Below are 115,343 nucleotides of genomic sequence, written 5' to 3' on the forward strand. Positions count from 1 at the left end.
CCATGGCGTCCCCGCGGTTTGACGGGCGTGTGATCAAGATCCTCGAGTCATGTTCATTTGTTAAGACATTCTGTGTATGCTGGTTCTGGCCGCATCGAACAGCTCACAGAAAGTTGTACAGAGACGTATGACCGCTCCATCAGCCACCACGTACGACGTCGTCACCATGGGACGCGTCGGCGTCGACATCTACCCGTTGCAGGACGGCCTCGGCCTCGAGGACGTCGACACCTTCGGCAAGTACCTCGGGGGGAGCGCCGCCAACGTCGCTGTCGCCGCCGCCCAGCACGGGCACCCGACGGCGCTCATCAGCAGAACGGGTGACGACCCCTTCGGTCGATACGTCCACCGCGAACTCGGACGCCTCGGCGTCGCTGACGAGTTCGTCGGTTGGGAGACGGACTTGCAGACACCGGTCACCTTCTGCGAGATCTTCCCGCCGGACGACTTCCCGTTGTACTTCTACCGGAAGCCGAAGGCGCCTGATCTGACGATCACGTCGAAGTCCCTCGACCTCGACGCGATCTACCGCGCCAAGGTGTTCTGGGCGACGGTGACGGGACTCAGTGAGGAGCCAAGCCGCTCGGCGCACTTCACCGCCTGGGAAGCCCGAGCCCGTCGGCCCCTGACGATCCTCGACCTCGACTACCGCCCGATGTTCTGGAATTCGGCGGCGCAGGCCTCAGCCCAGGTCGGGCGAGCCCTCGAACACGTCACGGTCGCGGTGGGCAACCGTGAGGAGTGCGAGGTGGCCGTCGGCGAGACCGATCCGCACCGCGCTGCCGACGCCTTGCTGGAACGCGGCGTCGAACTCGCCATCGTCAAACAGGGCCCGAAGGGCGTCCTGGCGAAGACGCGCGACGAGACCGTCGAGGTACCGCCGTACTTCGTGGACGTCGTGAACGGGCTCGGCGCGGGGGACAGCTTCGGAGGCGCCCTTTGCCATGGCCTCATCGAAGGGTGGGGTCTCGAGAAGATCCTGCGGTTCGCGAACGTCGCCGGGGCCATCGTCGCTTCGCGGCGTGAGTGCTCGACGGCCATGCCGAACTCCGCCGAGGTCCTCGAGATCCTCGACAGCACCAGCACCGTCGGTGCGGCAGAACTCGGAGGTGCCCGATGACCATCGTGAACAACACCAGGACATCGCGCTTCCTCCGTGAAACCGATTTCGAGCGCCTGCGCGAGGTCCGCGCATCGGACCCGGCAGCGATCACCCGAGCCCACACCGACCGCCGCCGCCGCGAGCTCATCCGCGGTGACGGCCGGCTCTTCATCGTCGCCGCCGACCACCCGGCTCGCGGGGCCCTCGGGGTGCGCGACGAGACGATGGCGATGGCCGACCGCTACGAGCTCCTCGACCGCCTCGCGCTCGCGCTCTCGCGTCCTGGCGTCGACGGCGTGCTCGGCACCCCCGACATCATCGACGACCTCGCCCTCCTCGGTCTGCTCGACGACAAGGTCGTGGTCGGATCGATGAACCGGGGCGGGTTGCGCGGCGCCGCATTCGAAATGGACGACCGCTTCACCGGCTACGACATTCCCGGCATCGTCCGCGACGGTCTCGACTTCGCCAAGACCCTCCTCAGGGTGAACCTCGGCGACGTCGGATCGGTCGCGACGATCGAGGCGAACGCACGCGCCGTCGACCAGGCCGCTGCGGCTCGGGTGCCGATCATGCTCGAGCCGTTCATGAGCGAGTGGCGCGAGGGTCGGATCGTGAACGACCTCTCGCCGGAGGCCGTCATCACCTCGATCGCCATCGCCGCCGGCCTCGGTTCGAGTTCCGCGTACACCTGGATGAAACTCCCGGTGGTCGAGGAGATGGAGCGAGTCATGGCGGCGACCACCATGCCGACACTCCTCCTCGGCGGCGAGCCGAACGGCCACCAGGACGACGTCTACTCGTCCTGGGAGCGTGCCCTCGAGCTGCCCGGCGTCCGCGGCCTGGTCGTCGGACGCACCCTCATCTACCCCGCCGACGGCGACGTCACCGCCGCCGTCGACACCGCCGCCGGTCTCGTCCACGGCGACCTCCCGTCCTGACGTCCCGCTCCGCTCCGAGCGTCGATCCTCCACAGATTGGAACCACCCGCATCATGAGCACTGACTCCCTCCCCGTCGTCCCGCACTGGATCGACGGCGCTGAAGCCCCCTCCACCTCCGGTCGGACCGCCCCGGTCTACGACCCCGCACTCGGTGTCGCGACGAAGCACGTCGCGCTCGCGAACCAGGACGAGATCGCAGCAGCTGTCGCATCGGCTGCGAAGGCGTTCCCTGCTTGGCGTGACTTGTCGCTCGCGAAGCGTCAGCAGATCGTGTTCAAGTTCCGTGAGCTGCTCGAGGCGAAGAAGGGCGAGCTGGCGGAGATCATCACCGCCGAGCACGGCAAGGTCGTCTCCGACGCACTGGGTGAGATCACGCGCGGGCAGGAGGTCGTGGAGTTCGCGACCGGTCTCGCGCACCACCTCAAGGGCGAGTTCTCCGAGCAGGTCTCGACCGGCGTCGACGTGTACTCCACGAAGCAGCCGCTCGGGGTCGTCGGCATCATCTCGCCGTTCAACTTCCCCGCGATGGTGCCGATGTGGTTCTTCCCCATCGCGATCGCGGCCGGGAACACGGTCGTGCTGAAACCGTCCGAGAAGGACCCGTCCGCGGCGATCTGGCTCGCGAAGCTCTGGAAGGAAGCCGGGCTCCCCGACGGCGTGTTCACGGTGCTGAACGGTGACAAGGAGGCCGTCGACGGGCTCCTGACCCACCCCGATGTCCGCGCGATCTCCTTCGTGGGCTCCACCCCGATCGCGAAGTACGTGTACGAGACCGGCACCGCACACGGCAAGCGCGTCCAGGCGCTCGGCGGGGCGAAGAACCACATGCTGGTCCTGCCCGACGCCGACCTCGACCTCGTCGCCGACTCCGCGATCAACGCCGGCTTCGGCTCCGCGGGCGAGCGGTGCATGGCGATCTCGGTCGTCGTGGCCGTGGAGCCCGTCGCGGACGAGCTCATCAGGAAGATCGCCGAACGCGCGGCGACCCTGCGGATCGGTGACGGACGCCGGAACTGCGACATGGGACCGCTGGTGACGAAGGTGCACCGCGACAAGGTCGCCTCCTACCTGGACATCGCCGAAACCGACGGCGCGACGATCGTCGTCGACGGCCGCAACACGCCCATCGACGGCGACCCGAACGGATTCTGGCTCGGCCCGACCCTCATCGACAACGTCCCGACGACGTCGAAGGTGTACACCGAGGAGATCTTCGGACCCGTCCTCGCCGTCGTCCGCGTGGCCTCGTATGAGGAGGGTGTCGCGCTGATCAACGGCGGGGCGTTCGGCAACGGGACCGCGATCTTCACCAACGACGGCGGCGCCGCACGGCGGTTCCAGAACGAGATCCAGGTCGGCATGATCGGCATCAACGTGCCCATCCCCGTGCCGGTCGCGACGTTCTCCTTCGGCGGGTGGAAGGACTCCCTGTTCGGCGACACCAAGGCCCACGGCGCCGAGGGCGTCCGGTTCTTCACCCAGCAGAAGGCCATCACCTCCCGCTGGCTCGACCCCTCCCACGGCGGCATCAACCTCGGCTTCCCCCAGAACTGAGGCACCCCGGCCCGACCGCCCTTCGACAAGCGGTTCCGGATCCTGTCGAAGGGCAGGGCCGAGCGGCAAGATCGAATCACACACGACGGAGTGAACACCATGCAGTGGATGTACGAGCAGGGCGACCTCTCCCGCGACGGCTGGGAGAGCGTCGTCGACGGGGCGACCGAGGGTTGGCAGCACACCGGTCTCCGCGTCGCCGAACTCTCGGGTGACGACGAGCTCGGGCTCCCGGCCGGGGCGGTGGAACGCATCGTCATCCCGCTCGCCGGCTCGTTCTCCGTGCAGTGGTCCGACGGCGAGGGGAACGCCGACACCGCGGTGCTCGGCGGTCGAGCGTCCGTCTTCGACGGCCCCACCGATGTCCTCTACCTCGGCGTCGGGACGGCCGGGACGCTGCGCGGTTCCGGCCGGGTCGCCGTCGCCGAGGCACCCGCGAGCACCGCGCTCCCGACCCGCCACGTGCGCGCCGACGAGGTGCCCGTCGAGTTGCGCGGTGCTGGGCGGTCCAGCCGACAGGTGCACAACTTCGGCACGCCGGACGCGCTCGACGCTGCGAAGCTCATCGTCTGCGAGGTCGTCACCCCCGCGGAGAACTGGTCGTCGTACCCCGCGCACAAGCACGACGAGTCGGTGCCCGGCGAGGAGTCGCGACTCGAGGAGATCTATTACTTCGAGTCCGCCGTGTCGAAGGGGCTGACGGCACCGGCGTCCGCCGACCCGTTCGGTATGTTCGCCACCTACTCCTCGCCCGCCGGGGAGATCGACATCACCGCGATCGTCCGCACGGGTGACATCGCGCTCGTGCCGTTCGGCTACCACGGGCCGGCGGTCGCGGCTCCGGGATACGACCTCTACTACCTGAACGTGATGGCGGGTCCCGACGACGAACGGGTCTGGCACATCAGCGACGACCCCGCACACGCGTGGATCCGCCAGAGCTGGGCCGGCCAGGACGTCGACCCGCGCCTGCCGTACACGGCCGATGCGGCACCGCACCACTCGAACGACAGCACCGACGACGAAGGACAGCAGTGATGGCGACGAACCCCAGGACGAAGCGGATGACGGTGAGCCAGGCGCTCGTCGAATTCCTCGGTCACCAGTGGACCGTGGACGGCGACCACCGGGAGCGGACCATCCCCGGCATGTTCGGCATCTTCGGGCACGGCAACGTCGCAGGTCTCGGGCAGGCGCTCAAACAGGCGAACGCACTCGACCCCGACCTCATGCCCTACTTCCAGGCGCGCAACGAGCAGGCGATGGTGCACCAATCCGTCGGCTACGCCCGCATGCACCGACGCCTCGGCACCTTCGCGAGTGCGGCCTCGGTCGGCCCGGGTGCCGCGAACATGCTCACCGGTGCCGCCCTCGCCACCACCAACCGGCTCCCCGCGCTCCTGCTGCCCAGCGACACCTTCGCGACACGCGTCGCCGACCCGGTCCTCCAGCAACTCGAACTGCCGCACGACATCGGCATCACCGTCAACGACGCGTTCCGTCCGCTGTCCCGCTTCTTCGACCGGGTGCAGCGGCCCGAGCAGCTGTTCTCGATCGCCCTCGCCGCCATGCGCGTCCTCACCGACCCGGCCGAGACCGGCGCGGTCACGATCGCCCTGCCGGAGGACGTGCAGGCGGAGACCGTCGAGGTGCCGATCGAGTTCCTCCAGGACCGCGAGTGGCACCTGCGCCGTCCACTGCCGGAACGTGCGGCACTCGCTCGCGCCGTCACGGCCATCCGCGGGGCGAAGCGTCCCATCATCGTCGCCGGCGGGGGAGTGATCTACTCGAACGCGGAGGAGGCACTGCGGCTGCTCGTCGAGGCGACCGGCATCCCCGTCGGCACCTCCCAGGCCGGTGGCGGTTCGCTCGTGTGGGACCACCCCCAGAACGTCGGCGCGATCGGCGCCACCGGGACCACGGCGGCCAACCGTCTCGCGGCGGAAGCCGACGTCGTGATCGGCGTCGGGACGCGCTACAGCGACTTCACCACGGCGAGCCGCACGGCGTTCCAGGCCGAGGGCGTGACCTTCGTCAACGTCAACGTCGCGAGCTTCGACGCGTACAAGCACGGCACGCAGATCGCCGTCATCGCGGACGCCCGCGAGACGCTCGAAGCGTTGCAGACCGAGCTCGCCGGGTTCCGCGTCGACGCCGACCATGCCGAGACCGTCCGCCGCGAGAAAGCGGCATGGGATGCGGTCGTCGACGAGGCCTTCGTGCCTTCCGGACTCGCGCTCCCCGGCCAGGCCGAGATCATCGGTGCCGTGCAGTCGAGCACCGACCCTGAGGACGTGATCGTGCAGGCGGCCGGCTCGCTCCCCGGCGACCTCCACAAGCTGTGGCGCGTGCGGGACGCCCTCGGCTACCACGTCGAGTACGCCTTCTCCTGCATGGGCTACGAGATCGCCGGCGGGCTCGGCGTGAAGCGCGGTGCCGAGGCGAGCGGATCCGACCGCGACGTGGTCGTGATGGTGGGCGACGGGTCGTACCTCATGCTCCACACGGAGCTCGTGACCGCGGTCGCCGAGGGTATCAAGCTCATCGTCGTCCTCATCCAGAACCACGGCTACGCCTCGATCGGACACCTCTCGGAGACGGTCGGATCCGAGCGATTCGGCACCTGGTACCGCAGCCTCGACCCCGAGGCCCGCAACTTCCAGGGCGAGGAGATCCTGCCCGTCGACCTCGCCGCCAACGCGCGCAGCTACGGCGTCGACGTGATCGAGGTCGAGCCCGGCGCCTCGTCGATCGACGACCTCAGGGTGGCCATGGCGACCGCGAAGGCCTCCGACCGGACGACGCTCATCCACATCAACAGCGACCCGCTGCTGTACGCGCCCGACGGCGAGGGCTGGTGGGACGTCCCCGTGCCCGCGGTCTCCGAGCTGCCGAGCACGCAGCGTGCGTACGAGGAGTACGCCGAGATCAAGGCCACCCAGAAGCCGCTGCTCGGCTGAGTGAACGACCAGAATCCCACGAACGAGTACCGAAGGAACCCGATGTCAGCATCCACCACCACCCCGTCGATCCGTATCGGCACCGCTCCCGACTCCTGGGGTGTCTGGTTCCCCGACGACCCGAAGCAGGTCCCGTGGGAGCGCTTCCTCGACGAGGTCGTCGCTTCCGGCTACGAGTGGATCGAGCTCGGCCCGTACGGGTACCTCCCCACCGATCCGAACCAGCTCGCCGACGAACTCGGCGCCCGTGGGCTCAAGCTCTCGGCGGGAACCGTCTTCACCGGCTTCCACAAGGGCGACGACCAGTGGAAGCGCGCCTGGGACCAGGCGCTCGACATCGCCGGGCTCGTCTCGAAGCTCGGGGCCGAGCACCTCGTCGTGATCCCGGACCTGTGGCGCAGTGACGCGACGAGTGAGGTCCTTGAGGCTCGCACCCTCGACGACGGGCAGTGGGCGAAGCTCGCCGCCGGGCACGATCGCCTCGGCAAGGCCCTCCTCGAGGAGTTCGGGATCAAGCAGCAGTTCCACTCCCACGCCGACAGCCACGTCGGGACGACCAGAGAGGTCGAGCGCTTCCTCGCGGAGACCGACGAGCGGTACACGAACCTCTGCCTCGACACGGGCCACTTCTCCTACTACGGCGGCGACAACCTCAAGCTCATCGACGACCACCCGTCGCGGATCGGCTACCTGCACCTGAAGCAGGTCGACACGAGCCTGCTGTTCGACGTCCTGAAGAACGACGTGCCGTTCGCCGAGGCCGTCACCCAGGACATCATGGTCGAGCCGCCGTTCGGCGTCCCGGAGCTCGGCCCCATCATCGAGCGCGTCGCGGCACTCGACCCGCAGATCTTCGGCATCGTCGAGCAGGACATGTACGGCTGCTCGATCGATCGCCCGTTCCCCATCGCCAAGCGCACACGCGAGCACATCTTCGGCGAGACCGCCGCTGCACGCGTCAGCTGAACCCACTTCGACCAGTCAGACTTCACGGAAGGCACCGACGCCATGAGCACCACCATCCAGACCACCGACCGTCCCACCGGGACCGACGCCCGGACCGGCGACCTCCGGGTCGGCATCGTCGGAGCCGGCCTGATGGGAGCCGACCACGTCAAGCGGATCACCGAGCGGGTGAGCGGTGCGGTCGTCGCGGCGATCATCGAACCCGACGCCGGACGTGCCGCAGCCGCGGCCGCCAATGCGCCCGGTGCCCAGGCGTTCACCCGGATCGAGGACGCGATCGCGGCCGGGGCCGTGGACGCGGTCCTCATCGCGACCCCCGGCCAGTTCCACGAGCCGGTACTCCTGCCGGCACTCGCCGCCGGACTCCCGATCCTCTGCGAGAAGCCGCTGACGCCCGACTCCACGTCGTCGTGGCGGGTGCTCGAGGCAGAACAGCAGCTCGACCGTCCGCACATCCAGGTCGGGTTCATGCGTCGCTTCGACGCCGAGTACCAGCAGCTGCGCGCCCTCGTCGAGTCGGGCGACGCCGGCGAGCTCCTCATGCTCCGCGGCGTCCACCGCAACGCGGTCGTCCCCGACACCTACACGCAGACGATGCTCATCACCGACTCGGTCGTGCACGAGTTCGACGTGCTGCCGTGGGTGGCCGACTCGACCGTCGCGAGCGTCGAGGTGAAGTACCCGCGTCGCAACCGGCTGAGCCCTGACCACCTGCGCGAGCCGATCCTCGTTATCATCGAGCTCGCGAACGGAGTCCTCGTCGACGTCGAGATGAACGTGAGCGTCCAGTTCGGCTATCAGGTCGCGACCGAGGCGGTCTTCGCCGAGAGCATCGCGAGGATCGGTCAGCCCTCTGGTCTCCAGCAGTGGAAGGACGGCCGCTACAGCGTCGCCGACCACACGAGCTTCGTGACGCGGTTCGCCGCGGCCTACGACGAGCAGGTCCAGCGCTGGGTGAACGCGGTCCGCGCGGGCATCCTCGTCGACGGGCCGAACGCCTGGGACGGCTACAAGGTGGCACTCGCGTGTGAGGCGGGAGTCGCGGCCCTCACCACCGACGGCCCGGTGCCGGTCGTCGTTCCCGAGCGCCCCGCGTTCTACGCTTGATCCGCGTCCGGCCGGGGTCTCACGCGGCACCGGCCGGCCGCACTGACGAAGGAGTTCCCCGATGGTCCGCATCGCTCTCGACCCGACCCCGTACCACCACGACCACGGGCTGCTCGACTTCCCCGACATCGCCGCACGGCTCGGGTACGACCACCTGCAGCTGACGCCGCACGCCGACTTCGGGCCGTTCTTCCGCTACCCCAAGGCCGACGACGCCCTCGTCGCCGCCCTGCGCAAGCGCGTCGCGGACGCCGGGATCACCATCCCCGCGCTCCTGCCGGTGCAACGTGTCTCCTCGCCCGAGGAGCCGCAGCGGGAGGCTGCCGTCCGCAACTTTTCGCGCATCATCCACCTCGCCGTGGAACTCGGCGTCGACACCCTCAACACCGAGTTCAGCGGACGCCCTGAGCGCAGCGAGGACTCGGAGGCCGCCTTCTACCGCTCGATGGAGACCCTGTTGCCGCTCGCCGAGCGCGAGGGTGTCCGCATCAACTTCGATCCGCACCCCGACGACTTCGTCGAGGACGGGCTCGAGGCCTGGCGGATCATCCGGGGCTTGAACTCGTCATCCGTCGGCTTCGTCTACGTCGCCTCGCACACCTTCCACTACGGCGACCGCGCAGCCACCCTGCTGCCCGAGATCGGCGCGCGTCTCGGCGCGGTCTACGCGGCCGACACGTTCGACCACCACCGGTCGCACGGCCTCCGGTACATCAGCAACCCGCCGGGCAACGCGGCACGGGTGCACCAGCACCTCGCGATCGGCGACGGCGACGTCGACTGGTCGGGACTCTTCGCGACGCTCGGACGCACCGGCTTCCTCGATCGCGAGGACGCGATCGTCGTCTCCAATGTCTTCGCAGAGGACGAGCGCGCCGACGAGGTCTCGCGGTTCCAGCTCGACCGCCTGCGTGAGCTCGTCGACGCCGGCCGTGCGGCCGCTTCGGGTGAGGGAGCGGGAGCCGGCGCGTGAGACTCGGCCTCGTCGGATACGGCTTCGGCGGGCGCACGTTCCACGCCCCGTTCGTCGCCGCTCTCGGCGAGGGTGTCCTCGCCGGTGTGGTGACCCGTTCGCCGGCGAGGCGCACGGAGTTGGCATCGGATCATCCTGGTGTCCCTGCCTTCGACACCCTGGCCGAGTTGCTGGCATCCGGCGTCGACGTCGTCACGATTTCAACGCCGCCGTCGGGACGCATCGATCTCGCGAAACAGGTGATCGACGCGGCCGTACCGGTGATCGTCGACAAACCGATGGCCGTCAGCCTCGCCGAGGCCCGCGAGCTCGTCTCCTACGCCGCCGAGCGGGGGGGGGGGGGGGTGCCGCTCAGCGTGTTCCAGAACCGGCGGTGGGACTCGGAGTCCAGGACGCTGCGGGCGATCGTCCGTTCTGGAGCGGTCGGTGACCTCCGGACGGTCGAGAACGTGCTCGACCGCTGGGAGCCCGAGGCGACTGCTGACGGGTCAGGGGGCGGCCAGCTCCTCGACCTCGGGAGTCATCTCGTGGACCAGGTGCGCGAAGCCCTCGGGCCGGCGGACCGGGTGTTCGCGACGATCGACCGCCGACCCGCTGACGCCTACGAGTACGCCTTCGATCTGGTGATAGAGCACCGGAACGGTGTCCGGTCGATCGTCGCATCCGACGTCCTCCAGCCGGACGGCCGGCCGCGTCTCCGGGTCACCGGAAGCTCCGGGACCATCACCCTGGACGGACTCGACATCCAGACCGAGCAGGTGCTCGCCGGCCTGCGACCGGGCGACCGGGGGTGGGGTGTCGAGCCGCACGAGCGGTGGGGCAGGCTGACGACGGTCGATGGCGAGCGTCGGCCCTACCCGCGGGCCGACGGCCGGTGGCAGGACTTCTACACCGGTGTCCGCGACGCCGTCGACTCCCGGTCGGGCGGGTTCCCTGTCGCCGTCGAGGGCTCGCTCGCGACGTTCGCGATCCTCGAGGCAGCGCGGCACAGCGACCGCCTTGGAGCGTGGGTCGACCTCTCATCCGTCTGACGCCTCCGGCACACGGAGCCGGGGGATGAAGCCCCCACGACCGAACGGCCCGCCCTCTCGATGAGGGCGGGCCGTTCGGCGGTACAGCGGCTGCCGATCAGAACGTCTTGTACTGCTCCTTGAAGTGGTCCTCGAGGGACTCCAGGCTCTTGCCCTTCGTCTCCGGGACACTCGTCGCGACGAAGAGGATGGCGAGGAGACCGACCGCTGCGAAGAGCAGGAACGTTCCGAAGCCGAGGGACTCGACGAGCGAGGGGAACGCCAGCGAGATGATGGCGTTCGTGGACCAGAGCACCAGGACGGTGATGCCGATCATGACGCCGCGCATCTTGAGAGGGAAGATCTCGGCGATCATGAGCCAGGCGAGGGGGCCGATGGTGCCCTGCATGATCCCGATGAAGAGCAGGATCGCGATGAGGAGCAGCCACGGGCGGACGGGGTTGTCCTCGGGCAGCCCCAGGCCGATGGCGCCGACGAGCAGGTGCATCGTCGTGGTCCCGATGAAGCCGAACAGCATCAGCGAGCGACGGTTGAAGCGGTTGATGATGGAGAGCGCCACGAGCATCGCCGTGACGGACATCACACCGTTCAGGACGTTGAAGCTGAGCGCCGCGTTCCGGGTGAAGCCGGCCGCCTCGAGCACCTGGGTGCCGTAGTACATCATCGAGTTGATGCCGGTGAGTTGCTGGTAGGCGGCGATGCCGATGCCGATGAACAAAAGGCGACGAATCCACGGCGTGCGGACGATGTCGCGGAACGTGCCCGACTGCTCGTCCTTCTCGATCTCGGAGAGCTGCCGGACCTCCTCCATCTCGGCGACCGCGCGCTCCTCGGAACGCACCTGCCGGAGCACCTCGAGGGCCTCGTCGTCTCGTCCGCGGGCGATGAGCCAGCGCGGACTCTCGGGCATCCGGAGCATGCCGAAGAACAGGACGAACGCCGGGATCACGGCGATGGCGAGCATGTAGCGCCAGACGTGGTCGTTGGAGCCCCAGACGTTGCCGATGATCGCGTTGATCGCGAAAGCGAGGAACTGCCCGCCGACGATCATGAGCTCGTTCCGCGACACGAGGCTGCCGCGCTTCTCGAACGGCGCGACCTCGGCGAGGTAGACCGGCACCGTGACCGAGGCGCCGCCGACGGCGAGGCCGAGGATGAAGCGGAAGACGAGCAGGATCTCGTAGGTCGGGGCGATGACGCAGCCGCCGGCGCCGATGAAGAACAGGACGGCGATGATGAGGATGTTGCGCTTGCGACCGAGGCGGTCCGACAGACGCCCACCGAAGAAGGCGCCGACGGCGGCACCGATCAGCAGGGTGAAGGTGATGAGTCCTTCTTGGAAGGAGTCGAGGCCGAAGTACTCCATCATGAACGACAGAGCGCCGTTGAGGACGCCGGTGTCGTAGCCGAAGAGCAGCCCGCCGAAGGTCGCGATGACGGCGACGAGGCCGAGGCGTCGGTTGTAGGGGCCGTTGCCGAGTGGCGGCAGGGCCACCTTCACGGCATTGGTGATCGTTCCACCATGAGACACGTTGTTCGCTCCTTTGCGTGTTCCCGCCTCCGGCCCCGATGGGCCGGTTGTCGACGCTGAACCGGGTGAGAATGTGTCCTTATGTTAGGACATTCTGCCAACAAGCGCTAGTGAGTGCTCTGATCTGGTGAGATGGGTGGGCCCGTCGGCTCCAAGCCTGAGGAACTACAGGGTCTCTCCAGCGTCAGCCAGGAGGGTGCTGCCGGTCATGATCATGGAGAGGTCGCTCGCGGCGAAGAGGACGACGCGGGCGATGTCGTCTGGGGTGCCGAAGCGTCCGATGAGGCTCTGGTTCATGACATCGAGTTTCGGGAGCTCGACGCCGGCTGCAGCGGCGGCCTCGGCGGCGGCGGCCGCGACGGCGAGATTCCCCTCCGTGGGCACGAAGCTCGGCGCGACACCGAGGACCCGGACGCCGAGCGGAGCGAGGTCGACCGCGAGCGACTTCGTGAGTCCGAGCGCCGCGTGCTTCGAACTCACGTAGGCGGACATGCCCGGGAAGGCGACCTGGACCCCGGCGGTCGAGACGATGTTCACGATGACGCCGCCGGACCCGTCCGCCGTCATGCGTCGTGCCGCTTCGCGCGCCCCGAGGAAGACGCCGCGGGCGTTGACGGCGAAGACCCGGTCCCAGGTCTCGTCGTCCATCTCGAGCACCGGGGCGTTGGGGAAGACGCCGGCGTTGTTCACCCAGACGTCGATCCCTCCGAGCTCGGTGACGGCGAGGTCTGCGGCGGCCGCGACGGTTGCGGCGTCGCTTACGTCGGCGCGGGTTCCGAGGGCCGTGACACCGAACCGCGCGTGGAGCTCGTCGGCCGCGGTGCGCGCGGCGTCCTCATGCAGGTCGACGATGAGGAGGTCGGCGCCGGCCTCCGCGAGTCGGACGGCGATGGCCTTGCCCAGTCCTTGCGCGCCTCCGGTGACGACGGCGCGTCGCCCGGCGAGGGAGAGGAGGTCTGCGAGCGGGGTCTCGGAGACATCGGGGAAGGGGTAGGGCATGACGACCTCCATGTCGTGGCAACGGTATTGGCAGAGTATGTCATAAAACGACCTGCGCGCGGGCGCTAGCGTGGGTGCATGACCGCCAAACGGGGCCCCGGCCGCCCGCCCGTCTCCGAACCTGACGAACTCCGGTCCCGAGCGCTCGACGTGCTCTACCGCCGCGGGTACGAGGGCACGACGATGGGCGTGCTGGCGGAAGAGGTCGGGGTGAGTGTCCGCACCCTGCATCGGTACTTCCCGACGAAAGCTGACATCGTGTGGGGTGGCATCGAGGGGGCGATCGATGCGCTGGCTCACGGCTTCGCGACGGCCGACGATTCACTGCCCATCGCCGACGCCATTGCCGCGGTCGTGCTCGACGTGTTCGACCAGGACGCCGACGCGCTCGCCGTCGGCCGCGCTCGGATGCGCCTGATCGCGACGACCCGCGAACTACGTGAGACGAGGCCGGAGACCTACCGGCGGTGGCGCGAGCAGACCATCGAGTTCGTCGCGCGGCGCCTCGAGGCCTCGCCGTCCGACATCGTCCCGCGAGCCGTCGGGGCCGCTGTTCAGGCGGCGATCGACGAGGCGCTGGCCTGGTGGGCAGCCGGTAATCGTGATACCTCTCCCGCGCAGGCGGTCGCGGAGGCGCTTCACGGCTTCGACGTCATCCGCACGAGCGGTGTGGACTCGCCGGCCCGCTGACCTCACGCCGTCGTGGTGGCGCCGTCCTCCGGGGACGCGATCAGGCGCATGAAGGCCTCGAGCAGCGGCAGGGTCTCGCGCTCCGGGTCCAAGAGCGCCTGGATGCGCAGACCGTCGATCATCGCCAGCGTCATCGTCACCTTGTCATCGGCGGTGAGCTGCTCCCCGTCGGCGGCCGTCGAGAGCCGCTTGTCGGTGAAGTGCTCGCGCATGCGGGCTCGGCGGGCCATGAAGAAGTCGTGCGCGGGGTGGTGGGGGTTCGTGGCCGCGATGGTGATCGCGAGCCAGTTGCGTTGCTGCTCGGGGTGGGCGAAGTCCTCCTCGAGCACCGCGCTCAGGACGCGGTCCGCCGGCAGTCTGGACTGCATGATGCGCTGGGCGAGCTCGAGGTCGTCGGCGTCCCGCTGCGCGAGGGCGGCCAGGAGGAGGTCGTCCTTCGTCGCGAAGTGGCGGAGGAGCGCGGCGTGCGTGACGCTCGCGCGGGAGGCGATGTCCCGCAGTGAGGCCCGCTCGTAGCCGTGCTCGGCGAAGCTCGCCGACGCCGCCCGGATCATCTCGGCGCGGCGGGCCGGTGTCGTCGCGTAGGGGCCGCGGGGGCCACGTCGACCGCGGGTCGGGTTCCCCTCCGGTGCGATGTTCGTCGCCGTGCTCGTCGTCATGCTCGGCCTTCCTCGCGTCGATCGGACAGGTGTTGCCCGGGACTTGCCAATTGTATCCGCGATGGTTACTGTTTCCAAACAGTAACCATGTTGGTTACAGTTTGCCGGAGTCGCACACCGCTGTCGCCCGGACGCAGACCAGCACCGTAGCCGGTCGACACACCCGATGAAGGAGTCATGGTGTCCCCGAACGAACCCGATCCCACCGCCCGCGCCGCAGCCGGTCTCGCCGCGGCCCAGCCCACCCCGGGCGCGCAGCCCGAACCCGACGGACTCGACGCCGCCCCGGCCACCGTGCAGGAACCGCAGACCCCGGTCAGCCGCTCCTACATCTTCTGGCTCATGCTCGCCAGCTTCGGCGCGTCCATGGCCATGATGGTGCCGCTGTCGTACGGTATCGCCGTCCGCATCTCCGAGCTCGCGCCGGGTCACGAGGAGGTGCTCGGCTACATCACCGGGACGGCCCAGCTCGTCTACCTCGTCATCAGCCCCATGGTCGGCATCTGGAGCGACCGCGTCCGCTCACGCCTCGGCCGCCGCACACCGTTCATCTTCCTCGGCGTCGGGATCGGCCTCATCGGCCTCATCGTCATGGGACTCGCGCCCGACCTCCTCATCGTCGGTGCCGGCTGGGTGCTCGGCATGTCCGGCTGGTCCATCTGTGGCGCAGCGATCCAGACGCTGCAGGCGGACAAGCTCCCGGAGTCGCAGCGCGGCAAGGTGTCGGCACTGACCGGGCTCATGACGCAGATCGCGCCGGTCCTCGGCATCGGCGTCGCCTACGCGGTGTCGTCCAGCACCTTCCTCGTGTTCCTCGTCCCCGGCGTCATCGGCGCCGTCCTCCTCGCGATCTTCCCGCTCATCAAGCCGGAGGGGAGCTCCAAGCACCTCGCGAAGACGGATACCGTCACCGTCGGCTCCGTCGTCCGCAGCTACGGCTTCAACGTGCGCAAGTACCCGGACTTCGCCTGGAACTGGCTCGGTCGCTTCGTCTTCTTCATCGGCCTCTACTTCAACACCACGTTCGGCACCTTCTTCTACGCGCAGCGGCTCGACCTCCCGGTCCGCGAGGTCGCCGGGGTCGTCGCTACGATCGGGATGCTCGGTGTGGTCGCCGCGGCCGGTGGGGCGCTGCTCGGCGGCTTCCTCTCCGACAAGCTCAAGCGTCGGCGGCTGTTCGTGCTCATCGCCTCGCTCCTCTTCGTCGCCGGTGCCCTGGCCGAGGCGTTCGCGTGGTCGCTGCCGCAGCTGATCATCGGTGCGGTGCTCATGCAGACCGCGATCGCGGTGTTCGCGACGGTGGACCAGGCGATCATCTTCGCCATCCTGCCGAACCGCGAGGAGGCCGGCCGGTACATGGCGGTCGTCGCCTTCGCCCAGAAGATCCCGAGTGCCGTCGCGCCGCTGCTCGCCTCGGTCGTGATCACCCTCGGTGCGACCGGCGCGGAGAAGAACTACACGATCCTCTACCTCACGGGTGCGGTCCTCGCGCTCCTCGGCGGGATCATCGTCTCCACCAAGGTCAAAGCCGTCCGCTGACCCGGCGCGGCCGCGCCGTCGACACCCCGTCCAGCACCACTGAGCAGAGAGCCACCGCATGCACACGACACCCCACGATCTCACCGTCGACAGCGGCGGCGACCAGTTCGTCGTCACCGGGGCGACGCCGCGGCTCTCTTGGAAGCCAGGAGCGGGTGCGATCGGTGCCTTCGAGCTCGAGGCGGTGATCGGCGGGGTTCGGCAACCGGTCGTGCTCGCGGACTGGCACCGCTACCTCGACTGGCCCTGGTCGCCGCTGTCCAGTCGTCAGCGCGTCGAGTGGCGCGTGCGCTCCACCGAGGAGGCCGCCGAGTGGTCGGAGCCGGCCTCGTTCGAGGTCGGCCTGCTGAACGAGGACTGGGAGGCGTCCTGGATCTCCCCGGTCGAAGCAGAGGATCCCGGCTACGGGAACCGTCCCGCCCACCTCCTGTCCGTCGCGTTCCCGGTGGATCGGGAGATCCGGTCCGCCCGGCTCTACGCGACCGCCCTCGGGGTCTACACCGCGACGGTCAACGGCGAGCGTGTCGGCAGCGCGGAGCTCTCCCCGGGCTCGACCTCGTACGACCGGACCCTCTACGCCCAGGCGTCCGACATCGCCGGTGCGCTGGCCCACGGCACGAACCTGCTCGACATCGAGCTGTCCGACGGTTGGTATCGCGGACAGGTCGGTGCATTCCGCATCCCGTCCGGCTGGGGGACCGTCCTCGGTCTCCGGGCCGAGGTCCACGTCGATCTCGCGGACGGCACCACGCTGGTGGTCCGCTCCGACGAGCGCTGGACCAGCAGGCCGTCCACGATCACCAGAGCCGACCTCATGGACGGCCAGACGGTCGACCTGACGCGCGTGGCGGCGACGGGCACCGGTGTCGTCGTCGACGCGGTGGTGGACCCGCCGGCGATCGACTGGTCGCCGGCGCCCGCCGTGAAGGTGGTCGCCTCGCGCGCCCCGAGCAGCGTCCGCGAGCTGCGCGAGGGCGTGTGGGTCGTCGACTTCGGCCAGAACTCCTCCGGATGGCTCCGGCTCGGAGATCTCGGACCCGCGGGCACCCGGACCGAGATCGACTACGGCGAGTATGTCGGAGCGGACGGCGACCTCTCGACGACCCACCTCGACTCCCACCGTCCGGGCGAACCGGCACGGGTCTTCCGGCAGCACGACGAGGTGGTCGCGGGGGAGACGCCGGCCGTCTTCGAACCGCGGCACACCGTCCACGGCTTCCAGTACGCACGGATCGTGCGACACGGTGCGCCGCTCGACCCGGCGACGCTCTCGATGCAGATCGTCCACACCGACCTCGCGCAGGCCGGCACGTTCGCGTGCAGCGACCCCGACCTGGAATCGCTCCATCGACTCGCCGAGTGGAGCTTCCTCGGCAACGCCGTCGACGTCCCGACGGACTGTCCGACGCGGGAACGGCTCGCCTGGAGCGGCGACTACCAGGTGTTCGTCTCCACGGCCACACGGCTCCGCGACGTGAGCGGGTTCAGTCGGAAGTGGCTGCGTTCCGTCCGTGACGACCAGCTCGACGACGGTCGCATCACGAACTTCTCGCCGGACGGTCGACGCATCAAGCAGCGACTCGACGACCAGTTCGCGATGATGACCGGTTCCGCGGGCTGGGGCGACGCGATCGTCGCGGTGCCCTGGGAGCTGTACCGCAGCTACGGCGACACCGAGGTGCTCGCGGAGAACTGGGACGCGATGGTCCGATGGGTCGAGTGGGCGATCGACCGCGCCCGGGAGACCCGCCACCACGCGCGGCAGCAGCGCTCGTCGGAGCCCGAGGCATTCGAGGAGTTCCTCTGGGACGGCACGTTCCACTGGGGTGAGTGGACGGAGCCGCGGGAGCTCGACGCCGACGGCAAGGTGATTGACCCGATCGTCGACGATCCGATGGCCTGGTTCATGGCTGACAAGGGCGAGGTCGGAACGGCCTACCTCTTCCGTTCCACGTCCACGCTCGCGCAGATCGCGGCGATCCTCGGCCAGGACGATGCGGCGGACCGCTACGCGCTGGTCGCCGAGGAGGTCCGCTCGGCCTGGCAGGCCGCTTACCTTCGGCCAGACGGCACGACCGAGACCGACACGCAGGCTGCCTACGTCCGGGCGCTGTCATTCGGGCTGCTCCCGGAGGCTCGTCGAGCCGCCGCGCTGGATCGCCTGGTGGAGCTCATCCGGCGAGCCGACACCCACCTCGGCACCGGGTTCCTCTCGACGGGGGACCTGCTCCCCGTGCTCGTCGAGGGTGGCCGTGCGGACGTGGCCTACGAGCTGCTCATGCAGCGCACGGAGCCCTCCTGGCTCACCATGGTCGACCGTGGTGCGACCACCATCTGGGAGGCCTGGGAGGGCATCGACGCGGACGGTGTCGCCCACGAGTCCCTCAACCACTACAGCAAGGGGACGTTCGCGCGCTTCCTCCACGAGTACACGCTCGGACTCCGGCAGGCCGAGGATTCGATCGCCTGGGATTCCATCATCATCGCACCCGTCCCCGGCGCCGGACTGTCCTGGGCCAAGGGCTCCCACGAGTCGCCGAACGGGACGATCACCCTCCACTGGCGGCAGGAGGGCGGTGAACTGCTCATCGACGCGGTGATCCCGGCTGCGACCACAGCCCGGATCAGCTTCCCCGACGGTACCGAGTTCCACGCCGGCCCCGGCCGCTTCAGCGCCCGCCGCCCGTTCCGCACTCCGGTGGCCGAAGCTTCGGTCGCCTCCATCTGACCATCGCACCACGAACGAGAGAGCATCGACGACCATGACGACGACCTTCCCCGACGGATTCCTCTGGGGCGCGGCGACCGCCGGCCACCAGATCGAGGGCAACAACGTGAACAGCGACTGGTGGGCGCGCGAGCAGTCCATGCCGGGCATGGAACTGTCCGGCGACGCCTGTGACAGCTATCACCGCTACCGCGAGGACATCGCCCTCCTCGCCGAGGCCGGGCTCACCTCCTACCGCTTCAGCCTCGAGTGGTCACGGATCGAGCCGGTGCAGGGGCACACCTCGCGGGCGGAGCTCGCCCACTACCGGCGCATGATCGAGTGTTGCTTCGAGCACGGCGTCACCCCGGTGGTCACCCTGCAGCACTTCACGACACCCCAATGGTTCGCCGAGCGAGGCGGCTGGTTGGCGCCCGACGCCTCGGAGCGGTTCCAGGCCTACGTTGCAGAGGCGACCACGATCCTCGATGGTGTCGAGTGGGTCGTCACGATGAACGAACCGAACATGCAGGCCGCGATCATGACCGCCATGCGCCGCATGCAACAGGCCGGCGGGCAGTGGCAGAGCCCGACCGTCGAAGCCGAGGGGGAGTCGGAGCAGCAGTCGCACAGCGACTTCCTGACGTACGCCGATCCGGAGATCGGACGGACGTTCACGGCCATTCATCATGCGGCGCGGGCGATCGTGCGCGAGCGCACTGGCGCGAAGGTCGGCTGGACCATCGCCGCCGGCGCGCTCACCGCGGCCCCGGGCGGTGAGGAGAAGTTGCTCGAGATCCGGTACGGCAAAGAGGACGTCTACTGGGAGGGCAGCCGCGGCGACGACTTCGTCGGCGTGCAGGCTTACTCGAGTCAGCAGGTCGATGCCCGCGGACTCGTGCCGCACCCGCCGCACCCGAATAACACCCTCGTCGGCACCGCATATCGCCCAGATTCGCTGGCGATGGCCGTCCGTCACGCCTGGGAGGTCACCGGTGGTGTGCCGGTGCTGATCACCGAGAACGGTATCGCCACCGCCGACGACGAGCAGCGCATCCGGTACACCCGGGAGGCGCTCGAGGGGCTCAGCGGCACAATGGATGATGGCGTCGACGTGCGTGGGTACCTTCATTGGTCACTGCTCGACAACTTCGAGTGGGGTCACTGGGAGCCGACGTTCGGGCTCATCGCCATCGACCGGGAGACCTTCGTCCGCACGCCGAAGCCGAGCCTCGCGTGGCTCGGTGGTGTCGCCCGGTTGAACGCGCTCGACACCGTCGGCGTCACCGAAGCCTGACAACTCGATGCGGGGCTTGTCCGCGCAGGCCCCGCATCGTCGTCCCCGCGTCAGATCCGCTCGACCGGACCGGTTGACTCGCGCACGATCAGCGTGGTCGTGAGGCCGGGCCTGTCGTCCACCCTGTGCTCTCCCCGTACCTCGGCGACGAGCCGGTGGACGGCGGCCTCGCCGATGGCGGCGAGGGGGCTGCGCACGGTTGTCAGCGAGGGAGTGGTCAGATCGGCACCGAAGATGTCGTCGAAGCCGACGACGCTGAGTCGTCCGGGCACTGTGACGCCTGCCGTCCTGCACGCCCGCAGCAGTCCGAGTGCCATGAGGTCGTTGTAGGTGATGACCGCGGTCACGCCGGATGCGATGATCTTCGGCAGGGCATGCTCACCGCCCTCGATAGTCGGTCGGCCGGCGGTGAACATCGCGATCGACAGGCCGCGCGCACGTGCCGAACCGAAGATGCTGCTCCACCGGGTGCGGTTCATCCAGGACACGGCCGGTCCCGCCAGATAGCCGATCGAGCGGTGCCCGAGGTCGGCGAGGTGTCCCATCGCCTGCGCAACACCCATGGTCACGTCGGGGGTGATGGAGGGGAGGTCCGGAACCGCGCGGTTTGCCAGGACGACCGGCTTCGTCGCGGCCAACCGGCTGATCTCGTCGTCGCGCAGGCGAGAGGCGACGAGGAGTAGGCCGTCGACCGCCGACTGCAGGCGACCGGCGGTGGCGAGCTCGACCTCCCCGGACTCCTGCGACTCCGCGTACACGAGTGTCTGTCCAGTGGCGGCGATCGCGCGTTCTGCTCCGCGCACGAGGTCGAAGTAGACAGGGTTGGTGATGTCGGAGATGAGGATCGCCAAGGTGTCGGTGCGGCCGGTCGGGAGTGCACGCGCCATCGGGTTGATGCGGTAGCCCAACTCCAGGGCGACCGCGCGGACGCGCTGCTCCGTCGCGCGATTGACCCGCCCGGGCTTGTTGAGCGCTCTGGAGACCGTGGACGCGTTGACGCCGACCGCGCGCGCCACGTCGTAGATCGTCGGAGCGAGGCGTCGCCCGCCCGCCCGGGCCGGTGTCTCCTCGGCGAGCTTGCCCTGTGGATCATCCATGTCGTCCTCTGTCCGTCCTGCGTCGGATTGCCGGTGCTGCGCCCGCAATGGCAAGTTCTGGCAATCGGTTGACAGATTTTGTCTTGCTCAGTCAAAATAGCACCACGAGCCCCTCGCACCGTCGCGGAGGAGGAAGGAATCCACTCGCATGACGAACACCCCGGTCATCCCCGGCTATCACCCCGATCCGTCCGTCTGCCGGGTCGGCGCGGCCTTCTTCCTCGCCACCTCGAGCTTCGAGTATTCGCCCGGCGTCCCCATATTCACGAGCACCGATCTCCGCTCGTGGGACCAGCTCGGCAACGTTCTCACTCGAGAGGGTCAGCTGACGGTGCGGACCGGCGTCGAAGGCGCCAGCGGCGGTATCTACGCTCCCACCCTGCGACACCATGACGGCCGGTTCTGGCTCACAACCACCAATGTCGACGAGATCACCAAGGGGCACCTCATCGTGCACGCCGAACGTGCCGAGGGGCCATGGAGCGAGCCGGTCTACACGGAAGGCTTGATCGGCATCGACCCCGACCTCGCCTGGGGTGACGACGGGGTCTGCAGGCTCACGTGGGGCGACGTGATGCGCGGGTGCATCTCCCAGGTCGAGGTCGATCCGTCGACCGGTCGGGTCCTGTCCGAACCCGTGGTGCTCTGGCGCGGTATCGGAACCGGCGACACGCATCCGGAAGGTCCGCATGTGTTCAAGCGCGGAGACTGGTGGTACCTGCTGGTCGCCGAAGGCGGCACCGGTCCTGGCCACATGGTGACCGTCGCGCGATCAGCGGCCATCGACGGACCATTCGTGGGGAACCCGGCGAACCCGATCCTGTCGCACCGCAGCACGACCCATGCGGTCCAGTCCACCGGTCATGCCGACCTGGTGGAGGCCGAGGACGGCAGCTGGGCGATGGTCCACCTCGGGGTCCGGCTGCGTGGATCGTTCCCGCGGTGGCACACGAACGGCCGCGAGACCTTCCTCGTCGGCATCGATTGGGTAGACGACTGGCCCGTCGTCGTGGAGGACCGCTTCCCGGAGTCGACCCCGAAGACCTCGTTCGTGGACACCTTTGACGCACCGACCCTGCACCCGCGGTGGATCGCCCCGGGCGTGGCCCCGGCGTCCTTCGCGAGTGTCCGGGACGGAGCGCTGAACCTGACGGCGGGGCGACCCGCGGCGAGCCGTGACGCCGAGCACCTGCTGGCGGTCCGCGCACGCGATGAACAGTGGGCTGTGGAGGTGGCCGCGCCCGAGGGCGACATCGCGCTCGGCGTCCGCATCGACGACGCGCACCAGGCCGTGGTGCAGCGGGTCGGCGACCGCGTGACGGTCCGGGTCGTCATCGGCCCGCTCGACCAGATTGTCGCCGAACGGACCGGCGTCGACCGGCGTGAGTCGCTGACCGTCCGTGCCCTCGCTAACGCGCAGCAGCGGCCAGGCGCGCGCACCGGCCCCGACCGCATCATCCTCGGTCTCGGTGCTGAACCGGAAGCACTCGCCGACATCGATGGTCGGTACTGCTCTACCGAGGTCGCGGGCGGGTTCACGGGTCGCGTGATCGGGATCGAGGCGCTCGGCGGCGACGCGACCGTCACCCGGTTCTCTTACAGCGCCCTCCCTTGAACCCGGCCCCGAACCGCTCAGCTTCGTCTCGCTCTGAACCATCGACCCTCACCACCTCGCATCGTCGCGAAGAAGGAACCCCATGTTGAAACCCCGCGCCACCCCCACCCGGGACCTCGTCAACCTCGACGGCCTGTGGTCGTTCGCGCTCGACTCCGCCACAGGTGAGCAGCCATGGCTCGAGCGGCTCCCCGGCTCGCTCGAGGTGGCGGTACCTGCGAGCTACAACGACCAATTCACCTCCGCCGAGATCCGCGATCATGTGGGCTGGGTGTATTACCAGCGCCCCGTGTCCATCCCGCGCGGGTGGGGCGGTGAGCGCATCATGCTCCGGTTCGACGCCGCGACGCACGCCGCGCGGGTCTACATCGACGACGCGTTCGTCGGGGAGCACCAGGGTGGCTACACGCCGTTCGAGATCGACATCAGCGACCGGGTGCAAGCGGGGGTGAGCGTCCGCTTGACGGTCGCTGTCGACAACCAACTGACGAACATCACGATCCCCCCGGGCATCATCAGCGAGGCACCGGACGGCCGCAAGCAGCAGGCGGTGCTTCACGACTTCTACAACTACGCGGGGCTCGCGCGCTCGGTCTGGCTGTACAGCTCGCCCAAGGTCCGTGTGGAGGACGTGACCGTGGTCACGGAGGTCGACGGCGCGGACGGGATCGTCACGTACCGCGTCGCGACCACGGCGCCGGCCGATGTCCGCGTCCGGGTGCTCGACGCCACCGGAACCGAGGTCGCCACCGGCGCGGGGGAGTCCGCCACCCTCACCATCCCGGGCGTCACCCGCTGGCAGCCTGGCGCGGCCTACCTGTACGACCTCGCGGTCGAACTCGTCGACGGTGATCGGCTGATCGACAGCTACACGCAGGCGTTCGGCGTCCGCACAGTCGAAGTCCGCGGCACACAGCTCCTCATCAATGACTCGCCCTTCTACTTCACCGGGTTCGGCAAGCACGAGGACACCGCCATCCGCGGTAAGGGACACGACAATGCCTACCTCGTCCACGACTTCCAGCTCCTCGACTGGATCGGGGCGAACTCGTTCCGCACCTCGCACTACCCCTACGCCGAGGAGGTGCTCGAGTTTGCCGACCGGCAGGGCATCGTCGTGATCGACGAGACTGCGGCGGTCGGACTCAACCTCGGGGTGCAGGGCGGCCTCACCGGCATCCCGCCCACCCCGACCTTCGCACCGGAGAACTTCGGCGGGGTGACGCGCGAGATCCACGCGCAGCACCTCCGAGAACTGATCGACCGGGACAAGAACCACCCGAGCGTCGTGATGTGGTGCATCGCGAACGAGCCTGCCTCGAACGAGGAGGGCGCGCGGGAGTACTTCGAACCGCTCGTCGACCTCGCCCGCGAGCTCGACCCGACGAGGCCGCTCACCTACGCGGCGGTGATGTTCGCGAACGCACAGAACGACACCATCGCCGACCTCTTCGACGTCCTCAGCATCAACCGGTACTTCGGGTGGTACGTGTTCACGGGCGACCTCGCCACGGCCGAGCACTACCTCGAGCAGGACCTCCGTGGGTGGGCGCAGCGGTTCGGGAAGCCGATCATGATGTCCGAGTACGGCGCGGACACGATGCCCGGTCAACACTCCGTATGGGACCTGCCGTGGAGCGAGGAGTACCAGACCGACTACCTCGCGATGAACCATCGCGTCTTCGACCGCATCCCGGAGTTCATCGGCGAGCACGTGTGGAACTTCGCCGACTTCCAGACGTCACCCGGCATCCACCGGGTCGACGGGAACCGCAAGGGTGTCTTCACCCGCGACCGCAAGCCGAAGGGTGCCGCGTTCTTGTTGCGGCGTCGCTGGACGGGGCTCGACGGGTCGAAGCCCGGGCAGGCCACCGACGGAGCCGACGACGACCGCTGACCCGTCCATCCGCGCGCGGCCCCTCGGGGGTGAGGGCCGCCGCGGGTGATCCCGACCCCGCAGCACATCCCGCACCACCCGACCGAAGAAGGAACCCATGGGCATCAACGACGAGCTCACTCCAGAGGAGTCCTCACGCATCACCATCGCCGCTGCCACGGCGCGTCCCATGACCTCCGGCACCGCCGCAGGTCCCACCACGACCAACCTCCCGACGCCCGACGGCCCGACCCGTCCAGTCAGCGCCCGCTTCATCGTGACGATGATGCTCGCGAACTTCGGGTCCTCGATGGCGTTCATCGTCCCGCTGTCCTATTCGCTGGCCCTCCGGATCCAGGAACTGGTGCCCGGCCATGAGGAGGTGTTGGGGTATGCGACGGGACTCGCGCAGGCGGTGTTCATCCTCACGGCACCGCTCATCGGCATCTGGAGTGACCGCACCCGCTCGCGGCTCGGTCGCCGTCGCCCGTTCATGCTGGGCGGGATCGTCTTCGGACTCGTCGGTCTGCTCGTCATCTCCGTGGCCCCGAGCGTGCCCGTCCTCATCATCGGGTGGATCATCGCCATGTTCGGCTGGGCCAACGTGGGAGCGGCGATCATGTTCCTCCAGGCGGACCTCGTGCCGGAACAGCAACGCGGCAAGATCTCCGGACTCACCGGCCTGACCGCCCAGGTCGCGCCGATCCTCGGCATCGGCATCGTCTACGCCGTGGTCGACATCAGCACCGTGCTCGTGTTCCTGCTGCCGGGTGTCGTCGGAGCGGTCACCGTGCTCGCGTTCGTCCTCCTCGGCAAGGACCCGGACTCGCGGGGCATGGCGCTGCCGGACGACCGCATCTCCCTGAAGAAGGTGTTCTCGAGCTACGCCTTCAATCCGCGGAAGTACCCGGACTTCGGGTGGAACTGGCTCGGCCGCTTCACGTTCTTCATCGGCCTGTACTTCAACACGAGCTTCGCGACCTTCTTCTACGCCCAGCGGCTCGGGCTGCCGGTCTCCGAGATCGCCGGCGCCGTGACGGTCATCGGCCTCCTCGGAGTCGTCGCCGCCGTCGTCGGAGCGCTCGGCGGCGGATGGGTGTCGGACAAGCTGGGGCGACGGAAGCTCTTCGTCCTCATCGGAGCGCTGCTCTTCGCGGTCGGCGCGGTGATCGAGGCCACCGCGTTCTCCTTCCCGCAGCTCGTCATCGGCGCCGTCATCATGAACCTCGCCCTGGCGGCGTTCGGAGCGGTCGACCAGGCCATCGTCCTGGCGATCCTTCCCGACCGCTCCGAGGCCGGCCGCTACATGTCGGTCGTGTCGTTCGCGCAGAAGCTGCCGAGCGCGATCGCGCCGCTCCTGGCCCCGGCGATCATCGCGATCGGTGCGGTGGACGGGGTGAAGAACTACACGCTCCTGTATCTCGTCGGCGGGGTGTTCGCCCTGCTCGGCGGGTCGATCATCCTGACGAAGGTGAAGGGCATCCGGTAGGTGGGTCGAGTGGCGTCCGTCAGCCGCCGTTCGACTGGCGGATGCCCTCGCCGAGCGCGGTGAAGCGGTAGACGTACCCGCCGGCTTCGCCGCTGACCGTCACGTACGCGTCGGTGGTCCCCGGTTCGATGGCGAGGTTCGTGGCCGATCCGACCCCGTCCTCGTCGTGCGGCATCTCCACGGTGGCGAGGTGCTCGCCGGTGTCGCTGTAGACGAGCACCGCGGCCCGCCCGTGGAGACCGAGGTAGAGGTTGCCGTCGGCGTCCACCGCGGCCGAGTCGACCTGCGTCGTCCCGCCGTCGATGTAGAGCGCCGGGAACGCCACCGCCACCCGCGATCGGGTCTCGTCCAGCCGGACGAAGTCGACCTGGTTCCCCGTGTTGTGCGTCACCCAGAGGCCGTCGAAGCCCGGCGTGAAGGCGACGCCGTTGGGGGCGGCGAGCCCGTCGGCGAGGACGCTCGGCTCCGCGGTCGAACCGTCGAGACGGATGAGCCGGCCCGACGCCTCCCAGTACGGCCGGTCGTATCCGGCGGAGTCCGTGACGTAGAGGTGCCCCGCCTCGTCGAAGGAGACGTCGTCCGGGTGGATCGGCGCCCCGTCGACGTCGCCCGCGAAGAACTGCCGGAGGTCGCCTCCGTCCGCCGTGACGCTGTCGATCCGGCCACCGATGAAGTCCGTGAGGTACAGCCGGTCGTCCACGGGGCTGAACTGCGCGGAGGTGTAGGCGCTCGTCGAATCGGTGTGGACGGGCGTGACGTCGAGGGACTCGGTGTCGATCCGGAGCACCTTCGGTCCGCCGGGAGGTGCCGTGACGTCCACCACGTAGAGGTCGCCGTCGGGTCCGAACGTCGGGCCTTCGAGGAGTGTCATCCCCGTGAGTTCGTGCGGTGAGGTGACCTGGAGGAGTTCGGTGGCGGTGATGGTGGTCGCTCCTGCAGGTCCCGTCGTCGACGAGGCGGCGGGCGCGGTGGTGGCGGTGGTGCATCCGGCCAGCGTCGTCGCCAGGACGAGGCCGCCGAACACCCGGACGTCGCGACGTCGCCACACGGCGGTGTCGGCGCTCATCGGCTCGCGCCTGCGGTCGCGGTCTCGGCGGTCACGAGCACCTCGTGCAGCCTGTTCGCCCGCCACTCGGCCAGCAACCGTCGGAACTGGAGCGGGCTGCCCGAGTACGAGGCGCCGGTCATCGACCGCGTCCCCTCCCCGTTGTAGTACCCCGGCGTGCAGGCGGCCTGGTAGGCGGTCACGTCTCGGGCGGTCCGGGCGATGGTCCGCACCCAGGCCTCCTCCGCTTCCGCCGTCGGCTCGACACGGACGACGTCCGCCGCGCGTGCCTGCTCGACGACCGCAGCGATGTGCTCGGCCTGGTCGCGCAGGATGTGCGCGAAGTTCACCGAGGTCGCGTTCTGGATCGGGCCCAGCTGGAACAGGTTCGGGAAACCGTGGGTCATGAACCCGTGCAGTGTCCGCGGTCCGCGGCCCCAGGCCTCGAGGAGGTTCCGACCGTCGCGTCCGAAGACGGGCAGGGTGCCTGAGACGACGCCGGACACCCCGGCTTCGAACCCGGTGGCGAAGATGACGCAGTCGACCTCGTACTCGGTGTCGCCGACCACCACCGAGTGCTCGGTCATGCGGGTGATCCCGCCGTGGTCGGCGGTGTCGACGAGGGTCACGTTCGGGCGGTTGAACGTCTGCAGGTAGTGGTCGCTGAAGGCCGGACGCTTGCACATGTAGCGGTACCACGGCTTCAGGACGGCGGCCGTGGCCGGGTCCTCGACGACCGCGTCCACCCGCGCTCGGATGCGGTTCATCGTGGCGGCGTCCTGGAGCTCCTCGAGCAGCTCCCGCTCGTCGTCGGGGATCGTGGTGTCGACCCGCCCCGACAGCACCTTCCGTTGCAGTGCCGCCGTCGCGGTCCATCCGTCGTCGATGAGCGACTCCTCGACCGGTTCGCCGGAGAGGACGGCGATGAAGTTGTCCATCCGTTCGCGCTGCCAACCGGGACGGAGCGATGCCGCCCAGTCCGGGTCCGTCGGCCGGTTGTCGCGGACGTCGACGGTCGACGGCGTGCGCTGAAACACGACGAGCTCCTGGGCGTCGCGGCCGAGGTGGGGGATCACCTGGATGCCCGTCGCCCCGGTGCCGACGACCGCGACCCGCTTGTCCGCGAGGCCGGTGAGTCCGCCGTCCGCGCTCCCGCCCGTGTAGTCGTAGTCCCATCGGCTCGTGTGGAAGGTGTGGCCGCGGAACGTCTCGATGCCGGGGATGCCGGGGAGCTTCGGCTGCGTCAGTGTGCCGGAGGAGGTGATGACGAACCGGGCGGTCATGCGGTCACCGCGGTCCGTCTCGACGGTCCAGTGTCCGTCGTCGTCCCAGGTGAGTCCGGTGGCGCGCGTCTGGAACAGGGCGTCGTGCAGCAGTCCGTAGTGCTCGGCGATCGCGACAGCATGCTGCCTGATCTCCTCGCCCGGTGCGTACCGCCACGACGGCACGGTCCCGAGCTCCTCGAGTAGTGGCAGGTACACGGAGGCCTCGACGTCGCAGTGGATGCCGGGGTAGCGGTTCCAATACCAGGTGCCGCCCACGCCGCCGGCCTCGTCCATGAGTCGGATCGACTCCACACCGGCATCGCGGAGTCGGGCCGCCGTGAGCAGGCCGCCGAATCCGGCGCCGATGATGAGCACCTCGACGTGGTCCGTGCGAGGCTCGCGCTCCTGCCAGGCCGTGTAGGGGTCCTTCGCGTAATATCCGAACGCACCGGCGGCACGGCGGTACTGGGCTTGGCCGTCGGGGCGGAGCCGTCGGTCGCGTTCGTGGGCGTACGTCGCGCGGAGGGCGTCGAGGTCGATGTCGTCGATCTCGGGGCGGGGGGCTGTCTTGGTCATGGGTAAAGCTTAGCTTTTGGCTAAGTAAATAGTCCTGAGGATCTGCTGAGTCACCACTACCGTGGTCTCATGAGCACAGCGGAACGGGGTCGGGACGCGGTTGTCCGCAGCGTCGAGGCGCTGGCGCTCACCATCTCCATCCGGTCGATCCCCATGAGTCTCGAGCCGCTCCTCAAGACCGACCTCACCATCGCGCAGCTCAAGGTGCTCTCCCTCGTGGTCACGAGCGAGGACGGCGCGACCGGCGGGGGACTCGCTGAGACCTTCGGCGTCTCGATGGCGACGACGTCGAAGCACGTCGATCGCCTCGTCGAGCAGGGGCTCGTCACCCGCGCGTTCGACGCCGACGACCAGCGCGTCAGACGAATCCGCGCGACCGAACTCGGGCGCGCGGTGGTGCTGCGCATGATGGCGTCACGTCCGGAACTCGGCTCGGAGGTCCTCCGAGATCTCGCCACGGAGGACCTCCGGGCGCTCGAGCAGGGTCTCCGGGCCGTCGACGAGCTGCTCCGCGCCCGGCGCGGCTGACCGGCCGGTGCCGCACCGGCTTCCACGTCAAGCCGAGGGGCTGCCCCCTCAGGCGCCCCTCACGACCGCGACACCCTGGGAACCCAGACGGAGGCCGGCCGCCGAGGCGCCGCTCAACAGGTCGGTACCTGACAGGGTCAGGGTGACCGGGGTGGCACCGTGGTTGATCACGAAGGTCAGGTCCCCGCGACGGACAGCCTCGATCCAGGATGACGTCGCCTCGTCGTGGACCCGGAGCGGGGCGATGCCCGCCTCCGTCACGAGGGTGCGGATGAGCGCCCGGGTGTCGTCGAGACCCAGGCGCGTCGCCAGGTACCACGCGGTGCCGTCGCCGCTGACACGTCGGGTGAGTGCGGGCTGCCCGCTGACCGGTCCGTCGGCGAAGACCGCGCGCACGTCGGCGTCGTGGAGACGAACGGACTCGCTCCACTCCACACCGGTCGCGGTGCCGTCGGCAAAGACCGCACCCTCCACCCTGACCGACGGAGCGATGGTCGACTCCGGACGCACAGGGATGGCTCCAGGGCGATCCCAGGCGCCTGCGAGGGGGACGAACTCCTCGATCCAGATACCGAGGGTCTGCTGCAGCGATCCCAGGTAGCCGCCGAGCCGTGCTCGGTGCGTGGTGTCCACGATCGCAGACTGCGGCGTGACGAGGAGGACAGCGCCTCCGCGGACGGCGGCGTCGAGCGCGGCGAGCCGCGCGTCGTCGGCGACGAACATCGCAGGCGCGACGATCAACGCATACCCAGTGAGGTCCTCGTCACCGCGCACGAAGTCGACGACGACCCCCTCCTCGGACAGGGCCGCGTGCCACGGTGCGATGAGCGACGGGTAGCTCGACCGCATCGGGAGCCCTCGATGTTCGATCGCCCACCAACTCTCCCAATCCAGGATGATCGCGGCACGCGCCCGGACGGGCGCGCCCATCACTGCGTCCAGCGAGCCGAGTTCCGAGCCGAGTGCCTCGACTTCGCGCCAGATCCTGGTGTCGGTCCCCGCATGCGGAAGCATCGCGGAGTGGAACTGCTCGGCGCCGGCGGCGGACTGTCGCCACTGGAAGAACAGGATGCCGTCGGCTCCGCGGGCGACCGCCTGGTAGGAGAGCGCACGCATCTGACCGGGAGCCTTCGGCGCGTTGCTCGGTCGCATGTTCGCCGCGCCCGCCGCCTGTTCCATGAGGAGCCAGGGGCGACCGTGCCCGAGCGAGCGCATCAGGTCACGTGCCAGAGCCGCGGATCGAGCTGCATCGGGGTCGGCCGGGTCCGGGTAGAGGTCGTCCGCGACGACGTCGACGTGCGGCGCCCAACGCCAGTAGTCCAGGCCGCGGAACAGGCCCATGAAGTTGGTCGTGACCGGGATCTCCGGGGTCACCCGCCGGAGGACGTCCTTCTCGGCCAGGAAACAGTCGAGCAACTCGTCCGAGCTGAAGCGGTCGAAGTCGAGGAGTTGGGACGGGTTGCCGTACGCGGGTGTCGTGCGCGGGGGCTCGACCTGATCGAAGGAGGTGTAGTGCTGCGACCAGAAGGTCGTGCCCCACGCCTCGTTGAGGGCGTCGACCGTGCCGTACCTCCTGATCAGCCAGCGGCGGAACGCGCTCCCCGACGCATCGCAATAGCACCGCGACACATGGCATCCGTATTCGTTGTTGACGTGCCAGAGCGCGAGGGCAGGGTGGTCGCCGTACCGCTCGGCGAGTGCGGTGACCAGTCGGACCGCCGCTTGGCGGTAGGCCAGCGAACTGGGGCAGTACGCCTGCCGGGACCCGGCACGCAGGCGAACGCCGTCCGCAGTCACCGGGAGCGACTCCGGATACCGGTGAGCCAACCACATCGGCGGCGATGCGGTGGCGGTCGCCAGATCCACTCGGATGCCGCCAGCGTGGAGTGAGTCCAGCACGGTGTCGAGCCAGGCGAAGTCGTAGACGCCTTCCTCGGGTTCGAGCAAACCCCAGGAGAAGGCCCCCACAGTCGCGAGGGTGACGCCGGCCCGCTGCATGAGCGAGACGTCCTCGTCCCACACGTCGCGTGGCCACTGCTCCGGGTTGTAGTCCCCACCGAACCAGGGGGTTGCTGCGAATGCTGAACGCATGGGTCGTGATCCTCGTTCCGTGGGGCGGTCGATCGACGACCGCCCCGTTCCGGTACTGGGTTACTTGATCGCGCCGGCGCCGATACCCTTGACGATGTGCCGCTGCGCGAGCAGATAGAACACGACCACGGGGACGATCGAGATCGTCGTCGCCGCCAACAGGATCTGCTGCTGCGGGGTGTCCGCCGAGGTGAACGCGGTGAGGCCCCGTTGGATCGGCATGAGGGCGTTGTCGTCGAAGATCACGAGCGCCATCAGGTACTCGTTCCACGCCCCGAGGCCCTGGATGACCGCGACCGCGGCGAGGCCCGGACGGGCGAGCGGCAGGATGACACTGAAGAAGGTGCGAACCGGCCCCGCGCCGTCGAGCGCGGCCGCCTCCTCCAGGTCGCGAGGCTGGCTCACGAAGAAGCTCCGCATGATGAGCGTCGACATGGGGATGCCGGAGGTGATCAGGATGAGGATGTAGCCGACGGGGTTGTTGGTCAGCCCGAGCGAGATGAGGAGTTTGTACTGCGCGAGGAACATCGCGGGTGCCGGGATGATCATGACCGCCAGGATGACGACGGTGAAGGCGCCCTTCCCGGCGAAGTCGAGGCGGGCGAGCGCGTATCCGGCGAGGCTCGAGACGACGAGGATGCCGACGACCGCGCAGCCGGTGTAGACGACGCTGTTCCGCAGGTACGTGCCCAGGTCGCCCTGCACCCACGCGGTCACGTAGTTCGTCCACTGCGGGGACGCCGGGAGGAGGCTGTCGTTGGAGAGCAACTCCGTGAGGCTCTGCAGCGACCCGGACAGCATCCACAGCAGGGGGAGGAGCGCCGTCAGGGCCGCGACGACCAGGAGGCCGTAGAGGCCGATCTGGTCCGGGCGGATCTTCTTCCGCCGGTGGGGAGGTTTCGGGAGCGGACCGCGGTCGCCCGGGCGTCGAGCCGTCGTGAGTGACCGGGTGCTCTGCTGGTCGGTGTCGGTGGTGATCGTCACTTGCGTGACCTCCATCCGGTGATGGCGAGTTGGAAGACGGAGAGCAGCACCAGGGCGCCGCCGAAGACGACCGACATCGCGGCCGCGCTGCCGTACCGCCAGTTCACGAACGCCTCGTTGTAGATGGCGAGCGTCGGCACCATGGTGTGGTAGCCGGGCCCACCGTTCGTCAACACCTGCACGGTGCCGAAGATCTGGAGGGCCGCGAGGAGGGTCAGGAGACTCACGATCGACGTCACCGGGGCCAGGTGCGGCCAGGTGATCGATCGGAACGTGGTCCACGGGCCCGCGCCGTCGAGCTCCGCTGCTTCATAGAGCTCCTTCGGCACGTCCTGCAGGCCGGCGAGGAACAGGAGGAACCCGAACCCCCAGTGGAACCAGATGAACACCGCTGCGACGGCGGGGAGCGCGACGGCGGGGTCACCCAACCAGTTCTGGGCGAGGGCTCCGAGGCCGACGCTCTCGAGCACCCGGTTCAGGACCCCATTTCCCGGGGCGAGGATGAACGAGAACAGCAGTCCGACGACGACGACCGACAACACGCCAGGCAAGTAGAACACCGTTCGGAAGAAGGTCTTGCCCCGGGTGATGCGGTTCACGGCGAGCGCCATGCCGAGCGCGATGCCGTTGCCGAGGAAGAACCCCACGATGCCGAAGAAGAGGACGTTGCGCATCGAGGCCCAGAAGACGACGTCGCCGGCGATGAACTCGTAGTTGGCGAGGCCGACCCAAGGGGTGTCCGGGCTCACACCGTCCCACGACTGGAAGCTGAGCAGGATCGCCTGGGCGAACGGCGTGATCGTGAAGACGCCGATCAGGGCGATCGCCGGAGCGAGGAACAACCAGCCGGTGAGGTTCCGGCGCAGGGGGCGGCCCCGCCGCGCGCGCGGGTCACGCGCACGGCGGCGGGGGCCAGGATCGGCTGCGAGGTCATGGCGTGCGGTCCTGTGCGGCCTGGATGTTCGCCAGCACCTCGTCGACCGTCGCCTCGCCCAGGACGAGTCGTTGCGCCTCTGCGACGATGGCCGTCTTGACGTCGGTCGTGAACGTCGCAGACATGACCTGGACATCCTCGACACCGGCGGCGTACCCGGCCAACTGCTGCGGCACGTCACCTGCGGCCAGCAACTCGGGGTTCGTCGGCAGGATGCGTCCGACCTCGGCGAAGACGCTCTGCTGCTCCGGCTCGGTTAGCCACTTCACGAAGTCGAGTGCCTCCTCGGGGTGTGCGCCCTTCGGGTTGATGACAGCGCCCTTCCCGGGGATGCCGGGGGAGCGTGGGTCGAGGGTCGCACCGTCGAGCTTCGGCAGGGGGAGGGAGAAGTAGTCCTCGAACTCGGGGTTGGTCCGCAGCCCGACGGAGACGCCGGGGGAGGCGTCGAAGATGGAGCCGGTCGCCTGGGTGAAGAACGACGTCTCGACGTTCGGGTTGTCATCCTGGCCGCCCGGCAGCGCGTTGTTCGCGATGACGCCAGCGTCCTTGAGGTCGACCAAGAACTGGAAGGCGTTGCGCCAGCCGTCGTCCTCCCAGCTCGCCTCGCCGTTGAAGGTGGCCTCGATCTCCTCGTCGCTCAGCCAGTTCGAGGCCAGCCCCTGGATGAGCTGCGGGGTGAGTGACGCCGCGACGCTGAACTTCTCGCCAGAGGTCGAGGCCGCGAGGGCGTCGACGAACTCGGCGCCGGTGGTGGGTGCGGTGTCCTGGCTGATGCCAGTGAGTGCCGGGTTGACGAGGAATCCGTAGGTCTGTGTCTCCCAGTGCACCGTGTAGATCCCGGCGGGCACACCCAGGTTGTTCCCCTCGTCGAAGGTCGACATCTCGATGACGGCGGGGCTGAAGTCGTCCGCCCAGTCGCCGTCGAGTTCCTTGGTCAGGTCCATCGCCCACCCGGCCTTGTAGAAGGGCGCCATGTCGGTGGCGTTGAACGACGAGTAGATGTCGGGCATGGACTTCGACTGCGCCTTCGCCTGCAGTTTGGGGAGATAGTCGGCCGGTCCGGGTGAGTCGATCGTGATCTTCACGCCCGTCTCCGTCGTGTACTGCTCCGCGAGCTGGGTCAGGGCGGCCTCCTGGCCGCGCGACTGGTTCATGAAGGTCAGTTCGACCTTGCCGTCGGCTGCGGGCTCGGCGGCGGAGCAGCCGCTGAGGAGGAGGGCGGCGACGGCTGCGATCGAGCCGCCGGCGACGATCGTGGCGCGCCTGCGCGCTCCACCGGTCGGGGATGGGGTGTTCTGGAAACTGTGCATGGTCCTCACCTTTGAAAGCCAGGGATGACTCCGGTCGGGCGATCGGAGTCCGGCGATCCGTTCGGTCGCCGTCGTTCGGGTGGTGCTGGTGACGGTGTGCGGTGCGTCACCGCGGATGGTAGATGTCAACCGGTTGCCAAGCTATGCCTCGTCTCGTGTCGGTGTGTGGGTTGTTGAGTCGGTCTGGTCGGCGTCAGGGAGAGGCTGCGAGGCCGCGATCGGGAATGCCGGCGTGCACCGACTCGAACCCCTCGGCGACGATCGACCAGCCCGGGGGGAGTGCCGCGCCGTCGCGGTGGGCCGCGACGAGGTGGGCCGTCGCGGCCAGGAGTCCGCCGTTCGCCGGCAGGTAGAGCGAGAGGAAGCCCGGCATCTGCGGGTTGTGGCCGTTGTTCAGGTAGACGTTCTTCGGCGACGGCATGAGCAGCCCGTCGATCGCACGTGACAGGTCGCCCAACCGCGCTGCGGTCATCGCCATCACGGGGTAGTCCCACCCCCAGCTCGACTGCAGGTCCCAGTGTTCCCACACGCTGTCGAGTGTCGCGGACATGATCGACGGATCGATGAGCTCGGTAGGAGGCAGCCAGCCGTACGCCATCAACATCGACGGGTGGTCCTTCCGCACCAGGAACGGCGGTGTCGCGACGGCGGCGTAGGTCCCGTCGTCGAGCACGGTCGGCGATCGCATCCCCTCGGAGACCCGACGCCACCGGGGGTCCTCAGCAAGCCCGAGCCGCTCCCGCCAGATGTTGGCGACAGCGAGGGCCCAGGACCAGTAGGCGAGCTCGAAGGTCGGGTCGGCCGTCGTCTCCCGCTCGGCGAGATAGCTCTCCTGGGCGGGGATCAGGGGCGGGGGGAGCGTGAAGGAGTCGTTCCGTTCGGCGACGACGTCGGCCATGAAGGTCGCCGTCGCCTCGACGAGCGGATAGTGCCGGCGGAGGAACTCCTCGTCCCGGCCGCTCGCGTGGAGGAGTTCGAGCAGGTGGATCACGTGCGGCTGCTGCCAGACGAGGAACACCCCGATGTTACTCGGGGACTCTCGGGCGGACGGATCGGTCTGCTTCGGCCATCTCGCCCCGCGATACCCCTGGTGGCGAGCCGTCTCGCGAGCCGCATCGAGCGACCGGTGGTAGAAGTCGAGGCTGCGTTCGAGCAGTGCGCCACGGTTCCACAGGGCGAAGTGCGCGGCGTGCCACCAGTGCATCTCGAGGTGGAACTTGCCGGACCAGCTGTTGTACGTCAGGCCCGTCTCCGCTGGAGGTGTGCGGCCGGCGCAGTTGACGGCGAGGAGGTACTGGGAGAGGACGAGCCGACGTTCCAGTTCGGTCGCCCGCTCGTCGGTGCTGTCGCCGAGGTCGACCGCGGAGCCGTCCTCCCAGTATCGGCACCACCATTCGGCGGCGGTGGAGCATACGTCGGTGAACGTGGAGCGCTCCGTGCGATCGAACGCTGCGGGACCGGGTCGGAGCGCCACCACGACGTCCAGCTCGGGGCGGTCCGTCGCGGCCACGACGCCGTCGGGGCCGTGCTCGCGCAGCTCGCCGGTCGTGGTCACGTGGACGGCATACGCGGTGGCCTCGACCGTCCGTCGTGCGATCCAGTCCTGCGGCGACCGAGCCTCCCAGCTCGTGGTCTCCTCCAGTGGATGTTCGAACGGGGCCAGATCATCGGGCTGCGGGTCGAACACCCACGCGACGCCCCAGCCCTCGGCCAGGAGGGACGAGCGCAACTGAACCGCGAACCGATCGGCGTCGGGGTCGCCGACGGTGGTCACCTGGACGCGGTGCCCGAGCACCGAGTAATCCGCGTCGACCCGACCCGACCAGAGGTCGAGGGTGGTCAGGGCGTCGTCGATGATCGAGGGGTCGAGTGGCCCGGGGTGGTCGAGGCGGACGAGCGCGAGCCGACCGAGGTGGGCGCGGCGCGGGTTGTAGTGGAACCAGGCTCCGGCGGTGAACTCAGGCGCGATCGGGTCTCGCGGGCGCTGCAGTCCCATGCGGTCCAGGTAGGGGACCGGGCCTCGCTCGGTGGCATGGGTGGTCTCGGCCTCGGCGAGTTCGAGCGGCCGGGTGGGGCGCGTCTCGTACCAGCCCCAACCGGACTGGGTCTGGAGCGGGATCTGGAAGTCGTCGCGGTCGAACGCGCGAGGTCGTTGCTCGGGGAGGGCGTCGAGGCCGTCGCGGGGCACGCGGAGCGGGTCGGGCCGGAGCCGGTGGACCTCGGGGAAGGACTGCAGCCCGGAGAGGTCGACCGTGAGGGCGGCGTCGCCGTTGCCCACCGTGAACACCTCGGTGGGGTGGGCGGAGGTGATCACGGGGTTGTGCCGGCGCACGAGTCTCCGTCGATCGATCGCCATGCCGTCACCACCAATCCTCTAAGCTAATTCTGAGTCGTCTATCACTTTGGTGCGTTGAACATATCATTGCACCGGCAGACGTTCAAGAGTCGACGAGGAGTCTGGATGCGAGAGAAGCGCGGGCCGTACGCGAAGTCCGATCAGCGACGGAGGGCACTCAGCGAGGCCGCACTGCAGCTCGTGCAGGAGCGAGGGCACCGGGCGGTCGCCGTCTCGGAGATCGCAGCGCTCGCCGGAGCCAGTGAGCCGACGGTCTACTACCACTACCCGACCAAGGAGAGCCTGCTCATCGCGGCCCTCCAACAGCACGACGACGAGAACATCCGCGAGCGAGGGGCCGAGGCCGGAGCGATCGCCGACATGGGTGACCGTGCCGCGCTGGGCGTGCAGCGGACGAACTTCGGGCGACTCTACAACGAGCTCGCCGGAGCGGCGGCGGATCCCGAGCATCCGGCGAACGGGTACTTCCAGCGACGTTGGGAGCGGTCCGTGCGGGTGGTCGCCACGGACATCGAGCGCCTGCAGGAGGCGGGACAGGTGCCGAGGGAGGTCGATGCGGATCAGGCGGCGCAGCTCCTGCTCGCCGCGTGGGAGGGGCTCCAGCTACGGTGGATGCAGGGCCCGCCGTTCGACATCCGAGCGCTCATCGAATCGCACATCCGTGCCCTGCTCGGACCCGACGCGTTGGCGTGACCAGGGCGGACGACCGCTGCGGCCACCCCGCCGTCACGGCAGGGCGACCGCAGCGGTCGGGCGGGGCGGGTCAGAAGCGACCGGCGCGGAACCGTTCGACTCCGACGGCGCCCTCCACGACCGCGGCGGTGAGTTCCTCCACGCTCGTGTCCTCACGGCGGACGTCGAGGATCTTCCGTCCGTGGTTCATCACGATATGCCGGTCGCACACCTGGTAGGCGTGGTGCAGGTTGTGGGTGACGAGCACCGAGCTGACGCCCTCCGACTTCAACTGCCGAAGATAGTTCAGCAGTGCCTCGGTCGCGCGCACCGCGAGGGCCGAGGTGGGTTCGTCGAGGATGAGGAGGCTTCGCTTGAAGTGCACCGCTCGGGCAATGGCTACCGCTTGTGCCTGGCCGCCTGACAGCGAGGCGACGAGCTGCTTCGAGGACTTGATGCCCTCGATCGTCACGACGGTGTCCAGGATCTCGGAGGTGATCGCGTCCATCTGCTTCATCTTCATGAGTCCGAGGCGGTTGGTGATCTCGCGACCCATGAACAGGTTGCGGGTGATCGACATCTGCGGGACGAGAGCCGAGTCCTGGAAGATCGTCTCGACACCGAGCTGCTCGGTGAGCGCTCGGTTGACCGTGCCGTGATGCTGTCCCTCCCAGGTGTACGAACCCGATGTCATCTGGACGACACCGGACAGGATCTTGACGAGGGTGGACTTGCCCGCTCCGTTGTCGCCGAGCAGGCCGACCACCTCGCTGTGGCCGATGTCGAAGGAGACGTCGTTGAGGACGGTGTTCGCCCCATAGCGCTTCGTGACTCCCTCGATCCGTAGGAGCGGCGTCGCGGTGTCGATGGTGGCGTCGAGGGTCACGATGCCTTTCCTTCCATGAGCTTGTTGAAGATGGCGGCGATGACGATGATGAGCCCGACGAAGAGTTGGATGTAGAAACCGGGGGCCTTGGCCAGGATGAGGCCGTTCTCGATGATCCGGATCAGCGCGGCGCCGATGATCATGCCGACGATGCTTCCTCGGCCACCGAGCAGGGAGGTCCCGCCGACGACGGCGGCCGCGATGGCCATGAGCGTGTAGTCGTCCGTGCTACCCGGCTGCATCGACGACGTGCGGACGGCGATCAGGATCGCGGCGAAGCCGACGAGTCCGCCGAAGATGCCGAAGGCCATGAGTCGGACCGCCGAAGGGTTGATCGAGATCGCCTTCGCTGCTGCAGCGTTGCCGCCGACGGCGTAGACGTGGTTGCCGCGCTTGTGCCGGTGCAGGAAGAGCCAGGCGATCACGCCGATGACGAGCAGCCAGACCAACTGTGAGCGGAAGAGCCCGAAGTCGCCGGCGAAGAGCGTCACCAGAGTGTCGTCCTTCGCGCTGGACAGGATCGCGGGTGACGTCCCGTTCACGAACAGGCTCGCCCCGGTCCAGAAGAAGCCCATGCCGAGCGTTGCGATGAAGGACGGGATCTTGGTGACGACCACGATGAGGCCGTTGATGAGCGCGATGCCTGTGCCGCAGGCGATCGCGGCAAGGGCACCCCATCCCCAGCCCACCGCCTCTGAGACGCGGATGAAGATGATCGCGGAGAAGCCGATGTTCGCGCCGAGGGACAGGTCGAACTCGCCCGCGATCATGAGGATCCCGGCGCCGATACCGAGGATCGCGAGCACTGGTATGGACTGGGAGATCACTCCGGAGAGGTTGCTCGGTGAGAGGAACGGGAACGCGTCGGGGGCGACGATGCCGGCGATGACGAAGCCGAGGAGCACGATCGCGAAGATGATGCCGATCTCCAGCGCGCCGCGTCCGCGGGTGTAGGTAATCGTGTCACGGAGGCGGTCGGCGAAGCCCTGCGGCTGGTTGTCCGACAGTCTGCGAGGCTGCGAGATGCTCTCGGTGGAGAGCGGGGCGGTCAGGATGGGCGCGGGTTCGCGCGTGGGTGGTTGAGACATGGGGGTCCTTCGGTGCGCGACGGATCGCGGTCGGTTCGGGGAGGGGTGCCGTGCGCCGAGGGTCGTGGAGCGATCCCCGGCACACGACGGACGAGTGTCAGTAGCGGACGCCCTGCAGATCCTTCTCCTCGAGGAAGGAGACGTTGGACTTGTCGATCAGTCCGAGGCCGCCGGAGTTGATGTTGGCGGGGGAGAGGCCGAAGTCGATCGACAGAATGCCCTGCATGACCGCCTGGTACCCCTGCACGTAGCCCTGCTGATCGGCGGTCGCGAGGATCTTGCCGTCCTTGATGCCCTGGATCACCTGCGGGGACGTGTCGAAACCGACGACCGGGACGGAGATGCCCGCAGCCTCCATGGCGGCGACGACGTTCCGGTGCGGCGTGCCGCCGAGCGGGACGATCGCCTTGACGTCGGGGTTCGCCGTCAGCCACGAGGTCATGGAGTTGAGTGCCTCCTCGTCAGCACCGGAGGTACGGAGGTACTCGCCCTTCGTACCGACCGAATCCAGGGCGTCCTGAACGCCGCCGCCGCGCTTGATCGCGTAGTCCTGCTCGGGCTCCTCGGCCGGGAACATGACCTTGTCGCCCTCCTTGAGGTCGACCTCCTTCAACAGGCGCTCACCGACGAGCTTGCCGACCTCGGTGAAGTCCTGGCCGACGAAGCCCGAGACGCAGTCCTTGGCGCTGTCCGGAGCGGGGACGTTGTAGGCGATGACCGTGATGCCGGCGTCATGGGCGTCGCAGGCGACCTTCGACCACTTCTCACCCTCGTTGAACGGCATGAAGATCAGCGACGGCTTCGTCGCGATCGCGGTGCCGACGAGGTCGACCATCTTGTCCGGATCACCCTCGGCCGTCTGGTGCGTCAGATTCAGGTGGCCGAGCTCGGCCGCGTCCTCGCCACCCTTCAGGATCTGCGCCCAGAACGGGTCGCTCGCCGGGTTGTAGTAGGTGAAGAAGTAGGCGTCGCGGTTGTCCGCGCGCGATCCGAAGCCGGACGCGAGACCGGCGTTCGAGGTGCTGCTCGCACCCGCGGTGGCGGTGCAGCCGGTGAGGGCGAGTGCGGCGACGCCGACGAGGGCGATCGTGCCGAGGAGCGAGCGTCGTGCTGAGGTGTTCACTTCGTTGTGTCCTTTCGAGGGGTGGGCCTCGGGCGGCCCGTGCATCATTGCAGGGCTCAAGGTAGTGAAGAACAGACAAGAGGGCAATAGTAAGTCAGGACATATTTACTTGCTGGTGACAATCGGGGCGGAAGGGGGTAACGTTCTTATGTCCTAACAAACTTAAACCGATCAGGAGACTCATGCCGCTCGTCAGGATCGACCTCGCCGCAGGCCGCGACGCCGCAGGCATCCAGCAGATCGCAGACGCCATCCATGAGGCGATCGTCTCCGTCTACGGGATTCCGCCTCGTGACCGCTTCCAGATCGTCACCGAACACTCGGCTGGCCAGATCATCGCAGAGGATGCGGGGCTCGGTTTCGCACGCTCCGGAGGCGTCGTGATGATCCAGATCTTCACGCAGCGCGGTCGAAGCGACGAGGCGAAGCAGGCTCTCTATGCGGCGGTGGCCGACCGTCTCTCTGAGGTCGGCGTCGATGGTGCGGACGTCTTCATCGGATATGTCGAGAACGGTCCGCAGGACTGGTCCTTCGGCTTCGGTCGCGCGCAGTACCTCACCGGGGAGCTCGCCGTTCCGGCGCGTTGAGATCGCGCGATCGGTTTGCTACCGGTCGACGAGGGTGACCTCGAAGGAGTACAGGTCGGGTCGGTAGACGTGCTGGCCGAACTCCACCGCCCGACCGGAGTTGTCGAAGGCGGTTCGCGACATGGTCAGGAGTGCGCTGCCCTTCCGGACGTCGAGCATCTCGCTCTCAGCACCGGATGCCTCCCGGGCGCCGATCCGCTGCTTGGCGACACGCATGGTGACGCCGCGTGCCCGGAGCAGCTGATAGAGGCCATGGTGCTCGAGGGCGCCGAGGTCGAGGTCGGTGAGGTCCTCGGGCAGGTAGTTCTCGAGGATCGCGAGCGGGACACCGTCCGCCCGGCGCAGCCGCCTGATGTGCACGATCGGGCTCCCGGTCGCCACGCCGAGGGCGTCCGCGACCTTCTCGTCCGCCGTCGTGATCTCGGCGGAGAGGATGTCCGTCTGCGGCTTCTGCCCCGTACGCTCCAGGTCCTCGAACAGGCTGGTGAGCTCGACGTTGCGCGTCACCTTTCCGTGGACGACCTGTGTGCCGATACCTCGGCGACGGACGAGAAGGCCCTTGTCCACGAGTTCCTGGATGGCCCGACGGATCGTGGGGCGGGAGAGCCCGAGGCGGGTGCCCAGCGCTACCTCGTTCTCCAGACGTGATCCCGCTGGCAGTGTCTCATCATGGATGGCCTGCTCGAGCCTGGTTGCGATCTGGTAGTACAGCGGCACCGGTCCGGATCGATCGAGGTCGAGGAAGAGTTCGACGGGGAGCGTCTGCTCGGGCTGTGCCATGCGGCTCCTTCGATTGGGAGAGAGGACTTGTCCTGACAATATCAGGGCTTTCCAAAACGGGGCTATGTCAGGTCACGCTGGGTTGCGCGCAGATTGTTAGGACATACTGTCAAAATTCAGGTATGGTGATCGGACTGCGTCGCCGCAGCTCTGGCGATCGCCAACTCGACTCCCGGAGGCACTTCGATGACCGACACCTTCACCCCAGCCGGCACGCTTCCGCTCGCAGCCGCGGCGGCCTCGACGCCCACGAGCCTGTGGAACGATTCCGCCGACCCTGACGAACTCGCCAGGTCGATCGCGTTCGGTGCGGTCGGCGCGACCTGCAACCCGGTCATCGCCCTTGCGGTCATCGCCCAGAACTCCGACGTCTGGGCGCCGCGGATCACCGAACTCGCTGCCGAGTTCCCGGTAGCGGGGGAGGCCGAGCTCGGCTGGAAGGTGGTCGAGGAGCTGTCGATCCAGGCGGCCGTGCTCCTCGAGCCCGCGTTCCGGGAGAGCAACGGCCGGAACGGTCGTCTGTCGATCCAGACCGATCCACGCCTGCACCGGGACGCTGAGGCGCTCGTCGAGCAGGCCGTTCGGTTCTCGGCACTGGCAGAGAACATCATCGTGAAAATACCCGCCACCGCCGTCGGGATTCGCGCGATCGAAGAGGCGACCTATCGCGGAGTCAGCATCAATGCGACCGTGTCGTTCACGGTGGCCCAGGCAGTCGCGGTCGGCGAGGCGATCGAGCGCGGTCTCGAGCGACGGGCCGCCGAGGGGCTCCCGGACTGGGAGTTCGGCTCCGTCGTCACCATCATGGGCGGGCGCCTGGACGACTGGCTCAAGGCGTCCGTTGCCAAAGACCGTATCCTCATCGATCCTGGCTACCTCGAGTGGGCGGGCGTGGCCGCGCTGAAAGAGGCTTACCGGATCTTCACCGAGCGCGGGTTCCGGTCAAGGATCCTCTCCGCTGCATTCCGCAACTACCTGCAGTGGTCGGAACTCATCGGTGGCGACCTCGTCGTCTCACCACCGTTCGACTGGCAGCTGCGCATCAACGAGAACCGGATCCCCGTCGACCCGCACCGTATCGACGTGCCGGTCGCGCAGCACATCGTGGACACGCTCCTCGAACGCGTCCCGGAGTTCCGGAAGGCCTACCTCGTCGACGGCATGTCGATCGACGAGTTCGACGATTTCGGTGCGACGAGGCGGACCCTCCGTCAGTTCCTTGAGGCGGATGCCCAGCTGGATGCGCTGGTTCGTGACATCATCCTTCCGGTGATCTAGGAGAGACGCGTGACCACCTCGAAGGATTCGGCCGTCGCCGACGGAGTCGACGACGGGGAGCGCATCACCTTCCGGTCGAGGCGCTGGGTGCGGCCCGAGGATCTCAACGCACACGGCACGCTCTTCGGGGGCAGTCTGTTGCGGTGGATCGACGAGGAGGCGGCGATCTACGCGATCCTGCAACTCGGCAACCCCAGGGCCGTGACGAAGTACATCTCGGAGATCGACTTCGTCTCCTCGGCGCTGCAGGGCGACCTGATCGAGATGGGCCTCCGCGCGACCGCCTTCGGGCGGACGTCCCTCACGATGCGGGCAGAGGTCAGGAACATGGTCACCCGACGAAGTATCCTCACGATCGACCGCATCGTGTTCGTGAGTCTCGACGACGACGGACAACCGCTTCCGCACGGGTACACCGATACGACCTACAACCGGGATCGACTGCCGACCTCGACTGGGTCTCGCGCGACCTGACGGTGCCGGCTCGGATCCGCGTCGGTGAGACGGATCTCGCTGACCTGCTTGCGACGCAATGCGCCACGAGGGATGGACCGACGGGCGCGCGGAGAGCGACGCAGGACGAGGTCGAGGTGGGAGGGTTCGTCTTCAATCACCCTGAGTACGGCTTCGAGCATCGCGTCAGCGAGGGCGAACCCTGCTTCCGATCCGGCGAGCCCCGCTGGCACAGACCGGGCCCGACCGGGCTCAGCGCACGCTGATGTAGATCGGGTTCGTGTACAGCCAGGTGTCGGCCCAGGGGTCAGCTGGGGAGAGCGGGTACGGCTGGGGTGCCCGCGGGTCGATCTCGGCGCCGAGCGGACCGACCCCGTGCACCTGGCCATCGCTGCCGCGAAGGCGGACGTAGCCGTCCTCAGTGGCCGGCTCGAGCGGCACCACGACACGGAACGGGGAGTCGCTGCGGTCGGTGACGTCGAGCATTTCGACGACTCGGGTGCCGGGTGCGCGCTGTTCGTCACGGTCGGCGACGGGCCCGGTGACGCGCCCGCGGATCAGGTCGAGGTGCGCGAGTCTCGGTGTCGTGCCCCGCGAGGTCGGCGTCGTCGTGGGTGTGACGTCGACCACGAGCTCGAGGGCGGTGCCGCTTGCGACGGTGAGGGTCCCGCCCAGGGTGACGCCGGTCTGCGGCTGGTCGGTGGCACGGAGCACGACGGAGAGTCCGGCGACGAGGTGTCCGTGGTCGACCCAGACTCGGCCGGCGCGGATCGCGTCGAGCAGGGAGGCGGACGACCGGTCGACGGCCCCGACGTGCGTCCGACTGAACTCGCCTGGCCAGAAGTCGGCGCCGTTCTGGGGCGTGGCCGTGGCGATCGGGTCGGGTCGACGGCCGGCGCGGTTGAAGTTCGCGAGGGTCGCCCGGCCTCCCAGCCCGGCCCGGTCGGGAAGTCGCCCACGCGTGTCGCGTCGGACTCCTTGAGGTGCAGATCGCTGTTCGTGGTGATCCACCAGCGCCGTCCCTCGCTCAGCAGCGAGTCCCACATCCCGCCGACGACGGCCGTCGTCCAGTCGAAGCCGCCGTGCGTCAGATAGGCCTCCGCGGGGTAGCCGGGGAACGAGAATTCGCTGGCGGTGTTCTCGTACTCGCCGCGCCGCGAGCGTTCGGTCGCGTTCGCGGCGATCGCTCCGGCCTGGGCGCCGGGAGCGCCCTCCATGCCGACGAACACCTCAGGGTCGGCGTCCTGCCAGGCACGGAGCTCACCGGGCGAGTCGATGCCGAGGCGGCTCGGGTGGTTCGCCAGGACGATCACGTCGTCGATGACGCCTGCACGCTTCTGGGCGCCGAGCCAGGCGATCCCGTCGGTCGCGTGCACGAGCCACTCGGCGGCGTCTGCGGTGCCGGGGCGCGGTTTCTCCCATCCGTTGAGCTTGCCGTCGTGGTCGAGTTCGAAGCGGCGCAACACGAGGGTCGTCTGGGGCCCGGGTGCGATCAGCACGGTCGCGTGCTCGGCTCCCGGGATGTACCACTCGAGCCCCTGCAGCACGAGCATGTCGGGGCGAGCCGCCCGGGCGGTGTCGATCTCGCGGGCCGCGTTGAACACCCCGCCGACGTTGGCGTGTCCCTTGTTGCTGTGTTCCGTGAAGGCGATCGCGTCGACCGCGAAGCGCTGCGCCTGGTCGAGGATCGTCGTCATCGGGTACTTGGCGTCGTGCGAGTAGACCGAGTGCACGTGGTGGTCGAACACCAGCCAGGAGAGCGCGTCCGGGTCGACGACTGCCGACGCCGACGGCAGCGGCGCGGCCTGGGCAGAAGCCGCGCTCCCGAGCCCCTGGGCGGTCGCTCCCACTGCGACCGTCGCAGCGACGGAAACCCCCAGGAAGGACCGGCGGGAGAGGCCGGGCCGGGCCGATGCGCCCCGCTTCACCTCGGGCACGGAGGATGAGCCACCGGTTGGCGCGGGCTGCTCGGGGCGGGGATCGAAGGGCATGGCATCACTTTCATCGGACGGACGCGCCGATCGTAGGCAGCGGAGGTGAACCTCGGCCCAACGGCCGGTGCCGTGGGTGAGGCCCGGCGTTCACGACCCATTCATCTGCGTCGGCAAGAGTCCTGGCGTCGCCGGGTATCCCCGTCCCGGAGGCCCACCGCACCCACCAAAGGTACCGATGTCTTCCACTGCCCCCGTCATCCACCGTTCTCCGTTCCGTGCCGTAGGCCGCGCCCTGCTCGTCACGGCAGCTCTCAGTGCCAGTGCGGTGCTCTGCCTCGCCGGCGCCGGTGCTGCCGTCGCCGCCTCGGCGCCGGCTCCGCTCACGCTGCGCGGCACCGCCGGCGCCGCGGTCACCTCAGGTGACGCGCGCGCCGTCCCCTCGTTCGGCTCCGCGGTGCTCGCCGCGGGCTGCCCAGCCGATGCGGACGACGCCGCCCGACTCTCCGTGATGGCGGGAGGGGTCACCGTCGTCACGTCTCCGACCGTCACGGTGGCCGCCGGGCAGCCGGTCGAGGTGCCGATGGCCATCTCGTTCCAGGAGGTCGTGGACGGCGGCGTCGAACAGGGCGACGCGACCCTCGCGCTCGAGTGCCTCGTCCTCGAGTCGGGCATCCCGTCGTCAGTGGTCACGGCGGCGACCCTGCCCGTCACGTTCGCCGCGGGAACCTGGTCGGTGCCCGGCGCTCAGGTCGAGCCGGTTCCTCCGACGGTCACGCCGACCGCGGCCCCACCCTCGGGAGGTCCTGGAGCAGGGGCGATCGCGACACCGCGCCCCTCGGCCACAGCGCGACCCTCCGCTGACGGAGACCTGGCGCTGACGGGCTGGCAGCTCGGCGGGGCTGGCGTCGTCGCCGCCGGCCTGCTCGCGGGCGGCGCCGCCTTGCTCCTGCGCAAGCGTCTCCGGTAACCCATCGGCCCGGAGGCTGCGACGGGGCGACCGCGGTCAGGTCTCGCTCGGTGTCTCCTCCGCCGCTGCCAGGTTCTTCTGGACGGCGAACTGCGTCCGGTGCAACTCTTCGTACCGCCCACCGGCAGCGAGCAGCTCCTCGTGCGTGCCCCGCTCCACGATCGACCCTTCCTCGACCACGAGGATCAGGTCCGCACTGCGGATGGTGGAGAGCCGGTGCGCGATGACCATCGCCGTCCGGCCCTCGAGCGCCTCGCTGAGCGCCGCCTGCACGGCGGCCTCGGAGGTCGAGTCCAGTGCCGCTGTCGCCTCATCGAGGATGACGACGCGCGGCTGGGCGAGGAGCAGTCGTGCGATGGTCATCCGTTGGCGTTCACCACCGGAGAGTCGGTAGCCACGCTCGCCCACCATGGTGTCCAGCTGGTCCGGCAGGGATCGGATGAGCGGCTCGAGCCGCGCGCGGCGGACGGCGTCCCACACCTCGTCCTCGGACGCCTCCGGACGCGCGAGTCGCAGGTTGGAGCGGATGGTCTCATGGAACAGGTGGCCGTCCTGCGTCACCATGCCCAGGGTGTGCCGCATGGAGGCGAAGGCGATGTCGCGGACGTCCGTCCCGGCGAGGCGCACGGCGCCCTCGTCGACGTCATACAGCCGCGAGAGGAGTTGCGCGATCGTGGACTTGCCTGCTCCGGACGTCCCGACGAGGGCGACGGTCTGGCCCGGCTCGATCCGGAAGGAGACACCGTGCAGCACCTCTTCGCCGCCGCGGGTGTCCAGCGTGGAGACCTCCTCAAGGGAGGCGAGGGACACCTTGTCCGCGGAGGGGTAGGCGAAGCGGACGTCGTCGAACTCCACTGACACCGGACCCTCGGAGACGGTGACGGCGTCGGGCTTCTCCTGGATGAGCGGTTCGAGGTCGAGCACCTCGAAGACGCGCTCGAAGCTGACCACCGCGCTCATGATCTCCACCCGGGCGTTCGCGAGGCCGGTCAGCGGTGCGTAGAGGCGGGTCAGCAGGAGCGCCAGGGTGACCACCTCACCGGTGTCCAGCTGCCCGGCGAGGGCGAGGGAGCCGCCGAGGCCGTAGACGAGGGCGAGCGCGAGGGCGGAGACGAGCATCAGCGCGGTGAAGAAGACGAACTGCAGCATCGCCGTCCGGACACCGATGTCGCGGACGCGGGCGGCGCGGACACGGAACTCCTCGGCCTCCTGGTCCGGGCGGCCGAACAGCTTGACGAGCGTGGCGCCGGGAGCCGAGAAGCGCTCGGTCATCTGCGTGCTCATGGCCGAGTTGTGGTCGGCGGCTTCGCGACGCAGCGCTGCGAGGCGGCCACCCATACGGCGCGCGGGTACCAGGAAGACGGGGAGCATCACCACCGCGAGGACCGTCACGAGCCAGGAGGTGCTGAGCATGACGATCAGGGTGAGGATCAGGGCGACGAGGTTCGTGATCACGCCGGACAGGGTGCCGCTGAAGGCCTGCTGCGCGCCGATCACGTCGTTGTTGAGGCGACTCACGAGGGCGCCCGTCCGGGTCCGGGTGAAGAAGGCGATCGGCATCTTCTGGACGTGGTTGAACACGGCTGTGCGGAGGTCGAGGATCACCCCCTCGCCGATCCGCGCCGAGTACCATCGCGTCAGCAGCGACACGGCGGCGTCGGCCACGGCCACGAGGGCGATGACGACCGCGAGCCGGATGATCGTGGCCACCTCGCCCCGGGCGACGATGACATCGACCACCTGCCCGGCGAGGACCGGCGTCGCCACCGCGAGGAACGCTCCGGCGACGGAGAGCGCGATGAAGACCAGCAGCTTGGCGCGGTAGGGCACCGCGAAGGTCATGATCCGACGCACGGACGCGCGGGAGATCCCGTGCTTGCCGTCCTTGGCGCTCGAGATCTTGTACAGCGAGCTCCAAGCCGCGCTTTCCATGCTCATTGCGATTCCTCACGCCCTGCTGCGCGCGTGACGACGCCTCGGGAGCCCGGTCACGATCCGGGTGGCGACGCGAACGCAGACCTGCGAGAGCGTATCAGCCTCCCCGTTCCCGACCTGAACGTTCCGGCGGCACCGTCGGTCCGGGCGACCGCCGTCCGACGGACCCGGGGTTTCCAGGAGACCAGCCGAGGTGCCTGGCGTGATCAGCGTTCGGAGCGCAGGGCCGTCCACATCACGACGAAGGCGGCGGCGATGCCGAGTACGCTTCCGGCGAGCCCGACGATCATGGCGGGGTGACCGGTGTCGGCGAGCCCGATCGAGCACGAGACCACCCCGACACCGGACGCCATCAGCCCGACGAAGCTGAAGACGGCGAGGATGAAGCGCTTGGCGGTCCTGGTGGGATCGGGAGCGGGAGGGAGCGACATCGTGTCTCGTTTCCGCCGTCGCGTCGTCTGCTTCGGCTCTTCGGCATCAGGCTAGAGGGCCGCCGATCGATGCGGTGAGGGGGAATCCCCGGTCCTCACGACAGAACGGTCACGAGCGTCTGCGGATCTCGTGGACGAGGAGCCAGACGAGGTAGCCGCCACCCACGATCACGGTGACGACCCCCACCGGGAGCGACGTCGGCAGCAGGTGCTGCGCGACGACATCGGATGCCAGCAACACGAGGGCCCCGAGCAGGGCGGACGGCACCAGCGCGATGCCGGCGGTGCGGGTGATCCGCTGCGCGATCTGCGGGGCGGCGAGGGCGACGAACGCGATGGGTCCGGCTGCGCCCGTGACGACGGCCGTGAGCGCGACGGCGCACGCTACGAGACCGAGCCGTGAGGGTTCGACCCGCGATCCCAGCGCCTTCGCCGCGTCGTCGCCGAGCTCGAGTTGGCGGAGCGAGCCGCCGAGTGGCCCGAGGACGATGGTGACGGCCAGGATGACGACGGCGGCCGGGAGCAGCTGGGCCCATCCGACGGCGTTCAGCGAGCCTGCGCCCCAGACCGTGGCGAGCATCGCGACCTCGAGCTTCGCGCGCAGCACGAGGTAGGAACTGAGCGCCTCGAGCATGGCCGAGACGCCGATGCCCACGACGATGAGGCGGAAGCCCTGGATGCCTCGACGGTAGCTGAGGAGGGAGACCAGCGCCGTGGCGATCAGCCCGCCACCGACGGCACCGCCCGCGACAGCGGCCGAGCCGGCGCCCGCACCGATCACGATGATCACGATGAGACCGCCCGCGTACGATCCCGCGGTGAGCCCGATGATGTCGGGGCTCGCGAGCGGGTTCCGGGTGAGGGACTGGAAGATCGCGCCGGAGAGTCCGAGGGCGGCGCCGAAGAGCAGCGCGGCGAGGACTCGCGGGAGGCGCCACTCGAGCACCACCGTCTGCACCAGACCGCCTGGCCCGCCGAGGAACGCCGATGCGACCTCACCGACCGAGAGCGGCAGGTCGCCGAGACACAGCGCGAGCAACACCAACGCGAGTGCGACCACACCGAGCACCCCGCACACGACGATCGTGCGCAGCCGGACGCGGACGGAGAGCGATCGCCTCCGCCACACGACCGTGCGCGGTCCGGCCTCGGCCCCACTCACAGTGCGCTCGCCTTCGCGCGCCGCACGAGGTGGATCAACACGGGCGCACCGATGAACGCCGTGACGATCCCGACAGGGACGTCACTCGGCCAGAGGATCACGCGACCGATCACGTCAGAGGTGAGCAGCACAGCCGGCGCGATCAGGATCGAGTACGCCACGATCCACCGCTGGTCGGGACCGACGATCCACCGCGCGATGTGCGGCACCATGAGCCCCACGAAGCCGACCGGTCCGGCGATCGCGGTCGCCCCTCCCGCCAGCAGGGTGATCGCGACGACGGCGAGCACACGGGTGGTCGCGAGGCGGGTGCCGAGTGAGGAGGCGAGATCGTCGCCCAGCGCGAGGGCGTTCAGCGATCGAGCACTGAACAGCGCGATGACGACGCCCGCGAGGACGAAGGGGAGTGCGGGCATGATGACGTCGAGGCCCCGCTCGACGAAGGACCCGGCGTTCCACCCGCGGAGCTGCCTGAACGTGACCGGGTCGAGGAGCATCATCGCGGTCGTGATGCCGCTGAGCACCGCAGCGAGGGCGACGCCGGCGAGGGTCAGCCGGACCGGATCCGCACCACCACGTCCTGCCGAGCCGATCACGTAGACGAGTGCTGTCACGACCAGGGCTCCCAGGAACGCGAACGGCAGGTACTGCACGGGCGTGCGCGCGCCGAGCAGGACACCGATCGCGACGAAGAGCGCCGCGCCCGCGTCCACACCGAGGATCCCCGGATCACCGAGGGGGTTTCGGGTGAGGCCCTGGATGAGTGCGCCCGAGACGCCGAGCCCGACACCGACGACGAGTCCGGCCACGGTGCGGGGGATCCGCAGATCGAGGACGACCAGATCGGTGACGGAGCCATCGGGCCTCGTGAGTGCCCGCCAGACGTCGGTCGGGCCCACGGGGTGGGACCCCACGAGGATGCTGAGCAGGATCGCGGTCACGAGTGCCGCGACCGCGATCCCGAGCCCCAGCGAACGGCGCCCGCGAGGGGTGCGCGAGGTCACCGACGGGTCAGCCGTCGACGCTCTGCGGAGCTGTGCCGGCGACGGCGTCGACCAGGCGCGGCACCAGCTGCTCGAGGACGTACTTCTGGCTGAGCGGGGTGAGGAAGTAGATCGCACCGGCGAGCTCGCCGTCGGTGAAGACCGCGTGTCCGCCGGTCACGGCGTCCAGACTCGAGGTGGTGCCGAAGCCCAGCACCTCCTGAACGGAATTCGTGGACTCCGTCGCGAAGACGATCACGTCAGCGTCGATGACACCGACGTTCTCGGCGGCGATCTGAGCCTGTCCGCCCTCGCTCGGGACGTACTGCTGCAGCCCGGGCGTGATCGTGAACCCGAGATCCGTCAGGAAGTCGGTGTTGAGGCCGTCGGGGTAGACCCACAGGTTGCCGTCCCACGGCCCACCCTGCGAGAAGGTCGCCGTGAGGCCCGCGAACTCCGGGTGCGCTGCAGCCGCCGCGGCGTAGGCCTCGTCGACGCCCGTGATGAGCGCTTCGCCCTCCGCTGAGCGCCCCACGGCCTGGGCGACCATCCTGGTCTGGTCCCGCCAATCCGCGAAGTAGAGCCCGGCGCCCTCCTCGTTGGTCACGGTCGGCGCGATCTCCGCGAGCTTCCCGTAGTTCTCCTCGGTCATACCGGCGTTCGTCCCGATGATCAGGTCGGGCCGCAGCGACGCGATCTTCTCGTACTCGAACCCGTCGGTCGTGGTGAGGACGGTCGGCTCGGCATCGCCCAGGAGGTCCGTCGCCCACGGCCACACCGCATAGGGCTGCTCGCCGTACCATTCCGTCGTCGCGATCGGTGTGACACCGAGTTCGAGGAGGATGTCCTGCTCGGTCAGTCCGACCACGACGATCCGCTGCGGCTCCGAGGGGATGACCGTCTCGCCGTACTCATGCTCGATCGTCACCGGGAACGAGTCGCTCGGCTCGGTCGTGTAGTTCGGGTTCTCGGCGGTCGTCGAGGAGGCGCTCGAGCAGGCGGAGAGCGCGACGCCGACGAGGGCGAGTGCGCTCACCGCGGCAAGCAGGCGAGCGGTCCTCGCGCTCGGGGCGCGGTGGTGCTTCGGAACGATCATGGGGTCCTTCAATGGTTCGGCTGGCGGGATGACGCCAGTCAGGTTAGCCTTGCCTAATCGCTTCGCGCTATCGCGCTGAGTGGACAGGACTTGTCGAATGGAGACAGCTGGATGTCTGGTCGTGACCACTCGGACGGCGGGATCAGGCTCCTCGGCCCACTGGATGACGCCGAAGGGACATCGGGGGAGTTCCGGGTTTCCCGCTCGCGGGTCGATGCGACGACACGGTTCGACGAGCACTCGCACCGCGAGGACCAACTCGCGTGGATGAGCTCCGGCGCGATGGAGGTGTCGGTCCTCGGCGATCGACGGCGACTGCGGCGAGAGCACCTCGCCTGGATCCCCGCGGGGATGGTGCACGAGATGAGCTTCAGCGAGCCCGGAGAGCTCATCAGCGTCTATGCCGACCCGATGCTGCGCCCACAGGGCGGCCGTTGGAACGGTGCACGGACCGTCCGGGTCGACGACCTCTCGGGAGCGCTGCTGGCGCACCTGCTCGACGCCGACCCGGCCGGGCGCCGGCGATGGCGATGCTGGTCGCTCCTGATCGACCTGCTGTCGGCGGCGGCTCGCGACGATGAGGCGTTGGCCATGCCCCGTGAACCGCGCGCGCGTGCCATCGCGTCGGCCCTGATGGCCGACCCCGCCGACCCGCGTGGGCTCGACGATTGGGCCTCGGCGGCGGGCGTCAGCTCGAAGACGATCGGCCGGGCGTTCGTGGACGGCACGGGATGCACCTTCCGTGAGTGGCGGGTCCGCGTGCGCCTGCATGCAGCGGCGGGAATGCTCGGTCGGGGTGTCGCCGTGCAGGAGGTCGCACCCGCGGTCGGTTACGAGTCGGTGAGCAGCTTCATCGGGGCGTTCCGCACCCGGTTCTCCGTGACCCCCGCCGTCTACGCCGCGCGCAGTCGGACGGCGGAGCTCATCTGATCCGAAGACGGGTGCGGCTTCAGGCGCTCTGAGCAGACCGACCGTCTCCGTCGGTCTGGCCGGCCCCGGAGAAACCGAGCCATTCGCGGGCCGTCACTGCCTGGATCCGCCCACCCACCGCCTGATCCGATTCCGACGCGGCGTTCGACGGGCTCGAGGCTGGCGCGACTCAGCTGATCGGATCACCGAGACTCAGCTCCCACACGGCGAGGCCGTGCACACCCTGTCGGGTGGCGTAGGTCTTCCGGAGACCGAGGGTCTTGGCGTCGGACCACCAGATGACCGTGCCGTCCGCGAGTGTCGCCGTCCACTCCTGCTGCGTCGCGTCCCACGTCGCACGATTGCCTGCTTTCGCTCTCGCCTCGGCGACGGTCAGCTGCACGCCGTCGGTCCCGTCACCCGGCCAGGTGTACGCGTATTCGGCGACACCGAGGTCGATCTTGCTCTTCGGGACACCGGTCGCGATGAATGCCGTCAGCACGCTCTTGACCCAGGGCGTGCCGCCGACGGGGCCCGCATCGGTCCAGGTCGGTCCGTGCTGGTCGTAGGCCATCAGCACGAACCGCCCCACGGAGGCGTTCAGCGCACTCATGTCGTACCCCTCGTCGGCGTAGCCCGCGGCGGTGTCGGTGGCCATGAGCGCGATCGAGATGGTCGACGCTGACGGCAGTGCGGCGCGCAGTTCGGCGAGGAACTTCGTGAGACCGGCCTTGTGGGAGCTGTTCAGTGACTCGAGGTCGATCTGCACTCCGTTGAACCCGCCCTGCGCGACCTTGGAGACGAGCGAGGTGACGACGGCCTTCCGGTTCACCGTGCTGCTGAGGAGCTTCGTGGCGATGGCCGGGGAGAAGTCGCCGATCGACGCGTCGAAGTTGCCGAACAGCAGCTCGGTCTTGAGACCCTTGCTCTTCGCCGCGGTGACCATACCCGCGGCCTCCGGCGGTGTCGCCGTGACCGCTGCGCCGGTCGAGGTCAGGTTGACGCCGTCGATGCCGACGAGCGAGAGTGCCGAGGCACTCGGGGCGATGTACTGCGCCCCTGATCCGGTCATGAGGTATCCCTCGATCAGGAGACCCGCGGTGGTGGCGGAGGGGGATGAGACGAGTAAGGGGACCGCGAGCGCGGCGACCCCCATGGCGACCAGGGCGTTCCGAAAGTTCCGTGGTGTGTTCATGCCTGATTCCTTCTCACACTGCAGGGTGAACGCCTGTCGTCAACCCGATGCGCGAGATCGATGGTAGGCGCGACGACGGTATAGCGTCGACGCATGAGCCACACCCTCGAACCGGGCACGACCGCTGCGCCCGCCGGGTCGCCGGTGGAGGCACGCCGCAGGCACTACGCGGAGTTCTACGGCCTCGCACCGTTGCCGACGGAGTTCGGGGTGGTGCTCGGCAACTGCCAGGCTGAATCCCTGCGCACCGTGATGGATGCGCCGGACCGCCGGTTCGTGCGCGTTCCGGCCGTGCACGAGATGACCGCCGAGGACGCGGAGCGGCTGCACGAGGTGGTGGGGGCGGCGCACACCGTGGTGTCGCAACCCGTGCGGGACGACTACCACGGACTGCCGCTCGGCACACGACAGGTCGCCGCCGCCACGAGCGCGAGCGTGCTGACGGTGACTCCGGTGCGGTTCGGTGGGTTGCATCCGTTCCAGGCCGCCGTCCGGGTCCCCGGCGTCGAGGAGAACCCGCCGCTCGTGGCGTACCACGACGTCCGGACGCTCGCGGCCGCCGCAGGCATCCCCGTCGTGCCTGCCCTCCAGCCGGACGCCGTGCGCGCGATCGGCCGAGTCTCCGTCGAGGAACTGCGGCGACGCGAGGCCGCGACCGACGTGCCGGTGTCCGACCTCTTCGACGCGGTCACCGCCGACCACGCGCGCACCGTCAATCACCCGGGGAACGCGATCTGGCTGCCGCTCGGCGCCCGCATCCTCGAGGCCCTGGGGGCGCCAGGCGGCGTCACCGACCCCGGACGCCCCCTGCTCAACGCGGTGCGCGCGCCCATCGCACCCGAGGTCGTCGACGCCTGGTCCCTGACGGACGAGCCCCGCGACCACTGGATCATCGAGGGCGTCGAGGTCGACGACGCCGAGGTGCGCGCCGCCCACACCGATTGGTACGCGTCCCACCCCGAGTTCGTCGTCGTCGCCGTCGACCGGCTCGCGGCCCTGCTCTCCGTGTGGCGCAACGCGTGAACGGGAGTGCGCAGCCGTGGGTCGTCGGCAACCGGTGGGACACGCTCGACGACGTCCAGCCTGATCCGCTGCCGCGCGTCTCGGTGATCGTCGCGCACTACGACCAGCCCGGTGAGCTGCTCCGGACCCTGCACGCCCTCGCCGCGCAGGACTACCCGCGTCACCTCCTGGAGGTGATCGTCGCCGACGACGGTTCCCCTGGTGACGTGTCGGTTCCGGACGACGTGATCCTCGTCCGGCAGGAGGACCAGGGGTTCCGGCTCGCCGCCGTCCGCAATCTGGGCGTGCGGGCGAGCAGTGGCGAGGTGTTGTGCTTCCTCGATGCCGACACGGTCCCCGAGCCGGGCTACGTGCGCGCGCTCACGCGGCTGCCCGCCCTGCTGCCCGAGGCGGTCACGGTGGGGCGGCGTCGCCATGCCGACTTCACCGGGGTCGCCCTGGAGGCTCCTGTCGTCGAGGCGGCCGCCGGCCGTGAGCTCGCCGAACCGGCATGGCTCGCCGAGGCGTACGCGCGCAGTCGGGATCTGCGCAACGCGGACGATAGGTCCTATCGGTTCATGATCGGCGCGGTCATCGCCTGCTCGCGGAGCATGTTCGACGAGGTCGGCGGATTCGACGAGTCGTTCACCTCGTACGGCGGGGAGGACTGGGAGTGGGCGCACCGCATGTGGCAGGCGGGAGCGGTCTTCGCCCATGTCCCGGCCGCGGTGGCTTGGCACGACGGCCCCGAGTGGGCGGAGCGGGACGGCTCAGGCATGGACCGCGCGAACGCGCAGACCATGCGGCTCTTCTCGTCGATCCCCGTGTCGGGGTCCGCGCCGCGGGCGCTGTGGTCGGCCGCGGTCGATCTCGTCGTGCGGCTGCGGGGCGACCACACGGCGGCCGCTCGGTTCGTCGCGGCGGACTCGCTCTTCGCAGCCTTCCCGCAGGCTCGATTGGTCCTCGAGGACGGCGGAGCTGAGGAGCTCGGGGAAGACCCGCGCGTCCTCAGTGGAGCAGCCGGAGTCGATGCCCGCGTGACGTGGGAGTTCGACCGCCCGATCGTGATCCTCGACCCGACGTGGATCGTCGGTCTCGTCGACCGCCTCGGCACCGGAGACGTGGGCACCGTCGAGCTCGTCGACCCGGACGGCGCGTCGCTCGGCCGCGTGCGATCCCGGCGGGCCAGGCGGCGTGAGGAACGTTGGGCCACATCCGCCGCCTTCGAGACGCAGCAGCTCGTCGCCGACGGCGTCCGGCAGCTCCGGCCTGATCCCCGGGTGGCGGCCTGGGTCGGCGGCTGGGGTGGACCCTCGTCGTTCTGCTGACCCGATCGGCGACGACGTGCTCCGCGCAAGGATCACGCGGCCCGAACGCAGGCCCTCCGTCGAACCACTGCACCACCGGACGCGCTGAGTGCAACCCCACCGGTTCCGGCCGAGGTCTCGTTTAGCGTGGTCGTCATGTCTCCGCGCGACCAGTACGAACTGACCAACCCCGTGACCCAGTACGACCGGGTCGAGCCCCCGCTGCAGCATCAGTCGGAGCCCGGCGTGCAGGCCAAGATGAACCCCGTGCCCGACCTCGGAGAGGCGAGCTACCGGGGGAGTGGACGCCTCACGGGTCGCAAGGCGCTCATCACGGGCGGCGACTCCGGTATCGGTGCCGCCACGGCGATCGCGTTCGCCCGCGAAGGCGCGGACGTGGTCATCGCCCACCTGCCGGGTGAGGAGGAGGACGCCGAGCACGTCCTCTCGCTCATCGCCGACGCCGGGCGCCGGGGCAAGGCGATCGTCGCCGACATCTCGCACGCCGACCAGTGCCGTCGGCTCGTGGCGGAGGCAGCCGAGTTCCTCGGCGGCCTCGACATCTTGGTCAACAACGCCGGCAAGCAGATCGCCGTCGACCGGGTGGAGGACCTCAGCGACGAGCAGTTCGAGGAGACGTTCCGCACGAACGTCTTCGCGAACTTCTGGATCACCAAGGCGGCACTCGCCCACCTCGGCGAGGGCGCGAGCATCGTGAACACGGCATCGCTCGAGGCGTACAAGCCGTCACCCGACCGGCTCGACTACGCGGCTACGAAGGCCGCGATCAACAACCTCTCCAAGGGGCTCGCGCTGCAGCTCGCCTCCCGGGGGATCCGCGTGAACGTCGTCGCCCCCGGCCCCGTGTGGACCGCGTTGCAGGTCTCCGACGGCGTCTCCGACGAGCAGATGGAGCACTTCGACGACGAGAACACCTACCAGCGTGCCGGGCAGCCGGCTGAACTCGCGCCGGCGTACGTCTACCTCGCCTCGGCGGAGTCCGGCTACGTCTCCGGGGCGACGCTGAACGTCAACGGCGGCATGGTCACCCCGTGACCGCGGCTGCGTGCACGGTCTTCTTCCTTCCCGGGCTCGGGCTCGACGCCGCCGCGGTCGCACCAGTGGCTCGCGAGCTCGACGCTCGGTTCCGGATGATCGCCGTCGAGCTGCCCGGACAGGGCGACACGGCCGACGCACCGGACGGCTCGGTCGACTCGCAGGTCGACGCTGCCCTCGCCGTGATCGCGGAGCAGGCCGACGGCGGACCCTGGATGCTGTGTGCGCACAGCATGGGTGGCAAGGTCGCCGCCGGGATCGCCGCCCGGGTCCGCGACGGCGACGTCCCCGTGTTCGGGCTCCTCGGCGTCGTGCTCCTGGCACCGTCACCGCCCACGCCCGAGCCGATGCCTGACGCCAAGCGCCACCAGATGCTCAGCTGGATCGAGGACGGGCCCATCGCCGAGGCGGACGCGCAGACCTTCGTCGACGACAACGTGGGTGCACCTCTGCCGACCGAGCTGCAGGCCGCCGCCGTGGCGTCCGTGCAGGCCATGTCGCCCGTCGCGTGGCGCCGCTGGCTCGAGCAGGGCAGCGAGGAGGACATCGCGTCCTCCGTCGGCAAGCTCGACCTCCCGTGCATCGTGCTCGCCGGAGATCAGGACGAGGCGCTCGGAGCCGCAGTGCAGCCCGAGCTGCTCTCGGACGTCTACCCCCGTGCACGATTCGTGTCGCTCGCAGGAGCCGGACATCTGCTCTCGTACGAGCGTCCGGTCACGGTCGCGCGCGCGCTCACCGAGTTCTGGGACGAGATCGTCGCACACAGCGCCATCGTCCCAGCCGAGTGGGGGCTCGTCATCGCGTCCCTGCGGACCACGCCGCGGGTGCGCAGCGCGCTGGCACGACGCGCCCTGCCGGATGACCCCGAGTATCGGCCCCGCGTCCTGAGCGTGGAACAGCTGGACCTGCTCCGTTCCGTCGCCGATCGCCTGGTTCCCCAGGCGACCGAGGGGCGGATCGATCTCGCCGCCCGGGTCGACGCCGACCTCGCAGCAGGTGGTGGCGACGGATGGCGGCCGGTCGGAGGGCTCACGGACGACGAGGCCTACCGCGCCGGATTGGATGATCTCCGAACCGCGTGGCCGGACTCGGCCGATGACCAGGATGCCGTGATCCGTGCCGTGATCGACGGCCAGGGCGTCCCCGGGGGCGCCATCGACGGAGACGATCTGCGGCGCTGGTTCGAGGACCTGCGCGTGGACGTCACGCGGGAGTGGCTCATCCATCCCGCGTCGCTGGCCCGCGTCGGCTACGACGGGTTCGCGACCGGCGCTGAAGACGTCGACTTCGCCGGCTACCGCGAGTTGGGTGCCGGCACCAGAGACGATTGGGAGCCCGCCGAACTCGGCGTCGCGCCCGCACAGCAGCAGGAGGACGCAGCGTGAACCTGGACACCATGAAGACCTACGACCTCGACGACAGCGTCGACGTCGTGGTGGTCGGTACCGGTGCGGGTGGCGCACCACTGCTCGCGCGACTCGCTGCAGCGGGACTCCGCGTCGTCGCCCTCGAAGCGGGGCCGAATCACGACCCTGCCGAGTCCACCCCGGACGAGGTCGACGCGACGACGATCAACTGGATGTCCAGCCGGTTCAGCGGTGGAGACGCTCCGACGGCGTTCGGCCCGAACAACAGCGGGTTCGGCGTCGGCGGTGGCACCGTGCACTGGGGCGCGTTCACGCCCCGGCCGGACGCCCGTGACCTGCGTCTGCGCAGCGAGACCGGTTTCGGACGCGACTGGCCCGTCGATCACGCGGAGTTCACGCGCTACGTCGAAGAGGTCGAGGCGACCATCGGTGTCTCCGGGCCGACGCCGTATCCGTGGGACCCGTCGCGGACCTATCTGTACGCGCCGCCGAAGCGCAACGCGCCTGCCGACCTCATGGCGAAGGGCGCGGAGTCGCTCGGCATCCGAGCGACCGACGCACCCGCCGCGATCATCACCCGCGACCGCGATCAGCCTCACCATGGCCTGCGGCGTGCCACGACGAACGTCGGCTCGATCCACCAGGGCGAGCGCCACGGTGCGAAGGCGACGACGGCCATCACCTACCTGCCGGCTGCGGTCGCGGCGGGGGCGGAGATCCGACCGGACGCCGTCGTGCACACCATCGAGCGGGACGCCCGCGGTCGGGTGACGGGCGTCGTCTATCGCCAGGACGGTGTCGACAAGCGGCAGCGCTGCGAGGTGCTCGTGTTGGCGGGCGGCGGGGTGGAGACCCCTCGGCTCCTGCTGCACAACGGCCTCGCGAACGCCAGCGGTCAGGTGGGTCGGAACTTCCTGGCCCACGGGGCGGTGCAGGTGTGGGGACGGTTCGACGAGCAGATCCGCGGCTACCGCGGCTACCCGTCGGCGCTCATCACCGAGGACTTCGTCCGCCCCGAAGGTGCTGACTTCGCCGGAGGGTATCTGTTGCAGAGCCTCGGCGTCATGCCGTTCAACTACGCGACGACCCTCGTGCGCGGCGGCGGGCTCTGGGGCACCGAGCTGGTCGACGAGCTCGACGCGTCCCGGTACAACGCCGGCATCGGGATGAACGCCGAGTGTCTGCCCGCCGACGGTAACCGGCTCGAGCTCTCGTCGGAGGAGGACGAATGGGGTCTGCCGCGTGCGACCGTCTCGTTCTCGCCCGGTGACAACGAGCAGGCCATCGACCGCCACGCCATCCGCACGATGACGGACATCCTCACGGCAGCCGGTGCGCGGAGCACCAGGGTGCTCGCGCGCACGGCGCACACGCTCGGCACGTGCCGGATGAGCGACGATCCGAGTGACGGCGTGGTTGACGGGGATGGGCGATCGCACGACATCGACAACCTGTGGATCTGTGACAACTCCACGTTCCCGAGCGCGCTCTCCGCGAACCCGGGTCTTGCACAGATGGCGTTGTCGCTGCGCACCGCCGACCGGATGCTCGCGGCCCGGTGACGGCGGCGCCGCCGGCAGGTGAGCGAGGATGGGTCGGGAGTCAGCCGTTCGCCTCGACGATGACGATGGCCGCGCCGCTCGGTAGCACCTCCAGCACGGTGTGACCGGCGGCCCTCGCATCGGCGGCGCTCGGGAACGACAACCGGGCCTGATAGATCGGATCGGGGAACCCGTAGCGACGCAGCTTCTCGACCCGGACGTCCTTGGCGAGCGGAATGTGCATCGTGGTGCGCACCTGCTCCCGCAGCTCCTGCTGGCAGACCGAATCCACGCCTGCGTAGCCGCAGACGGACACGTCACCTTCGAGGAACGAGCTGTAGCTGCCTTGAAACGACCCCAGTAGCGCGACGACGAGGACGACGAAGCCGGCCATACAACCGATGGCCACCCCGAGCGTTCCCAGCATTTGACGCACGGTCCGTGGTTTACGAGACCATCCGCCGTCTGATTCCGCGAGAAGATCGTCGATCGTCATGCGCCCACACCCCTGAGTTGCATGACGTAAGGCTAGCGGTGGCCGCTCCCGGCCTGGTTGCGCACGAACGCCTCCTAGGCTGGACTGATGGTCTCGACACGGAAGCAGCTGATCGTCGACGACGGGGTCACGATCTCGTACACCGTGTTCGAGGGTTCCGAGCCGGCGTCGGTCATCCTCCACGGACTCGCCGGGAGCAGTCGGGAGTTCCTTCCAACGGCTCGAGCGCTTGCCGGACGATCGGTCGTCCTCATCGACCAGCGTGGCCACGGAGAGAGTACGAGGCGGCCGATGGACACCTCTCGAGCGGCGTACGTCTCGGATGTCGCACGGGTGATCGAAGCCGAGACATCAGAACCGGTGATCGTCATCGGGCAGTCGATGGGCGCGCATACCGCGATGCTCCTGGCTGCCGACAGGCCAGACATCGTTCGCGCGCTGGTCATGCTCGAAGGGGACCAGGGCAGCGGCACGGTGGAGGATCACCGAGCCCTCGGCGGTTTCTTCCGGTCGTGGAACGTCCCGTTCGCAAGTCGATCGGACGCGGCGGCGGAGCTTGGTGACGGGCCGCTCGAACGTGCCTGGGTCGAGGATCTGGAGGAGACAGTCGACGGGTTGGTCCCACGATTCGATGCAGACGTCATGCAGACGACGATCGAGGCGGTCGGGGAGCCTCGCTGGCGCGAGTGGGAGAGCATCGACGTGCCAACCCTCGTGGTCTATGCAGACGGAGGAATGTTCACCGAGGATAAGAAGGCGGCGTTCGCAGGCCGGGGCAGGCGCGCACGTCGCGTCGATCTCAGCGGTGCATCGCATGATGCGCACCTTGACGCGCATGAGCAGTGGGTCGAGGCGCTCCGCACCTTCATCGATGCGCAGTGAGATGACACGCACCGCATCAGGTCGGGCCCATCTCGCCGGCCCCGCCGTCAGCGTAAGGTCGTCGCATGCCCCTCGAGCAACCCCCGCAGCCTGAACGGAGGCGAGCGCTCTCGAAGCCCTCGGCCGCGTCATCCACGGCGGCAGCCTGGAACGCCTTCCTGCTCCGAGCTGAGGCGAGAGCTTGGATCAATGCCACCGAGCGTGGACAGCGACAGCCTGAGGTCGGCGATGTCGCGCTGGAGGTCCTGCTCCTGGAGTACGGTCGCCCGGCCCGCTTGGCGCTCGGGCTCGTCTCGTCCGTAGCACTCGTCGTGGCCGCCACCCTCGCCGTCGCGACCGTGACCGTCCTCGGTCCGTTCTGGGTGGGGGAGAGCGGGGCGTTCTTCGGCTCCGTGGTCCTCATCGGGTTCGCGGTCGCGCTGACGAGCGTCGTCATCCTGCTCGGGCTGCAGGTCTCCGAGAACCGCATCATCCGCGCCGTCTCCGCGTGGTCCGAGGTGACGCCGCAGACCACCGACCCGCAGGAAGCGCCGACCGGAGCGGAGGACACCGTCGACCGTCGGGAGGCAGTGGCGTTGCGCGCCCTCTTCCTGGCGGTCTCGGGCGCAGGGATCGCCGCAACCGTCGTCGTGATGGTCTGGCTGTCCTCCGCCGAAGGCGGATCGTTCGTGCTGCCGCTCCTCGTCGCTGCGGTCTTGCAGCTGATCATCTGGCTCGCGGTCTGCTCCGGGGTCGTCCGCGTGCTGCAGTCGTCGCGGGTCTGACGAGCGCGGCGGTCGACCGTGTCGCGGTGCTCAACTGAGACGGTCGGAACCGAGCCCGGGGCGAACCTACTGCTCGTGCACGATCCGAACGCGCGCGACCGAGAAACCGGCTCGTTCGAACGCGCCACGCATCGGCGTGTTCGCGGCATCCGTGGTGCCGACGATCCGGTCCTGTCCCGACCCGTGGTGCACGTGGACCATCTCCTCCAAGAGGTCGTGCACGTAACCGTGTCCGCGATGCTCGGGGAGCACGCCCAGGTAACTGATGCTCGCGTCGTACGCCGTCCTCGTCGGGATGATGAATCCCACGATCGTCCCGTTGAGCAGCTCTGCGACCCGCCAGGCATCCCGTTCGCCGGGGAGCGATCGGTAGAACGCTAGATCGTCGTCCGCGAGCGCCTCGAGTCCTTCGCGCGCGACCATGTCCTGCGTGTGCGCATCGAGGGTGCCGGTCGCGACCAGGGCGAACAGCTCGTGGAACGCGTCGTCCGGGGCGGCGACGAAACGAAGGCGCTGCGATCGTGCCGGCACCGGATCGGAGGTGGACCTCGCGAAACTGACCCGCTCGGTCGTGCGCGAGAACCCACCGGCGCGTGCAGGCTCGTGGCGCCACCGCACCGCCTCCACGCTCGCAGCGTCATCGGCCCAGGCAGGGGAGACGTCGACGTTGAACTCCAGTGCCGGTCCCGCGCCGAAGGCGTCCAGTCCGGCGCGGATGAGCGCAGCGCCGACACGTTCGGGCTCCGCGACTTCGACCGTGGTGGTGAGGCAGTCGAGCGTGGCGGGCCGGTTCGCATCCGCCTGGCCCCACCAGAGTGCTCGTGCCATCGGGCGACCGTCCTGCTCGGCGATCCACGACCACTCCGGTCGACAGTTCCGACTCGCGAGTTCGGCGGTCAGCCGTTCCGGGTCGATCCAGGCGACGGGTTCGTCGCAGCTCCACGCTTGCAGGAGGGGGACGTCGTCCGGAGTGGCTCGTCGGATGGTGAAGTCGTCGCGGGTGTCGGTCATCGGTTCCAGCTTGGACAGGGTCGACTCGTTTGTCCATGTCGGACAGGAACACCGGGGCTACGCCGTCGAGACGGGAAGCGGACGCGCGGTGTTCGAGTGGGCCTTCACCCGAGCTGTGCGGCCGCGTCGCGGAGACAGGCGATGAACGCGTCGTGGACCGGGCTCTCGTCCACTCGTTCCTGACGAGCGGCCAGCAGGCGTGTCGTCGGCGACCCGGCGAGCGGCACGACGACGATCGACGGCGGCACCAGCTGCCGCACCGACTCGGGCAGGATCGTCGTACCGACGCCGGCCGCGACGAACCCGAGGGCGGTCTCCTGATGGACGACCTCCTCGACCACCTGCGTCCGACTCGACGTGCCGAGGACCTCCGCGACGCGGTCCACGAATCCCGGCATGAGCGCCCGCGGGTAGGAGATCATCGGGACCTCCAAGAGCTCCTCCGCGGTGACCTCGGGTCGCCCTGCCAACGGGTGACCGACCGGGAGGCACGCCACGAGACGCTCCTCGAAGACGACCTCGGTCGTGAGCGCGGGGGAGCTGTCGGATGGCGTCTGCGGGACCTCATCACGGACGATCCCGACGTCGAGGGTGCCGTCGCGGAGCCGGTCGAACTGCTCTCCTGAGGTCAACGGCACCAGGCGCAGCGTCACCCCGGGGCGGCTCGCCCGGAACAGCTGCACGACGCCGGGGAGGACCGTGTAGTTGGCCGAACTCACGAACCCTGCGGTGAGCTCCCCGGCGAGACCGTCGACGAAGTCGCGCATCTCACTCCGGACCGTGTCGAGCTCCTCGACGATGTGTCGCGCCCGCGCCTGGAGGTGTCGTCCGGCGGCGGTCAGCGCCACCCGCCTCGTCGAACGGTCGAACAGCGCGGTGCCGACCTCCTGCTCGAGTCGTGCGACCTGGACGCTCAGCGGTGGCTGCGACATGTGCAGCCGTCGGGCGGCACGACCGAAATGGAGCTCCTCGGCGACGGCGAGGAAGTAGCGCAGCTGGCGGAGCTCCATCCCATCGACGATACGACCCTCGTATTACCGCGCTGTTTCGTCCAGATTGCGAGCGAAACGCTCTCAATCGAGGTTCGAATCGGTATTTGACCAGGACGATCGCGACCGTGTTCGCTGAGGACCACACACCCCGACCTGGAGGACCACCCGTGACCGCAGACGCTTCCCCGAACACCCGGATCGACATGCTCTACCTGAGCGAACCGGAGGTCATCGCCGCCGGCATGAAGGACATGGCCCACTGCATGGAGGTCATGGAGGAGGTGTTGGTGCTCGTCGCGAAGGGTGACTACCGGATGGCCGGCCCGACCGCCAACTCGCACGGAGCACCGATCGGGTTCCCCGCCACCTCACCGTTCCCCGGCATGCCGCTCGACGCCGCCGACCGCCGGTTCATGGCGATGCCCGCCTACCTCGGCGGACGCTTCGACACCGCCGGTGTCAAGTGGTATGGGTCGAACGTCGACAACCGCGAGCGGGGCCTCCCGCGCTCCATCCACCTCATCGTGCTCAACGACAAGGAGACCGGCGCGCCCTACGCGATCATGTCCGGCAACCTCGAGAGCGCCTACCGTACCGCTGCCGTGCCGGGAGCCGCCGCGAAGCTCCTGGCACCGGTGGACGCGAAGTCACTCGGCATCATCGGGCCCGGCGCCATGAACAAGAGCGCCCTGCACGCCATGACCACCGCCCGTCCCTCGCTCGACACCATCCGCATCCACGGGCGCCGACGGTCGACGTCCGAGGCGTTCGCCGACTACGTCCGCGAGCACTACCCGCAGTTCACGACGATCGAGATCGCCGAGACGGTCGAGGCCGCCGTGCGCGACTCGGACATCGTCTCCGAAGCCGTCACCGGCCTGGTCGGCTCGGAGAACTACCCGTTCATCGACGGCGACTGGATCAAGCCGGGCGCCTTCCTGAGCCTGCCCGCGAACTTGCGCATGGACAAGGAGTACACCCTCTCCGGCAAGGCGCGCCTCATCGCGGACGCGAAGAAGATCTACGAGGCGTGGGCCGAGGAGTACCCGGCGCCGTCGCACGAGACCGCGTTCGGGATGATCGGCCTCTACTGGCAGGACCTCATCGGGACCGGCGAGCTCGACGAGTCCCGCGTGGTCAACATCGGAGACGTCTTCGACGGGAACGCCGTCGGGCGCGAGTTCCCCGAGCAGCCGGTGCTCTTCAGCGTCGGAGGGATGGGCGTCGAGGACGTCGCGTGGGCGAAGACGATCTACGAGAACGCCGTCGAGCAGGGGATCGGCACGAAGCTCAACCTCTGGGAAGCCCCGGACCTGGCCTGACCGCCGACCGGCACCGACACCTGTTCCGCCCGAACCCGACGCCGTGGCCGCCCGGCCGCTGTGCACCTCGAACGATGGAGTGATTTGTGGACGCTGGAAACGTCGCCTGGATCCTGACGAGCTCGGCGCTCGTCGCCCTCATGATCCCGGCCCTGGCTCTGTTCTACGGCGGGATGGTCTCGTCCCGCCGCATCCTCAACATGATGATCATGTGCTTCGGCGGGGCCAGCCTCGTCGCGTTGCTCTGGGTGGCCTTCGGGTACTCGCTCGTCTTCGGTGACTCCGTCGGCGGGCTCGGACTCATCGGGAACCCGTTCGAGTTCGCGGGGCTCGACCAGGCACTCGCCGACGACCCCGATGCCGGCATCCCGCTCGCACTCTTCGCGGCGTTCCAACTGCTGTTCGCGGGGGTGACGACGGCACTCGTCGCCGGTGCCGCCGCCGGTCGCATGAAGTACGGCGCGTGGTTGTTGTTCGCCGGGCTCTGGGCGACGCTCGTGTACTTCCCGGTCGCGCACTGGGTGTTCGCCTTCTCGAACGACACGGCGACCGGTGGATGGATCGCGAACACCCTCGGTGCCGTCGACTTCGCCGGTGGGACGGCCGTGCACATGAACGCCGGAGTCGCGGCGCTCGCACTGGCCTTGGTACTCGGTAAGAGCAAGGACTGGGGCGGCAAGCTCCGTCCGCACAACCGCCCGCTCGTCCTCGTCGGCGCCGGACTGCTCTGGATCGGTTGGTACGGCTTCAACGCCGGTTCAGCGCTGGCAGCCGGCAATGCGGCGAGCGTCGTGTTCCTCAACACCACCGTCGCGGCCTGTGCCGGCCTCATCGGCTGGTCCATCGTCGACCGACTCCGCCACGGAGCGGTCACGAGCCTCGGCAGCGCATCGGGGATCATCGCCGCCCTCGTGGCGATCACCCCCGCCTGCGGCGCCGTCTCGCCCATCGGTGCGATCATCATCGGGGCCATCGCGGGCGTCGTCTGCTGCCTCGCCATCGAGTGGAAGTTCCGGCTCGGGTTCGACGACTCCCTCGACGTCGTCGGGGTCCACCTCGTCGGGGGCATCATCGGGACGCTCCTCATCGGGGTGTTCGCGACGGATGCGGCTCCGAACGGACGCTCCGGTCTGCTCTACGGCGGCGGGTTCGAACTGCTCGGCGTGCAGACGATCGCGACCGTCGCGGTCCTCGCCTACTCGTTCATCGTCACCTGGGTGATCGCGAAGCTCATCCAGATCACCATCGGTCTGCGGATCCCCGAGGAGCACGAGGTCGCCGGGATCGACGAGCACGCCCACGCCGAGCGCGCCTACGAGGACGAAGACCTGGAAGCACGCGCATGACCAGCGTCATCGTCGTCGGAGCCGGGCTCGCCGGTGCTGCGGCGGCCTGGCGCCTCGCCCAGGCCGGGCAGGACGTCACCGTCCTCGAGCGGAGTCGTCCGGCCAACGAGTGGGGATCGTCCCACGGATCGGCCCGGATCTTCCGCTACGCCTACCCGGAGGCGTCCTACACCCGTCTCGTCCTCGCGGCGGCATCAGGGTGGGACGAGCTCGGCCTGGAGTACGGGCGTCCACTGATCACGCGGACGGGTGCGCTCGACTTCGGGACGACCCGTCGCCCGGAGCACCTCGCGTCGGTGCTGGCGGAGCACGGCATCGATCATGAGCTGCTCTCCCGAGACGAGGCCAGTGCCCGTTGGGACATCGGCTTCGACACGCCCACCCTGTGGCATCCGGGAGCCGGCGTGATCGACGCGGAGCAGGCGGTGATGGCGATGCTCGAATCCGCCGTCCGCGCCGGAGCCACGGTCCTGAACGACTGGCCGGTCGAGCGGGTCGAGCGGACTGCCACCGGGTACCGGGTGCTCGGGTATGGGGGGAGGGCGTTCGATGCGGAGCAGGTGGTGGTCGCAGCCGGGGGCTGGCTTCCGGACCTGCTCGGCGACCTCGCGCTGCCGGGAGGGTTCCTCGACGCGTTCCCGGCCCTCGAGGTCCGTCAGGAGCAGGCGTATCACTTCCCGTATCGGGACCGGATCGGCGTCGACGCGGAAGGCCCGGCACGATCCGGAGCCGTGTGGCCCACCTTCATCCACAAGTCCGCGCGGATGCAGGTCTACGGGCTCCCCGGAGGCCGCGACGCCGAGTGGCGTGGACAGAAGGTCGCCGAGTACAACGGCGGCAGGCGCATCCCCTCGGCCGCCGATCATGACGGCGTCGTCGACGACGCGAACCGCCGACGGGTCGTCGCCTACGTCCGCGAGTTCCTCCCGAGCCTCGTCCCGGAACCGTATGCGGAGACGACCTGCCTGTTCACGAACACCCCGACGGAGGACTTCGTCATCGACCGGGTCGACGGGATCACGGTCCTGGCGCCCTGCTCCGGCCACGGTGCCAAGTTCGCCCCGCTCATCGGCGAATACGCCCTCGCGCTGGTCGAGGGCCGAGACACTGTGCCGGCGATGTTCCGGCCGAGCCTGGCAGCGGTCCGGTGAACCGCGACACCGTGGTCTCCCTCCTGGACGAGATCGCGGGGATCGGTCTGGATGCGCGTCGGGGAGGCTACTCGCGGCCCGTCTACTCCACGGCCGAACTCGAGCTGCGGGAGTGGTTCGTCGGTCAGGCCGAGCGCCGTGGCCTCGACGTGGACATCGACGGGAACGGGGTCATCCGCGCCTGGTGGCATGTGCCGTCCCGTTCGACGGCGGGTGCGGTGGTCACCGGGAGCCATCTCGATTCGGTCCCCGGCGGTGGCGCCTACGACGGACCACTCGGGGTCGCATCGGCGTTGGTCGCGATCGATCACCTGCGCTCGCGTGGCTTCGAGCCGGCCAAGCCGATCGTCGTCGCGGTCTTCCCGGAGGAGGAAGGCTCGCGCTTCGGCGTCGCTTGCCTCGGCTCACGGCTCCTCACCGGTGCGATCAGTCCGGAGCGGGCCCTGGCCCTGCGCGACGTGGAGGGCGACACCTTCGCCGAGGTCCTCGCACGCAATGGTGTCGATCCGCGGGGTGTGGGGCCCGATCCGGCCGGGCTCGGAGCGATCGACGCGTTCGTCGAGCTCCACGTCGAGCAGGGGCGGGCACTGGTCGACCTCGATCGCCCGGTCGCGATCGGCTCGAGCATCCTGGGGCATGGACGGTGGCGGGTGTCGATCCGCGGTGAAGGAAATCATGCGGGGACGACGCTCATGCAGGATCGACGGGACCCGCTCGTCGCGGCTGCGCGGATGATCACCGAGATCCGCACGATCGGACTGGCGACGCCTGACGCTCGGGCGACCGTCGGCCGGGTTTTTCCGTGGCCGGGAGGCACGAACGTGATCGCGTCGAGCGTGGACTTCTGGATCGACGTCCGCCATCCCGACGACACCGTGACCGCCGCGATCGTGGCGGCGATCACCGATCGCCTGTCGCTCATCGCAGCGGAGGAGGGATGCATGGCCGCGATCACCGAGGAGTCGTTCAGCGCCACGACCGACTTCGACCCGTTGCTCCGCGGGCGCCTCGAACGGATGCTGCCGGAGGCGCCCGTGCTCGGTACCGGCGCGGGGCACGACGCCGGAGTGCTCGCGTCCCACGCGCCGTCCGCGATGCTCTTCGTCCGGAACCCGACCGGCGTCTCCCATTCGCCGGAGGAGTACGCCGAGGACGCCGACGCGGAGGCCGGTGCGGTGGCGCTCGCGGACGTCCTGGAGGGACTGGCGGTCGGCGTCGGGACCACCTGATGGCCGACAAGCCGAGGGACGTCAGTGGTGGAGTTCGTGGACGACGGCGTGCCCCTTGCCGCGGCTGATCAACCAACGGTTGACCGGTGTGGTGACGATGAAGGCCAGGGCGAGAGCGGCGACCAGGGACCCCCAGAAGAGGCCGCTGGTGAGGCCGGCGTCCATCGCTCCGGGGATGGCGAGCATCGCGGTGTTGTCGATGATCTCCATGACCGCGATCGACACGGTGTCCGCGGCCAGCGCGACACCGATGGCGGCGCGCCAGGACAGGCCCGCGCGGAGCACGCCACGCATCGTGAGCGCGTAGCCGAAGACGAAGGCCAGTGCGATCGAGAGCACCACGGTGCCGAGATTGTGCAGTCCGAGGCCGGTGCCGATCACCATGCCCAGCACCTCGCCGATGGCACAACCGGTGAGGCAGTGGAGGGTGGCGCTGGCCGCCATCCGCCAGGAGGTCGCATTGTCGGCTGCTGGGCCGTGACTGTGGTGGGTGTGGTCGCTCATGAGTACTCCTTCGGTTCGTTCAGCAAGCCGAACGATACCCCTCCGGGGTATATTCCGAAGCGCTGGTCCGCTTGCACGGACATCGACGCTGGCTCAGAACGCGAGCGCCTCGTCGACCACGGCGAAGACCTCGGGATCCCAGGTGAGCGCGCGCTCCCATGGGAGGTCGAAGGCGTCGGCGAAGAAGATGCTGTGGACGTCGTCTTCGAAGGAACGGCGGACCACGCGGGGGAGGACGTCGACCGGGACGTCGTCGGCTCGGGCGCTTCGCAGGGCCACCAGGCCGTCGTGTGGCCAGAGCTGCCGAGGCTCGGCTGCCGTGTGGAAGTGACCCGCACCGACCGCGGTGACGGCGACGTCGTCGAGGAACCCGAGCTGCGTCGTGTTCCACTCGCGCAGGAACCGGCGTGAGACCTCGTCGGCAGCGCCCTGTGAATGCTCGGCGGCATAGCCCCTCGACCGCTCGAGGATCGTCGCGGTCCCCGCATCGCCGTGGGCGTCGTGGACCGAGACCTCGCCGGTGAGCACGTCGCCGAGGAGCGACCCCTCCCAGGGGGTGCCGAGGGTGACCAGCCGGCCGATCGACGGGCCGGAGTCGCGCAGCTCGCGGATCGCGGCACGAGAGAAGAGACCGCCCATGGAGTGGGCGACGAGGTCGACGCCCGCGAAGCCGTGTTCCTCGGACAGCCACCGCAGGAACGCGCCCAGGCTTGTCCCGCCGGCGTCGATCCCACCGACGGCGTTGACGGTCACCGCGGCGGGAAGCGCGATCGGGACGTCGGCGAACCCCTGCCAACCCGTGTCCTCGTGCACCTCACCGGCACCGATGCGTGCCGGTGCCGTGAAGACCGGAACCTCCCGCCCGAGCAGGTGGGCACGCAGCGCGGTGAGGGTGTTCCCGGCGGCGAGGCCGGAGCCGGCGGCATGGTCCGGACTCGTGAACGGGGTCACGGCCGCACCCCCTGACACGAGGACGATCGCATCGGCCATGGTGCTCCTTCCGGCTGGCTACGACGTCAGCGTACTGGTCGGGCGAGGTCGATCCGCAGTGCGTTGCGACGCACGTCGTCGATCGCGGTCGCAACCGCGCCCTGCGCCACCATGTCGGCGCCGAGTTCCGACGCGACGAGCTGGGGTGGTTCGGCGCTCATGTAGCCGGGGATACGCTCCGACGCGACCGCGAGCAGCTGTGACATCGACGGGGAGATCCCACCGGCGAACACGATGCGCTCCACGTCGAGCAACCCGCCCAGGATGGCGCTCATCCGCGCGATGCGATCACCCATCCGGCGCACCAGGTCGAGCGCGACCGTATCGCCCTGGTCCGCCGCAGCGAGGACCGACTGCGCATCCACCTGCGCGACCGGTATGCGGCTGAGTTGGCTGCTCTCCGGAAGCCCGCCGCTCTCGCGGTACTCGCGACCCCAATCGCGCAGGATCGCGGCGATGCCTCGCGATGAACCGACGCCGTCGACGAGATCTAGGAGGTGCAGCTCGCCCGCCCGGCCGCGACCGCGGACGAGGCGACCGTCGACGACGTATCCGGCGCCGAGCCGCTCGCCCGTGACCACCGTGATGTAGGAGTCGACGCCGACGCCGGCACCGATCGCGCCCTCGGCGACGGCGGCGAGGTTCGCGTCGTTGTCGGTGACGACCGCGCAGCCGCGGTCGCGGATGCGCTCACCGAGCCGAGGGTTCATCCGATCCCAGAAGACGTTGCCCTCGGGGGACCGCCCGAGCGCGTCGATGGGGGCCGGGACGCCGAGCACGATGCAGAGCAGCGGCTTCGTGCCGAACTGCCGCACGGCCTCGTCGATCGCCGCGTCGACGGCGTCGACCCGTGCCTCAGCGGTGGCCGCCGGATCGACGGTGTGATGCGACCTCGCGAGTTCCCGACCGCGCAGGTCTGCGGCGATGGCGGTGATGGAGTGGGCTCCGGCGTCGACACCGACGACGATCCCGGCATCGATGCGCAGCTCGTAGCGACGGGCGGGGCGACCCTTCCGATAGGCGGCACCGGCCTGACGCGCGTCATCGAGCTCCGTCAGCCAACCCAGTCCGATGAGTTCGTCGGAGAGCGTGATCGCCGTCGATCGTGACAAGCCGGTGGCGGTGATGATGTCCGCCGCCGTGAACGCGGACGACGCCCAGGCGTGATCGAGGACGGCGGTGATGCTGGAGGAGCGCGGCTCCACTGCCCGCTCCGTCGTCGTCGCTTCCATGACCGACAACGATATCCACGATCCCGAGGTCGTGCGCGGATGCCGAGCCGGGGGAGAGCGGCACGGCGCGCAGAACCGTGAACGATCACGGGTTCCGACCAATGGCTGTCGTGATGGAACCGGTGCTTGACCAGACGTCGAACGGATGGCAGAGTTTCCGTCATCAGTTGATTTACTCTCTGTATTTAGTCAGCGGATCCATCGAGGGCTCCGCGGAAGGACAATGATGTCGAACCCACTGAAACGCGCGATACGCGCCACGGCCGGAGTGGCGGGTGTGGCACTCCTGGCCAGCGTCCTCGTCGGTTGCTCGAGTGATGGCCGGGAGACCATCCACTTCACGTTCAGCAAGCGTGAGGCGTTCACCTTCATGAATCAGGCCGTCGCGGACTACAACGCCTCGCAGCAGCAGTACGAGGTCGTCATGGACACCTCGGGGCCCGATCCGCTCGCGGCGAGCTTCGTCCGTGGCAACCCGCCGGACCTCATGCTCTCGAACTACAACCACGAGGTGTCGCGTTTCGTCGAACGGTGCGCGCTCTCCGACCTGTCCGACACCACGGCGGCGGCGTCCATCCGCGACGACCTCCAGCCGTTGCTCGACCAGTACGGCGTCTGCGAGGGACGCACGAGCGCGTTGCCCTACTCGGTGATGGCCGCCTCCGTCATCTACAACAAGACGATCTTCGCCGAGTACGGCCTCGAGGTGCCGACGACGTGGAGTGAACTGATCGCCGTCTCCGACACGCTGAAGGCGGCCGGCGTGGCGCCGTTCTACGCGACGTTCGCCGATGCCTGGACCGCCAACCAGGGCTGGTTCGACTACTCGGTCGGCGGCGCCGTCGACATCCCGGACTTCTACGACCGGCTCGCGGAGGAAGGCACCGAGGTCGGACCGGATGCTCCGGTCTCCTTCGAGAAGGACTTCCTGGAGCCCGTCGAGAAGATGCAGTTGCTGGCCAAGGAGTACACGCAGGCCGATGCGCCGAGTCGCACCTACGACGCCGGTAACGTCGCCTTCGCCGAGGGCAAGGGCGCCATGTACCTGCAGGGCCCGTGGGCGTTCAGCCAGATCGCACTCACCGCACCGGACCTCGACCTCGGGACCTTCCCGCTGCCGATGACCGAAGACCCGAAGGACCTCAAGGTCCGGGTGAACCTCGACCTCGTCACCATCATCCCCGAGGAGGCGAAGAACCCCGAGGGTGCCCGCGACTTCCTCGAGTACCTCTTCCAGCCGGAGGTCATCCAGGCCTACAACGAATCGCAGCTCGGGTTCGTCCCGACGGACGACGGCAAGGCTCCCGACGACCCGCGAGTCGCAGGCATGATCCCGTACTACGACGCCGGTGCGTTCTACCAGGGCCCGGGCGTGCTCAACCCCCGCGCCATCCCGACCGAGAACTACGCGCAGTCGCTGGTTCTCGGCACCGACGCGGCGTCGATGCTCCGCACCATGGACGCGGACTGGGCGCGACTCGCGTTCCGACAGCCGCCCGTCGCGAGCAAGGAGGGTTCCGAATGAGCGCCACCACATCGATCGTGACCGGGGGCAACCCGAAGGTCCGACGCAGCACCAAACGGGTCGAACCGATCTACTACTTCTTCCTGTTCCCAGCCGTCATCCTGTTCACGCTCGCGATCACGCTCCCCGGCGTCGTCGGCATCTTCTTCAGCTTCACCGACTCCATCGGGATCGGCGACTGGGAGTTCATCGGCTTCACGAACTACATCGCCGCGTTCAGCGATCCGGCCATCCTCACGAGCTTCCTCTTCACCTTCGGGTTCTCGCTCGTGACGGTCATCGCGGTGAACGTCATCGCGTTCCTGCTCGCGGTCGGCCTGACCGCGAAGATCCGCTTCAAGATGGGACTTCGCGGGATCTTCGTCATCCCGATGGTCATCTCGGGCATCATCATCGCCTACGTGTTCCAGTTCCTCTTCATGAACTCGGTGCCGGCCGCCGGCTCGGCGCTCGGGATCCCGTTCCTCGAGACGAGCATCCTCTCCAACCCCGACCTCGCTTGGCTCGGCATCGTGATCGTGACCGCCTGGCAGTCGATCCCCGGCACGCTGCTCATCTACATCGCGGGTCTCCTCGCGGTCCCCGGTGACGTCTACGAGGCGGCGTCGCTCGACGGCGCGAACAAGCGCCAGCAGCTGCTGCGGATCACCCTGCCGCTGGTGATGGGATACGTCGTGATCAACGTGATCCTCGGCTTCAAGAACTACCTGAACGCCTACGACATCATCGTCGGCCTGACCAACGGTGGCCCGGGCACCTCCACACGGAGCATCTCGATGACGATCATCCGCGGGTTCCAGACGGGTGACTACGCCTACCAGATGGCCACGGCCACCCTGTTCTTCATCATCACGATCATCATCGCCCTCGTGCAACTCTCGGCGACGCGCGGAAGGAACGCACTCTGATGGCCACGCCAACCGTGCTCAGCACCCAGTCCATCACCACGGCGAACGCCACCCCGAAGCAGCGGACCAGGGGAGAGCGGGTGAGCTGGTCGACGACGATCATCCTGCTGCTCTGCGCCGTGACCGTCCTGCTGCCGCTCTACGTGACGATCTCGATGGCGTTCAAGACCGACACCCAGTCGGTCGACGGCAACGCCTTCTCGCTCCCGGCACCGTTCAGCATCGACGGCTTCGTCCAGGCGTGGACGCTCACGAAGTTCCCGGTCGGCTTCGCGATGTCGCTCCTCGTCACCGCAGGGACCGTGGTCGCGACGATCATCCTGGCCTCCTTCGCCGCGTACGCCATCGTGCGCAACTGGGATCGCCGACTGTTCCGCTTCTCGTTCTTCTACCTGCTCGCCGCGATGTTCATCCCGTTCCCGGTCGTCGCCCTGCCGCAGATCCAGCTGACCGGTCGTGTCGGACTCGACAACCCGTTCGGGGTGATCATCCTCGCCACGATGTTCCAGCTGAGTTTCAGCGTGCTGCTGTTCACGGCGTTCCTGCGGTCGATCCCGATCGAACTCGAGGAGAGTGCGCGCATCGACGGTGCGAGCACCTGGCAGACGTTCTGGAAGCTGATCTTCCCGCTCCTGGCTCCCATGAGCGCCACGGTCGGCATCTTCGCGTTCCTCTACGCCTGGAACGATTTCATGATGCCGTCGCTCATCATCTCGGACGCGGGGCTCCAGACCCTCCCGGTGCGGCAGAACCTCTTCCAGACCCAGTTCAGCAGCAACTACAACGTCGCCTTCGCCTCGTACCTGATGGCGATGGCCCCCGCGATCATCGCCTACCTGTTCGCGCAGCGTTGGGTGATGTCGGGCGTCACCCAGGGTGCCGTCAAGGGGTGACCCGTCCGACCGACCGACCGACACCGGACCCATCCACCACGAGAAAGCCCGAGGACCACGCCGTCATGACCGACGCACTACTCGTCGACACCGACACCGACACCGAGTCCGCCGACGCCCGGCGGACGGCCGACGCCACCTGGTGGCGTCAGGCCGCCGTGTACCAGATCTACCCGCGGAGCTTCGCCGACGCGGACGGGGACGGTCTCGGCGACCTGCCGGGCATCCGCTCCCGGGTCGACTACCTCACCGAGCTCGGGATCGACGCGATCTGGCTCAGTCCGTTCTATCCCTCGGCGCTGGCCGACGGCGGGTACGACGTCGCGGACTACCGCGACGTCGACCCCCGGCTCGGCACACTGGAGGACTTCGACGAACTGATCGTCGCACTGCACGAGCGCGGTATCCGGGTCATCGTCGACATCGTGCCGAACCACACCTCGGATCTGCACGGGTGGTTCCAGGAGGCGCTCGCCGCCGGTCGCGGGTCGGTGGCTCGCGACCGGTACGTCTTCCGCGAGGGCAAGGGCGCATCAGGCGAGGAACCGCCCACCGACTGGGAGTCGGTCTTCGGCGGCCCCGCCTGGGAGCGGGTCGAGGACGGCCAGTGGTACTTCCACAACTTCGCCACCGAGCAGCCGGACCTCAACTGGGACCACCCCGAGGTCCGCGCCGACTTCCTGAAGACCCTGCGATTCTGGTCGGATCGCGGCGTGGACGGTTTCCGGATCGACGTCGCGCACATGCTCACGAAGGATCTCTCCGAGCCGCTGCCGAGTCGCGCTGAACTGGATCTCATGCCACAGGACGGCAACCATCCGCTGCTCGACCGCGACGACGTGCACGAGGTGTACGCCGAGTGGCGGCGGGTGTTCGAGGAGTACGACCCGCCGCGCACCGCCGTCGCCGAAGCGTGGGTGGGTTCGCCCGAGCGTCGGGCGAAGTACGCATCGGCGGAGGGACTCGGCCAGGCCTTCAACTTCGACCTGCTCGAGGCGGACTTCGACGCCGCCGAGTTCCGCACGGTCATCACCGACAACCTGGCACAGGCGGCGGAGACGGGGTCGTCGACGACGTGGGTGCTGTCCAACCACGATGTGACCCGTCACGCCACGCGGTACGGACTCCCGCCCCTGGCCGGGCGGCCGGTGAAGCAGGGCACCGAGTGGGTCGCGGCGGGTGGTCCCGAGTCCGACATCGATCGCGACCAGGGCCTCAGACGCGCCAGAGCGGCGACGCTCCTGCTCCTCGGGCTTCCTGGGAGCACCTACCTCTACCAGGGCGAGGAGCTCGGTCTGCAGGAGGTCGCCGCGATCACCGCGGAGCAGCGCCAGGACCCCGCGTTCTTCCGCGGCGGCGAGTACGACGGGCTGGGTCGCGACGGCTGCCGCGTACCGCTGCCCTGGTCGGCGCAGGGTCCGTCGTTCGGATTCGGAGGTGCGGTCGCGCACCTGCCGCAACCGACCTGGTTCGCCGAGTACGCGGTCGATGTCGAGGCTGCGGATCCGAACTCGACGCTCTCGCTCTACCGTGAGGCACTCCGGCTGCGACGACTGCTGCAGACCGAGGAGCGCCTCGAGTGGATCGAGACGGGGCGGCCGGACGTCGTCCGATTCGTGCGGCCGAACGGTTGGCAGGTCCTGACGAACTTCGGGACCGAGCCGTTCCCGCTCGAGGCGGAGCACGACGCCGTCGTGCTGGGCTCCCTCCAAGCCGGTGCGGTCCCGGGGGAGTCCACCGTGTGGACCATGCCCGGCGTCCTGTCGGAGTGACGCGCTCAGTCGACGCGTCGGACCGTCACCCCGAGCGATTGGATGCCCGATGCGACGTTCGGGCTGAGACCCGAGTCGGTGACGATGAGGTCGAACCGGGAGAGGTCGACGACCTTGTACTTGGCGAAGGAACCGTACTTGGAACTCCCGGCGACGAGGACGTTCTCGGACGAGACCGACATGGCCGCGTGCTTCACCTCGACCTTGGACTCCGCGGGAGTGGTCAGCCCGCGCTTCAGGTCCCACGAGCTCGTGGAGACGAAGGCTACATCCACGGCGAGCTGACGGATCATCTCCGCGGCGAGTCGCCCGACGGTGGACTGGTTCGCGAGATCGACGCGACCCCCGACGCTGATGAGTTCGATGGACGGGTGGTCGATGAGCTCGCGCACGATCGCGAAGTCGTTGGTCACGACGGTCAGATCCCGGCGTACGGCGAGATGCGGCACCATCGCGAGCATCGTCGTGCCGGCGTCGAGGTAGATCGTCGACCCGTCGGTCACGAGTTCCGCGGCCGCCGCGGCCATCGCGCTCTTCTCGCCGGCGTCGACCAGCGCCTTCTCCGCGTGGCTCGGCTCGGCGAGGAGACGACTGGCGATCTTCGCGCCACCCGGGACGGATAGCGCGCGGCCCTCCTCCTCGAGCGCCGCGACGTCGCGCCGGATCGTCATGTGGCTGACCTCCAGCAGGCTCGCCAGCTGGGGGAAGCTCAGGACCTGCTCGCGTCGCAGGTGTTTGACGATGAGCTCGCGTCGCTGCTCGGGGATGAGATGGGCGAGATCTCCGGTGTCGGTGGTCATCGTCTCCTCGTCATCCGTCGGCGTGCGGTCCACGTTATCGGCTGTCGGGCGTCCACGACGATCCGAAGCGTGCGGTGAGGTCCGCGATCTCCGCCTCGTCGAGCAGGCGACGTCGCTGACCGGCGGTCATGAGGGTGATACGTGACGCCTCCTCGACCTCGATCGCCGCGTCGATGGCGGTGGCGAGGTCGCGTCCGCTCGTGAGCTGCCCGTGGTTCTGCAGCAGCGCAGCGTGGAACGGGAACGTGAGGGCGGTCAGGAGATCGGCGAGTTCCGGCGAACCCGGCGCGCGGTAGGGGACGAGCGGGGTCTGGCCGGCGCGCATGACGAAATAGGGAGTGAGCGGCGGGAGCGCGCTGTGCGGAGCCCACGGCTCGAGGCAGGAGGCGGCGACGGCCTGCGGCGAGTGGACGTGCACGATGGCGCGATGCTCCGGGTTCTTGCGATAGAGCGCGAGGTGCAGCGACGCCTCCTTGGAGGGCTTGTCGCCGCCGACCCATTCGCCGTCGGCGTCGAGCACCGCGAGCCGGTCCGGGTCCAGTGCGCCGAGAACGGCACCACCGGGCGTGATGAGTATGGTGCCGTCGGTCGCGCGAGCGCTGAGGTTGCCGCTGCTGCCCGGGCTGAGCCCGGCGGCGACGACGGCGGCGCCCGCGGCGACGAGGTCGGACGCGAGCTGGGTCCTGGTGGTGGACACGGGATCGTGGAGGCCGAGGCTCATGCGTGCAGTTCCTTCCAGGCGGCGGAGAAGAGGTCCTCGTCACCGAAGTTCCCCGATTTCAAGGCGACGTTGACGGCGATGCCGGTACCGGCCCGGTCGGTGACGCCCGACGCCCAACAGACCCCGGCAGCGATGCGCGGTCCGATGACGAGTTCGTCGAGGCCGAGTGCCGACACCACGGCGCCGGAGGTCTCGCCACCGGCGACGACGAGCCGGGTGAAGCCCGCCTCCGCGCCCACGAGACGCACGGCGAGCGCGGACAGCAGCCGTTCGACCGCCGCGGCGGCCTCGGGGGAGGAGACCACGTCCGCGGGATCGGCCACCGCGTGGACGAGCACCGGGCCGTCCTCGGGCTGTTGCACCGCCCAGGCGGCGATCGCGTCGAGCTCGCCGTCGGGGTCGGTGGCGAGCGCTCCGACATCGACCTTCCGGTGCGGCATGCGCTCTGCGGCGTGCCTGACCTGGCCCTGGGTCGCGCTCGAGGCGCTCCCGGCGAGGATGAGCCGGCGGCCGGCGGTCACCGCCATCGGCGCGGCGGACCGCGGCGCCTGCGGTTCGAGCCCGAGAGCGAGACCGGACCCGCCGGAGATGAGTCGTGCGTCGGCGGTCGCTGCCGCGATGGTCGAGAGGTGGTGGTCGGACGTCGCGTCGACGACGAGGTAGTCGGCGTCGCTGGCCGCGATGGCCTCGAGCAGCGCTCCTGCGCCGGCGTCGACGGTCGCGGTGTGGATCTCGGCGATCGTCCGGGTGGTCTGCGGGCGCAGCAGCTCGGAGACCCGTGACCGTGTCATCGGGGTGAGGGGATGCGTGCGCATGGACGAGTCCTCGAGCCGGATGCCGTGCACCTCCAGGATGCCGTCGCGGACGGTGCGCCCGTTGTCGGGGAAGGACGGGACGACGACGGTCCGGTCCATCTCCAGGGCTTCGGCGAGTGCATCCAGGATCGGTCCGATGTTGCCGGCGTCGGTGGAGTCGAACGTCGAGCAGTACTTGTCGTAGATGCGTTCCGCGCCGAGCGTGCGCAGCGCTCCGAGAGCCCGCAGTGAGGCGTCGACGGCCGCCGACACGGGGGCGGTCCGCGTCTTCAACGCCACGACGACCGCCTCGTACTCGCTCAGGCGTGCGCGCACGCTCGGATCCTGTTCAATGGTGTCGAGTCCGCGCTCGGTCACGACGACCACGTCGAAGCCGTGTCCGGCGAGGTTGGTCGCGAGGTCGGTCGCTCCCGTGAAATCGTCGGCTATACCGCCCAGGTGGGTCATCCGGTGCCTCTCGTCCTCCGCGCGGTCGTGGGTTGGTCACGTCCCGCGTCGGTGTGAATATCTGTGTCGATAATTGACAATAGTATAAATTGGTCATAGTTTGTGTGAATCGATGTGAAGCGTGATGTTCGCGCGACGTCGTTCAGAGAGGAACCCGACACACGATGTCTCACCCAGCAGCTTCCATCATCACGAAGACCGACGGCGGACCCATCGCGGTCGCCATCACGGGCGCGAGCGGTGGGTTCGGTCGGACCTTCCTCGCGCAGCTCAAGCGACTCGAGACCATGCGCGCCTCCGTTCTCGTGGACCTCGACCTCGAAGCGGCGTCATCGCTGCTGAACGAGCTCGGGTACCCGGACACCTCCTGGTCGATCTGTCGCGATGCGGTCGAGGTGTCCAACGCCGTCGCGGGCGGCCGGCTCGCGCTCGTCGACGACATCGAGCTCCTCACCGCGGAGGCGTATGACGTCCTCGTCGAGGCCACCGGCAGCACCCGGGCCGGGTTCACGTTCGCCGAGCGTGCCATCGATCAGGGCCGGCACGTCATCATGGTGAGCAAGGAGGTCGAGAGCCTGTCCGGGGTGTACCTCGCCGATCGGGCGAAGCAAGCCGGTGTCGCCTACCTCCCTGGAATGGGCGACCAGCCTGCGAACCTGCTCGCGCTGCTCGGATGGGTGAAGGCCGTCGGCCTGCCGGTCGTCGCGGTCGGCAAGTCCAGCGAGTACGACCTCGTCTTCGATCCATCGACCGGTGTCGTCCGTCAGCTCGACGCCGAGCTGCACGCGCCGGAACTCGCCGAGCTGCTCACCCTCGGTGACGACCGCACCGCGACCCTCGACGCCCGCGCGAAGGCGGTCGCCGGGTTCAAGCGGGCGGCCGCGGCCGACTCCTGCGAGATGGCCGTCGTCTCCCAGTACTCGGGACACGTGCCCGACGTCGAGACCATGCACTACCCCGTCGCCCGGCCCGACGAACTGGCCGACGTCTACGCCCTCCGCGAGCACGGGGGACTCCTCGGCCGGACCGGGGCCGCGGACGTCTTCAGCATGCTCCGGCTCCCGGGCGAGGCCAGTTTCGCCGGGGGTGAGTTCGTCATCGTCGAGACGGGCGACGCCGTCACCTGGGAGACGCTGCGGCAGAAGGGGCACGTCGTGAGCCGCGACGGACGATACGCCTGCATCTTCTCGCCATACCACCTGATGGGCGTCGAGACCCCGCTGTCCGTCCTCGAAGCGGTGTCCGGACACCGCGTGCCCGCCGAGCCTCGGCAGTACTCGACCCTCACCGGCCGTGCCGAGCGCGACCTCCCCGCCGGCGCGGCGCTCCAGGTCGCCGGGCACCACCACGAGATCGACGGCGTCGCACCCGTGCTGCGGGCGACCGCCGACACCGCTCCCGACGTCGCGCCGTTCTACCTCCTCGACCGCACCAGGCTCGTCCGCCCCGTGGCGGCCGGCGAACTCATCACCCTGCAGGACATCGACGGGTTCGACCAGCGTCTCTGGGACGCCTTCGCCGTCGGCCGGGAGCTCGGCGCATGACGCATGTGGACCCGCGCGGAATCCGCATCCTCGACGCGCACCACCACTTCTGGGACTTCGAGGGCCCCGGCTACTACCCCTGGCTCCAGGGTGAGTACAACGACCGGTTCTTCCTCGGCGACTACACGGGGATGCTCCACACCTTCCTGCCCGCCCAGTACCGGGAGGCGACAGCGGGGTATCGCGTCGTCGGCACGGTGCACGTCGAAGCCGAACGCTCCCGCGAGCAGGAGGTCGACGAGAGCCGGTTCCTCGACCGCCTGCACCGCGAGGACCCGAGGTTCCCGGCCGCAGCCGTGGCCCACGCGTCGCTCGCACGCCCGGACCTCGGCGACGTGCTCGCCGAGCACGCCGAGATCGGGCTCATCCGAGGCATCCGCTCGAAGCCCGTGACCTCGGCCACCGCGGCGGAAGCCGAGACGATCGCCGGAACCCCGGGGACGATGCAGGACCCCGTGTGGCTCGCCGGTCTCGCCGAACTCGAGCGGTACGGCTTCTCCTGGGACCTCCGGGTGCCCTACTGGCACCTCGCAGAGGCCGCGGACATCGTCCGCGAGCTGCCCGGGATCCCCGTGATCGTCAACCACTGCGGGCTGCCGCTCGACCGGTCCGAGGCCGGACTCGACGTCTGGCGCCGGGGCATGCGTGCGCTCGCAGCCCTGCCCAACACCACGGTCAAGGTGTCCGAGCTCGGCTTGCCGCGCAACCGTTGGGAGCGCGAGTCGAACGAACGCGTCGTCGCGGAGACCGTCGAGGTCTTCGGAGTCGACCGGTCGATGTTCGCTTCGAACCTCCCGGTCGCCACGCTGACCGCTCCGAGCTTCGGCGAGGTCGTCGACACCGTCCTCAGTGGTCTGTCGGGCGCCTCTGACGACGATCTCGACCAGCTCTTCGCCCGGACGGCAGCGCGGGTGTACCGCGTCCCGCTCGACGACTGACCCGCACCACCACCCCCGATCCGCAGCAACCCGAAGGACCACCCCATGGGCGTCAACGACGACAAACTGTTCCGCAAGATCGCATTCAGAATCCTCCCACTCGTGATGATGGGGTTCTTCCTGTCCTATCTCGACCGCGTCAACGTCGGCTTCGCGAAACTCGAGATGTCCTCGGATCTCGGTTTCTCCGACGCCGTGTACGGCCTCGGAGCCGGCGTGTTCTTCATCGGCTACTTCATCTTCGAGATCCCTTCGAACCTCATCCTCGCGAGAGTCGGAGCGCGCGTGTGGATCGCGCGCATCATGATCACGTGGGGGATCATCTCCGGTCTGATGTTCCTCGTGGACTCCGAGTGGATGTTCTATCTCATGCGCTTCCTCCTGGGTGTCGCCGAGGCCGGCTTCATCCCCGGGGTGCTCTTCTACATGGCGCAGTGGTTCCCGGCGAGCCGCCGGGGCCGCGCCTGGGGCGTGTTCTACCTCGCCCTCGCGTTCTCCGGGGTGGTCGGCGGACCGCTCTCCGGGATCATCCTGAACAGCACACATCTGGCGCTCGACCTGCAGGGCTGGCAGTGGCTCTTCATCATCGAGGCGGTCCCCACGGTCATCCTGGGCTTCGTCATCCTGAAGTTCCTCCGGGAGGACCACCGGACCGCGCCGTGGCTCGACGACGCCGAGAAGGCCCGCCTGAGCGAGATGCTCGAAGCGGAGCGTCCACCCGCAGGGCACACCCCCCTGCGCGACGTGTTCCGCAGCCCGATCATCTGGCTCCTCGCGCTCATCTACTTCTCCTACAACTTCGCGCTGTACGGCATCAGCTTCTGGCTCCCCAGTCTCATCCAGGGTCTCGGCGTCGAGGGCACGCTCCAGATCGGCTTCATCTCGGCCATCCCGAGCATCGCCGCGATGGTCGCGATGGTCGTCTTCGGCTTCAGCTCAGACCGTCACCAGGAGCGCAAGAAGCACATCGCCGCGGCCTTCGGGTTGAGCTTCATCGGCTTCGCGATCTGCGTGATCGCCGGTCCGAACCCCGTGCTCGGCATCATCGGCCTCAGCCTCGCCAACGCCGGCGCCCTCGCGATCCCGGCGATCTTCTGGAGCTTCCAGACCGCCATGCTCACCGGCACCGCGCTCGCCGGCGGCATCGCGCTCATCAACTCGACCGGGAACCTGGCCGGCTTCGCCGCGCCCTACCTCATCGGCTTCGTCCGAGACGCCACCGGGAGCCCGAACATCGCCCTGGTCGTCTCGGCCGGCTTCATGGTCCTCGGCGCGGTCCTCGTCCTCACCGTCCGCTCGGCCCGCCGCGGCGACGCCCAGATCCCCAAGCTCGTCACCGTCGAAGGAGACCGTCCATGACCGCAGACAGCCGCCGAACCGCGAACGCACCCGATCAGCAGCGTGGTGGCGGTCGAGCGACCAACATCCGCTGGAGCGTCGTCGTCGTCCTCTTCCTCTTCTACACGATCAACTCGATCGACCGGAGTTCGCTCGGGGTCGCGATGCCGAGCATCGTCGGGGAGTTCGAGCTCACCCCGACGATGCAGGGCGTCATCCTCAGTGCATTCTTCTGGACGTACTGCCTCATGCAGATCCCAGGCGGTCTCGCCGCGGACCGCTTCGGTCCACGGCGGATCATCGGCATCGCCTCGGCCGTCTGGGGCACCTTCACCGCGTTCGCCGGGCTCGCTGTGAACGGGGTGATGCTCATCCTCGCGCGCCTCGGACTCGGTGCCTTCGAGGCGCCGTACATGCCGGCGGCATCCAAGCTCGTCTCGAACTGGATGCCGCCCAAGCGTCGCGCGTCCGGCGTCACGCTCATCGACTCCGGCGCACCACTCGGTGCGGCCTTCGGCGGTCTCCTGGTCGCCTGGCTCATCACCGCGACCGGCTCGTGGCGGTGGTCGTTCATCATCATCGGCGTCTCCACGGTCGTCATCGGGTTCTGCGTGTACCTGTACATCCGCAACCTGCCGAGCGAACACCGTCTCGTGAACCGCGCTGAAGTGGACCTCATCACGGTCGCCGGTGGTCCAGAGGACGAGAAGCCCGGCGTGACCCGGGGTAACGCGACGGCGATGGTCATCGGCCGTTTCGGTTGGGCGATGGTGTTCTGGGGCCTCGTGACCTGGGGACCCAGCTACCTGAGCAACGCCCGTGGGCTCGACCTCCAGGCGATGGGCTTCGCGACCTTCCTGATCTTCCTCTGCGGCGCCCTCGGGGAGATCCTCAGCGGGTTCCTCGCGGACCGGCTGCAGCGGGTCTTCAGCCGGAACCGCTCGTTCAAACTGCTCTTCGGCGGCTCCGGCGCGCTCAGCCTCATCGCGTTGATCTCGCTCCCGTTCGTGACCGACGCAGCACTCGCGGTCACCCTGCTCTGCATCGGCGTCTTCTTCAACCTCTTCGGCGGTCTCTACTGGACCATCCCGGCGATGCTCGCGAAGAAGGAGAAGGTCGGACTCGTCGGCGGGGTCATGAACTTCGCCGGCACGTCTGCCGGCATCGTCGTGCCGATCGTCGCGGGTGTGCTGCTCGACATCACCGGTGGCTACACCGCGGTGCTCGTCTTCCTCGCCATCGCAGCCGCGGTGTACCTCGCGGCATCGCTCATGATCAACTTCTCCGGGGTCGCGAAGCCGACGCCGGCGGAGCCGGCTCGTGCCTGAGTCGTCGGGTCTGGCGGCCGCCCGGTACGCAGGCCCCGTGATCGACGCGCACCACCACGTGTGGGACCTCGAGCGGAACCGGTACCCGTGGCTGCTGCCCGACGTCCTCGTCCCGCATCGCTACGGCGACTACAACGCCGTCAAGCGGAGCTACCTGCCCGCCGACTACCGGCGGGACACGGCCGGTCTCGGCGTCGTCTCGAGCGTCTACATGGAGGCCGAATGGAACCCGGCGGATCCGCTGGGCGAGACGCGCTACGTCGAGGAGCTGTCCGCCGAGGGCGGCGTACCGGGCGCGATGGCCGCGCAGGCGTGGCTCGACGCTCCGACGGCCGCCGAGGTCGTCGCCGCCCAGGCGGCCTCGCCGATCGTCCGCAGTGTGCGTCACAAGCCCGGGGGACCGGCCACCGCCGACGAGGCGCGGCTCGGTGGTCGGACGCTCCTGAGCGACCCGCTGTGGCGGCGCGGGTACGCGGCTCTCGCGACGCACGGTCTCCACTTCGAACTCCAGACGCCCTGGTGGAACCTCCACGAGGCGGCGGACCTCGCCGCCGAAGTGCCCGAGACACTGATCGTCGTCAATCACGCGGGCGTCCTCCTCGACCGCGAACCGGCCACGGTGGCCGGCTGGCGTGAGGCGATGGCCGGACTCGCGGCGCACGCGAACGTTGTCGTGAAGGCGTCCGGGCTCTGCGTCGCCGGGGTCCCGTGGTCGAGCGAGCTCGTGCGTGAGCCCGTGCTCACGCTGGTGGAGCTCTTCGGCGCCGATCGGGTGATGTTCGGCAGCAACTTCCCGGTCGACGGGATGTTCACCGACTACGCGGGGCTCCTGGACGCGTACCTCGACGCCACCGCGTCACTGTCGGCGGCGCAGCAGCGGGCGATCTTCCACGACACCGCGGACCGCGTCTACGCCCCGGATCGCATCGCCGGGGCCTGAGCCCCGCGCAGCTCGGTGAGCCAGGCCAGGCTCTCGCTTGTCGTGGTCGTCGGTCGGTACTCGCACCCGACGAACCCGTCGTACCCGCTGACCTCCAGGGCGGTGAAGAACGCGTCGAAGTCGATCGTCCCGGAACCGGGCTCGCCGCGTCCCGGGCTGTCCGCGATCTGGACATGGCCGATGCGATCGGCCCACGCCACGACGTCCTGCACCACGTCGGCGCCGTTGTTGTGCAGGTGGTAGGCGTCGAAGAGGAGACGCACCGCGGGGTGGTCGACCCGATCGATCACCTCCAGGGCCTCGTCGATCGTCGTCACCGGGTAGTCGCCGTTCTCGCCCCTCGTGAGCGGCTCGACGAGGATCCGGACGCCGAGCGGATCGAGGCGCTCGGCGACACGACCCAGGTTCGCGACGGCGGTGGCGAGTTGGATCGCGTGCGAGACGCCTGCCGGCCGGACGCCGTAGAGCGCGTTGACCGCACGACACCCGGTCGCCTCGACGATCGTCGCCACCACGTCGACGGTGTCTGCGACGAGCTGCTCGGTCCCGGGGTGCGACACCACGCCGCGGTCTCCGGCGGGCATGTCGCCGGCGTACAGGTTGATCGCCCGCAGCGAGACCTCCGCCCGCTCGATCGCAGCGAGGAAGGCCTGGAGCTCCGCCTCCTCGGGGACGGGTGTCGCGAACGGCCACCAGCACTCGACGTCGACGAACCCGACGGCCTTCGCAGCGGCGAACCGCTCGAGGAACGGCACCTCGGTGAACAAGATGGACAGGTTTGCGGAGAACTGCATTGTTCGTTCCTTTTCGATCGGGGTGCTTGACACCAGTTTGGTATATCGAAATACTCGAACGCAACGCCGGGGCGATGGAGCTCACTTCTTGTCTTGGTATATCGATAGCTCGATCGACCGGGCGACAACGACAGGAAGAGAGACGATGACGACCATCGGATTCGTGGGACTCGGCGTGATGGGGCGCCCGATGGCGGAGCACCTCGCCGCAGCCGGACACGACGTGACGGGGTTCAGCCGGGGCGATGCGAGCCGATCGGCCGCCCGGGACGCCGGCCTCCGCGTGGCCGACTCCGTCGCCGAGGCCGTCACCGGTGCCGAACTCGTCATCACGGTGCTGCCGGACTCGCCGGACGTCGAATCGGTCGCGCTCGGCACGGACGGGATCCTCGCGCACCTCGCCGACGGGGCCGACTACATCGACCTCTCGACGATCCGACCCGAGACGGCTCGTGATGTGGCCACCGCCGTCATCGAGGCGGGCCACGGCGCGCTCGACGCCCCGGTGTCCGGTGGTGAGGCAGGCGCGCGCGAGGGCACCCTCTCCGTGATGGTCGGTGGTGAGTCGTCCACCCTGGAGCGTTGGCGGTCCGTCCTGGAGACGTTCGGCGCCTCGGTGGTGCACGTCGGCCCGAGCGGTAGCGGCCAGGTCGTGAAGGCCGCCAACCAGTTGGTCGTCGCACTCCATCTGCAGGCCCTCGCCGAGGCTGTCGTCTTCCTCGAGGCCCAGGGCGTCGACGTGGAGACGGCGCTCTCGGTGATCCGCAAGGGTCTCGGAGGCAGCACCGTCCTCGAACGCAAGACCGATTCGGTCCTGGCGGACGACTTCCGCGCCGGCTTCCGGTCCGAGCTCCACGCGAAGGACCTCGCGATCGTCGAAATGACTTCGCGAACCGCCGGCGTCGGTCTTCCCGCGACCGGACTCGTCGCACAGCTGCTCCGCTCGGTGGTCGCCCGCGGCCAGGGCGGTTCCGACCATTCCGCGCTCGTCGAGCTCGCCCGCTCGATGAACGGCGGGGCCGGCGCATGACCGTCACGGAACCACGCGCGGCCGTCGAGACCGCCGACGTCCGCCCGGGCTGGTGGCACGAGCCGTTCGACATGTTCCAGACGAACCTGCGCGAGATCGACGCGCTGCTCGACGTCGAGACGGTCCTGGACGCCATCCAGGAGCACGGTGCCGGCGTCTGGCTGCTCAACGTCGGAGGCATCCTCTCGCACTTCCCGTCGACGCTGCCGTTCCAGTCGAGGAATCCACTGCTCGAGGAGCGCCCCGGGGGCGACCTCGTCGGTGACGCGATCGAAGCCGCGCATCGTCGTGGCGTCCGACTCCTCGCCCGCATGGACTTCTCGAAGGTCGCCGCGCGCGTCGCCGACGAGCACCCCGAGTGGTGCTTCCGGTCACCGAGTGGGGAACGACAGGTCTACGAGGGGCTGGTGAGCGTCTGCCCCAGCGCGGGGTACTACCAGGACCGGTCGCTCGACATCATCGACGAGATCCTCGACGCGTATCCCGTCGACGGATTCTTCTTCAACTGGTTCGGGTTCAACGAGGTCGACTACGGAGGACGGGTCCACGGCGTCTGTCACTGCGACGCCTGCGCCGAGGCCTTCGTCCGGGAGACCGGGATCGAGCAGCTGCCGTCGTTCGCGGGTGATCCCGGCTACCTGGAGTGGAAACGGTTCGCCGCGGCGACCATCGACCGCTTGACGGCACGCATCCGCGGGCACATCGCCGAACGAGCACCCCACGCTGGGCTCATCCTGGGCCGCTCGGCGGACATCCTGTTCCATGAGGCGAACAACGCCCTCGGCCGCCCGCTCTGGCCACACGCGACGAGTGAGTCGGTGAGCGCGTTCCGGGTCGCGCAGCCGGGCAAACCGGTCCTGGTGAACGCCGTGGCTTTCATCGACATGCCGTACCGGCTGGCGAGTGAACAGCCGGAGATGTTCGGGCAGTACCTCCTCCAGGCGGTGTCGCGCGGGGCGAACCCGTCGACGTACATCATGGGGCCGGCCGGGCTCATCGACTACGCCTGTCTCGCTCCGGCCGGGGTCGTGACGCGCTTCCACCGGGATCACGCCGACCTGTACGCCGGACTGGCGCCCGCGGCCGACGTGGGTATCGTCCGACCGAACCCGCTCGCGGCACCCGCCGAGGTGCAGCTCGCGTCGGTCGCCGAGTTCCGCGGCCTGTTCTCCGCCCTGCTGGAGCGGCACGTCGCCGTCGACGTCGTGCCGGCGGAGTCGCTGCCCGTCGTGGACCTCGGACGCTTCCGCGTGCTGGTCCTCCCGGATCTCATCGCCCCGACCGCGGAGGAGGACGCCGCTCTCGAGGCGTTCGTGCGCGCCGGTGGGCGGGTCGTCGCGACGGGGCGGTCGGGCATCCACGCGGACGGCTCCGTGGTCGCCTGGCTCCCCGGAGCGCGGCAACGGTCGCTGGAAGACGACGCGGAGGCGCTCAAGTCGAGCTACGTCCAACGGGGCGGCGGGCCGTCGGTCGAAGGCTCGGACCTCGTGCCCGTGCGTGGGCGGCTGCACACCCTGGCGTGGCGTTCCGACGCCCGCCTGCGCCACGAGTTCGTCCCGCGAGCACCGTACGGACCGCCCGAGAAGGCCCACGGTCACGTGGTGGGACCGGTATCGGCCTGCGGGGTGTTCACGCTCGGTCGTGGACGGGCCACGCAGGTCCCGTGGACCGTCGGCGCGGCGTATCGCGAACTCGGGCTCACGGCCATCCGTGACCTGATCGCCGATCTCGTGATCGACGCTGTCGGGGAGGATGGAACGGTGGGGGTGGAGGCGAGCGAACACGTGGAGGTGTCCGTCGGTCGTTCCCGAGCGGGTCTCGTCGTACACGTGCTCAACCACTCCGGTCAACGTCGGAACTCCTTCGGTCCCACCGTCCCGGTCCGTGGAACCCGCTTGCGGTTCCGCGGGAGGGCGGCCGACGCCGTCGGCACCCGCGTCCACCATGTGACCGCCGGCGACGTCGACGCCACGGTGTCGACGGTCGGAGACGATCTCCTCGTCGAGATCGTCGAGGTCGTGGACGGAGCGGTCGTCGTGGTCCCGGACGGAGGTGACCGGGATGACGCCTGAGGTGGTCCTCATCCGCGGCGGCCAGGCGGACGCCGTGCGCTCGCGCATCCGCAGCGACTTCCCCGAGGTCCGCGTCCTCGACGACGAGACCGCCCACCCCGCGACCACGATCATCGCAGGCCGGGTGCGCGACGAGGAGCTGCCCGGGCTGCCGGCGCTCGCCTGGGTGCACTCCTGGGCCGCCGGCGTCGAGACCGAGGTGGGACCGGTGCTCCGCGGGAGCGGCGTCACGGTGACGTCCTCGGCGGGCAACGGGGCGGTTCCGCTCGCGGAGCACGCGATGTTGCTGGCCCTCCAGCTCGACCGAGGCGGACGTCGCTGGTCGGATGCCGCCCGCGGGGCCAGATGGGACCGGTTCGTCCACGGCGAGCTCGCCGGCAAGACGATGGGCATCTACGGCTTCGGCAACGTCGGCGCCGCCCTCGCGCCGCGCGCGAGCGCCTTCGACATGACCGTCATCGGCCTCCGTCGTGACGTCGGTCGCACCCCGGCCGCCGTCGATCGCCTGTACCGACCGGAGGAGGTCCTCGACTTCGCCGGGCGGTGCGACGTGCTGGTCGTGACGGCCCCGCTCACCGTGGAGACGCGCGGAGCGATCGACCTCCGCGTCCTGTCTGCGCTCCGCCCGAGAGCCACCGTCGTCGTCGTCTCCCGAGGGGGCATCGTCGTCGACGCGGACCTCCTGGCGGCTCTCGACTCCGGTGCCGTCGCGGGAGCCGGTCTCGACGCGCACACGGTCGAGCCGCTGCCGGCGGACTCCCCGTTCTGGTCGCGGGACGACGTGGTGGTGACGCCGCACAACGGGGCGACCACCACCGCCACCGCCGATCGCGGTACCGCGATCTTCCTCGACAACCTCCGACGTCGGGTCACCGAGGAGCCGCTCGTCAACCGCGTCGACCCGAACTCCCTGGCCTGAACACCGGCGTCCTGGGGACGCCGTCATCGCAGCACCGTCATCACTCATACAACGCCGTATCGAAAGAAGGACACCATGTCGAACATGCCGCAGGACGTCAGCCGACGCCGATTTCTCACCTACGCCGGGGTCGGCGCCCTCTCGCTCGGAGCGTTCGCCCTCGCCGGCTGCTCCATCGGAGGCGGTTCCGGAGCCGGCGGTGCCACCACCATCCGGTTCGCCTGGTGGGGAGGCGCTGAACGCCAGAAGGCCTATCTGGCCGGGATGGACCTGTTCAGCAAGCAGAACAGCGACGTCACGATCGAGCCCGAGTTCGGTGACTACACCGCCTACCAGGAGCGCATGACCACGCAGATGGCTGCGCGCGACGTTCCTGACGTCTTCTGGATCCCCTCGCCCGCGGTGTTGACCTACCGGGACGCGAAGATCTACCGGCCACTCGACGACGTCGGCACCCTCGACCTTTCGGCGTTCAGCGAGGCGGAACTCGACCTCTTCCGGATCGACGGCGAGCTCAACACCCTGCCGAAGTCGATGTTCTCCCCGGTCCTGCGGTACAACCAGACCTTCATGGACGAGGACGGCATCGCGCTCCCCGAGACGCTCACCTGGGACAGCCTGGCCGAGTTCCTCACGGACTACTCGAAGAACAACGCCGCCGGTCGGAAGGGCACCACCTACGGCGCCTACCACGACATGCCCTTCGAGTCGTTCCTGCGTCAGCGTGGCGAGGACCTGTGGTCGAAGGACGGCAGGCTGGCCGCGAGCGAGGACGGCGTCGCTGCGTGGATCGACTGGTGGGAGCAGCTCCGCAAAGCGGGCGCGACCACCAGCATCAGCGAGCAGGACGGCATCGAGCCCGGCTGGTCCGACACCGGCGCCAAGGTCCTCGCCACCTTCGCCAACTCGAACCACATCGTCGACGAGGCCGCAGCGTTCCCCGACTACGAGTTCCGGCAGCGGGACGTCCCGGCACTCGCCGATGCGACGCCCGGGTACCACTTCACCTACTTCAGCCGGTTCGCGATGTACGCCGGGATCGAGGACGACCGCGTCGACGCGGCCGGAGCACTGATGAGCTACAACCTCAACTCGATCGACCTGCTGAAGCTGGTGGGGCTGTCGGCCGGGGCGCCACCGAGCCTGGCGCTCCTCGACGAGTACGAGCCGTCGGCCACCCCGGACGAGCAGAAGGTGATCGCGACCACCCGCGACATCGCGGCGAAGGAGCAGCGGCCCCGATACGAGGCTCCCGCGGGCTCCGGTTCATGGCGCACCGTGATGATCCGCGAACTCGAGGGCGTGACCCTCGGGAACACCTCGGTCTCACAGGCCGCGTCGAACTTCGTCTCGGCCGTCTCCTCCTCGGTGGGCGACTGATGACCCTCACCATGAAACGCGAGCCCGAGGCGCGGACCGCGACGGCCGAATCCGCGACGACGACCGGACGGAAGCGGCGTCGGGCCTCCCACCAGCGGCAGGGCTGGGTCGCACACGTCTTCCTCCTCCCATGGATGCTCGGGATGATCGCCGTCACGGCAGGACCGCTGATCGCGTCCGCCGTCCTCGCCTTCACCGACTACGACCTCCTGACCGCACCGTCGTTCATCGGGTTCGACAACTTCACCCGCATGATGGGGGACGAGCGGTTCTGGGCGTCAGCACGGGTGACGGGCCTGTACGTGCTCGTCTCCGTGCCCTTGCAACTCGCCTTCGCCCTCTTCCTGGCGGTCATCCTCGACAAGGGCATCCGCGGGCTCTCCCTGTACCGGAGCGCCTTCTATCTGCCCTCGCTCCTCGGTGGCAGCGTGGCGATCGCGATCCTGTGGCGCCAGCTGTTCGGCGACGCAGGGCTCATCAACACGGTGCTCGGGTTCTTCGGCATCGAGGCGGACAGCTGGTTGCAGAACCCCGCGACCGCTCCGTGGACGCTGATCATCCTCAACGTGTGGACCTTCGGCTCGCCGATGGTGATCTTCCTGGCCGGGCTGCGTCAGGTCCCGGACGAACTCCTCGAGGCCGCCGAGGTCGACGGTGCCGGCCGGGTGCGACGCTTCTGGTCGATCACCATCCCGCTGCTCACGCCGATCATCTTCCTGAACCTGATCCTGCAGATGATCAGCGCGTTCCAGGCGTTCACTCAAGCACACGTGGTCAGTGGCGGCACGGGTGGACCCCTCGACTCGACGCTGTTCTACACCCTCTACATCTATCAGGAGGGATTCGTGAACTTCGACATGGGCTACGCCGCTGCCATGGCGTGGGTCCTCCTGATCGTCATTGCGATCGCCACGGCGGGCAACTTCATCCTTTCGCGCCGCTGGGTGCACTACGGAGACGAATGATGGCCATCACCAGTACCACCCTCGACGCCCTTCCAGCCGACCCCGATCCCACGCCGACCCGGCGCAAGCGGGACGCCGGCCGACCGCGACGGATCGTCCGCCACATCCTCCTCGTGGTGTTCGCGCTCCTCATGCTCTACCCGTTGCTGTGGATGGTGGTGAGTTCCTTCAAGCCGAGCAACTTGATCCTGTCGCAGACGGGGCTCATCCCGAGCGAGGTGACGTTGTCGAACTACCGGGACGGATGGGACTCCCTGGGGACGCCCTTCACGGCGTTCCTCCTCAACTCCGGTCTCATCGCCGTGGGGGCCATCGTCGGGAACCTGTTCTCCTGCTCCGTGACGGCGTACGCGCTCGCCCGGCTGAACTTCCGAGCGAACAAGCTGTACTTCGGCCTCACGCTCATGACGATGATGCTGCCGTTCCATGTGCTGATCATCCCGCAGTACATCCTGTTCGCGGAGCTCGGGTGGATCAACACCTACGCCCCGCTGCTCATCCCGAAGTTCCTCGCGACCGACGCGGTGTTCATCTTCCTCATGGTGCAGTTCATCCGCACCATCCCGCGGGAACTCGACCACGCGGCGATGCTCGACGGTGCCGGCCCGTTCCGCATCTTCTGGTCGGTGATCCTGCCCCTCATGCAGCCGGCACTCATCACGACGACGATCTTCACCTTCATCTGGACGTGGAACGACTACTTCGGACCGCTCCTCTACCTGACGAAGACGAAGCTGTACACCGTGCCGGTGGCGCTCAAATCGCTCGTCGACACGGAGACGCAGAGCGGGATCGGCATCATGTTCGCGATGTCGCTCATCTCGCTCGTCCCGATCCTCCTCTTCTTCCTCTTCGCGCAGAAGTACATCATCAAGGGCATCGCCACGACGGGAATCAAATGACGACGACACAGCCGCTCACGACCGGAACCGACACGATCGCCTGGTTCTCCGGCGACCAGCGCTGGACACAACTGACGTTCGTCGAGGACGACCCGCTCCACTTCGACCTCGACGCGTGGGCCGACGTCCTGGACCGGACCGCGTCGACCGCGATCTGCATCAGCGCCGGGGGGTACATCGCGTTCTATCCGACCTCGATCCCGTTGCACTACCGCAGCCGGCACCTCGGTGACCGCGATCTCCTCGGCGAGATCGTCGATCTCGCACGGAGTCGTGGCATGGTCGTCATGGCTCGGATCGACCCGCACGCCGTCCATCGGGACGTCCGTGACGCCCATCCGGAGTGGATCGCCCGGACCGAGGACGGGGAGCTGCAGGAGCACTGGGCACACCCGGGCACCTTCGTGACGGACGCGTTCGGCGACTACAACTGGGAGTTCACGACCGAGGTCGCACGCGAGGTCACCGCGGACTACGACATCGACGCGGTGTTCGCGAACCGGTGGCAGGGCCACGGACCCGGGTACACCGAGACCGCGCAGCGACTCTTCCGCGCGGCGTCCGGGCTCGCCCTGCCGACCTCACGCGACGCCGTCGACGGAGAGTCCTGGCGGGCTTACCGGAGCTGGCGCCGGGAGCGGCTGAGCGACCTGGTCGCCCACTGGGACGCGGCGGTCCAGGACGTGAAGCCGGAGGTGCGCTTCATCCCCAACCTCGGCTCGTTCGCGGCGGGCGAGCTTCGCGACGACGTCGCCCGCCTGCACGTCCCGTTCTTCCTCGTCGACCATCAGGCGCGCAACGAGGGGGAGACCCAGTGGGCGGCCGGCCGCGACGCGAAGCGGACCCGGTCCATCCACCCCGACAAGCCGGTGGGGCTCATCACCTCCGTCGGGCCCGAGTCGCACGGCTACCGCTGGAAGGACTCCGTCAACGCGGGTCAGGAGACCGTGGGCTGGATCGTCGACGGCTTCGTGCACGGAGCGTTCCCGTGGTTCACGAAGTTCGCCGCGCGGATCCACGACACGCGCTGGATTCCAGCGGTCGAGCGGGCGTTCACGCTGCATCGCGAGATCGGTGCGATCTGGCAGCAGTCGCGCCCGGTCGCCGAAGTGTGCGTCTGGGACGTGGACAACGCCTTCGCCGACGCCCGGACGCGACGGGCCGCCTCCGGCATGTACCAAGCACTCGTCGAGCTGCGGACGCCGTTCGAGTTCGTCGGCCCCCGTGGCCTGCATCGGCTCGGACTGCCTGAGACCAGGGTGGTCGTCCTCCCGGAGATCGACGAGATCGACGAACGGTCCGCCGCCGCATTGCGTGCCTTCGTCGAGGGCGGCGGTGAGCTCGTGGTGACCGGAGCCGGGCCCCTGATCGACGGGGGTACACCGCTCGTGACCGAGCTCACGGGCGCACCGCTGACCGCCCGTTCGGCCGGGGTCGTCCGGAACAACTACGTGCAACGCGCGTCCGACGGCGCACTCGCCGCCGGTCTGGAAGGCGCGGACCGCATCATCGGTGGAACCCGTCTGGCCCGCTTCGCGCCGACCGCCGAGGCCGTCGTGCACTGGCGGTTCGTGCCGGATCACCCCGACCTCCCCATGGAGGAGGTCTACCCGCGGGGTGTAGCCGTGGACCCCGCGGTGTTCCGTGCGTCGTTGGCGACGTCGGACGACGGCGGGACGGTGCAGGCGGGCGCCGGGACGGTCCAGGTCATCGGCTTCAACCTCGCCGAGCTATACCACGAGACGCTCCTCGGTGATCACCTCACCCTGCTCGGCAACACGATCGAGGCCGCACTCGGGGGATCGAGTCTGGTCAGCATCGACGGCCCGGGGCTCCTGGATGCGGCGGCGTGGACGGACGGAGCGGCGTTCATGCTGGCGTTCGCCAATCTCACCGACCCGTTGGCGATGCGGGGCCAGCAACGTGCGGTGACCGAGCTCACCGGCATCCGGGTGCAGATCGACGCCGCGCGGCTGGCGGAGGCCACGGGGCGTCCCGTCGTCCCGGCCGAGGTCATGGCGGAGGTGGTCGTCGACGATCGGCGGACGCCGGCTCCGGTGGCCGTGTCCGACGGCACGATCATCGTGGAGCTCCCGACCGTGCGCGAGCTCGGGATGGTCAGACTGAGCTTCTGAGGGAGGGTGGGCCCACGCCCGCTGATCGGGGTCGGCACCGCAGGTGTCGGCCCCGACGCGTCCCGGTCTCGTCAGCGGCCGCGCGGCGGGGCGGTGGACTGACGGACGATGAGCACCGGCTTCTCGAGCGGTACGTCCTCCTCGATGGTCTCACCGAGGAGGCCGAGGAGCTTCGCAGCCGCCGCCCGCCCACGCTGGAACGCGAACCGCTGGACGGTGGTGAGCTGGGGGTCGACCCATTCGCCGACCTCGAGCCCCTCGAACCCGACGACCGAGACGTCCTCGGGGACCCGCAGGCCACGGCTCTGAATCGTCCGCATCCCGGCGATCGCCATGGTGTCGGTGCCGTAGAGGATCGCCGTCGGCGGTGCCGCCCCGTCGAGGAGCCGACTCGTCTCCTCGGCGGCGGCCGCCGGCGAATAGCCGACGCTCGAGATGGAGTGCGGGGTGAGCCCGTGATGGGCGAGCCGGGCGGTGAACGCCTCGCGTCGGATGTTCGGGAGCACGAACCCGGCGGGGCCGCTGACGAACGCGACATCGCGGTGGCCCAGACCGACGAGGTGGTCGACCGTCTCGGGGATGCCGGCGCTCGGCGGGTCCGCGTCGATGTAGTCGACCACGCCCGGCTTCCACGGGGTGCCGACGAGCACCGCGGGCACACCGAGGTCTCGCATGAGGTCGAAGCGGGTGTCGCCGACCACCGAGTTGGTGAGGATGACGCCGTCCATCCGCTGGCGCTCAGCGAGGGACCGGTAGAACGCCGACTCGTCGTGCTGTCCCGTGAGGAAGACGTTCAGGAGGAGCCCGTACTCGCGAGGACTGAGGAGGGACTCGATCCCGGAGATGAGTCCGACATTGGCCGCACCGACCTCGGGAACCGGGGAGGAACTGGTGAGGACGAGCCCGATCGCCTGGGCGCGCGCGGTCCGGAGAGCGATCGCAGCCGGGTTCGGCGTCCAGTTGAGTTTGCGCGCGGCCTCCCGGACACGCTCGGCGGTCGGCGGCGAGATGCGACCCGTGCCGTTGAAGACCTTCGAGACCGCTCCGGCCGACACGCCCGCGAGCGCGGCGACATCGGAGATGGTGGGGCGGCCGTGTCTCCGGCGCCCGGCAGGTGAGGTCATGGCCGTGTCGTCCTTTCGCCCTCAGCCTATTGGGCAGGACACCCGAACCCGTGGACCGGCGAGAGGTCAGAGCCCGTGCCGTTCGAGCTGCTCCTCGTACCGGATCTGTACGTCCTCCGGCTCGACGCCGTCGATCGGCGCCCAGATCGCCTCGAGTTCCCGCTGAACCGAGGCCGGGAGGGCGGCGAACTTCTCGTCCCATGCTGCGATCGGCGTCCAGTAGCCGACCACCTTGAACCGGGTGGCGGGTAGCCCGAGCTCCTTGCGCAGATACTTGCGCACGTCGCGGAGGGCCACCGTCTCGCCGGCCACCCAGATGTAGCCGTGATCGAGCGGGAGGCGCTCGTCCACGACACTCCGGACGAGTCGGCCCAGCGCGCTCGGGCCGTGTCCGTTGCCGCCCACCACCCAGGTGACCGTCACGTCGTCGTTCGTCTCGACCGCGACCCGATCCCGCTCGCTCGGCACTTCGAGCACCACGCGGGTCCGCAGTCCTCGCGGAGTCTGTGCGACGATGCGCCTGACTGCGGGAAGACCGGTGAGGTCCGCGACGAGCACCTGCCAACCGATGTCGGCGGGCGGCGCGTACAGACCGGCGGGCGAGTTCAGGCCCAGCACGTGCCCGGGCTGGGCGCGAGCCGCCCACGGCCCCGCGACCCCGGCCTCGTGCACGACGAAGTCGATGTCGATCTCGACGGGGTCCTGCCGCACGGCGCTGATCGTGTACGTACGCATCGGTGCCTGCGGGGAGCCCTCCGGCGTCTCCCACCAGTCGCCTGTCGGTACCGGGAGCGAGACCTCCGTCGGGTCGGCGCCGTGGGGGAAGAAGACGCGGACGTACTCATCACCCGTGCCGGTGCTGACGAAGTCCTCGACGCCCGGACCGCCGAGGGTGATGCGGATCAGCTTCGGACTCAGGGGTGTCGCTGCGGTCACGATGCCGCGGTGGATCTTCATGGCGTCTCGGCCTCTCGGGTCGGTTCGGTGTGCTGGGTCGGGTGCGGGCTGTGCGCGAGCCAGGACTCGCGGTAGGGGCCGGGCGAGGCGAGGAGCTCCGCGTGCGTGCCGTGTTGGACGATCCGACCGTCCGCGAAGACCGCGATCCGGTCGGCGGTGGCGGCCTGTTCCAACCGGTGCGCGATGAGCAGCGCGGTCCGGTCCGTCCGAAGGGCGGCGATCGCCGCTTCGACGGCGTCGCGATGGTGCAAGCCGACGTCGGCCGTCGCCTCATCGAGGATCACGATCGCCGGGTCCGTCAGGAACGCCCGAGCGACCGCGAGCTGCTGGATGCGTCCCTCGTCCAGCGGCACGGGCGACTCCCTCGAGTCGGTCGGGTCCGCCGCCGGGTCGTCCTGCAACGCGGTGACCGCCCATTCGGCTCCGACGGCACGGAGCGCCGAGACCATCTCGTCCCGGTTGGCGTCCGGCGCGCCGAGCCTCAGGTTGTCGGCGATCGAGCCACGGAAGAGGTGGAGCTCCTGCGACAGGTAGTACGGGGCGTGGCCGACGAGCACCCGCCCCGACGTCGGGGGATGGTGTCCGGCGACGACCCGCGCCAGGGTGCTCTTGCCCGAGCCGGACGTGCCGACGAGCGCCGTGGTCGTCCCGGGCGGCACGTTCAGGGTGACCTGCGTGACCCCACGGTCCGTGGTCGGATACCGGAACGTCAGGTCGTGCACTCGGATCGCCGGCGGTGCGGCGACATCGTCCGCGGTACCGCCGACGGGCGAGGGCGACTCCGGCATCGCGGACGACGTTGCTGCGAGGTCGATGACCCCGATGAGCCGAGCCAGCCCGACCGTGGCCCGCTGGATGTCGTCGAGCCCGAAGATGAGCCGGCCCACCGGATCGAACAGCCGGTGGAACAGGAGTGCGGCGGTGGTCACGAGTCCGACGGTGATCGTGCCCTGCAGGTTGAGGAGGAAGCCGGTCGCCAGGATCGCCGAGAGTCCGACGAGCTCACCCGAGTTGATCCATCGGAACAGACGGTTCGCGACGCGCACGCCCTCGATCTGCGCGTCGATGGAGGCGGCCGCGCGTTCCCGGACGCGTTCGAGCGCGTGGTCCGTGCCGGCGAACGCGGCGAGGGTCTCCGCGCCGTCGACCGCGTCCAGCACGGCCTGACTGCGCGACGCTTCGCGGATCCGGACCGTGCGGAACACCACTCGGGATCGCCGGAGGAACGCACGGGTCCCGAGGACGTAGCACGGCGCCGAAGCGAGACCGGCGAGCGCGAGCCACGGGTCGACGGCTGCCAGGGCGACGGCCGACACCCCGATCGCGAACCCGGCGGAGAGCAGGGTCGGGGCGACGTTCCCGCCGGCCTCCGCGACCGCGTCGACGTCGCCGGTGACCCGGGACAGGAGATCGGCACGCTCGCCGTCGTCGACGGTGCTCACCGGGAGCCGCATGGCCGAGGCGAACACGTCCTCGCGCAGTTCGGCGAGCAGGTCCTGCACCAGCCCCGTGAGCACCCGAGTCGCCCACAGCGTCACCGCGACCGCCCCGACAGCGCCGACCGCTGCTGCGGCCACCCAGCCTGAGACGACGCTCAGCCCGGCATCGGAAGCGACGGCGTCCACGATCCGCCCGAGACACGCGGGCATCACGACGCCCAGTGCGGCGGCTGCGAGGAAGAGGACCACCACGGCGGCGGTCCGTCCGCGGTGGCGTCTGAGGAGGGCACCGACGACGGTTCGGACGCGGGAGCCGTCGGCGACGGGGAGCATCTCGGCGGTGCTGGGCTCCATGGCGGGATCAGTCATGGCGGGTCTCCGAACCGGGAGTGAGTTCGACGACCCGGTCGCAGGCGTTCAACAGGACCGGCGAGGTGGTGATGACGACGACGGTGCCCTCGTGCGCCGCGAGTGCTCGGGCGATGCGGGTCTCCGTGAGGACGTCGACGGCCGACGTCGGTTCGTCGAGGACGAGCACGTCCGCACCGGCATGGAGCGCCCGGGCGATGCCGACGCGCTGGCGTTGCCCGCCGGAGAGCCGTCTGCCCGCCTCACCGACCGGAGACGACCAACCGCCGAGCTGCACGACCGTGTCGTCGAGCGCCGCCATGCCGACGAACACCGCTTCCGGGTCGCCGGTCGCGTCATGACCGCGGACCGCCTCCGCCAGGGTGCCGCTCATGATGCGCTGGCCGTGCGGTGGCGCGACCACACGACGGCGGTACGCCACCGGGTCGAGGTCCAGCTGGTCGACGAGTGTACCGTCGACGGCGAGCGAGACGCTGCCGCGCTCCGCGGGGGTCCGCATGCCGAGCAGGCGGGAGAGGGCGCGCGCGGTGTCGCTGTCGGGCGGCCGGACGCCGAGCAGTTCACCAGCATGGACGTCCACCGGTCGGTCCTGGTGTTCCGGGCGGAAGGACAGCACGACGTCGGACGCAGGGCCGGAGTCGGACATCTCGTCCAGCCGACCGCCCGTTTCGAGTAGGTCGTCGGCGTCGACGACCGCGGCCAGGCGTTTGGCGGACGCGAGCTTGTGGATCCAGTTCGATGGGAAGGAACCCGCCTGTGCGAGGTACCCGCTGATGAACTGCGCGAGACCGAGCACCGTCACGAGCTCACCGATGCTGATCCGCCCATCCGCAGCGAACCAGGCGGACAAGCCGACGAGTGCGGCCATGACGAACGCCGCCAGCGTGCCGCTCACGGCGTCGAAGAGGGCCAGGGACCGCCCGGCGGCCGTCGCTGCGCGTCGTGAGACATCACTGGCGGCGTCATATCGCCGGACGGCTTCAGCCTGCCCGCCGATGCCGACGAGCACTCGGAACCCGCTCATGAAGTCGGCGGCCACCGCTCCGGCCTCGGTCGCCGCCCGTTGCTCGTCGAACCCTCGGCGCTCCAGCGGGCGGGACACGACGCGCATGACGAGCATCATCCCGATGGTCGACACGAACACCACGATCGTCGCCACGGGCGAGATCACCGACATCGCCAGGGCGGCTCCGATGATCGCGGCGATGGTCGCCGACTGCTGCGCGACCGACCAGGCGACGCCGGCCACCCGGTAGGTGTCGGACGTGACGACCGTCAGGGCCTCACCCGCCGACAGGTTCTGTCGTGAGAGCCGCGGCCGAAGCATCCGGGAGAGCGTGAGGTGCCGGAGCGCCTGTTCGCCGTGCCCGTAGATCGACACCATGAGGCGCGACGCCGACTGGTAGCTCACCGTCAGGACGAGGAAGGTTCCGACCAGGACCCCGATCCAGACCCCGAGGGCGACCGGATCGGACGGCACCACCGCGCGGTCGATAGTCGCCCCGATGATCACGGGGATCGCCGCCTCCGACAGGGCGTGCACGATGAGGAGGCCGGTCGCGGCGGCGAGCATGGCGCCGCGACCGTCCGCTCCCAGCGCGATGCCGAAGAGGCGCCGCGGCGTATTCGTCGTCGTCCCGCTCACCGGCTCCGCCGTCCGAGCGGGAGCACCAGCGGGGTACCGGAGACGGGGTCGGTGATGACCCGGCACGGCAGGTCGTACACGGCCTCCACGAGGTCGGCGGTGATGATCTCCTGCGGATCGCCCTGGGCGACGATCGCGCCGTCGCGCATCGCGACGAGATGCGTCGCATAGCGGGCGGCGTGGTTGAGGTCGTGGAGGACCGCGACGAGGGTGGTGCCGCTGCGGTGCAGATCCGTGAACAGCTCCATCAGCTCGATCTGGTGCGCGATGTCGAGGAACGTCGTCGGCTCGTCGAGCAGCAGGTGTTTCGTCTGCTGGGCGAGTGCCATCGCGACCCAGACGCGTTGCCGTTGTCCGCCCGAGAGCTCGTCGACCAGCCGGCGGGACAGCTCCGTGACCCCCGTCGCGGCCATCGCCTCCGAGACCGCCGCTTCGTCGGCGCTGCTCCACGTCCGCATCGCGCTCTGGTGCGGGAACCGGCCGCGCCCGACCAGGTCGGCGACGGTGATCCCGTCGGGGGCGATGGCGGATTGGGGGAGGAGCCCGAGTCGGCGAGCGGTGTCCTTCGGTTTCGACGCACGGATGTCAGCACCATCGAGGAGGACGGCGCCGGCGGTCGGGCGCAGGAGCCGCGCGAGTCCGCGGAGCAGGGTCGACTTGCCGCAGGCGTTCGGTCCGATGATGATCGTGAACGAGTCGTCCGGCACCTCGAGCGACAGCTCGGAGACGATCGGAGCATCGCCGTAGCCCAGGGTGAGGTCGCGGGCGAGGAGCGACGTGGTCATGGGAGTTCCTTTCACGTGCGGCGTACGAACTGGGCGGCCAGCAGGCAGGTCAGATAGATGCCACCGACCGAGAGCGTCACCACGCCGACCGGGACCGCGAGCAGCTGGGCGACGGCGTCGGAGACGACGACCAGGGCGGCTCCGGTGAGCATCACCGGCGCAAGGCCCATCGGGGTGTTCGAGCGGGTGAGCCGTTGAGCGATCTGCGGGGCGGCCAAGGCGATGAACGAGATCGGGCCGGCCGCGGCGGTGACGAGCGCCACGAGGGCCACACCGACCACCATGGCGATCAAGCGAGTGCGTCCGGGACGCACGCCGAGGGCCATGGCGGCGTCGTCTCCCATCTCGAGCACGGGGAGGGAACGCCGGAGTGGCCGAGCCAGCAGGGCGAACACGACGAACGCCGTGGCGGCGGGGAGCAGCTGATCGAAGCCGAGCGAGGCGAGGGATCCTGCACCCCAGGTGGCCGCCATCATCGCCTGCTCGACGCTGACCGAGATGAGGATCCAGGAGGTGAGGGAACCGAGCCCGGCCGAGACGCCGATGCCGACGATGATCAGCCGGAAGGACGACATGGTGTGGCGGTTCGCGAGGAGGGCGACGAGCAGGGCGGTCAGCAGACCGCCGACGAGTGCCCCGGCGGCTTTGAACAGGTAGGTGTTGAGCCCGAGGACGAGCATCGTCAGCGTGACGCCGAACTGCGCGCCGACACCGAACCCGATGATGTCCGGTGAGCCGAGCGGGTTGCGGGTGAGCGACTGGAAGATACCTCCGGAGAGCGCGAGTGCCGCTCCGCAGAGCACCGCGAACAGCACCCGTGGGAGTCGCCACTCGGTCACGACCTGGCGGACGTCGGGGTCGGACGCGGGGTCGACGATCGCCCGGATCACCGCGTCGAAACCGATCTCGTACGCGCCGATCGTCGTCGCGAACAGCCCTGCTCCGATGATCACCACGACGAGTCCGAGGCACACGAGGACGGACCGCACCGGTACGAGCGTCGCGATGTGCACGGTCTCCACGCGGATCTGGCGTCGGCCGTGGTCGATGACGCTCACAGCCCGCTCACCCGCTTCCGACGGACGAGCATGATCAGGATGGGGGCGCCGAGGAGTGCCGTGACGATCCCCACCCGGAGCTCTCCGGAGGGCAGCACGATCCGGCCGAGGACGTCTGCGAGCAGCAGGAACGCGGGGCCGATCACCATCGAGTACGTCAGCACCCAGCGTTGGTCGAGGCCTGTGAACCACCGGACGACATGGGGGATCATGAGTCCCACGAAGGCGATGGGACCGGCGGCTGCGACGCCCGTACCGGCCAGGAGGGTCACGGCCACGACGACCCACACCCGGGTGCTGCGCACTCGCGCCCCGAGCGCCTGGGCGAGTTCGTCTCCCAGGGTCAGCGCGTTCAGCGACCGGGCGCAGAGCAGAGCGATCACGAGGCCCGCGACGATCAACGGAGCAGCCCAGGTGAGCTGGTCGAGGGTGCGGCCTCCGATGGATCCCACGCTCCAGAAGCGCATGACCTGCAGGGTGCCTTCGTCCCGCAGCACGATCGCGGTGGTGAAACCGGTGCAGGCGGCACCGAGGGCGACCCCCGCGAGGGTCAGTTTCATCGGGGTCGCACCCGAAGCCCCGACGGATCCGAGCGTGTAGACGATCACCGTGAGGATGAACGCACCCGCCAGGGCGAACGGGACGTAGGTGCCGGGAGTCGTCAGTCCCAGGACACCGACCGCGAAGGTCACGGCGAACGACGCACCGGCGTTCACCCCGAGGATGCCCGGGTCGGCGAGCGGGTTGCGGGTGAAGGCCTGGATGAGCCCGCCGCAGACGGCGAGCGCCGCACCGACCAGGATGCCGAGCAGCGTCCGTGGGACGCGCAGCTCCATGACCATGAGGTGCAGGGGGTTCGCGTCGTCGTAGGCGACGAGCGCGCGGACGACGGTCAGGGGATCGATGGCCCGACTGCCGATGGCGAGTGAGGCGACGGCTGCGGCGATCAGCACCACCGTGGCGACGAGGAGCCCGACGGCGAGGGTCCCGGTGCGGTGGGGCGAGACGTCTGCGCGTCCGGCCCCACCGGGCATCGGGACGTCCGCCGCCCCGCCCGCAGCAGGCGCTGCTGACGGGGCGGCGGTCCGGGAGATCTCCGACGTCACTTGCCGTCGATGGTCGGCTCGCCCTGCAGTGCCGCTGCGAGGTCGTCGACGTAGCCGGGCAGGACGTACTGCAGGGACAGGACGGTCGGCGCGCTGATCGCAGAGGCCTTGGCGGCGTCGGCGTAGATCACGTAGGACCCGGCGGCGATCGGCGACCAGCGCGACACCACGGCGTTCTCGACCGTGTACGTCCCTTCCTCGGCACTTCCGCCCCATGCGGCGAACAGGTCGGCGTCCACGTCGTAGAGCTGTTCGAGGCTGACGCCGGTGTACCAGTTGTCGCCCTCGGCGCTCGCGAGGAAGCCGTCCATCGCCGACGTCGAGGTGAAGCCGAGCGCTTCGGTGATGCGGACCCGCGGGTCGTACTCGAGGTAGACGCCGAGGTCCGTCCCGCCCTCGTTCAGGGTGAGGCCCCAGACGAAGCTCTTGTCGTCGAACTCGGGGTGTGCGTCGGCGAGGGAGGTGATGAGGTCCTCGGTCTCGCCGATGAGCTCCTCGGCCTTGGCCTCCTCCGACATCGCCTTCCCGACGGTGCGGGTCATGCCCTCCCAGGTGCCCGGGTTCCAGGGCCCCTCGATGTAGGGGACGGTCGGGGCGATCTCGGTGAGCCGCTCGTATTCGATGTCGGTGACACCGGAGTAGAGGCTGAGGATCAGGTCGGGCTTCAGGGACTTGATCGCCTCGTAGTTCGGGCCGTCGTCCGTGAAGGGGATGATCTCGGGCATCTCGCCGTACGCCTCGGAGACGTAGTCCTCGAACCAGGGCTGGTAGCCGCTCTCACCGGCACCCCAGACCTCTTCGATGCCGACGGGGTTGGTGCCGAGGGCGGCGACGATGTCGGGCGTCATCCACCCGAGGGCCACGATCCGTTCCGGCTTCTGCGGGATGACGGTCTCACCGTGGGCGTGTTCGATGACGACGCCGTCGGTCGATGCCGTCGTTGATCCGGTGTCGCCGGTGGCGGCCGAACATCCGGCGAGAGCGAGAGCGGTGGCGATGACGGCGGCGAGGAGGGTGGATCCTCGGCGGACGTTCGGGCGCGCGAAAGCGTGCGGCATGGGGCTCCTTTGAAGAGGGGGGAGTGGGATCACCGCTGGCGATCCAGAAGTTAGGTAAGCATGTCCTAACAGAACGATCGTAGGGTGCTTCACGGCGTGACAGTGTCGAGGAACCGACGAGTTCTGTCGCCGATCCGACAGGACGATGCGTGCCCGGGTGGATCAGCGCCAGTAGAGCTGGTGGGCGGGGTCCGCCTGCACCCGTTCCACGTACTCCCGCGGGGTCATACCGAACCGGGCTCGGAAGCTCGCGGAGAAGGCGCTCGAGGACGCGTACCCGCACCGGTGTGCTGCCGCCCCGATCGGCATGCCGTCGATGATCAGCCGCGCCGCGAGCGTCATCCGGACGCCCGTTCGCCACCGGGCGAAGCTCATCCCGGTGTCATGCTGGAAGATCCGCAGCACGGTGCGCTCGTGGAGGCCGTGCACGTCGAACAGCTCGCGCGCGCCCCGGAGGTCACCCGGGTCGGCGAGGATCGCACGGACGAGCGGACGGACACGATCGTCGGACGGCATCGGGATCTCGCCCCAGCCGTCCGCCGTCTCCGGCGCGGACTGCTGCAGCATCTCGATGAGGACCGCCTGCGCACGGACCCGGAGGTCGGTCGGCATGTCGTTGATGCCGAGGTGCAGCAACATCTCCTGCACCGCTCGCGGGACCAGGACCTGGGTGACGGTCTCGACGGGCGCGATCAGCGAGGTGGCGGGGAGGTAGGTGTAGCACCCGGTGGAGTCGCGCTCGTGGTGCGCGGTGTGCGGCGTGTGTGCTGGGATCCAGACGCCTTGACCCGGTGCGAGGCGCCACATCGCGTTCGGGAGGTGCACCCACACGGTGCCGCGGTAGCACCAGGCGAGCATGGCGTCCGGATGACGGTGCGGTGGCGAGAGCGGTCGACTCCCGGTGTCCTCGTCGGTGACGACGCCGGTGCCCATCAGATACGGTTCGGCGACGGACGACGGATGCTCCGGGCTCGCGTCCCAGTCGACCTGGCTGTACGGGCTCAACGAGCGCTCGTGCCCGCGTCGTCGATCAGCGGGAGGCCGTCGTCGTCGAAGCGGAAGCCCTTCGCCGCCAGCCGGCGTTCCGCCTCGTGGTGGACGACGCCACGCTTGCGCGGATCGGCTTCGAGGAGGCGGATCAGAAGCTCGTCCGTGGCGTTCGGGTGCAGCGCGATCTCGATGCGCGCACCCCAGAAGCGGTCCTCGAGGAAGAGCTCCAACGCCGCTGGGTCGGCTGCCGGGTTGTGGGCCGCAGCGGCGCGGATCGCCTGATTGGGGTCGTTCGCGAGGACGGAGAACTCCTCGAACGTGCTCGCCGATCGCGCGAGCTCGTAGCGACGTTCCTCGTCGGCGATCTGCTCCGGCGTCTTGCGTTTGGCCACGGTGGTCCCTTCATCACGTCGCCGTCAACCTACCTGGCTCGCACGATGTTCGACAACGGTGGCTTGCCGCGATGACTCGCAGACGGGACACTGGGGTCGCCGCATGGACGTCATGAGCGTGATCTTCGGGGGAAGGAGCAGCGATGACCGCTGCACCGGGATGGTACGAGGCGGGGACGCCGGGCAAGTTGCGCTGGTGGGATGGAACGCAGTGGACTGCGCAGGAGGCCGACGCCGCGCCACCGGTGAAGCAGGAGGTGCCGGTCACACGGCTGGCACCGACTCCCGTGGCGTCGCCGTCGCAGCCGCCGTCCGGACCGCAGCCGGGCTGGTATCCGACGGGGCCGGATCAGCTCCGATGGTGGGACGGCTCGCACTGGACGGGGCTCAGGGTCAAGAACGGGAAGCCCGGGACCGATTGGGCGACCACCGAGCAACCGAGCTTGGCCTGGGTGTTCGGCTCGGTCTTCCTCGTGCTCGCGATCGCGCAGTTCAGCCTCGGCGCACTGTCCAGCCACCTGTCGGTCAACGGATTCCCGATGCTCCTCCTGACGCTGCTCTGGTTCGGTATCGCCGCCCAGACGACGGCGGTGCGGCGGATCCCGCAGCCGGTCGCCGCCCCGGTGGTCATCGACGTGGTCCGTCCATTGCCGGGTGAGCAGGACGGTCCCGGTGCCGGTTGGTACTCCGTGTCGCCGCGGGCGACGAGGTGGTGGACCGGCTCACGCTGGGCCCAGTACGTCGGAACCCAGTACGGCATCCGGCCGACGTTCCATGGAGCGCGCGCGTTCCGCATCTATCTCGTCATGTCCTGGGCCGTCCTCGGGATCGGTGTGCTCGCCTTGGCCGTCGGCGTGGTCATCCTCGTCAACAGCAGCGGCGACGGCTACGGCTTCCTCGGAGGGATCATCGGCGGCATCGTCGTCGGTGGCGGCGTCCTGTTCGCGGTCCTCGGCGGGGTGCTCCTGATCATGTCGCGGATGCAGCGCCGGCTCCTCCTTCTCCCGGATCTGCCGCCCGGGCGCTGACCGCGGCACGGCACAAGGGGAGGACGACCGGTCGTCCGCCGGTAGGCTCGTCAGTCGGATGCGACGCGTCCGACCACCGATCCGAAGGGCACACGATGACCACGCAGGAACTGACCATCTCGAACTTCGAGGACACCGTGTCGGCCGAAGGCATCGTCCTCGTCGACTTCTGGGCCGAGTGGTGCGGCCCGTGCAAGGCTTTCGGCCCCGTCTTCGAGCAGTCGAGCGAGCAGCACCAGGACGTCGTGTTCACCAAGGTCGACACTGAGGCGAACCAGGAGCTCGCGAGCGGGATGCAGATCACGTCGATCCCCACGCTCATGGCGTTCCGCGACGGCGTGCTCGTCTTCTCGCAGGCCGGTGCCCTCCCCGCGCCGGCACTCGAGGACCTCATCTCCCAGGTGCGCGGTCTCGACATGTCCGAAGTGCACGCCGCCATCGCAGCGGCGAAGGCGGAGGCACAGGCCGAGTAGCCGACGTCCGGAGGAGGCGGTCAGTCTTCCGGATCGCCGGGTGGACGCGCGAACTCGAGCCGGTGGACACCGGGCTCGTCGAGCCTGATCCGCCGCCGCCCGGCCGGCGCGCCGTCCTCCAGCCGGGTCGGCAGTACGCCGCCAGGGCCCGTGATGGTGATCATCGAGCCGTCGTCCGGCAGCTCGACCAGCACGCCGCCGGCCTTGAGAAGCAGCGTCGCCGCGACGGGGAGATGACGGCTCCACTCGACATCCGCGACGTGTCCACCACGGACCCGGAACCCTCGGAACCGTCCCGCCGACCACTCGGCCGGGAGGGTCGGCAGCAGCGACAGGACACCGCCGTGCCCCTGGACGAGCAGCTCGACGACACCGGCCGTCCCACCCAGGTTGCCGTCGATCTGGAACACGTCGTCGAGGTCGCCCATCGGGTGCAGGTCGAGCAGCGAGGCCGATGACAGCGGACTGAGCAGCGTGTCGAGCGCCTCGGACGCGAGCCCTGGATCACGGAGTCGTGCGGCCAGGCAGAGGACCCACGCCATGCTCCACCCGGTTCCGCCACCGCCGTTCGCGAGTCTCCGTCGCAGTGCGCGTCGGGCTGCCTCGAAGTGCTCGGGCGTGGCCGATTCGGTGATCCGGGTCCCCGGGTACAGGCCGTACAGGTGGGAGAGGTGTCGGTGGCCTTGCTCGGTCGGCTCCCGCTCCTCGGCCCACTCCAGGAGTGTTCCGTCGCGGCCGACCTGCGGCAGTCGGAGGGCGGCCACGGTGTCGCGTGCTCGAGCCAGGAGCCCGACCTCCGCGATGCCGTCGCCGACCCGCTCCGCGAGGGCGAGGTACTCGCGGAGGCACTCGTGCGCCAGCTCCTGGTCCATCGTCACGCCGGCCGTCACCGCCGCCGTGTGATCCGCGTCGACCACGAACCGGTTCTCCGGTGAGGTCGACGGACTCACGACCGTCGATCCGGCGGCATCCGTGACGACCATTCCCAGGACGAACGAGACCACCGGCTCGACGGTCTGCAGGACGGCGACACGAGCGGCGTGATCAGCGCCACCGTCGTCCAGACAGCGGTGGAGGTGCGCGACGAGCCAGGGGAGCGCGCTCGGCCAGTTCGCCCAGTGCGCATCGAGCGGCACGGCGTCCGTGTGCCTCCAGAGGTCGCTGTTGTGGTGGGCTGCCGCCCCGTCGAGGCCGTAGGACTCGCCGGCGGTGCGCCGCCCGGCATCCACCAGTTCGCCGATGAACCGGGTGAGTGGCTCGACCAGGTCACCCAGGCCGGTGCTCTCCGCCGGCCAGTAGTTCATCTGGAGGTTGATGTTGGTGGTGAAGTTCGCGCTCCAGGGTGGCCTGACCTGGTCGTTCCAGACCCCCTGGAGGTTCGCCGGCTCACTCCCCGGTCGGGAGCTGCCGATGAGGAGCGCCCGTCCGAGGTCGAAGTAGCGCTCCGCGAGGTCGGCCGACGCGGACGCCGATGCCGAGAGCTCAAGGTCGACGCGGTCGAAGAGCGACCGATGGTCGGCGACGTGCCGATGGAGCAACGCTTCGCCGGATCGCTGCAACGCACGCGAGACCGTCCCCTGGGTGTGCTCCAGCAGCGTCGACGGGTCGCCCGACGGCCGTTCTCGCCACCCGCGGTACCCGGAACGTGCACCGGCGACGAGGCGGAACCCGCCCGGGATCGGTTGCACCGCGATCGTCAGCGCCCAGGCCATGCCGGCATCGACGAGACCGTCGGCGTCCGGGACGTCGGTCGGGTACCGGATGGCCTCGTCATCGTCATCGCCGAGATACGACGGTCGCACGCTCGCCGGCGCACGGCCGGCCACCGACCACAACCGGATGTCGCCGTCCATGCGCTCCTCCGTCGTCGACGGGTGCGGCGTCGCGAACCCGACCCTCGGTTCACGGACACCGTCACCCCGCAGCTCGACGACCAGCACGTCGTCCACCGCCGACACGAACGCGCGGAGCGTGACCTCCGCGCCGCCGCTCGTGGACGTCGTCTCGACGACACCGCGCGCGAGATCGGCGGTCCGTGTCGCGCGCGAACCGCCGTCGGGCGGCGCGTACTCGATCGTGAGGCGGCCGAGCGGCTGGAAGGACTCGGTGAACGTGCTCCCGCGCAGTGCGGCCGCACGGGCATCGGCCGCGATGGGATCGCCGTCGGCGATCGCCCGGCGAACGGACGCTAACGTGCCGGGACGCGGGCGGAATGCCAGCCCACCGCCCGGGCGTCGCGGACCTCCCGACCACAACGTGTCCAGGGAGAGGTCGATGCCCTCCCGTCCGGGCACGCCGTCGAGCGCCGCGCCCAACGTCCCGTTCCCGATGAGGAACCGATCGACGAACCGGGTGGCCGGTCCGTCGAGTTCGATTCGATGACGCTCGACGCGCTGCTGTCGGTGATCCATCAGTGGTCGAGTCGGAGCAGCACGGCACCGTGCGCGGGCAGGGACGTGTCGACGGCGCCGTCGACGACGGGCAAGGGCCGACCACTCCACAGCTCGGTGACGGACGATCGATCGGCGCAACCGAGATCGGCCAGGTGCACCCGCAGCCTGGTGTCCGCATCGCCGAGCCAGAACGCCGCGCGCCACCGGGTCTCGCCGAGCTCCGCCGCCCAGACGACGAGGTCGCCGTCGCGGATGATCTCCCGGCTCCCGTCGCTGCCGAGCAGGGCGAGCACGTCCGGGTTGGTGAGCAGCGCGAGCGTGTGCGCCGGGGTGTCCGGGAGGTGGCCGCCGAAGAAGAGCGGCGACCGGCCGATGCACCAGAGGGTCATGAGCGTCCGTTGTTCGTCCAGGGTGAGGCGACTCAACCGGTCCGAACCGACGTGGGCCCGGATACCGATCCGCCCGAGCGGGAGCATGTCGGCATCGGCCCACGCCCCCGGACGCTGGAGGGGCGCCCAGCGGGCCAGGCGCTGGAACTGTTCGAGCACCGCCGACCAGTCGTCCCAGAGGTCGTCGGAGATCCGCCACAGCTGCGCCGTCGATCGAAGGGTGTCGAGGTGCTCGGTCGAGAGTCGCTTCCCCGGGGACAGGCTGAGCACCATCGGTCGACCGGTCGCGTCGATCGCCCGCGAGATGGCCTCGATCTCGGCGGTCTGGATCGGAGGATAGAGCACGTCGTCGAGCTTGATGAGGTCGACACCCCAGTCCGCGAGCTGTGCCACGACCGAGTCGTAGTAGGCCTGGGCGCCCGGGGTCGTCATGTCGACGCCGACGTTGTCGGGGTTCCACGGGCAGACGTTGGACGGATCGGCGATCTCCCCGCAGCGGGCGGTCGAACCGAGGATCGGGAGGTCGAGGTCGACGGCCAGACGCGGCACGCCACGCATGAGGTGCACCCCGAAGCGGAGCCCGAGCGCGTGCACGCGGTCGGCGAGCGCGCGGAAGCCGCCCGACGCCGCAGACGGGAACCGGTTCGGCGCGGGTTGCGGTCGGCCCCAAGCGTCGAGCGTCGGCTGGGAGACGCGCTCGTAGTCGCCGACGCCGGGCGCCGGTTCGTACCACTGGATGTCGACGACCACCGTGTCCCAGCCGACGGGCAGCAGGTGCTCGGCAAGGAACGCGGCGTTGGCGAGCACCTCGGCCTCCGTGACGGACCCTCCGAAGCAGTCCCAACTGTTCCAGCCCATCGGCGGGCGGTCCGCCCGCGCCCGACGTGCTGCACGCACCTCGGTGACTGCGATCTCCACCTCGCTCATGGCGCGACGACCTGAGCCGTGATGGTTGCGAACGAGTGCGGTGGGAGCGTGACGCGAAGACCCGTCGGTGTGACGTCGAGACCCGTGAGCGGTCGCGGTGACACGGCGTCGGTCTCACCGGGACGGTTGTGGGCGTCGGGCCGCGCAGCGGTGAGCAGCCGGCCGTGCGGCTCGACCACGGACCCGCCACGGACGTCGACCTCGATGACGAGTGGAGCATCGAGGTCGACGTTCGTCAACGAGCATTGGAGGACGCCGTCCTTGACGCTCGCCGAGGCGGAGACGGTCGGGATGCCACCCGCGTGTGCGGCGTCGGCGTCGCGGACCGGCCCGACCACGTGCGTCGGGAGGGACGTGGCGTCCTGGTGCGGGCTGTTCATCTCGAAGACGTGGAAGGTGGGCGTCCGGACCATCTCGCCGCCGTCGGGATCGGTCAGGAGCATCGCCTGCAGGACGTTGACCGTCTGCGCGATGTTGGCCATGCGCAGCCGGCCCGCGAATCGGTGGAACACGTCGAAGTGCCAGGCGGCGACCATGGCGTCGCGGATGGTGTTCTGCTGGAACAGATGCCCGGGGTGCGTGCCCGGCTCGACGTCCCACCAGGTGCCCCACTCGTCGAGCACCATGCCGAACCGTTCCTCCGGGTCGTACACGTCCATGACGGCGGCGTGCGACGACAGCAGCTGCTCGACGCCCTGTGCTGCGGTGATCGTGCTCCAGTACTCCGCGGCGTCGAACCCGGTCGCGCTGCCCTTCGCCTTCCAGCTGCCGCCGATCGTGTAGTAATGCACCGAGACGGCTTCCCAGGGGGTCGCCGAGAACGGGTGGGTGGCCACGTCGGCGACGACCTCCATCAGCGTCTTGGTCCAGGCCACGTCGAACCCGTCGGCGCCGGCGGCGACCCGGTAGAGCGGGACCTTCCCGCCGCTCTCGCAGAAGGTACCGAATCGGCGTGCCAGGTCCGCGTACGCGCCGGCCCGCAGGTTGCCACCGCACCCCCAGGGCTCGTTTCCCAGCCCCCAGAACGGGACGTCCCAGGGCTCCTCCCGGCCGTTCGCGCGACGCAACTCGGCCATCGGGGTCTCCCCGGCACCGGTCAGGTACTCGATCCAGTCGGCCATCTCCTGCACCGTGCCTGAACCGAGGTTGCCCGAGACGTAGGCGTCGGCACCGAGGAGCTCGCACAGCTCCATGAACTCGTGGGTGCCGAACGCGTTGGTCTCGCTCGTCCCGCCCCATTGCGTGTTGACGAGCTTCGGGCGGTCCTCGCGAGGTCCGATGCCGCTCGTCCAGTGGTAGCGGTCCGCGAAGCAGCCGCCCGGCCAGCGGAGGTTCGGGATGCGCAGTTCGCGGAGCGCCTCCACGACGTCGAGCCGGATGCCGCCGATGTTCGGCACGGGCGAGTCCTCGCCGACCCAGAAGCCGTCGTAGATGCCGCGTCCGAGGTGTTCCGCGAAGTGGCCGTAGACGTGTCGGCTGATCGTGGGTCCTGGCCGGTCGAGGTCGACGGTGACGGTCGCAGTGGAGTCCATGGGTGATGTGGTCCTGTTCTGTGCAGCGGGTCGTGGGTCAGACGGCGGTCACGAGGATCGTGATCGCGCGGTCGGGCTGGAAGGTGGGGAGGTCGAGGCCGATCACGGCCAGCTGGCCACCGCTCAGCACGGGCGCGGCCGCGAGCGTGGCCGGGTCGGCGTCGAGTGGCGGCGCATCCCGGAGCCACTGGGGGATCACCCAGCGGGGGCCGAGGGAGTCGTCCTGCGCGACGGCGAGGCGGTAGTGACCGTCCGGGCGGAGTCCGGGCAGGCGGACCCGCCGACGGGTGTCGGCCGACCGCGGGGGAGTCACGAGCGTGTACAGCGCGGTGGTGCCGTCCTCCGCGACGACCCCGCGCAGGGTCGGAGCGTCGTCGTCCCACTCACCGTCGCCGACGACGCGGCCGGTGGCGATGAGTCCGCGATGACGCGTGAACACGGTGATCCATCTGGCGAGGGTCGTCCGATCCGCATCGTCGAGCTCGCGCAGGTCCCACTCCACACCGAAGTGCCCGAGCAGGGCGACCGCGCACCGGGTGTGGAGCGTGTGCGTGCGTCCGGTCGTGGCCGATCTGGCCGAGGCCACGTGCGATCCCAGCATCTCGGGCGGGACGAGG

General features: G+C 69.2%; 99 protein-coding genes (1 of these 99 running past the window's edge). 52 read left to right on the plus strand and 47 right to left on the minus strand.

Annotated features, from left to right (window positions below; all coding sequences use genetic code 11):
- The first annotated feature begins 127 nt into the window (after positions 1-127).
- The 9 genes from iolC (at position 128) to BWO91_RS09095 (ending at position 10,636) form a co-directional block, all read left to right on the plus strand.
- On the plus strand, positions 128-1,120 hold the full coding sequence (gene iolC / locus BWO91_RS09055; RefSeq protein ID WP_079002361.1) for a 5-dehydro-2-deoxygluconokinase: 993 nt from the start codon (positions 128-130) through the stop codon (positions 1,118-1,120).
- Entirely contained in the window at positions 1,117-2,043 is a 927-nt protein-coding gene (locus tag BWO91_RS09060) for a class I fructose-bisphosphate aldolase (RefSeq protein WP_079002362.1), read from the plus strand. The genes iolC and BWO91_RS09060 overlap by 4 nt, the downstream gene beginning before the upstream one ends.
- A gap of 53 nt (positions 2,044-2,096) precedes the next feature.
- Positions 2,097-3,599: a CoA-acylating methylmalonate-semialdehyde dehydrogenase gene (locus BWO91_RS09065; protein ID WP_079002363.1), complete on the plus strand. Its 1,503-nt coding sequence runs from the start codon at positions 2,097-2,099 to the stop codon at positions 3,597-3,599.
- A 99-nt stretch (positions 3,600-3,698) separates the two neighbouring features.
- The gene (iolB, locus tag BWO91_RS09070) at positions 3,699-4,637 is read left to right on the plus strand and encodes a 5-deoxy-glucuronate isomerase (protein WP_079003905.1); all 939 of its coding nucleotides are present in this window, start codon (positions 3,699-3,701) and stop codon (positions 4,635-4,637) included.
- Complete coding sequence (iolD, locus tag BWO91_RS09075; RefSeq protein WP_079002364.1) at positions 4,637-6,559, plus strand: 3D-(3,5/4)-trihydroxycyclohexane-1,2-dione acylhydrolase (decyclizing); 1,923 nt, start codon at positions 4,637-4,639, stop codon at positions 6,557-6,559. Before iolB ends, iolD begins: the two co-directional genes overlap by 1 nt.
- 42 nt (positions 6,560-6,601) lie before the next feature.
- A complete protein-coding gene (locus BWO91_RS09080) occupies positions 6,602-7,525 on the plus strand; it encodes a sugar phosphate isomerase/epimerase family protein (RefSeq protein WP_079003906.1) in 924 nt (307 codons plus the stop codon).
- 42 nt (positions 7,526-7,567) lie between these two features.
- Positions 7,568-8,632: a Gfo/Idh/MocA family protein gene (locus BWO91_RS09085; protein ID WP_079002365.1), complete on the plus strand. Its 1,065-nt coding sequence runs from the start codon at positions 7,568-7,570 to the stop codon at positions 8,630-8,632.
- Positions 8,633-8,693: 61 nt separating this feature from the next.
- On the plus strand, positions 8,694-9,605 hold the full coding sequence (locus tag BWO91_RS09090) for a sugar phosphate isomerase/epimerase family protein (RefSeq protein ID WP_079002366.1): 912 nt from the start codon (positions 8,694-8,696) through the stop codon (positions 9,603-9,605).
- Positions 9,602-10,636, plus strand: coding sequence for a Gfo/Idh/MocA family protein (locus BWO91_RS09095; protein WP_079002367.1), 1,035 nt, complete (start codon positions 9,602-9,604; stop codon positions 10,634-10,636). The genes BWO91_RS09090 and BWO91_RS09095 overlap by 4 nt, the downstream gene beginning before the upstream one ends.
- A 97-nt stretch (positions 10,637-10,733) precedes the next feature.
- Here the strand turns inward: BWO91_RS09095 and BWO91_RS09100 are convergent, their stop codons facing one another.
- Complete coding sequence (locus BWO91_RS09100) at positions 10,734-12,167, minus strand: sugar porter family MFS transporter (protein ID WP_079002368.1); 1,434 nt, start codon at positions 12,165-12,167, stop codon at positions 10,734-10,736.
- Between the two features lie 165 nt (positions 12,168-12,332).
- Complete coding sequence (locus BWO91_RS09105; RefSeq protein WP_071260326.1) at positions 12,333-13,166, minus strand: SDR family NAD(P)-dependent oxidoreductase; 834 nt, start codon at positions 13,164-13,166, stop codon at positions 12,333-12,335.
- Between the two features lie 78 nt (positions 13,167-13,244).
- Here BWO91_RS09105 and BWO91_RS09110 point away from each other — a divergent pair, with 78 nt between their 5' ends.
- Positions 13,245-13,856, plus strand: coding sequence for a TetR family transcriptional regulator (locus BWO91_RS09110; RefSeq protein ID WP_079002369.1), 612 nt, complete (start codon positions 13,245-13,247; stop codon positions 13,854-13,856).
- A 2-nt stretch (positions 13,857-13,858) separates the two neighbouring features.
- On the opposite strand, the gene BWO91_RS09115 is transcribed toward BWO91_RS09110, so the two are convergent.
- Positions 13,859-14,515, minus strand: coding sequence for a TetR/AcrR family transcriptional regulator (locus BWO91_RS09115; RefSeq protein WP_079002370.1), 657 nt, complete (start codon positions 14,513-14,515; stop codon positions 13,859-13,861).
- Positions 14,516-14,692: 177 nt separating this feature from the next.
- Here BWO91_RS09115 and BWO91_RS09120 point away from each other — a divergent pair, with 177 nt between their 5' ends.
- From BWO91_RS09120 to BWO91_RS09130, 3 genes are read left to right on the plus strand one after another with little or no spacing between them, the layout of a single operon-like run.
- Positions 14,693-16,054: an MFS transporter gene (locus tag BWO91_RS09120; protein WP_071259883.1), complete on the plus strand. Its 1,362-nt coding sequence runs from the start codon at positions 14,693-14,695 to the stop codon at positions 16,052-16,054.
- A 58-nt stretch (positions 16,055-16,112) separates the two neighbouring features.
- Positions 16,113-18,782, plus strand: coding sequence for a family 78 glycoside hydrolase catalytic domain (locus BWO91_RS09125; RefSeq protein ID WP_079002371.1), 2,670 nt, complete (start codon positions 16,113-16,115; stop codon positions 18,780-18,782).
- A 34-nt stretch (positions 18,783-18,816) separates the two neighbouring features.
- Positions 18,817-20,058, plus strand: coding sequence for a glycoside hydrolase family 1 protein (locus tag BWO91_RS09130; RefSeq protein ID WP_079002372.1), 1,242 nt, complete (start codon positions 18,817-18,819; stop codon positions 20,056-20,058).
- A gap of 50 nt (positions 20,059-20,108) precedes the next feature.
- Here the strand turns inward: BWO91_RS09130 and BWO91_RS09135 are convergent, their stop codons facing one another.
- Positions 20,109-21,155, minus strand: a complete 1,047-nt coding sequence (locus BWO91_RS09135; protein WP_079002373.1) for a LacI family DNA-binding transcriptional regulator — start codon at positions 21,153-21,155, stop codon at positions 20,109-20,111.
- 148 nt (positions 21,156-21,303) lie between these two features.
- Here BWO91_RS09135 and BWO91_RS09140 point away from each other — a divergent pair, with 148 nt between their 5' ends.
- The 3 genes from BWO91_RS09140 (at position 21,304) to BWO91_RS09150 (ending at position 26,135) form a co-directional block, all read left to right on the plus strand.
- Positions 21,304-22,770: a glycoside hydrolase family 43 protein gene (locus BWO91_RS09140; protein ID WP_079002374.1), complete on the plus strand. Its 1,467-nt coding sequence runs from the start codon at positions 21,304-21,306 to the stop codon at positions 22,768-22,770.
- 82 nt (positions 22,771-22,852) lie between these two features.
- On the plus strand, positions 22,853-24,667 hold the full coding sequence (gene uidA, locus BWO91_RS09145; RefSeq protein ID WP_079002375.1) for a beta-glucuronidase: 1,815 nt from the start codon (positions 22,853-22,855) through the stop codon (positions 24,665-24,667).
- Between the two features lie 97 nt (positions 24,668-24,764).
- On the plus strand, positions 24,765-26,135 hold the full coding sequence (locus BWO91_RS09150; RefSeq protein ID WP_071259900.1) for an MFS transporter: 1,371 nt from the start codon (positions 24,765-24,767) through the stop codon (positions 26,133-26,135).
- A 19-nt stretch (positions 26,136-26,154) separates the two neighbouring features.
- On the opposite strand, the gene BWO91_RS09155 is transcribed toward BWO91_RS09150, so the two are convergent.
- Positions 26,155-27,201 (minus strand): SMP-30/gluconolactonase/LRE family protein, encoded by a 1,047-nt coding sequence (locus BWO91_RS09155; RefSeq protein WP_079002376.1) that lies wholly within the window; start codon positions 27,199-27,201, stop codon positions 26,155-26,157.
- Positions 27,198-29,021: a flavin-containing monooxygenase gene (locus BWO91_RS09160; RefSeq protein ID WP_079002377.1), complete on the minus strand. Its 1,824-nt coding sequence runs from the start codon at positions 29,019-29,021 to the stop codon at positions 27,198-27,200. The genes BWO91_RS09155 and BWO91_RS09160 overlap by 4 nt, the downstream gene beginning before the upstream one ends.
- A 69-nt stretch (positions 29,022-29,090) precedes the next feature.
- On the opposite strand from BWO91_RS09160, the gene BWO91_RS09165 reads away from it, so the two are divergent.
- The gene (locus BWO91_RS09165) at positions 29,091-29,549 is read left to right on the plus strand and encodes a MarR family winged helix-turn-helix transcriptional regulator (protein WP_079002378.1); all 459 of its coding nucleotides are present in this window, start codon (positions 29,091-29,093) and stop codon (positions 29,547-29,549) included.
- Positions 29,550-29,597: 48 nt separating this feature from the next.
- On the opposite strand, the gene BWO91_RS09170 is transcribed toward BWO91_RS09165, so the two are convergent.
- The 5 genes from BWO91_RS09170 to BWO91_RS09190 form a co-directional block, all read right to left on the minus strand.
- Entirely contained in the window at positions 29,598-31,640 is a 2,043-nt protein-coding gene (locus tag BWO91_RS09170) for a beta-galactosidase (protein ID WP_079002379.1), read from the minus strand.
- 60 nt (positions 31,641-31,700) lie between these two features.
- Positions 31,701-32,624 carry a carbohydrate ABC transporter permease gene (locus tag BWO91_RS09175; protein WP_153303425.1) on the minus strand — a complete coding sequence of 308 codons (924 nt, stop codon included), beginning with the start codon at positions 32,622-32,624 and terminating at the stop codon, positions 31,701-31,703.
- Positions 32,621-33,466, minus strand: coding sequence for a carbohydrate ABC transporter permease (locus tag BWO91_RS09180; protein WP_167620459.1), 846 nt, complete (start codon positions 33,464-33,466; stop codon positions 32,621-32,623). The genes BWO91_RS09175 and BWO91_RS09180 overlap by 4 nt, the downstream gene beginning before the upstream one ends.
- Before the next feature lie 88 nt (positions 33,467-33,554).
- Positions 33,555-34,868: an ABC transporter substrate-binding protein gene (locus BWO91_RS09185; RefSeq protein WP_079002382.1), complete on the minus strand. Its 1,314-nt coding sequence runs from the start codon at positions 34,866-34,868 to the stop codon at positions 33,555-33,557.
- A 193-nt stretch (positions 34,869-35,061) separates the two neighbouring features.
- Positions 35,062-37,224 carry a hypothetical protein gene (locus tag BWO91_RS09190; RefSeq protein WP_079002383.1) on the minus strand — a complete coding sequence of 721 codons (2,163 nt, stop codon included), beginning with the start codon at positions 37,222-37,224 and terminating at the stop codon, positions 35,062-35,064.
- Between the two features lie 105 nt (positions 37,225-37,329).
- Between BWO91_RS09190 and BWO91_RS09195 the strand changes: the two genes are divergently transcribed.
- Positions 37,330-37,917: a TetR/AcrR family transcriptional regulator gene (locus BWO91_RS09195; RefSeq protein ID WP_079002384.1), complete on the plus strand. Its 588-nt coding sequence runs from the start codon at positions 37,330-37,332 to the stop codon at positions 37,915-37,917.
- Between the two features lie 70 nt (positions 37,918-37,987).
- Here the strand turns inward: BWO91_RS09195 and BWO91_RS09200 are convergent, their stop codons facing one another.
- The 3 genes from BWO91_RS09200 to BWO91_RS09210 all read right to left on the minus strand — a co-directional run bounded on the left by BWO91_RS09200 (position 37,988) and on the right by BWO91_RS09210 (position 40,993).
- Entirely contained in the window at positions 37,988-38,782 is a 795-nt protein-coding gene (locus tag BWO91_RS09200; protein WP_079002385.1) for an ATP-binding cassette domain-containing protein, read from the minus strand.
- Positions 38,779-39,870, minus strand: a complete 1,092-nt coding sequence (locus BWO91_RS09205) for an ABC transporter permease (RefSeq protein ID WP_079002386.1) — start codon at positions 39,868-39,870, stop codon at positions 38,779-38,781. Before BWO91_RS09205 ends, BWO91_RS09200 begins: the two co-directional genes overlap by 4 nt.
- A gap of 97 nt (positions 39,871-39,967) precedes the next feature.
- Positions 39,968-40,993, minus strand: coding sequence for a substrate-binding domain-containing protein (locus BWO91_RS09210; protein WP_167620460.1), 1,026 nt, complete (start codon positions 40,991-40,993; stop codon positions 39,968-39,970).
- Positions 40,994-41,175: 182 nt separating this feature from the next.
- Between BWO91_RS09210 and BWO91_RS09215 the strand changes: the two genes are divergently transcribed.
- Positions 41,176-41,580, plus strand: a complete 405-nt coding sequence (locus BWO91_RS09215; protein WP_079002388.1) for a tautomerase family protein — start codon at positions 41,176-41,178, stop codon at positions 41,578-41,580.
- 18 nt (positions 41,581-41,598) lie between these two features.
- Here the strand turns inward: BWO91_RS09215 and BWO91_RS09220 are convergent, their stop codons facing one another.
- Positions 41,599-42,360, minus strand: coding sequence for a GntR family transcriptional regulator (locus BWO91_RS09220; protein ID WP_079002389.1), 762 nt, complete (start codon positions 42,358-42,360; stop codon positions 41,599-41,601).
- Positions 42,361-42,546: 186 nt separating this feature from the next.
- Here BWO91_RS09220 and BWO91_RS09225 point away from each other — a divergent pair, with 186 nt between their 5' ends.
- Complete coding sequence (locus BWO91_RS09225; protein WP_079002390.1) at positions 42,547-43,638, plus strand: transaldolase family protein; 1,092 nt, start codon at positions 42,547-42,549, stop codon at positions 43,636-43,638.
- 9 nt (positions 43,639-43,647) lie between these two features.
- Positions 43,648-44,112 carry an acyl-CoA thioesterase gene (locus BWO91_RS09230; protein WP_240555760.1) on the plus strand — a complete coding sequence of 155 codons (465 nt, stop codon included), beginning with the start codon at positions 43,648-43,650 and terminating at the stop codon, positions 44,110-44,112.
- Between the two features lie 231 nt (positions 44,113-44,343).
- Here the strand turns inward: BWO91_RS09230 and BWO91_RS19930 are convergent, their stop codons facing one another.
- Positions 44,344-44,577, minus strand: a complete 234-nt coding sequence (locus BWO91_RS19930) for a hypothetical protein (protein WP_167620461.1) — start codon at positions 44,575-44,577, stop codon at positions 44,344-44,346.
- 71 nt (positions 44,578-44,648) lie between these two features.
- Complete coding sequence (locus tag BWO91_RS09245; protein WP_153303427.1) at positions 44,649-46,082, minus strand: PHP domain-containing protein; 1,434 nt, start codon at positions 46,080-46,082, stop codon at positions 44,649-44,651.
- Between the two features lie 178 nt (positions 46,083-46,260).
- Between BWO91_RS09245 and BWO91_RS09250 the strand changes: the two genes are divergently transcribed.
- The gene (locus BWO91_RS09250) at positions 46,261-46,992 is read left to right on the plus strand and encodes a hypothetical protein (RefSeq protein WP_153303428.1); all 732 of its coding nucleotides are present in this window, start codon (positions 46,261-46,263) and stop codon (positions 46,990-46,992) included.
- A gap of 36 nt (positions 46,993-47,028) precedes the next feature.
- Here BWO91_RS09250 and BWO91_RS09255 read toward each other — a convergent pair whose 3' ends face one another.
- The 5 genes from BWO91_RS09255 to BWO91_RS09275 all read right to left on the minus strand — a co-directional run bounded on the left by BWO91_RS09255 (position 47,029) and on the right by BWO91_RS09275 (position 52,599).
- Positions 47,029-48,930 carry an ABC transporter ATP-binding protein gene (locus tag BWO91_RS09255; RefSeq protein ID WP_079002395.1) on the minus strand — a complete coding sequence of 634 codons (1,902 nt, stop codon included), beginning with the start codon at positions 48,928-48,930 and terminating at the stop codon, positions 47,029-47,031.
- A 203-nt stretch (positions 48,931-49,133) separates the two neighbouring features.
- Complete coding sequence (locus BWO91_RS09260; protein WP_071259931.1) at positions 49,134-49,358, minus strand: hypothetical protein; 225 nt, start codon at positions 49,356-49,358, stop codon at positions 49,134-49,136.
- Between the two features lie 109 nt (positions 49,359-49,467).
- On the minus strand, positions 49,468-50,520 hold the full coding sequence (locus tag BWO91_RS09265) for a FecCD family ABC transporter permease (protein ID WP_079002396.1): 1,053 nt from the start codon (positions 50,518-50,520) through the stop codon (positions 49,468-49,470).
- Positions 50,517-51,524 (minus strand): iron chelate uptake ABC transporter family permease subunit, encoded by a 1,008-nt coding sequence (locus BWO91_RS09270; RefSeq protein WP_205847585.1) that lies wholly within the window; start codon positions 51,522-51,524, stop codon positions 50,517-50,519. Before BWO91_RS09270 ends, BWO91_RS09265 begins: the two co-directional genes overlap by 4 nt.
- Before the next feature lie 7 nt (positions 51,525-51,531).
- Positions 51,532-52,599, minus strand: a complete 1,068-nt coding sequence (locus tag BWO91_RS09275; RefSeq protein ID WP_079002397.1) for an ABC transporter substrate-binding protein — start codon at positions 52,597-52,599, stop codon at positions 51,532-51,534.
- 111 nt (positions 52,600-52,710) lie between these two features.
- On the opposite strand from BWO91_RS09275, the gene BWO91_RS09280 reads away from it, so the two are divergent.
- A complete protein-coding gene (locus tag BWO91_RS09280) occupies positions 52,711-53,529 on the plus strand; it encodes a helix-turn-helix domain-containing protein (protein ID WP_079002398.1) in 819 nt (272 codons plus the stop codon).
- 169 nt (positions 53,530-53,698) lie between these two features.
- Here BWO91_RS09280 and BWO91_RS09285 read toward each other — a convergent pair whose 3' ends face one another.
- Positions 53,699-54,703: a glycosyl hydrolase family 18 protein gene (locus BWO91_RS09285; protein WP_079002399.1), complete on the minus strand. Its 1,005-nt coding sequence runs from the start codon at positions 54,701-54,703 to the stop codon at positions 53,699-53,701.
- A gap of 93 nt (positions 54,704-54,796) precedes the next feature.
- Here BWO91_RS09285 and BWO91_RS09290 point away from each other — a divergent pair, with 93 nt between their 5' ends.
- The 5 genes from BWO91_RS09290 (at position 54,797) to BWO91_RS09310 (ending at position 60,997) form a co-directional block, all read left to right on the plus strand.
- Positions 54,797-55,726, plus strand: a complete 930-nt coding sequence (locus tag BWO91_RS09290) for a WcbI family polysaccharide biosynthesis putative acetyltransferase (RefSeq protein WP_079002400.1) — start codon at positions 54,797-54,799, stop codon at positions 55,724-55,726.
- A complete protein-coding gene (locus BWO91_RS09295; protein WP_153303429.1) occupies positions 55,723-57,033 on the plus strand; it encodes a glycosyltransferase family 2 protein in 1,311 nt (436 codons plus the stop codon). Before BWO91_RS09290 ends, BWO91_RS09295 begins: the two co-directional genes overlap by 4 nt.
- Positions 57,034-57,168: 135 nt before the next feature.
- Positions 57,169-58,068, plus strand: coding sequence for an SDR family oxidoreductase (locus tag BWO91_RS09300; protein ID WP_079003909.1), 900 nt, complete (start codon positions 57,169-57,171; stop codon positions 58,066-58,068).
- Complete coding sequence (locus tag BWO91_RS09305) at positions 58,065-59,453, plus strand: alpha/beta fold hydrolase (protein WP_079002402.1); 1,389 nt, start codon at positions 58,065-58,067, stop codon at positions 59,451-59,453. The genes BWO91_RS09300 and BWO91_RS09305 overlap by 4 nt, the downstream gene beginning before the upstream one ends.
- A complete protein-coding gene (locus BWO91_RS09310; protein WP_240555762.1) occupies positions 59,450-60,997 on the plus strand; it encodes a GMC family oxidoreductase in 1,548 nt (515 codons plus the stop codon). The genes BWO91_RS09305 and BWO91_RS09310 overlap by 4 nt, the downstream gene beginning before the upstream one ends.
- Positions 60,998-61,037: 40 nt before the next feature.
- On the opposite strand, the gene BWO91_RS09315 is transcribed toward BWO91_RS09310, so the two are convergent.
- The gene (locus BWO91_RS09315; protein WP_153303430.1) at positions 61,038-61,472 is read right to left on the minus strand and encodes a hypothetical protein; all 435 of its coding nucleotides are present in this window, start codon (positions 61,470-61,472) and stop codon (positions 61,038-61,040) included.
- Between the two features lie 87 nt (positions 61,473-61,559).
- Between BWO91_RS09315 and BWO91_RS09320 the strand changes: the two genes are divergently transcribed.
- Positions 61,560-62,354, plus strand: coding sequence for an alpha/beta fold hydrolase (locus BWO91_RS09320; protein ID WP_079002404.1), 795 nt, complete (start codon positions 61,560-61,562; stop codon positions 62,352-62,354).
- Between the two features lie 65 nt (positions 62,355-62,419).
- A complete protein-coding gene (locus BWO91_RS09325; RefSeq protein ID WP_079002405.1) occupies positions 62,420-63,118 on the plus strand; it encodes a hypothetical protein in 699 nt (232 codons plus the stop codon).
- A 66-nt stretch (positions 63,119-63,184) separates the two neighbouring features.
- On the opposite strand, the gene BWO91_RS09330 is transcribed toward BWO91_RS09325, so the two are convergent.
- Positions 63,185-64,129 carry a GNAT family N-acetyltransferase gene (locus BWO91_RS09330; RefSeq protein WP_079002406.1) on the minus strand — a complete coding sequence of 315 codons (945 nt, stop codon included), beginning with the start codon at positions 64,127-64,129 and terminating at the stop codon, positions 63,185-63,187.
- A gap of 104 nt (positions 64,130-64,233) precedes the next feature.
- The gene (locus BWO91_RS09335; protein WP_079002407.1) at positions 64,234-65,139 is read right to left on the minus strand and encodes a LysR family transcriptional regulator; all 906 of its coding nucleotides are present in this window, start codon (positions 65,137-65,139) and stop codon (positions 64,234-64,236) included.
- A gap of 149 nt (positions 65,140-65,288) precedes the next feature.
- Between BWO91_RS09335 and BWO91_RS09340 the strand changes: the two genes are divergently transcribed.
- The 4 genes from BWO91_RS09340 (at position 65,289) to BWO91_RS09355 (ending at position 70,169) form a co-directional block, all read left to right on the plus strand.
- The gene (locus BWO91_RS09340; RefSeq protein WP_240555764.1) at positions 65,289-66,443 is read left to right on the plus strand and encodes a tyramine oxidase subunit B; all 1,155 of its coding nucleotides are present in this window, start codon (positions 65,289-65,291) and stop codon (positions 66,441-66,443) included.
- An 86-nt stretch (positions 66,444-66,529) separates the two neighbouring features.
- On the plus strand, positions 66,530-67,789 hold the full coding sequence (locus BWO91_RS09345) for an ammonium transporter (protein WP_079002408.1): 1,260 nt from the start codon (positions 66,530-66,532) through the stop codon (positions 67,787-67,789).
- Positions 67,786-68,940, plus strand: coding sequence for an FAD-dependent oxidoreductase (locus tag BWO91_RS09350; protein WP_079002409.1), 1,155 nt, complete (start codon positions 67,786-67,788; stop codon positions 68,938-68,940). Before BWO91_RS09345 ends, BWO91_RS09350 begins: the two co-directional genes overlap by 4 nt.
- Positions 68,937-70,169, plus strand: coding sequence for an allantoate amidohydrolase (locus tag BWO91_RS09355; protein WP_079002410.1), 1,233 nt, complete (start codon positions 68,937-68,939; stop codon positions 70,167-70,169). Before BWO91_RS09350 ends, BWO91_RS09355 begins: the two co-directional genes overlap by 4 nt.
- A 21-nt stretch (positions 70,170-70,190) precedes the next feature.
- On the opposite strand, the gene BWO91_RS09360 is transcribed toward BWO91_RS09355, so the two are convergent.
- From BWO91_RS09360 to BWO91_RS09370, 3 genes are all read right to left on the minus strand, one after another.
- Positions 70,191-70,673: a DUF4396 domain-containing protein gene (locus tag BWO91_RS09360; protein ID WP_079002411.1), complete on the minus strand. Its 483-nt coding sequence runs from the start codon at positions 70,671-70,673 to the stop codon at positions 70,191-70,193.
- A 93-nt stretch (positions 70,674-70,766) separates the two neighbouring features.
- Positions 70,767-71,663 (minus strand): esterase/lipase family protein, encoded by an 897-nt coding sequence (locus BWO91_RS09365; RefSeq protein WP_071259962.1) that lies wholly within the window; start codon positions 71,661-71,663, stop codon positions 70,767-70,769.
- A gap of 26 nt (positions 71,664-71,689) precedes the next feature.
- Positions 71,690-72,895, minus strand: a complete 1,206-nt coding sequence (locus BWO91_RS09370) for an ROK family protein (protein ID WP_079002412.1) — start codon at positions 72,893-72,895, stop codon at positions 71,690-71,692.
- A 226-nt stretch (positions 72,896-73,121) separates the two neighbouring features.
- Here BWO91_RS09370 and BWO91_RS09375 point away from each other — a divergent pair, with 226 nt between their 5' ends.
- The 4 genes from BWO91_RS09375 (at position 73,122) to BWO91_RS09390 (ending at position 77,993) form a co-directional block, all read left to right on the plus strand.
- Positions 73,122-74,420, plus strand: coding sequence for an extracellular solute-binding protein (locus BWO91_RS09375; RefSeq protein ID WP_079003912.1), 1,299 nt, complete (start codon positions 73,122-73,124; stop codon positions 74,418-74,420).
- Entirely contained in the window at positions 74,417-75,328 is a 912-nt protein-coding gene (locus BWO91_RS09380; RefSeq protein WP_079002413.1) for a carbohydrate ABC transporter permease, read from the plus strand. The genes BWO91_RS09375 and BWO91_RS09380 overlap by 4 nt, the downstream gene beginning before the upstream one ends.
- Positions 75,328-76,221: a carbohydrate ABC transporter permease gene (locus tag BWO91_RS09385; RefSeq protein ID WP_064293707.1), complete on the plus strand. Its 894-nt coding sequence runs from the start codon at positions 75,328-75,330 to the stop codon at positions 76,219-76,221. The genes BWO91_RS09380 and BWO91_RS09385 overlap by 1 nt, the downstream gene beginning before the upstream one ends.
- A 65-nt stretch (positions 76,222-76,286) precedes the next feature.
- Entirely contained in the window at positions 76,287-77,993 is a 1,707-nt protein-coding gene (locus BWO91_RS09390; protein WP_079002414.1) for a glycoside hydrolase family 13 protein, read from the plus strand.
- Between the two features lie 5 nt (positions 77,994-77,998).
- On the opposite strand, the gene BWO91_RS09395 is transcribed toward BWO91_RS09390, so the two are convergent.
- Genes BWO91_RS09395 through otnK form a run of 3 tightly spaced genes read right to left on the minus strand, consistent with a single transcriptional unit; the run spans position 77,999 to position 80,776 of the window.
- Positions 77,999-78,793, minus strand: a complete 795-nt coding sequence (locus BWO91_RS09395) for a DeoR/GlpR family DNA-binding transcription regulator (protein WP_064293873.1) — start codon at positions 78,791-78,793, stop codon at positions 77,999-78,001.
- 34 nt (positions 78,794-78,827) lie between these two features.
- A complete protein-coding gene (locus BWO91_RS09400) occupies positions 78,828-79,514 on the minus strand; it encodes an aldolase (protein ID WP_064293709.1) in 687 nt (228 codons plus the stop codon).
- A complete protein-coding gene (gene otnK, locus BWO91_RS09405; RefSeq protein ID WP_079002415.1) occupies positions 79,511-80,776 on the minus strand; it encodes a 3-oxo-tetronate kinase in 1,266 nt (421 codons plus the stop codon). The genes BWO91_RS09400 and otnK overlap by 4 nt, the downstream gene beginning before the upstream one ends.
- A 164-nt stretch (positions 80,777-80,940) precedes the next feature.
- On the opposite strand from otnK, the gene BWO91_RS09410 reads away from it, so the two are divergent.
- Genes BWO91_RS09410 through BWO91_RS09430 form a run of 5 tightly spaced genes read left to right on the plus strand, consistent with a single transcriptional unit; the run spans position 80,941 to position 86,864 of the window.
- Positions 80,941-82,320: a homoserine dehydrogenase gene (locus tag BWO91_RS09410; protein WP_079002416.1), complete on the plus strand. Its 1,380-nt coding sequence runs from the start codon at positions 80,941-80,943 to the stop codon at positions 82,318-82,320.
- Positions 82,317-83,258 carry an amidohydrolase family protein gene (locus BWO91_RS09415; protein ID WP_064293712.1) on the plus strand — a complete coding sequence of 314 codons (942 nt, stop codon included), beginning with the start codon at positions 82,317-82,319 and terminating at the stop codon, positions 83,256-83,258. The genes BWO91_RS09410 and BWO91_RS09415 overlap by 4 nt, the downstream gene beginning before the upstream one ends.
- A 45-nt stretch (positions 83,259-83,303) precedes the next feature.
- Positions 83,304-84,617 (plus strand): MFS transporter, encoded by a 1,314-nt coding sequence (locus tag BWO91_RS09420; RefSeq protein ID WP_064293713.1) that lies wholly within the window; start codon positions 83,304-83,306, stop codon positions 84,615-84,617.
- Complete coding sequence (locus tag BWO91_RS09425) at positions 84,614-85,924, plus strand: MFS transporter (RefSeq protein ID WP_079002417.1); 1,311 nt, start codon at positions 84,614-84,616, stop codon at positions 85,922-85,924. Before BWO91_RS09420 ends, BWO91_RS09425 begins: the two co-directional genes overlap by 4 nt.
- Positions 85,917-86,864 (plus strand): amidohydrolase family protein, encoded by a 948-nt coding sequence (locus BWO91_RS09430; RefSeq protein WP_240555766.1) that lies wholly within the window; start codon positions 85,917-85,919, stop codon positions 86,862-86,864. Before BWO91_RS09425 ends, BWO91_RS09430 begins: the two co-directional genes overlap by 8 nt.
- Here BWO91_RS09430 and BWO91_RS09435 read toward each other — a convergent pair.
- Positions 86,834-87,658 carry a hydroxypyruvate isomerase family protein gene (locus tag BWO91_RS09435; protein ID WP_079002418.1) on the minus strand — a complete coding sequence of 275 codons (825 nt, stop codon included), beginning with the start codon at positions 87,656-87,658 and terminating at the stop codon, positions 86,834-86,836. The two genes, BWO91_RS09430 and BWO91_RS09435, sit on opposite strands and share 31 nt — an antisense overlap.
- 145 nt (positions 87,659-87,803) lie before the next feature.
- On the opposite strand from BWO91_RS09435, the gene BWO91_RS09440 reads away from it, so the two are divergent.
- The 7 genes from BWO91_RS09440 to BWO91_RS09470 all read left to right on the plus strand — a co-directional run bounded on the left by BWO91_RS09440 (position 87,804) and on the right by BWO91_RS09470 (position 97,061).
- Positions 87,804-88,688, plus strand: a complete 885-nt coding sequence (locus BWO91_RS09440; protein WP_079002419.1) for an NAD(P)-dependent oxidoreductase — start codon at positions 87,804-87,806, stop codon at positions 88,686-88,688.
- A complete protein-coding gene (locus BWO91_RS09445; protein WP_079002420.1) occupies positions 88,685-90,760 on the plus strand; it encodes a beta-galactosidase trimerization domain-containing protein in 2,076 nt (691 codons plus the stop codon). The genes BWO91_RS09440 and BWO91_RS09445 overlap by 4 nt, the downstream gene beginning before the upstream one ends.
- The gene (locus BWO91_RS09450) at positions 90,750-91,679 is read left to right on the plus strand and encodes a D-2-hydroxyacid dehydrogenase (RefSeq protein WP_079003914.1); all 930 of its coding nucleotides are present in this window, start codon (positions 90,750-90,752) and stop codon (positions 91,677-91,679) included. The genes BWO91_RS09445 and BWO91_RS09450 overlap by 11 nt, the downstream gene beginning before the upstream one ends.
- Before the next feature lie 75 nt (positions 91,680-91,754).
- Positions 91,755-93,059: an ABC transporter substrate-binding protein gene (locus tag BWO91_RS09455; RefSeq protein ID WP_071259985.1), complete on the plus strand. Its 1,305-nt coding sequence runs from the start codon at positions 91,755-91,757 to the stop codon at positions 93,057-93,059.
- The gene (locus BWO91_RS09460) at positions 93,059-94,024 is read left to right on the plus strand and encodes a carbohydrate ABC transporter permease (protein ID WP_079002421.1); all 966 of its coding nucleotides are present in this window, start codon (positions 93,059-93,061) and stop codon (positions 94,022-94,024) included. Before BWO91_RS09455 ends, BWO91_RS09460 begins: the two co-directional genes overlap by 1 nt.
- Positions 94,021-94,926, plus strand: a complete 906-nt coding sequence (locus BWO91_RS09465; RefSeq protein ID WP_079002422.1) for a carbohydrate ABC transporter permease — start codon at positions 94,021-94,023, stop codon at positions 94,924-94,926. Before BWO91_RS09460 ends, BWO91_RS09465 begins: the two co-directional genes overlap by 4 nt.
- Positions 94,923-97,061 carry an alpha-amylase family protein gene (locus BWO91_RS09470; protein WP_079002423.1) on the plus strand — a complete coding sequence of 713 codons (2,139 nt, stop codon included), beginning with the start codon at positions 94,923-94,925 and terminating at the stop codon, positions 97,059-97,061. The genes BWO91_RS09465 and BWO91_RS09470 overlap by 4 nt, the downstream gene beginning before the upstream one ends.
- 71 nt (positions 97,062-97,132) lie before the next feature.
- Here BWO91_RS09470 and BWO91_RS09475 read toward each other — a convergent pair whose 3' ends face one another.
- The 10 genes from BWO91_RS09475 to BWO91_RS09520 form a co-directional block, all read right to left on the minus strand.
- Positions 97,133-98,185, minus strand: a complete 1,053-nt coding sequence (locus BWO91_RS09475; protein WP_079002424.1) for a LacI family DNA-binding transcriptional regulator — start codon at positions 98,183-98,185, stop codon at positions 97,133-97,135.
- Positions 98,186-98,251: 66 nt separating this feature from the next.
- A complete protein-coding gene (locus BWO91_RS09480; protein WP_079002425.1) occupies positions 98,252-99,142 on the minus strand; it encodes a siderophore-interacting protein in 891 nt (296 codons plus the stop codon).
- Complete coding sequence (locus BWO91_RS09485) at positions 99,139-100,950, minus strand: ABC transporter ATP-binding protein (RefSeq protein ID WP_079002426.1); 1,812 nt, start codon at positions 100,948-100,950, stop codon at positions 99,139-99,141. The genes BWO91_RS09480 and BWO91_RS09485 overlap by 4 nt, the downstream gene beginning before the upstream one ends.
- Entirely contained in the window at positions 100,943-102,595 is a 1,653-nt protein-coding gene (locus BWO91_RS09490) for an ABC transporter transmembrane domain-containing protein (RefSeq protein ID WP_205847586.1), read from the minus strand. The genes BWO91_RS09485 and BWO91_RS09490 overlap by 8 nt, the downstream gene beginning before the upstream one ends.
- Positions 102,592-103,380 carry an ABC transporter ATP-binding protein gene (locus BWO91_RS09495; protein WP_079002427.1) on the minus strand — a complete coding sequence of 263 codons (789 nt, stop codon included), beginning with the start codon at positions 103,378-103,380 and terminating at the stop codon, positions 102,592-102,594. Before BWO91_RS09495 ends, BWO91_RS09490 begins: the two co-directional genes overlap by 4 nt.
- An 11-nt stretch (positions 103,381-103,391) precedes the next feature.
- Positions 103,392-104,438, minus strand: a complete 1,047-nt coding sequence (locus tag BWO91_RS09500; RefSeq protein ID WP_079002428.1) for a FecCD family ABC transporter permease — start codon at positions 104,436-104,438, stop codon at positions 103,392-103,394.
- On the minus strand, positions 104,435-105,472 hold the full coding sequence (locus BWO91_RS09505) for an iron chelate uptake ABC transporter family permease subunit (protein WP_079003917.1): 1,038 nt from the start codon (positions 105,470-105,472) through the stop codon (positions 104,435-104,437). The genes BWO91_RS09500 and BWO91_RS09505 overlap by 4 nt, the downstream gene beginning before the upstream one ends.
- Before the next feature lie 68 nt (positions 105,473-105,540).
- Positions 105,541-106,602, minus strand: coding sequence for an ABC transporter substrate-binding protein (locus BWO91_RS09510; RefSeq protein WP_079002429.1), 1,062 nt, complete (start codon positions 106,600-106,602; stop codon positions 105,541-105,543).
- Between the two features lie 162 nt (positions 106,603-106,764).
- Positions 106,765-107,607: a helix-turn-helix transcriptional regulator gene (locus tag BWO91_RS09515; RefSeq protein WP_079002430.1), complete on the minus strand. Its 843-nt coding sequence runs from the start codon at positions 107,605-107,607 to the stop codon at positions 106,765-106,767.
- On the minus strand, positions 107,604-107,984 hold the full coding sequence (locus tag BWO91_RS09520) for a hypothetical protein (RefSeq protein ID WP_079002431.1): 381 nt from the start codon (positions 107,982-107,984) through the stop codon (positions 107,604-107,606). The genes BWO91_RS09515 and BWO91_RS09520 overlap by 4 nt, the downstream gene beginning before the upstream one ends.
- A 143-nt stretch (positions 107,985-108,127) precedes the next feature.
- Between BWO91_RS09520 and BWO91_RS19645 the strand changes: the two genes are divergently transcribed.
- Both BWO91_RS19645 and trxA read left to right on the plus strand, forming a co-directional pair.
- Positions 108,128-109,012: a DUF2510 domain-containing protein gene (locus BWO91_RS19645; RefSeq protein WP_153303583.1), complete on the plus strand. Its 885-nt coding sequence runs from the start codon at positions 108,128-108,130 to the stop codon at positions 109,010-109,012.
- A gap of 95 nt (positions 109,013-109,107) precedes the next feature.
- The gene (gene trxA / locus BWO91_RS09530) at positions 109,108-109,485 is read left to right on the plus strand and encodes a thioredoxin (RefSeq protein WP_056006082.1); all 378 of its coding nucleotides are present in this window, start codon (positions 109,108-109,110) and stop codon (positions 109,483-109,485) included.
- 20 nt (positions 109,486-109,505) lie between these two features.
- On the opposite strand, the gene BWO91_RS09535 is transcribed toward trxA, so the two are convergent.
- The 4 genes in view from BWO91_RS09535 to BWO91_RS09550 are tightly spaced (at most 37 nt apart) and all read right to left on the minus strand, a layout consistent with a single transcriptional unit that may run on beyond the window.
- Positions 109,506-111,896: a glycosyl hydrolase family 95 catalytic domain-containing protein gene (locus BWO91_RS09535; protein WP_079002432.1), complete on the minus strand. Its 2,391-nt coding sequence runs from the start codon at positions 111,894-111,896 to the stop codon at positions 109,506-109,508.
- The gene (locus BWO91_RS09540) at positions 111,896-113,194 is read right to left on the minus strand and encodes a glycoside hydrolase family 27 protein (RefSeq protein WP_240555770.1); all 1,299 of its coding nucleotides are present in this window, start codon (positions 113,192-113,194) and stop codon (positions 111,896-111,898) included. Before BWO91_RS09540 ends, BWO91_RS09535 begins: the two co-directional genes overlap by 1 nt.
- Complete coding sequence (locus tag BWO91_RS09545; RefSeq protein ID WP_079002433.1) at positions 113,191-114,726, minus strand: alpha-N-arabinofuranosidase; 1,536 nt, start codon at positions 114,724-114,726, stop codon at positions 113,191-113,193. Before BWO91_RS09545 ends, BWO91_RS09540 begins: the two co-directional genes overlap by 4 nt.
- A 37-nt stretch (positions 114,727-114,763) precedes the next feature.
- Positions 114,764-115,343, minus strand: partial view of an alpha-galactosidase gene (locus BWO91_RS09550; RefSeq protein WP_079002434.1) — the 3' portion only. It continues 1,631 nt past the right edge of the window; only the last 580 of its 2,211 coding nucleotides appear in the window; its start codon lies off the right edge, out of view — the gene reads right to left on this strand; the stop codon is at positions 114,764-114,766.

The organism is Plantibacter flavus (assembly GCF_002024505.1).
Classification (GTDB): Bacteria; Actinomycetota; Actinomycetes; order Actinomycetales; family Microbacteriaceae; genus Plantibacter; species Plantibacter flavus_A.

Excerpts from the sequence above, each read along its gene's own strand:
- BWO91_RS09390 (WP_079002414.1), top strand. The coding sequence starts at position 76,287 with ATGACCGACGCACTACTCGTCGACACCGACACCGACACCGAGTCCGCC.
- BWO91_RS09540 (WP_240555770.1), bottom strand. The coding sequence starts at position 113,194 with ATGAGCGAGGTGGAGATCGCAGTCACCGAGGTGCGTGCAGCACGTCGG.
- BWO91_RS09110 (WP_079002369.1), top strand. The coding sequence starts at position 13,245 with ATGACCGCCAAACGGGGCCCCGGCCGCCCGCCCGTCTCCGAACCTGAC.
- BWO91_RS09385 (WP_064293707.1), top strand. The coding sequence starts at position 75,328 with ATGGCCACGCCAACCGTGCTCAGCACCCAGTCCATCACCACGGCGAAC.
- BWO91_RS09090 (WP_079002366.1), top strand. The coding sequence starts at position 8,694 with ATGGTCCGCATCGCTCTCGACCCGACCCCGTACCACCACGACCACGGG.
- BWO91_RS19645 (WP_153303583.1), top strand. The coding sequence starts at position 108,128 with ATGACCGCTGCACCGGGATGGTACGAGGCGGGGACGCCGGGCAAGTTG.
- BWO91_RS09155 (WP_079002376.1), bottom strand. The coding sequence starts at position 27,201 with ATGAGCGCCGACACCGCCGTGTGGCGACGTCGCGACGTCCGGGTGTTC.
- BWO91_RS09260 (WP_071259931.1), bottom strand. The coding sequence starts at position 49,358 with ATGTCGCTCCCTCCCGCTCCCGATCCCACCAGGACCGCCAAGCGCTTC.
- iolD (WP_079002364.1), top strand. The coding sequence starts at position 4,637 with ATGGCGACGAACCCCAGGACGAAGCGGATGACGGTGAGCCAGGCGCTC.
- BWO91_RS09315 (WP_153303430.1), bottom strand. The coding sequence starts at position 61,472 with ATGACGATCGACGATCTTCTCGCGGAATCAGACGGCGGATGGTCTCGT.
- BWO91_RS09135 (WP_079002373.1), bottom strand. The coding sequence starts at position 21,155 with ATGGATGATCCACAGGGCAAGCTCGCCGAGGAGACACCGGCCCGGGCG.
- BWO91_RS09300 (WP_079003909.1), top strand. The coding sequence starts at position 57,169 with ATGTCTCCGCGCGACCAGTACGAACTGACCAACCCCGTGACCCAGTAC.
- BWO91_RS09185 (WP_079002382.1), bottom strand. The coding sequence starts at position 34,868 with ATGCACAGTTTCCAGAACACCCCATCCCCGACCGGTGGAGCGCGCAGG.
- BWO91_RS09215 (WP_079002388.1), top strand. The coding sequence starts at position 41,176 with ATGCCGCTCGTCAGGATCGACCTCGCCGCAGGCCGCGACGCCGCAGGC.
- BWO91_RS09545 (WP_079002433.1), bottom strand. The coding sequence starts at position 114,726 with ATGGACTCCACTGCGACCGTCACCGTCGACCTCGACCGGCCAGGACCC.
- BWO91_RS09195 (WP_079002384.1), top strand. The coding sequence starts at position 37,330 with ATGCGAGAGAAGCGCGGGCCGTACGCGAAGTCCGATCAGCGACGGAGG.
- BWO91_RS09120 (WP_071259883.1), top strand. The coding sequence starts at position 14,693 with ATGGTGTCCCCGAACGAACCCGATCCCACCGCCCGCGCCGCAGCCGGT.
- BWO91_RS09395 (WP_064293873.1), bottom strand. The coding sequence starts at position 78,793 with ATGACCACCGACACCGGAGATCTCGCCCATCTCATCCCCGAGCAGCGA.
- BWO91_RS09325 (WP_079002405.1), top strand. The coding sequence starts at position 62,420 with ATGCCCCTCGAGCAACCCCCGCAGCCTGAACGGAGGCGAGCGCTCTCG.
- BWO91_RS09425 (WP_079002417.1), top strand. The coding sequence starts at position 84,614 with ATGACCGCAGACAGCCGCCGAACCGCGAACGCACCCGATCAGCAGCGT.
- BWO91_RS09140 (WP_079002374.1), top strand. The coding sequence starts at position 21,304 with ATGACGAACACCCCGGTCATCCCCGGCTATCACCCCGATCCGTCCGTC.
- BWO91_RS09455 (WP_071259985.1), top strand. The coding sequence starts at position 91,755 with ATGTCGAACATGCCGCAGGACGTCAGCCGACGCCGATTTCTCACCTAC.
- BWO91_RS09320 (WP_079002404.1), top strand. The coding sequence starts at position 61,560 with ATGGTCTCGACACGGAAGCAGCTGATCGTCGACGACGGGGTCACGATC.
- BWO91_RS09105 (WP_071260326.1), bottom strand. The coding sequence starts at position 13,166 with ATGCCCTACCCCTTCCCCGATGTCTCCGAGACCCCGCTCGCAGACCTC.
- BWO91_RS09410 (WP_079002416.1), top strand. The coding sequence starts at position 80,941 with ATGTCTCACCCAGCAGCTTCCATCATCACGAAGACCGACGGCGGACCC.
- BWO91_RS09475 (WP_079002424.1), bottom strand. The coding sequence starts at position 98,185 with ATGACCTCACCTGCCGGGCGCCGGAGACACGGCCGCCCCACCATCTCC.
- BWO91_RS09130 (WP_079002372.1), top strand. The coding sequence starts at position 18,817 with ATGACGACGACCTTCCCCGACGGATTCCTCTGGGGCGCGGCGACCGCC.
- BWO91_RS09495 (WP_079002427.1), bottom strand. The coding sequence starts at position 103,380 with ATGACCACGTCGCTCCTCGCCCGCGACCTCACCCTGGGCTACGGCGAT.
- BWO91_RS09275 (WP_079002397.1), bottom strand. The coding sequence starts at position 52,599 with ATGATCGTTCCGAAGCACCACCGCGCCCCGAGCGCGAGGACCGCTCGC.
- BWO91_RS09205 (WP_079002386.1), bottom strand. The coding sequence starts at position 39,870 with ATGTCTCAACCACCCACGCGCGAACCCGCGCCCATCCTGACCGCCCCG.
- BWO91_RS09280 (WP_079002398.1), top strand. The coding sequence starts at position 52,711 with ATGTCTGGTCGTGACCACTCGGACGGCGGGATCAGGCTCCTCGGCCCA.
- BWO91_RS09505 (WP_079003917.1), bottom strand. The coding sequence starts at position 105,472 with ATGCCCGGTGGGGCCGGACGCGCAGACGTCTCGCCCCACCGCACCGGG.
- BWO91_RS09115 (WP_079002370.1), bottom strand. The coding sequence starts at position 14,515 with ATGACGACGAGCACGGCGACGAACATCGCACCGGAGGGGAACCCGACC.
- BWO91_RS09535 (WP_079002432.1), bottom strand. The coding sequence starts at position 111,896 with ATGGATCACCGACAGCAGCGCGTCGAGCGTCATCGAATCGAACTCGAC.
- BWO91_RS09400 (WP_064293709.1), bottom strand. The coding sequence starts at position 79,514 with ATGAGCCTCGGCCTCCACGATCCCGTGTCCACCACCAGGACCCAGCTC.
- trxA (WP_056006082.1), top strand. The coding sequence starts at position 109,108 with ATGACCACGCAGGAACTGACCATCTCGAACTTCGAGGACACCGTGTCG.
- BWO91_RS09190 (WP_079002383.1), bottom strand. The coding sequence starts at position 37,224 with ATGGCGATCGATCGACGGAGACTCGTGCGCCGGCACAACCCCGTGATC.
- BWO91_RS09435 (WP_079002418.1), bottom strand. The coding sequence starts at position 87,658 with ATGCAGTTCTCCGCAAACCTGTCCATCTTGTTCACCGAGGTGCCGTTC.
- BWO91_RS09250 (WP_153303428.1), top strand. The coding sequence starts at position 46,261 with ATGTCTTCCACTGCCCCCGTCATCCACCGTTCTCCGTTCCGTGCCGTA.
- BWO91_RS09460 (WP_079002421.1), top strand. The coding sequence starts at position 93,059 with ATGACCCTCACCATGAAACGCGAGCCCGAGGCGCGGACCGCGACGGCC.
- BWO91_RS09165 (WP_079002378.1), top strand. The coding sequence starts at position 29,091 with ATGAGCACAGCGGAACGGGGTCGGGACGCGGTTGTCCGCAGCGTCGAG.
- BWO91_RS09360 (WP_079002411.1), bottom strand. The coding sequence starts at position 70,673 with ATGAGCGACCACACCCACCACAGTCACGGCCCAGCAGCCGACAATGCG.
- BWO91_RS09060 (WP_079002362.1), top strand. The coding sequence starts at position 1,117 with ATGACCATCGTGAACAACACCAGGACATCGCGCTTCCTCCGTGAAACC.
- iolB (WP_079003905.1), top strand. The coding sequence starts at position 3,699 with ATGCAGTGGATGTACGAGCAGGGCGACCTCTCCCGCGACGGCTGGGAG.
- BWO91_RS09480 (WP_079002425.1), bottom strand. The coding sequence starts at position 99,142 with ATGAAGATCCACCGCGGCATCGTGACCGCAGCGACACCCCTGAGTCCG.
- BWO91_RS09150 (WP_071259900.1), top strand. The coding sequence starts at position 24,765 with ATGGGCATCAACGACGAGCTCACTCCAGAGGAGTCCTCACGCATCACC.
- BWO91_RS09160 (WP_079002377.1), bottom strand. The coding sequence starts at position 29,021 with ATGACCAAGACAGCCCCCCGCCCCGAGATCGACGACATCGACCTCGAC.
- BWO91_RS09125 (WP_079002371.1), top strand. The coding sequence starts at position 16,113 with ATGCACACGACACCCCACGATCTCACCGTCGACAGCGGCGGCGACCAG.
- BWO91_RS09330 (WP_079002406.1), bottom strand. The coding sequence starts at position 64,129 with ATGACCGACACCCGCGACGACTTCACCATCCGACGAGCCACTCCGGAC.
- BWO91_RS09335 (WP_079002407.1), bottom strand. The coding sequence starts at position 65,139 with ATGGAGCTCCGCCAGCTGCGCTACTTCCTCGCCGTCGCCGAGGAGCTC.
- BWO91_RS09290 (WP_079002400.1), top strand. The coding sequence starts at position 54,797 with ATGAGCCACACCCTCGAACCGGGCACGACCGCTGCGCCCGCCGGGTCG.
- BWO91_RS09380 (WP_079002413.1), top strand. The coding sequence starts at position 74,417 with ATGAGCGCCACCACATCGATCGTGACCGGGGGCAACCCGAAGGTCCGA.
- BWO91_RS09080 (WP_079003906.1), top strand. The coding sequence starts at position 6,602 with ATGTCAGCATCCACCACCACCCCGTCGATCCGTATCGGCACCGCTCCC.
- BWO91_RS09415 (WP_064293712.1), top strand. The coding sequence starts at position 82,317 with ATGACGCATGTGGACCCGCGCGGAATCCGCATCCTCGACGCGCACCAC.
- BWO91_RS09065 (WP_079002363.1), top strand. The coding sequence starts at position 2,097 with ATGAGCACTGACTCCCTCCCCGTCGTCCCGCACTGGATCGACGGCGCT.
- BWO91_RS09220 (WP_079002389.1), bottom strand. The coding sequence starts at position 42,360 with ATGGCACAGCCCGAGCAGACGCTCCCCGTCGAACTCTTCCTCGACCTC.
- otnK (WP_079002415.1), bottom strand. The coding sequence starts at position 80,776 with ATGACCCACCTGGGCGGTATAGCCGACGATTTCACGGGAGCGACCGAC.
- BWO91_RS09350 (WP_079002409.1), top strand. The coding sequence starts at position 67,786 with ATGACCAGCGTCATCGTCGTCGGAGCCGGGCTCGCCGGTGCTGCGGCG.
- BWO91_RS09225 (WP_079002390.1), top strand. The coding sequence starts at position 42,547 with ATGACCGACACCTTCACCCCAGCCGGCACGCTTCCGCTCGCAGCCGCG.
- BWO91_RS09285 (WP_079002399.1), bottom strand. The coding sequence starts at position 54,703 with ATGAACACACCACGGAACTTTCGGAACGCCCTGGTCGCCATGGGGGTC.
- BWO91_RS09375 (WP_079003912.1), top strand. The coding sequence starts at position 73,122 with ATGTCGAACCCACTGAAACGCGCGATACGCGCCACGGCCGGAGTGGCG.
- BWO91_RS09510 (WP_079002429.1), bottom strand. The coding sequence starts at position 106,602 with ATGCCGCACGCTTTCGCGCGCCCGAACGTCCGCCGAGGATCCACCCTC.
- BWO91_RS09445 (WP_079002420.1), top strand. The coding sequence starts at position 88,685 with ATGACCGTCACGGAACCACGCGCGGCCGTCGAGACCGCCGACGTCCGC.
- uidA (WP_079002375.1), top strand. The coding sequence starts at position 22,853 with ATGTTGAAACCCCGCGCCACCCCCACCCGGGACCTCGTCAACCTCGAC.
- BWO91_RS09420 (WP_064293713.1), top strand. The coding sequence starts at position 83,304 with ATGGGCGTCAACGACGACAAACTGTTCCGCAAGATCGCATTCAGAATC.
- BWO91_RS09440 (WP_079002419.1), top strand. The coding sequence starts at position 87,804 with ATGACGACCATCGGATTCGTGGGACTCGGCGTGATGGGGCGCCCGATG.
- BWO91_RS09485 (WP_079002426.1), bottom strand. The coding sequence starts at position 100,950 with ATGACTGATCCCGCCATGGAGCCCAGCACCGCCGAGATGCTCCCCGTC.
- BWO91_RS09255 (WP_079002395.1), bottom strand. The coding sequence starts at position 48,930 with ATGAGCATGGAAAGCGCGGCTTGGAGCTCGCTGTACAAGATCTCGAGC.
- BWO91_RS09170 (WP_079002379.1), bottom strand. The coding sequence starts at position 31,640 with ATGCGTTCAGCATTCGCAGCAACCCCCTGGTTCGGTGGGGACTACAAC.
- BWO91_RS09365 (WP_071259962.1), bottom strand. The coding sequence starts at position 71,663 with ATGGCCGATGCGATCGTCCTCGTGTCAGGGGGTGCGGCCGTGACCCCG.
- BWO91_RS09470 (WP_079002423.1), top strand. The coding sequence starts at position 94,923 with ATGACGACGACACAGCCGCTCACGACCGGAACCGACACGATCGCCTGG.
- BWO91_RS09465 (WP_079002422.1), top strand. The coding sequence starts at position 94,021 with ATGATGGCCATCACCAGTACCACCCTCGACGCCCTTCCAGCCGACCCC.
- BWO91_RS19930 (WP_167620461.1), bottom strand. The coding sequence starts at position 44,577 with ATGCTCGACGTCACCGACCGCAGCGACTCCCCGTTCCGTGTCGTGGTG.
- BWO91_RS09370 (WP_079002412.1), bottom strand. The coding sequence starts at position 72,895 with ATGGAAGCGACGACGACGGAGCGGGCAGTGGAGCCGCGCTCCTCCAGC.
- BWO91_RS09085 (WP_079002365.1), top strand. The coding sequence starts at position 7,568 with ATGAGCACCACCATCCAGACCACCGACCGTCCCACCGGGACCGACGCC.
- BWO91_RS09450 (WP_079003914.1), top strand. The coding sequence starts at position 90,750 with ATGACGCCTGAGGTGGTCCTCATCCGCGGCGGCCAGGCGGACGCCGTG.
- BWO91_RS09245 (WP_153303427.1), bottom strand. The coding sequence starts at position 46,082 with ATGCCCTTCGATCCCCGCCCCGAGCAGCCCGCGCCAACCGGTGGCTCA.
- iolC (WP_079002361.1), top strand. The coding sequence starts at position 128 with ATGACCGCTCCATCAGCCACCACGTACGACGTCGTCACCATGGGACGC.